The sequence below is a fragment of the Candidatus Aquicultor sp. genome, assembly GCA_036504445.1.
Lineage (GTDB): Bacteria > Actinomycetota > Aquicultoria > Aquicultorales > Aquicultoraceae > DASXVE01.
Genome location: DASXVE010000020.1, coordinates 1 through 96,182, shown reverse-complemented (window position 1 = coordinate 96,182; position 96,182 = coordinate 1). Strand labels below are relative to the sequence as shown.

95 protein-coding genes, 2 tRNA genes and 2 pseudogenes are annotated in these 96,182 nt (G+C 48.4%); 26 read left to right on the top strand and 73 right to left on the bottom strand.

Annotated features, from left to right (window positions below; translation table 11 throughout):
* Window positions 1–219: 219 nt before the first annotated feature.
* The 20 genes from csrA to VGK02_05585 form a co-directional block, all read right to left on the bottom strand.
* Window positions 220–462, bottom strand: coding sequence for a carbon storage regulator CsrA (csrA, locus tag VGK02_05680; protein ID HEY3374536.1), 243 nt, complete (start codon window positions 460–462; stop codon window positions 220–222).
* An 8-nt stretch (window positions 463–470) separates the two neighbouring features.
* Window positions 471–938, bottom strand: coding sequence for a flagellar assembly protein FliW (fliW, locus tag VGK02_05675; GenBank protein ID HEY3374535.1), 468 nt, complete (start codon window positions 936–938; stop codon window positions 471–473).
* 129 nt (window positions 939–1,067) lie between these two features.
* Window positions 1,068–1,994: a flagellar hook-associated protein FlgL gene (gene flgL / locus VGK02_05670; protein ID HEY3374534.1), complete on the bottom strand. Its 927-nt coding sequence runs from the start codon at window positions 1,992–1,994 to the stop codon at window positions 1,068–1,070.
* 9 nt (window positions 1,995–2,003) lie between these two features.
* Complete coding sequence (gene flgK / locus VGK02_05665) at window positions 2,004–3,431, bottom strand: flagellar hook-associated protein FlgK (GenBank protein ID HEY3374533.1); 1,428 nt, start codon at window positions 3,429–3,431, stop codon at window positions 2,004–2,006.
* 15 nt (window positions 3,432–3,446) lie between these two features.
* Window positions 3,447–3,923, bottom strand: a complete 477-nt coding sequence (locus tag VGK02_05660; protein ID HEY3374532.1) for a flagellar protein FlgN — start codon at window positions 3,921–3,923, stop codon at window positions 3,447–3,449.
* A 16-nt stretch (window positions 3,924–3,939) separates the two neighbouring features.
* Complete coding sequence (locus VGK02_05655) at window positions 3,940–4,254, bottom strand: flagellar biosynthesis anti-sigma factor FlgM (GenBank protein ID HEY3374531.1); 315 nt, start codon at window positions 4,252–4,254, stop codon at window positions 3,940–3,942.
* Between the two features lie 267 nt (window positions 4,255–4,521).
* Window positions 4,522–5,307 carry a flagellar basal-body rod protein FlgG gene (flgG, locus tag VGK02_05650; protein ID HEY3374530.1) on the bottom strand — a complete coding sequence of 262 codons (786 nt, stop codon included), beginning with the start codon at window positions 5,305–5,307 and terminating at the stop codon, window positions 4,522–4,524.
* Window positions 5,308–5,465: 158 nt separating this feature from the next.
* On the bottom strand, window positions 5,466–6,218 hold the full coding sequence (locus VGK02_05645) for a flagellar hook-basal body protein (GenBank protein HEY3374529.1): 753 nt from the start codon (window positions 6,216–6,218) through the stop codon (window positions 5,466–5,468).
* A 50-nt stretch (window positions 6,219–6,268) separates the two neighbouring features.
* Window positions 6,269–6,781: a chemotaxis protein CheX gene (locus VGK02_05640; GenBank protein ID HEY3374528.1), complete on the bottom strand. Its 513-nt coding sequence runs from the start codon at window positions 6,779–6,781 to the stop codon at window positions 6,269–6,271.
* 54 nt (window positions 6,782–6,835) lie between these two features.
* Window positions 6,836–7,684 carry an HDOD domain-containing protein gene (locus tag VGK02_05635; GenBank protein ID HEY3374527.1) on the bottom strand — a complete coding sequence of 283 codons (849 nt, stop codon included), beginning with the start codon at window positions 7,682–7,684 and terminating at the stop codon, window positions 6,836–6,838.
* Window positions 7,685–7,701: 17 nt separating this feature from the next.
* Window positions 7,702–8,478: an HDOD domain-containing protein gene (locus VGK02_05630; protein ID HEY3374526.1), complete on the bottom strand. Its 777-nt coding sequence runs from the start codon at window positions 8,476–8,478 to the stop codon at window positions 7,702–7,704.
* Complete coding sequence (locus VGK02_05625) at window positions 8,459–9,289, bottom strand: protein-glutamate O-methyltransferase CheR (GenBank protein HEY3374525.1); 831 nt, start codon at window positions 9,287–9,289, stop codon at window positions 8,459–8,461. Before VGK02_05625 ends, VGK02_05630 begins: the two co-directional genes overlap by 20 nt.
* Window positions 9,290–9,293: 4 nt before the next feature.
* Complete coding sequence (locus VGK02_05620; GenBank protein HEY3374524.1) at window positions 9,294–10,334, bottom strand: chemotaxis response regulator protein-glutamate methylesterase; 1,041 nt, start codon at window positions 10,332–10,334, stop codon at window positions 9,294–9,296.
* Between the two features lie 18 nt (window positions 10,335–10,352).
* Window positions 10,353–10,715, bottom strand: coding sequence for a response regulator (locus VGK02_05615; protein HEY3374523.1), 363 nt, complete (start codon window positions 10,713–10,715; stop codon window positions 10,353–10,355).
* An 11-nt stretch (window positions 10,716–10,726) separates the two neighbouring features.
* The gene (locus tag VGK02_05610; GenBank protein ID HEY3374522.1) at window positions 10,727–11,212 is read right to left on the bottom strand and encodes a chemotaxis protein CheD; all 486 of its coding nucleotides are present in this window, start codon (window positions 11,210–11,212) and stop codon (window positions 10,727–10,729) included.
* Between the two features lie 4 nt (window positions 11,213–11,216).
* Window positions 11,217–11,834 carry a chemotaxis protein CheC gene (locus VGK02_05605; GenBank protein HEY3374521.1) on the bottom strand — a complete coding sequence of 206 codons (618 nt, stop codon included), beginning with the start codon at window positions 11,832–11,834 and terminating at the stop codon, window positions 11,217–11,219.
* Window positions 11,835–11,900: 66 nt separating this feature from the next.
* Window positions 11,901–14,075, bottom strand: a complete 2,175-nt coding sequence (locus VGK02_05600; protein ID HEY3374520.1) for a chemotaxis protein CheA — start codon at window positions 14,073–14,075, stop codon at window positions 11,901–11,903.
* 97 nt (window positions 14,076–14,172) lie between these two features.
* Window positions 14,173–14,661 carry a chemotaxis protein CheW gene (locus tag VGK02_05595; protein HEY3374519.1) on the bottom strand — a complete coding sequence of 163 codons (489 nt, stop codon included), beginning with the start codon at window positions 14,659–14,661 and terminating at the stop codon, window positions 14,173–14,175.
* 11 nt (window positions 14,662–14,672) lie between these two features.
* Window positions 14,673–16,079 carry a methyl-accepting chemotaxis protein gene (locus tag VGK02_05590; GenBank protein ID HEY3374518.1) on the bottom strand — a complete coding sequence of 469 codons (1,407 nt, stop codon included), beginning with the start codon at window positions 16,077–16,079 and terminating at the stop codon, window positions 14,673–14,675.
* 95 nt (window positions 16,080–16,174) lie between these two features.
* A complete protein-coding gene (locus tag VGK02_05585) occupies window positions 16,175–16,636 on the bottom strand; it encodes a chemotaxis protein CheW (protein HEY3374517.1) in 462 nt (153 codons plus the stop codon).
* Window positions 16,637–17,114: 478 nt separating this feature from the next.
* Here VGK02_05585 and VGK02_05580 point away from each other — a divergent pair, with 478 nt between their 5' ends.
* The 16 genes from VGK02_05580 (at window position 17,115) to VGK02_05505 (ending at window position 30,656) form a co-directional block, all read left to right on the top strand.
* On the top strand, window positions 17,115–17,891 hold the full coding sequence (locus tag VGK02_05580) for a flagellar biosynthetic protein FliO (GenBank protein ID HEY3374516.1): 777 nt from the start codon (window positions 17,115–17,117) through the stop codon (window positions 17,889–17,891).
* On the top strand, window positions 17,888–18,685 hold the full coding sequence (fliP, locus tag VGK02_05575) for a flagellar type III secretion system pore protein FliP (GenBank protein HEY3374515.1): 798 nt from the start codon (window positions 17,888–17,890) through the stop codon (window positions 18,683–18,685). Before VGK02_05580 ends, fliP begins: the two co-directional genes overlap by 4 nt.
* 18 nt (window positions 18,686–18,703) lie before the next feature.
* Window positions 18,704–18,973: a flagellar biosynthesis protein FliQ gene (gene fliQ / locus VGK02_05570; GenBank protein ID HEY3374514.1), complete on the top strand. Its 270-nt coding sequence runs from the start codon at window positions 18,704–18,706 to the stop codon at window positions 18,971–18,973.
* 15 nt (window positions 18,974–18,988) lie between these two features.
* Window positions 18,989–19,759 carry a flagellar biosynthetic protein FliR gene (gene fliR / locus VGK02_05565; protein ID HEY3374513.1) on the top strand — a complete coding sequence of 257 codons (771 nt, stop codon included), beginning with the start codon at window positions 18,989–18,991 and terminating at the stop codon, window positions 19,757–19,759.
* Window positions 19,760–19,769: 10 nt separating this feature from the next.
* The gene (flhB, locus tag VGK02_05560) at window positions 19,770–20,870 is read left to right on the top strand and encodes a flagellar biosynthesis protein FlhB (protein HEY3374512.1); all 1,101 of its coding nucleotides are present in this window, start codon (window positions 19,770–19,772) and stop codon (window positions 20,868–20,870) included.
* 79 nt (window positions 20,871–20,949) lie between these two features.
* Complete coding sequence (gene flhA / locus VGK02_05555; protein HEY3374511.1) at window positions 20,950–23,022, top strand: flagellar biosynthesis protein FlhA; 2,073 nt, start codon at window positions 20,950–20,952, stop codon at window positions 23,020–23,022.
* Entirely contained in the window at window positions 23,019–24,164 is a 1,146-nt protein-coding gene (gene flhF, locus VGK02_05550; protein HEY3374510.1) for a flagellar biosynthesis protein FlhF, read from the top strand. The genes flhA and flhF overlap by 4 nt, the downstream gene beginning before the upstream one ends.
* Entirely contained in the window at window positions 24,157–25,449 is a 1,293-nt protein-coding gene (locus tag VGK02_05545) for a MinD/ParA family protein (GenBank protein ID HEY3374509.1), read from the top strand. The genes flhF and VGK02_05545 overlap by 8 nt, the downstream gene beginning before the upstream one ends.
* Before the next feature lie 11 nt (window positions 25,450–25,460).
* Window positions 25,461–26,141, top strand: a complete 681-nt coding sequence (locus VGK02_05540; GenBank protein ID HEY3374508.1) for a PilZ domain-containing protein — start codon at window positions 25,461–25,463, stop codon at window positions 26,139–26,141.
* Window positions 26,141–26,563 (top strand): hypothetical protein, encoded by a 423-nt coding sequence (locus tag VGK02_05535; GenBank protein HEY3374507.1) that lies wholly within the window; start codon window positions 26,141–26,143, stop codon window positions 26,561–26,563. The genes VGK02_05540 and VGK02_05535 overlap by 1 nt, the downstream gene beginning before the upstream one ends.
* 22 nt (window positions 26,564–26,585) lie before the next feature.
* On the top strand, window positions 26,586–27,365 hold the full coding sequence (locus VGK02_05530) for a FliA/WhiG family RNA polymerase sigma factor (protein ID HEY3374506.1): 780 nt from the start codon (window positions 26,586–26,588) through the stop codon (window positions 27,363–27,365).
* Window positions 27,366–27,472: 107 nt separating this feature from the next.
* Window positions 27,473–28,159, top strand: coding sequence for a PilZ domain-containing protein (locus VGK02_05525; protein ID HEY3374505.1), 687 nt, complete (start codon window positions 27,473–27,475; stop codon window positions 28,157–28,159).
* Between the two features lie 99 nt (window positions 28,160–28,258).
* A complete protein-coding gene (locus VGK02_05520) occupies window positions 28,259–28,585 on the top strand; it encodes a hypothetical protein (protein ID HEY3374504.1) in 327 nt (108 codons plus the stop codon).
* A 17-nt stretch (window positions 28,586–28,602) separates the two neighbouring features.
* A complete protein-coding gene (locus tag VGK02_05515; protein ID HEY3374503.1) occupies window positions 28,603–29,163 on the top strand; it encodes a hypothetical protein in 561 nt (186 codons plus the stop codon).
* A 575-nt stretch (window positions 29,164–29,738) separates the two neighbouring features.
* Window positions 29,739–30,227, top strand: a complete 489-nt coding sequence (locus VGK02_05510) for a hypothetical protein (protein HEY3374502.1) — start codon at window positions 29,739–29,741, stop codon at window positions 30,225–30,227.
* Window positions 30,228–30,425: 198 nt separating this feature from the next.
* Window positions 30,426–30,656: a hypothetical protein gene (locus VGK02_05505; GenBank protein HEY3374501.1), complete on the top strand. Its 231-nt coding sequence runs from the start codon at window positions 30,426–30,428 to the stop codon at window positions 30,654–30,656.
* Window positions 30,657–30,922: 266 nt separating this feature from the next.
* Here the strand turns inward: VGK02_05505 and VGK02_05500 are convergent, their stop codons facing one another.
* Window positions 30,923–31,567 (bottom strand): hypothetical protein, encoded by a 645-nt coding sequence (locus tag VGK02_05500; protein HEY3374500.1) that lies wholly within the window; start codon window positions 31,565–31,567, stop codon window positions 30,923–30,925.
* A 353-nt stretch (window positions 31,568–31,920) separates the two neighbouring features.
* On the opposite strand from VGK02_05500, the gene VGK02_05495 reads away from it, so the two are divergent.
* Window positions 31,921–32,730: an EF-hand domain-containing protein gene (locus VGK02_05495; protein HEY3374499.1), complete on the top strand. Its 810-nt coding sequence runs from the start codon at window positions 31,921–31,923 to the stop codon at window positions 32,728–32,730.
* 81 nt (window positions 32,731–32,811) lie between these two features.
* Here VGK02_05495 and VGK02_05490 read toward each other — a convergent pair whose 3' ends face one another.
* From VGK02_05490 to VGK02_05445, 10 genes are all read right to left on the bottom strand, one after another.
* Window positions 32,812–33,534, bottom strand: a complete 723-nt coding sequence (locus tag VGK02_05490; protein ID HEY3374498.1) for a response regulator transcription factor — start codon at window positions 33,532–33,534, stop codon at window positions 32,812–32,814.
* A gap of 224 nt (window positions 33,535–33,758) precedes the next feature.
* The gene (locus VGK02_05485; GenBank protein HEY3374497.1) at window positions 33,759–34,289 is read right to left on the bottom strand and encodes a hypothetical protein; all 531 of its coding nucleotides are present in this window, start codon (window positions 34,287–34,289) and stop codon (window positions 33,759–33,761) included.
* Window positions 34,290–34,324: 35 nt separating this feature from the next.
* On the bottom strand, window positions 34,325–35,551 hold the full coding sequence (locus VGK02_05480; protein ID HEY3374496.1) for an ABC transporter permease: 1,227 nt from the start codon (window positions 35,549–35,551) through the stop codon (window positions 34,325–34,327).
* The gene (locus VGK02_05475; protein HEY3374495.1) at window positions 35,538–36,326 is read right to left on the bottom strand and encodes an ABC transporter ATP-binding protein; all 789 of its coding nucleotides are present in this window, start codon (window positions 36,324–36,326) and stop codon (window positions 35,538–35,540) included. The genes VGK02_05480 and VGK02_05475 overlap by 14 nt, the downstream gene beginning before the upstream one ends.
* On the bottom strand, window positions 36,316–38,295 hold the full coding sequence (locus tag VGK02_05470; GenBank protein ID HEY3374494.1) for an HlyD family efflux transporter periplasmic adaptor subunit: 1,980 nt from the start codon (window positions 38,293–38,295) through the stop codon (window positions 36,316–36,318). Before VGK02_05470 ends, VGK02_05475 begins: the two co-directional genes overlap by 11 nt.
* A gap of 291 nt (window positions 38,296–38,586) precedes the next feature.
* Window positions 38,587–39,177, bottom strand: coding sequence for a hypothetical protein (locus VGK02_05465; GenBank protein ID HEY3374493.1), 591 nt, complete (start codon window positions 39,175–39,177; stop codon window positions 38,587–38,589).
* 109 nt (window positions 39,178–39,286) lie between these two features.
* Window positions 39,287–40,072 carry a HAMP domain-containing sensor histidine kinase gene (locus tag VGK02_05460; GenBank protein ID HEY3374492.1) on the bottom strand — a complete coding sequence of 262 codons (786 nt, stop codon included), beginning with the start codon at window positions 40,070–40,072 and terminating at the stop codon, window positions 39,287–39,289.
* 291 nt (window positions 40,073–40,363) lie between these two features.
* Window positions 40,364–41,044 carry a response regulator transcription factor gene (locus tag VGK02_05455; protein HEY3374491.1) on the bottom strand — a complete coding sequence of 227 codons (681 nt, stop codon included), beginning with the start codon at window positions 41,042–41,044 and terminating at the stop codon, window positions 40,364–40,366.
* 161 nt (window positions 41,045–41,205) lie between these two features.
* Window positions 41,206–41,874 (bottom strand): cache domain-containing protein, encoded by a 669-nt coding sequence (locus VGK02_05450; GenBank protein ID HEY3374490.1) that lies wholly within the window; start codon window positions 41,872–41,874, stop codon window positions 41,206–41,208.
* Between the two features lie 103 nt (window positions 41,875–41,977).
* On the bottom strand, window positions 41,978–42,787 hold the full coding sequence (locus VGK02_05445) for a MerR family transcriptional regulator (protein ID HEY3374489.1): 810 nt from the start codon (window positions 42,785–42,787) through the stop codon (window positions 41,978–41,980).
* A 405-nt stretch (window positions 42,788–43,192) separates the two neighbouring features.
* Between VGK02_05445 and VGK02_05440 the strand changes: the two genes are divergently transcribed.
* Window positions 43,193–43,681: a hypothetical protein gene (locus tag VGK02_05440; GenBank protein ID HEY3374488.1), complete on the top strand. Its 489-nt coding sequence runs from the start codon at window positions 43,193–43,195 to the stop codon at window positions 43,679–43,681.
* Between the two features lie 126 nt (window positions 43,682–43,807).
* On the opposite strand, the gene VGK02_05435 is transcribed toward VGK02_05440, so the two are convergent.
* The 13 genes from VGK02_05435 to wbaP all read right to left on the bottom strand — a co-directional run bounded on the left by VGK02_05435 (window position 43,808) and on the right by wbaP (window position 60,009).
* Entirely contained in the window at window positions 43,808–44,944 is a 1,137-nt protein-coding gene (locus VGK02_05435) for a glycosyltransferase family 4 protein (protein HEY3374487.1), read from the bottom strand.
* Complete coding sequence (locus VGK02_05430) at window positions 44,941–45,933, bottom strand: radical SAM protein (GenBank protein HEY3374486.1); 993 nt, start codon at window positions 45,931–45,933, stop codon at window positions 44,941–44,943. The genes VGK02_05435 and VGK02_05430 overlap by 4 nt, the downstream gene beginning before the upstream one ends.
* Window positions 45,934–45,990: 57 nt before the next feature.
* Window positions 45,991–47,145 carry a glycosyltransferase family 4 protein gene (locus VGK02_05425; GenBank protein HEY3374485.1) on the bottom strand — a complete coding sequence of 385 codons (1,155 nt, stop codon included), beginning with the start codon at window positions 47,143–47,145 and terminating at the stop codon, window positions 45,991–45,993.
* Window positions 47,146–47,273: 128 nt separating this feature from the next.
* The gene (locus VGK02_05420; GenBank protein HEY3374484.1) at window positions 47,274–49,124 is read right to left on the bottom strand and encodes a methyltransferase domain-containing protein; all 1,851 of its coding nucleotides are present in this window, start codon (window positions 49,122–49,124) and stop codon (window positions 47,274–47,276) included.
* Window positions 49,125–50,330, bottom strand: coding sequence for a glycosyltransferase (locus VGK02_05415; GenBank protein HEY3374483.1), 1,206 nt, complete (start codon window positions 50,328–50,330; stop codon window positions 49,125–49,127).
* Window positions 50,327–51,892 carry a hypothetical protein gene (locus VGK02_05410; protein HEY3374482.1) on the bottom strand — a complete coding sequence of 522 codons (1,566 nt, stop codon included), beginning with the start codon at window positions 51,890–51,892 and terminating at the stop codon, window positions 50,327–50,329. The genes VGK02_05415 and VGK02_05410 overlap by 4 nt, the downstream gene beginning before the upstream one ends.
* A 43-nt stretch (window positions 51,893–51,935) precedes the next feature.
* Window positions 51,936–52,970 carry a radical SAM protein gene (locus tag VGK02_05405; protein ID HEY3374481.1) on the bottom strand — a complete coding sequence of 345 codons (1,035 nt, stop codon included), beginning with the start codon at window positions 52,968–52,970 and terminating at the stop codon, window positions 51,936–51,938.
* Window positions 52,967–54,142, bottom strand: a complete 1,176-nt coding sequence (locus tag VGK02_05400; GenBank protein ID HEY3374480.1) for a glycosyltransferase family 4 protein — start codon at window positions 54,140–54,142, stop codon at window positions 52,967–52,969. Before VGK02_05400 ends, VGK02_05405 begins: the two co-directional genes overlap by 4 nt.
* Entirely contained in the window at window positions 54,139–55,656 is a 1,518-nt protein-coding gene (locus tag VGK02_05395; protein HEY3374479.1) for a lipid II flippase MurJ, read from the bottom strand. The genes VGK02_05400 and VGK02_05395 overlap by 4 nt, the downstream gene beginning before the upstream one ends.
* A 29-nt stretch (window positions 55,657–55,685) precedes the next feature.
* A complete protein-coding gene (locus VGK02_05390) occupies window positions 55,686–56,480 on the bottom strand; it encodes a class I SAM-dependent methyltransferase (protein HEY3374478.1) in 795 nt (264 codons plus the stop codon).
* An 84-nt stretch (window positions 56,481–56,564) separates the two neighbouring features.
* A complete protein-coding gene (locus VGK02_05385) occupies window positions 56,565–57,338 on the bottom strand; it encodes a methyltransferase domain-containing protein (GenBank protein ID HEY3374477.1) in 774 nt (257 codons plus the stop codon).
* Window positions 57,339–57,407: 69 nt separating this feature from the next.
* On the bottom strand, window positions 57,408–58,262 hold the full coding sequence (locus VGK02_05380) for a sugar transferase (protein HEY3374476.1): 855 nt from the start codon (window positions 58,260–58,262) through the stop codon (window positions 57,408–57,410).
* Between the two features lie 181 nt (window positions 58,263–58,443).
* Window positions 58,444–60,009 (bottom strand): undecaprenyl-phosphate galactose phosphotransferase WbaP, encoded by a 1,566-nt coding sequence (gene wbaP, locus VGK02_05375; protein ID HEY3374475.1) that lies wholly within the window; start codon window positions 60,007–60,009, stop codon window positions 58,444–58,446.
* 372 nt (window positions 60,010–60,381) lie between these two features.
* On the opposite strand from wbaP, the pseudogene VGK02_05370 reads away from it, so the two are divergent.
* Window positions 60,382–60,567: pseudogene (locus tag VGK02_05370) on the top strand (ATP-binding protein).
* Between the two features lie 307 nt (window positions 60,568–60,874).
* Here the strand turns inward: VGK02_05370 and VGK02_05365 are convergent.
* The 7 genes from VGK02_05365 to VGK02_05335 all read right to left on the bottom strand — a co-directional run bounded on the left by VGK02_05365 (window position 60,875) and on the right by VGK02_05335 (window position 70,244).
* Window positions 60,875–61,867, bottom strand: a complete 993-nt coding sequence (locus VGK02_05365; protein ID HEY3374474.1) for a class I SAM-dependent methyltransferase — start codon at window positions 61,865–61,867, stop codon at window positions 60,875–60,877.
* Between the two features lie 114 nt (window positions 61,868–61,981).
* Entirely contained in the window at window positions 61,982–62,314 is a 333-nt protein-coding gene (locus tag VGK02_05360) for a hypothetical protein (GenBank protein HEY3374473.1), read from the bottom strand.
* 89 nt (window positions 62,315–62,403) lie between these two features.
* Window positions 62,404–64,347 (bottom strand): DUF4012 domain-containing protein, encoded by a 1,944-nt coding sequence (locus tag VGK02_05355; protein HEY3374472.1) that lies wholly within the window; start codon window positions 64,345–64,347, stop codon window positions 62,404–62,406.
* Window positions 64,316–65,812, bottom strand: coding sequence for a polysaccharide biosynthesis tyrosine autokinase (locus VGK02_05350; protein HEY3374471.1), 1,497 nt, complete (start codon window positions 65,810–65,812; stop codon window positions 64,316–64,318). Before VGK02_05350 ends, VGK02_05355 begins: the two co-directional genes overlap by 32 nt.
* Before the next feature lie 407 nt (window positions 65,813–66,219).
* Window positions 66,220–66,963 (bottom strand): 4Fe-4S dicluster domain-containing protein, encoded by a 744-nt coding sequence (locus tag VGK02_05345; protein HEY3374470.1) that lies wholly within the window; start codon window positions 66,961–66,963, stop codon window positions 66,220–66,222.
* On the bottom strand, window positions 66,960–67,577 hold the full coding sequence (locus VGK02_05340; GenBank protein HEY3374469.1) for a TetR/AcrR family transcriptional regulator: 618 nt from the start codon (window positions 67,575–67,577) through the stop codon (window positions 66,960–66,962). The genes VGK02_05345 and VGK02_05340 overlap by 4 nt, the downstream gene beginning before the upstream one ends.
* Window positions 67,578–68,003: 426 nt before the next feature.
* A complete protein-coding gene (locus VGK02_05335; protein ID HEY3374468.1) occupies window positions 68,004–70,244 on the bottom strand; it encodes a DEAD/DEAH box helicase family protein in 2,241 nt (746 codons plus the stop codon).
* Here VGK02_05335 and VGK02_05330 point away from each other — a divergent pair.
* Window positions 70,230–70,460 (top strand): hypothetical protein, encoded by a 231-nt coding sequence (locus tag VGK02_05330; protein ID HEY3374467.1) that lies wholly within the window; start codon window positions 70,230–70,232, stop codon window positions 70,458–70,460. The two genes, VGK02_05335 and VGK02_05330, sit on opposite strands and share 15 nt — an antisense overlap.
* A 101-nt stretch (window positions 70,461–70,561) precedes the next feature.
* Here VGK02_05330 and VGK02_05325 read toward each other — a convergent pair whose 3' ends face one another.
* The 5 genes from VGK02_05325 to VGK02_05305 all read right to left on the bottom strand — a co-directional run bounded on the left by VGK02_05325 (window position 70,562) and on the right by VGK02_05305 (window position 74,578).
* On the bottom strand, window positions 70,562–70,894 hold the full coding sequence (locus tag VGK02_05325) for a hypothetical protein (GenBank protein ID HEY3374466.1): 333 nt from the start codon (window positions 70,892–70,894) through the stop codon (window positions 70,562–70,564).
* 63 nt (window positions 70,895–70,957) lie between these two features.
* A complete protein-coding gene (locus VGK02_05320; GenBank protein HEY3374465.1) occupies window positions 70,958–71,803 on the bottom strand; it encodes a nucleotidyl transferase AbiEii/AbiGii toxin family protein in 846 nt (281 codons plus the stop codon).
* Complete coding sequence (locus VGK02_05315) at window positions 71,800–72,714, bottom strand: type IV toxin-antitoxin system AbiEi family antitoxin domain-containing protein (protein ID HEY3374464.1); 915 nt, start codon at window positions 72,712–72,714, stop codon at window positions 71,800–71,802. Before VGK02_05315 ends, VGK02_05320 begins: the two co-directional genes overlap by 4 nt.
* Window positions 72,715–73,044: 330 nt before the next feature.
* Window positions 73,045–74,139: a Fic family protein gene (locus tag VGK02_05310; protein ID HEY3374463.1), complete on the bottom strand. Its 1,095-nt coding sequence runs from the start codon at window positions 74,137–74,139 to the stop codon at window positions 73,045–73,047.
* A gap of 365 nt (window positions 74,140–74,504) precedes the next feature.
* Window positions 74,505–74,578: transfer RNA gene (locus VGK02_05305), tRNA-Met, on the bottom strand.
* A gap of 166 nt (window positions 74,579–74,744) precedes the next feature.
* On the opposite strand from VGK02_05305, the gene VGK02_05300 reads away from it, so the two are divergent.
* The 3 genes from VGK02_05300 (at window position 74,745) to VGK02_05290 (ending at window position 79,014) form a co-directional block, all read left to right on the top strand.
* Window positions 74,745–76,031: an NlpC/P60 family protein gene (locus VGK02_05300; GenBank protein HEY3374462.1), complete on the top strand. Its 1,287-nt coding sequence runs from the start codon at window positions 74,745–74,747 to the stop codon at window positions 76,029–76,031.
* A gap of 206 nt (window positions 76,032–76,237) precedes the next feature.
* Entirely contained in the window at window positions 76,238–77,680 is a 1,443-nt protein-coding gene (locus VGK02_05295; protein HEY3374461.1) for a TldD/PmbA family protein, read from the top strand.
* Window positions 77,677–79,014 (top strand): TldD/PmbA family protein, encoded by a 1,338-nt coding sequence (locus VGK02_05290; GenBank protein ID HEY3374460.1) that lies wholly within the window; start codon window positions 77,677–77,679, stop codon window positions 79,012–79,014. Before VGK02_05295 ends, VGK02_05290 begins: the two co-directional genes overlap by 4 nt.
* Window positions 79,015–79,240: 226 nt before the next feature.
* On the opposite strand, the gene VGK02_05285 is transcribed toward VGK02_05290, so the two are convergent.
* On the bottom strand, window positions 79,241–79,708 hold the full coding sequence (locus VGK02_05285; protein ID HEY3374459.1) for an ATP-binding protein: 468 nt from the start codon (window positions 79,706–79,708) through the stop codon (window positions 79,241–79,243).
* A 735-nt stretch (window positions 79,709–80,443) separates the two neighbouring features.
* On the opposite strand from VGK02_05285, the gene VGK02_05280 reads away from it, so the two are divergent.
* Together VGK02_05280 and VGK02_05275 are read left to right on the top strand one after the other, a co-directional pair.
* Complete coding sequence (locus VGK02_05280) at window positions 80,444–81,532, top strand: M23 family metallopeptidase (GenBank protein HEY3374458.1); 1,089 nt, start codon at window positions 80,444–80,446, stop codon at window positions 81,530–81,532.
* A 159-nt stretch (window positions 81,533–81,691) separates the two neighbouring features.
* On the top strand, window positions 81,692–82,408 hold the full coding sequence (locus tag VGK02_05275; protein ID HEY3374457.1) for a DUF5714 domain-containing protein: 717 nt from the start codon (window positions 81,692–81,694) through the stop codon (window positions 82,406–82,408).
* Here the strand turns inward: VGK02_05275 and mnmA are convergent.
* The 8 genes and pseudogenes from mnmA to larB form a co-directional block, all read right to left on the bottom strand.
* Window positions 82,389–83,489 (bottom strand): tRNA 2-thiouridine(34) synthase MnmA, encoded by a 1,101-nt coding sequence (gene mnmA, locus VGK02_05270; protein ID HEY3374456.1) that lies wholly within the window; start codon window positions 83,487–83,489, stop codon window positions 82,389–82,391. The two genes, VGK02_05275 and mnmA, sit on opposite strands and share 20 nt — an antisense overlap.
* 5 nt (window positions 83,490–83,494) lie before the next feature.
* A complete protein-coding gene (gene nifU, locus VGK02_05265) occupies window positions 83,495–83,881 on the bottom strand; it encodes a Fe-S cluster assembly scaffold protein NifU (GenBank protein ID HEY3374455.1) in 387 nt (128 codons plus the stop codon).
* Between the two features lie 13 nt (window positions 83,882–83,894).
* Window positions 83,895–85,073: a cysteine desulfurase NifS gene (gene nifS, locus VGK02_05260; protein HEY3374454.1), complete on the bottom strand. Its 1,179-nt coding sequence runs from the start codon at window positions 85,071–85,073 to the stop codon at window positions 83,895–83,897.
* A gap of 136 nt (window positions 85,074–85,209) precedes the next feature.
* Window positions 85,210–85,839, bottom strand: a pseudogene (gene cysE, locus VGK02_05255) (serine O-acetyltransferase).
* A 44-nt stretch (window positions 85,840–85,883) separates the two neighbouring features.
* Window positions 85,884–86,852 (bottom strand): cysteine synthase A, encoded by a 969-nt coding sequence (gene cysK, locus VGK02_05250; protein HEY3374453.1) that lies wholly within the window; start codon window positions 86,850–86,852, stop codon window positions 85,884–85,886.
* Between the two features lie 15 nt (window positions 86,853–86,867).
* On the bottom strand, window positions 86,868–87,314 hold the full coding sequence (locus VGK02_05245; protein ID HEY3374452.1) for an Rrf2 family transcriptional regulator: 447 nt from the start codon (window positions 87,312–87,314) through the stop codon (window positions 86,868–86,870).
* Between the two features lie 129 nt (window positions 87,315–87,443).
* On the bottom strand, window positions 87,444–88,289 hold the full coding sequence (gene larE, locus VGK02_05240) for an ATP-dependent sacrificial sulfur transferase LarE (GenBank protein HEY3374451.1): 846 nt from the start codon (window positions 88,287–88,289) through the stop codon (window positions 87,444–87,446).
* Window positions 88,237–89,064, bottom strand: a complete 828-nt coding sequence (larB, locus tag VGK02_05235) for a nickel pincer cofactor biosynthesis protein LarB (protein ID HEY3374450.1) — start codon at window positions 89,062–89,064, stop codon at window positions 88,237–88,239. Before larB ends, larE begins: the two co-directional genes overlap by 53 nt.
* A gap of 270 nt (window positions 89,065–89,334) precedes the next feature.
* On the opposite strand from larB, the gene VGK02_05230 reads away from it, so the two are divergent.
* Window positions 89,335–89,754, top strand: a complete 420-nt coding sequence (locus tag VGK02_05230; protein HEY3374449.1) for a hypothetical protein — start codon at window positions 89,335–89,337, stop codon at window positions 89,752–89,754.
* 38 nt (window positions 89,755–89,792) lie between these two features.
* On the opposite strand, the gene VGK02_05225 is transcribed toward VGK02_05230, so the two are convergent.
* The 8 genes from VGK02_05225 to eno form a co-directional block, all read right to left on the bottom strand.
* On the bottom strand, window positions 89,793–90,149 hold the full coding sequence (locus VGK02_05225) for an STAS domain-containing protein (protein HEY3374448.1): 357 nt from the start codon (window positions 90,147–90,149) through the stop codon (window positions 89,793–89,795).
* A gap of 196 nt (window positions 90,150–90,345) precedes the next feature.
* A tRNA-Leu gene (locus VGK02_05220) sits at window positions 90,346–90,432 on the bottom strand.
* 85 nt (window positions 90,433–90,517) lie between these two features.
* Window positions 90,518–91,438, bottom strand: a complete 921-nt coding sequence (locus VGK02_05215; protein ID HEY3374447.1) for a Ppx/GppA phosphatase family protein — start codon at window positions 91,436–91,438, stop codon at window positions 90,518–90,520.
* The gene (locus VGK02_05210) at window positions 91,435–91,935 is read right to left on the bottom strand and encodes a DUF501 domain-containing protein (protein ID HEY3374446.1); all 501 of its coding nucleotides are present in this window, start codon (window positions 91,933–91,935) and stop codon (window positions 91,435–91,437) included. The genes VGK02_05215 and VGK02_05210 overlap by 4 nt, the downstream gene beginning before the upstream one ends.
* Before the next feature lie 156 nt (window positions 91,936–92,091).
* Window positions 92,092–92,469 (bottom strand): S1 RNA-binding domain-containing protein, encoded by a 378-nt coding sequence (locus VGK02_05205; protein HEY3374445.1) that lies wholly within the window; start codon window positions 92,467–92,469, stop codon window positions 92,092–92,094.
* A gap of 86 nt (window positions 92,470–92,555) precedes the next feature.
* Complete coding sequence (locus tag VGK02_05200; protein HEY3374444.1) at window positions 92,556–93,140, bottom strand: septum formation initiator family protein; 585 nt, start codon at window positions 93,138–93,140, stop codon at window positions 92,556–92,558.
* A 142-nt stretch (window positions 93,141–93,282) separates the two neighbouring features.
* Window positions 93,283–94,695: a pyruvate kinase gene (gene pyk / locus VGK02_05195; protein HEY3374443.1), complete on the bottom strand. Its 1,413-nt coding sequence runs from the start codon at window positions 94,693–94,695 to the stop codon at window positions 93,283–93,285.
* A gap of 56 nt (window positions 94,696–94,751) precedes the next feature.
* A complete protein-coding gene (eno, locus tag VGK02_05190) occupies window positions 94,752–96,038 on the bottom strand; it encodes a phosphopyruvate hydratase (protein HEY3374442.1) in 1,287 nt (428 codons plus the stop codon).
* Window positions 96,039–96,182 lie beyond the last annotated feature (144 nt).

The window sequence follows — 96,182 nt, the reverse complement described above, 5'->3', positions numbered from 1 at the left end:
TCTTCCTCCTTGAAATTGCTAGCTTCGAGGCATCCTTGCCTTGAAGGCCCTCTTGCACTGAGCCCTTAACTGCCGGCCGGTGCGAGAAAAGTATGCTCGCTACAAGAGGTAAGCGTATCTACAGTTAGTTATCGTCAGATAGGATGGTTTTCTGCATAGAAATGATTTAAAAATATTAGTAACGTAACCGAGTAGATAAATTGTTATGTATTAAATAACTTAAGCCTGCTCGGCGGTTATCTTGGGAAGGATGTCACCGAGGTTATCGAGGGACGCCTGCGAGGTAGCAGCAAGCTGGTTCTCCTCGAGAATTGCATTATATATCTCCTGACGGTATATAGGGACGTTTTTAGGGGCTTTTATACCTATCTTCACGTGATCGTCTTTAATTTCAACGATGAATACTTCAATATCATTACCGATATTTATTCGCTCGTTTATTTTCCTTGTAAGAACAAGCATGATATCTCCTACGAATCTGGCAGCAATTTGTGCTTTGTTGTGTATTCCTCAGTAGGTAGAATAACCTGTTTTGCCGTATTATTTCCAGTATTAATAATTACCGGCGCCTGAAGATTCGCCGTTATTTTTTCCGGTTCGCTTGGGATTGTCAATATACTAACGACTACAATGTTTTCGAAACTATCCTCATCCGCAATCTGCACAGCCAATCCCTCTAACTCGGCTTCGGTTATTACGGGATTATAGTTTTTGAAAAAGAGCCAGGGGTCGGTTACAAGAAATGCGAGGTCCGGGATATCCACTGATTGCAACCATGCAAACGAGCTACTCTCTTTATGCGGTATTAAAACGAACCGCTCAGCCTCGGGAAAACCGAGTATCGCATCAACAAACGTCAAAACCTGATCTTCATCGATCTCAACCACACCAAAGCGAGTGGCATTAAACTCTATCCTGGTTTTCGCTTCTACACTCATCATGACATGCTAGAGGCTTTTTACAAGCTTTGAACGCTTGTATAGCAACCTCCCACTCCTTCCTTTTCTAAAACTAACCGATTGCTCTATTGTGCTCAAGGGCCACATTCTTTTATTGAGGCGTTTAATCTATTTCAGGAAATCCATCAGCGATGTCTGGATCGACATGCTGCCGGCCGTAAGTGCCGCTTGGTATGCGGTTTCTTCATTCTTTATTCTGGTAACAATATCCGCGAAATCTACATCCTCTAAGTCGCTCAGCATACTCTTTAAATTAAGCTGTTCTTGATCCTGCCTGTCTCGAACAAGCTCAAGTCTATTTACGCTTGCTCCGATCGACGTCACCGCGTCAGACATGTTGTTCATCGCGAGATCTATTTGGCTTGTGTCGTTTGAAACGGCAGCATGATCGCCCAGATTTAAGTGATCTCTAAGGTCTATAAGTACCTTATATGCGCTGTCGTTGGCAGGATCTGCCGAACCTTTGAATGCTATGTTACCAGGAATATTAACCGGTATGGTAACGCCTTTCTCTATCTCGTAGCTCATGGTTCCCGAATTACCGTTATAGGTAACGCTAGCCGGAACAATAGGAGGGCCTGCTACCTCAGGAACATAGGTAAACGGCTTTGTTGTGGTTTGTGTGCCGGCAAAGATATACCGCCCATCATATTGGGCATTACCGAGGCTTACCATATCAGCTAGTATCTGGTCGACCTCTTTCCCTATGATTATCATGTCGCTTGCAGGGTAGTTACCGTTTGCGCCCTTGACCGCGAGTTCCTTTGCGCGCTGCAAAAGATCGGTGGCACTGGTATATGCCGTTTCGGCGGTTTTGTTCCATGAGAGCGCACTATCGATATTGCTTACATACTGGTCGATGCTAGCCATCGTAGAGCGTACATTAAGACCCTGTTTTACGGAAATCGGGTTATCGGAAGGACGCTCGTAACGCTTGCCGGACGATAACTGGGTCTGATATTTACTAAGGCGATTATATGTCGAGGATACATCCCCTAACATCCTGTTCATGAGCATATTTGGTGTTATTCGCATCTATGTCACCTACCTTCCCATCTGATTAATAAGCGTGTCGAGCATTTGATCAAAAACACTGATTATACGTGCTGCTGCTTCATAGGCGCGTTGAAACTTAACCATATTAGTCGCTTCCTCGTCGAGTGAAACGCCGGAAACCGACTGGCGGTGCTGTTCGATAAGGTCGACGTACGATTGACCGTTTTCCACCATTCTTCCGGATTCCTGGGAATTGATGCCCAGATTTGCGACAAACGAGCGATAGTAATCATCGAGCGTCCCGGTTGTTGGGGGAACCCCGATCGCAAACTTTGTGTCTTTCATCTGTGCCAACTTAAGGGCAACCGCATTGTCTCCCGGTGCCGGGGTGGTTGCCGGCGCCACGGGTGCTGTACCTGCGGCAGCAATATGACCCGGGTTGTTGTCGACGTCGGTACTAAGTGCGATTGTTATGGCACTTGTTCCGGTAAAGAAATCGTACCCGGTCACACCATCTAGACCGTAGCCAGTGTTATGAACTGCATTAACCTGTGTTACAAGTTCATTCGCTAAGGTATCGAGTTCCGCTCGGTAGCCCGGCACAAGCGTGTCACGGGAATCGAGAAGTGATTTAAGGTCGCCGCCATTGACGTTCAAAGCCGCGTTGTTGACTTTCCACTTGATATCGTAGTAGCCGTTGTTGGCCCCGTTAGGAACAACCTCAAGCTCATTGTAACCGTAGCCGGTAACGAGTTGACTGCCGCCTACGGTGACAACGGTTACACTGTTACTTAGATCGGTAACCTGTATGTCCATGATCTTCGAGAGTTGATCGATCAACATATCGCGCTCATCCATTGCGTCGTTCGGCTGAACGCCGAATGATTTGGTCTCGAGAATGTTATGGTTAAGTTCGGCCAAACGCTTGGCTATATCGTTAACCTCACTTACAGTTGTGCTTACTTGGTCGTTAAGGTTGTCGCGCAGACTGCTGAGTTTACTATTTAGTTGGTTGAACGCCGTTGCAAGCATCCTGCCGTTCTCAAGCATACTTGAGCGCGCGGATCTGCTCTCGGTGTTCTTGCTTAACGTCTGCCAAGAGTTCCAGAACTCGCTCATTAGGTTCTGCAGACTCGAGTCCGAAGGCTCATTGACAATAGTCTCGATTTGTTTGAGCGTGTTATCTTTTGTCTCCCAGTATCCCTGGGATTGATTTTCTTTTCGAATCTGGCCGTCGAAATAGCTATCGCGGACACGTTCGATCGATTTCACCTGAACGCCGGTACCCAGCATGCCCTGCAGCATGGGCCGGTTATAGGCCGGTGCGGGAAATGGCTCGGTCGTACCGAGAATTACCCGCTGCTTGCTGTAGCCCGGGGTATTGGCATTGGCGATATTATGAGCCGTGGTATCAAGACCGTACTGGCTCGTCTCTAACGCTTTTCTAGCGATGTTTATTCCTAAGAATCCATCCACGTCGTTAGCACCTCTCTAAGCCCTTCCGTCAAATAATCGAAGGGCCGCTTTTTGTGGATTGGTTTTGTTGCTGTATGTCGGATTATCATCATGAACGAGCGAGCTCAGCATAAACTGTATGTGGCCGATGCCCTTCTTGATAAGCTCTGCATTCGTTTTATTCGACATGTCAAGCTCATTCATGATCGAAAGGATCTCTTCTCGAAGCGCTTGCGCTTGCGCCGCGCTTGCCTCGTCGAGACTACGGATAATGGTTGAGAGCCGTTGGGGTGCTTTTAGTGAGCTGCGGCTTAAACCAACGATCTTTTGGCGCTCTTTTTCAAGATTGCACATCGTGATAACCGTGCGCTCCGTGTCTCTGACCGCATCTTGGAGCCCTTCAATATCGCCTTCTACAATAAGATTATGTTTCCTTTTCGACAGATCCAGCAATGCTTGATATGTCTCTTTTTCGCTCTCCAAAACGCTAATAAGAGCGGCCGCGTTTATCATGTTATATCACCTTGTTTTAGCCCATCTTGTCGATAATCGTCCTATAGATGATCTTGTCGGCAATATCTTTGGTTGCGGGCTTGTAAGTACCGGATTCTACCTTTACTTTTAGTTCCTGAACGACTCCTTCACGTGTATCAGGAAGCACATTGTAGAGCTCCTTCGCCTTTGCAACCTCGGCACCGTGTGCTGTAAGGATAACGGAATCACCCTTTGGTGCTACGGCTTCCGGTTTATCACCCTGGGACGTTACCCGCCCTGTTTTTTTACCTTCAACCTTCTGAACGTATGAAAGTAATGCTTTTTTTACTTGATCATTTGATATTTTCACAGTTCTCACCCCACTTGATAAAGGTATCGGCAGGTTCCAAAATTTTCTCTACTATTATGGGAACCTGACACCGCCCCAAATAAGCTGGTGACATGGTAATACAAAAACCCGACTTAATTTTTGCAAATCCAATCCTTGTGTCTAATTCAATACGGCAAACCGGCGATTGCTCGCTCAATCTCAGGCGCTAAGAGCTTTAACCATACTATGGCAGCTTCTTATGTGCCGAGCTCTATGCACCCAATCGCCGTATCGTTTTCCGCAGATTTAGCCTCGTATCTGTATCGCGACTTGCATCATCTGATCGGCATTGCTGAGAGCGCGCGCGTTAATCTGAAAGGCGCGTTGAGCGATAACGAGCTGGGTCATTTCATCGGAGAGATCAACGTTTGATCCCTCTAAAAATCCCTGCTTAATCGTACCGACACCATCACCTGACGGCGTTACTTTGTACATAGTGCCGCTCGCCGACGTCGTCTCGTACATATTCTCGCCCAGGCCGAGCAGCCCGTTTATGTTCGCGGCTTTATAAAGCGAAATACTGCCAATCTGTTGGATAGTATCGCTCCCCGGTACGATGCCTCGCACCATACCGTCAGCGCCTATGGTGATATCACGAGCTCCCGGCGGTATAGTAACCGCAGGGTCGAGTTTGTAGCCTTGTGCGGTTACGAGCTCGCCCTGTGCGTTAACCTTGAAACTGCCGTCTCGGGTATACGCGGGCGTGCCGTCGGCTAGAAGCACCTTAAAAAACCCCTCGCCGTCTATGGCGAGGTCGAGGGAACTGTCGGTCTGCTCTAGCCTGCCCTGGTCGTACATCCGCTGAGCTCCCGCGGCACGAACGCCGGTGCCGATCGATATACCGGTCTGCGGATGACTGTCGGGCACGAAAACCCCGAGCTCGTTTGCCCGCTGGTAGAACAGATCTTTAAATTGCACGACGCCTTTTTTATAGCCGGTCGTACTCACGTTGGCTATATTGTTGCCGATGGCATCAACGGCAGCCTGACCCGATGTGAGCGCCGATGCAGACGTCCAAAGTGCACGAATCATTGCTCCTCCTTTTCCGCGCTATGTTAAATAAGCGATGAAAAGTGGGTATATGCGTGATCTCGCGTAAGTTGATGATGGGTGGTGGGGTGTTCCCGCTTCAATCATTCGGCGGGAGCTTAAGACCTCCGTTTCCGGTCCAGTCTTATTTATCCATCAACTTACGAAATCCTTCCTACTTCATTTACCGCTTTACCCAATATCTCATCTTGCGTTTTTAAGACGCGCTGGTTTGCCTCATAGGCGCCGAGCGTCGTCGTCATGTCGACCAGCTCGCTGGTTGTATCGACGTTTGATCCTTCAAGAAACCCTTGCCTAACCGTGAAGCTTGTTGCGGTTTGGCCGGTCGCATGCGCTACAAATGTATTGCTACCCTGTTTCGCTAAATCGCCTGTAGCAAAACGACGGACCTTTAAGGTATCGACATAAGTGCCGTTGATCTCTACTCTGCCAGCTACATCAATTGCAACCTTCCCGTTGCCCACGTTGATCGGGCCTTTTTCGCCGAGAACTAAATAGCCGTCCTGGCTTACCAGCCTACCGAGACTATCCTTTGAGAAACTACCGTTTCTTGTGTATACCTCGCCCTGCGGCGACCGTACAGCAAAGAATCCCTCTCCGGAAAGAGCCAGATCGAATGTGCCGCCCGTCTCCCTAATTACGCCGTTGCTGTTGATAAAGCCGGTCTCGCCTATCCCGACACCCGGGCTTATGTATCCGACCGGACGTTCAGTGCGGCGCGATGCACTGTAGCTTTCCGATGCCGACACAAGCTGCTCGGGGAACGACGTGATAGAGATATAATCCTTTTTGAAACCCGGGGTGTTGGCGTTTGCCAGGTTGTTTGCTATAACATCCTGCTTATTTGTTAACGATAGCATCCCGAGCGCCGAAGTATATAGGCCTCGTATCATAAATCGCTTGCACCTCCTTCCGCCAAGCGTTTAGCGTACACACGACTATACTATATCGCGGATCTTCTAGCTGAAGCAACCCCAATATCGCTTTGCACCATATGCTCTTTGAGGGCAATACTCATCTCGATATCGCCGAGTTCGCTCATCAAAACGATATAAAGGCGGTGGATATCCATAGTCGATATCATGACGTTATTGCCGACAATAAGCGTTGGCGGTGTGATCGCAAGATTCTTATATGATTCGCTGAACTTCACCGTTGCCAGACCTGTGATCATATTGCCGAGTTCGCTGATCGCGCTTTGCGCCAGCTCATCCATCAGTGCTACCGGTTGACCGATCATTTTAGAAGCGACTTTTTTAGCTGTCTTTGACGACATCCCGTAGATTACCTGGCCGTGAATCTGGCCTGTAATACCAATCAGCACACTTACTTCCTGTGATGTAATCGAAGACTTCTGGACCGAAAGCGGCCCTTTTTCTAAATCTAGATCGGTCTCCGTCACGAAGACCTCCATCGCGGCCTCGAGAAACGGATTTACAAATTCGACTTTTAGCATTTGTTAACGTCCCTTCTCTTTTGTTTCTACTTCTCGGCTCTACCCTGCTCGCTTTTAAGCTAAAATCTTCTCAATCTCTTCGGATATGTTATACGCCGAGAAGATAAGGTTATCTATCTCAGGTTCTTCAAGGTTGAGTACATCAAGGGCTTCTTTCTTGAGCGGGTAAAGCATTCCATCGCTACCTACGCCAAGCCCTAGACTTAAACATATAAAATCGGCAACGTGAACGATTGCCGTAAGCTCCGGGTCCTTCTTCGCGCGATCCGGTCGATGGTGCTGGTAAATCGCCTCGACGATCTTTTCGTCGAAGTTCCACTTTTCGGCTACTTTGGAGCCGATGTCCTGGTGATCGAACCCTAGAATCCTGCGCTCGGCCTCCGCAAACGAGAGACCTTGTTGCGCCGCAAGCTCAACTATATTATCGATTTCCTTGCGAACATATTGATTGAGGATAATCTTGCCGACATCATGTAAAAGACCGGCGACAAACGCCTGCTCAACTTGTGGATAACGTACCTGGTTGGCGATCAGGCGCGCCGCAAGCGCGCATCCAACCGAATGCTTCCAAAGATCGCCCTTCTCAAGGCCGTATCCTTTAACCTCTTGGTCGTAAAACTTTTGCAGGGTAAGTGCAAGAACCACGCTTTTGAGCGTTTCGTAGCCAAGAATTACGATAGCTTCACTAACCGTTGTGATCTTACGGGTAAAACCGTAATATGCCGAGTTTGCCATGCGCAAGACTCGGGCGGTAAAAGCGGCATCATAAGAGATGACCCGGCTGATATCAACAGCTGATGATTTTGGGTCGTTAGTGAGCTTCAGCGCCCGATTCGCAATGGCCGAAAAAGGCGGAAGGTCGCGTACCTCTCGTAATATTTTGCTTTGGACATCCTGTCCCATGGTTACCCCTGCCTAACCTACGTGCTTTGAGGAAGACCTGAAAAATCCCCCATTAATAAATTAGCTAAGTCGTTGCTGCTTACAGCTTGGCGGATACTCAGCGAGACGCAGTCCGCCAGGTGCACGAGAGCCGTTAGATCTGGATCGATTTCAGCCTTCTCAGGCTGGTGATGATATCTGATGGCTTCAATTATTTTCTCATCGAAAGCCCAATGCTTGGCTAAAAGCGCACCGGCTTCAGCATGATCGATCCCAAGAATTTTCCGTTCTGCGTGTACGATAGTTTCATCCTCTTGACTTATTGTATCGACAACATTCCCGCTTTCTTCAGCTAAAAACTCGTTCAAAATTACTTTACCGATGTCGTGCATCATGCCTGCGACAAATGCGGTTTCGAGGTCTGCATAACCGACTTTTGAAGCGATCATCCAGGTAGATATGCCACAGTTCATCACGTGCTCCCACAACTCGTTCTCGGCAAACCCGTATGCGGGAAGTTCTTTGCCGATAAAGTCCTGAAGCGAGAAACCGAGCATCATACTGCGAATAACGTTGCCCGACTCTATCGCATCAGACTCAAAGGAGCCCGCCCGGTTCCCGGAAAACCCGTATGATGTCAGATTGGTCATCTGCAAAATCTGACGGGCCAGCCCCGGATGATGAAAGCCCCGTTCGTCGAGACTTCCGTCGAGACTGCGGTCACGCTCCGCCGAGAGCGCTCGGTCGGCTACCTGCGAGAAAAGAGGCATGGCATTAATCTTGTCGTGAATTTCCTTAACTCGCTTGCTTGACATTGAGCCCTCCAAACGATGGATTCTTCGCATAGAAGAATGGTATGGTTGCACGGAACCCGAGGTCACGCGCATTAAGAATGCTTTCAGCCCCACCTACGAACAGAACACCGTGTTCATTAAGCGATGACCAGAACCCGTGATAAATTCTATCTTTGGCATCGTTGGTAAAGTAGATGACAACGTTTCTACACAAGATGAGATCGAAGTTCGAATCGTATTGGTCTTTGAGCAGATCGAGCTTCTTAAAGGTTACACGGCGCTTGATCTCGTCGCTGATAATGACTTCATCTCCGTGCATCGTAAAGAACTTCTCGCGCAGATGTTTCGGCACATTTCGCACATCCCGCTCGAGATAGTGCCCCCGTGCCGCCGCCTCCAAAATCCGGTCATCGATATCACTGGCGATAATCGTGTGTTTTGCGCCCGGCGCAAGCTCCTCGAGAATAAGCGCGAGCGTGTACGGCTCTGAGCCATTCGAGCACCCGGCACTCCAGACCTTAAGCTGGCGATTATGCTTGAGAAACTCCGGAAATATCCTATCCTGCAACTCTTTGAACTTTGCCGGGTCGCGATAAAACTCTGATACGTTTATCGTGACCCAATCGACGAACTTTGCCAGCAGTTCTTTATCTGCCGCTAGCATGTCAGCGTAAGCTCTATAGTCACTGACGTTGGATTGATTCATGATAAACGCAAGCCGGCGCTGGATTTGCCACGGCTTGTAATTAGCAAGATTAATGTTGCTGAGACGCAGCACTGTTTCGACAAAATATCTATATTCTGGTGTATCAATATATGCTGGACTTGCCATTTCTCTACTCCTCAAGAAACTTAACTATTTCGGCGGCAACGCGCTCGACGGGAACCACGCGATCTGCATCCCCATTTTCAACGACTGCTTTTGGCATACCGTACACGACACATGTTGATGAATCTTCGGCGATCGTGCATCCGCCTTTTTTCTTAATCGTCGACATACCACTCGCGCCGTCATGGCCCATGCCCGTTAAGATGACACCGATTGAATTTGCACCATATACTTCGGCACCGGAGTTCATCATGACATCAACCGATGGCTTTACCGCATTGACCGCCGGGCCGTGGTTGAACTTGGTGATGCCTCCTTTTTCAATAAGCAAGTGCATGCCGCCTGGGGCGATCAATGCTACACCGGGTTCAAGCCGGTCATCATTTTCGGCCTGCCGAACACGAATGTTCGATTCTGCGTCAAGACGCTTGGCGATAGACCCAATAAACGGACCCGGGGGCATGTGTTGAACGACAACTATGGGCACCGGAAAGTTCTTTGGTAGTCGTGGCAGAACCTCGACAAGCGCCCGTGGCCCACCGGTGGAAGAGCCGATCATCACCAGCTTGTTATGCCCTTTATGCGAGGTAAACGATGGTTCGGTAGCTACCGCTCGTTCGGCAGGTGTGCTAAATCGACCTTTTGGACGCGCCCTCGCTGTGTTTTTAACTTTGGTGATAAGTTCTTGCTGGATTTCGGCCAGCCGCATGTGTGTGAGCTCAGTCGGCTTATGCACGAAGTCAATCGCTCCCTTTAAGAGTGCGATTGCAGCTGCTTCCGACCCTTCTTCGGTCAAAGTGCTTACCATCAATACAGGAGTCGGATGGTCTTTCATTATATGGTCGAGTGCCGTTAAACCATCCATTTTCGGCATTTCGACGTCGAGCGTGATGACGTCCGGCTTGTGCATTGCTGCCTTTTCGATAGCCTCGATACCGTTCTGCGCACCATCGACCACCTCTATCTCGGGATCGCTGGATAGTATGTCGATAAGGCGCTTCCTGATAAAAAACGAATCATCTACGACGAGGACCCTGATACGTGCCACAGTGATACCCCCGTACTGTTAACCGATTTGTTTATTGACTGCTTCAAGAACGCGATCTGGCTGGAACGGCTTTAATACGTAATCTTTAGCCCCTGATTTGATTGCCTGGATAACCATGTTCTGCTGGCCCATGGCACTGCAAACGATAATCTTTGCAGCATCGTCGAATTTTTTAATCTCCGTGATAGCAGCAATACCATCCATAACCGGCATTGTGATGTCCATGATGACTAGATCCGGCTTATGCTGTTGATACTTAATAACAGCTTCTTCACCATTTCCTGCTTCGTCGACAACGGTAAACCCATTATCAGATAACAGTTTGATGATCTTCATCCTCATGAAAGCAGCATCGTCGACGACTAAGACGCTCTTTCCCATCCTACTTCCTCCTATATTACAGTCGTGTTGCGGCCTATTGCTTTTACGAGAAGTTCGCCATCAGCCACTGATAGTTCAACAGTTCTACCGTAATCTTTACCTGTATCGGCAGCGACCAGTTTTAACTTAAGCGTCGTGAGCACCGTTGTCACTGCCTTAACATTGCGCTCGCCGATTTCTAGCAGACTATTGCCGCCCGGCATTTGAAACATCCTGGCGCCGCCCGCAATTTTCACAGTCATATGTCGAGGGCTCGCACCCTGTTTAATCATCTCATCGTATAGTCTCGGCACACCGGTATCGGCGAATCGCGCCAGGAGCGTGGTCTCTTTGCCATTGTCCTCAGGCAACATGATATGCGCCATTCCAGCTATCTTCGCAGTAGCATCGTAGAGGCAGACGGCGACGCATGAACCCAAACCACGCGTAATGATAACTGCGCGCTGTTCCTTGGATACCTTTAGCTCACCGATTCCCACCGTAAATGTTTCTGGCACCGCTTTACCTCTTTTCGATCGCATGAAGAAGCTTTTTGAGTGAATCTTCGTCGGTGAACAACATTAAGTATCCGTCGATCTTACGTGCTGCGCCGGATATCTCGGTCTCGATGAAAAGAACTTCTTCTGGAGCTCGTGCCAGCATTAACATGGCTGTGCTAATAATCGCACCGATCATGTCCTGGGTCAGCATCGGGGACGATGGACGCAGGTCCATCCCGGTATAGTCGGACAGTGTGCTTAAGAAATAAGCACTTACGAGATTGCCGACCTCGCCGAGTACGGAGATCGCCATTTCATCAAGCTCTTTCTGGCTGTTCGCCTCCGCCTGCATAACAAGGTCTACAAGCTTGAACGCGCTCTTGCCCGGGAACACTAAGAGCATGTTGCCCTTGATGTCGCCGTCAAAAATCAGGCATACGCTAATGGCTATGGTTTCATACCCTCCCGCCATATCAATAATCGAATCAAGCGACCCCACGCCAAGCTTCGGCGCTTTTAAGAATATAGACTTTTCAGTCATCTCAGATAGTGCGACTGCCGAACTATCAGTGCTAAGCTTAAGGATACGCTCCAACATATTATGCTGTTTTTCGGTCAGTCCTGCAGCTAGCTTTGTCACTGTAATCTCCCCTCTTTTGATGTCGCCGCACCTGCAAAGCTTGCGCATGCGGTGCATCCTTATTGATTACGCAATCTTTTTGCGTTTTGATTTCTTGCCAAAATCAACCGTCTGGGTGGATATAGTACGCTGGGTATCAACCTTAGATATAAGGCTAACCGGATCGATAACCAGTGCGACTCTTCCATCGCCGAGGATCGTTGCGCCGGAGATTCCATCGATGCCGCCGAGGTAGTCACCGAGCGCTTTAATCATGATTTCCATTTTGCTAACCAAGCTGTCGACGACGATGCCGACTTTGTTGTCGCCGTAACCGACTACGACTACGTGTAAATCGTCGCAGTTGCGACCGCAACCGCTATTGCCGAAGAGTTCATTCAACCGTAATAGCGGTAGAACGCTTCCGCGAAGCAGAATTGTTTCAAGCCGCTCGACCATCTTGATATCGTCTTTTTCCAGGTGGAGCACTTCTTTTACCATGCTCAGCGGAATCGCATAGAGCTTATCCTCGACAACAACCGTCAGCGCATCGACGATTACTAGGGTCAGCGGCAGCTTGATCATAAATTTCGTTCCTTTGCCAAGCTCCGAATCAATCTCTATGCTCGCGTTTATCTTCTTGATGTTGTTGCGAACGACGTCCATGCCGACGCCTCGCCCGGAAATCTCGGAAACCTTGTCAGCAGTACTGAAACCCGACAAGAAGATAAGCTCATAGGCATCGCGGTCGCTCATTCGTTCCGCGGCCTCAGGTGTAATAAAGCCTTTCTTTATGGCTTTTTCTTTAAGCTTTTGCGCATCCATGCCCTTGCCGTCATCGGATATCTCTACCACGATGTGGTTTTCCTCATGGCGTGCGCCGAGGTATACATTGCCCTCAGAGGGTTTTTTCGCTTTCTTGCGCTCTTCAGGCGTCTCGACACCGTGATCGATCGCATTTCTAATTAGGTGAATGAGCGGATCGCCGATCTCCTCAAGAACCGACCGGTCGATTTCCGTCTCTTGGCCTTCGAGGACAAAATTAACTTCTTTGCCGACGTTGCGAGCGAGGTCGCGAACCAATCGCGGGAACTTATTGAACACTTGCTCGATCGGGAGCATGCGCGCCCGCATAACTTCTTCTTGAAGCTCGTTAGTTATCTGGCCGATTTGGGCGGTCACTTCATTGAGGATGCCGCTGATATCGCCAAGGTGATAATTATCGGCAAGTTCAGAGCCGATAGAGAGCAGCCGTGTCTTGCCGATGACCAGCTCGCCTACCAGGTTCATCAAGTGGTCGAGCCGCTCGACATCAACACGTACCGTTTTAATGGGAGCCGCTTTGATCTGGGTGGTCTCCTGTTGGCTTTTACCTCTGGCCTCCGGGCCTCGGTCTAAAATGCGTTCGTCGGCAACAGTGGCGGTGCTTTGCGTTTCGGCCGCCGCATCGGTTTCGGAAGTCTTCTTGCCTTTTGTTTTTGATTTGGCCGGTTTCGCTTGTTCCTTCGGGGCTTCGGCTTCGTCCTGAAATGCATCGATCGTAAAGCTGGAAAGCTCGGAAATCGATTTAACTATGCTTTCGATCCGGCTTTGGTCCTCATCGGTTATAAGGATGAGCTCAAGGTCGGTGCCGCACTCGGCGTTTTCGATCGCTTCCATAGATGGGTTGCTCTTCATTATCTGACCGAGCGGCTGCAGCTCTTCCACGACTTGGTAAAGCCGCACAGATGGCATGGGTGAGTTTTCGCTAATCTTAATAACCATACGGTAGGCACTTGACCCACCGATTTCAGCCAAACTTATCGCCTGGATATCTTCATCATCAAGCGTCATTTCAGTGGGGGCGTCATCCTTTGCTTGGATCACCGTGCCTTCTGCGAAGGACAGTAATTTGCTGCTGAGCGGCGCTATATCTATGCCGCTCGATTTTAGCGTGTAGCATTCGTCTTTGAGTACTTTTAGGGCATCAAGGCAATCAAGAAGAATATCTATAAGTTCAGCAGTAACAGAAAGTTCGCCTTTACGAACCTTATCAAACAAGGTTTCCCAGGCATGCATAAGCTGTGCCATGCGCTCATGGCCCAGCATACCTGCTGAGCCCTTGATTGTGTGTGCAGCCCGGAATATCTCTTGGATAAGCTCCGGATCCTCTCCCTCTTTTTCGAGGCGAAGGATGTTTTCGTCTGTTTGTTGTATAAGTTCTTCTGCTTCTTGCACGAATACTTTTAAATCTTCTGGCGAAGCGTCAAATACTAGATCCATCCCTATCTCCTACAATTCTTGATTGCTGCCACTTCTGCTTCTCAAAGGTGCCTTAAAAACACCGCTCTATCTTGCTACATGTGCTTGCAGCGATCACCTAGGCCACTGCTGATAACCCGGCGAAATCGCCGATCGCCTTTGCGCCCATCTCGGCAAGAAGCTTATCCAGGTCAAGCAGGATAATGAGGCGCTCTTCAAGCTTGCCGATTCCCTTAAGATATTGTGAGCCGACGCTCTCCACAATTGAGGAAGGCGGCTCGATTGAATCGATTGAGAGCCTTAAGACTTCCGACACCGCGTCGACGATCATGCCGACGGTATTGCCGAGGACGTTGACAACAACGATACGCGTTGCTTTTGTTTCCTCGCTCGATGAGAAGCCGAAGCGCTCGATTAGATCGACAACCGGGATAACTTTACCGCGAAGGTTAATAACGCCCTTCACGTGCATCGGCGCTTTAGGAACCTCGGTTATCGGTTGCAATCTGATAATCTCTTGAACGAGAGATATGTCGATGCCAAACGACTCATCCCCTACTTCAAAGACCACTAGCTGGTCTTGCTCAAATGCCTGTTCCTGACTCATATTCAGTCCTCCTACTTGGCTAACTGGTATTCTTCTACAAGTTTGTATAACATCTCAGCCATGTGCGAGAGCTCGCTAACCGAAGCTGCGATCTCCTCAACTGACGCTGATTGTTGTTCTGACGAAGCCGATATCTGCATTGCCTCGTCAGCTGAGTGACTTGAGGACTCGGATATCGCCTGGACGACACGCACGATTTGCTCTGATGATGCGGCAACCTCTTCGGTAATCGCCGTATTCTCTTGGGTGATTGAAGCGATCTGATCCATCGCAGCCGCAACTGTTTCAGATGAAGTCGATATTTGCTCGGCTGCTTCCGATACCTCGGCAATCTCGTTTACAACCCGGTTTACCGATACTATAAGTTCCTTGATGGCGGAGCCGGCATGCTGTGCAAGTTCACTACCTGACTCAACTTCCTGGGTGCCTTTTTCCATAGCAGCGACCGCTTCTATTGTCTCGTTGCGTATGCCGTTAATGAGCTCTGCAATTTCACCGGTCGCCCGGGCGCTTCGCTCAGCGAGTTTTCCAACCTCATCGGCTACAACGGCAAATCCCTTGCCGTGCTCGCCTGCACGCGCCGCTTCTATCGCCGCGTTTAGTGCTAGCAAGTTGGTCTGCTCTGCTATATCATCGATAACTTCGACAATCTCGCCGATTTGCTTTGATTTCTCACCGAGCGCCTGGATCTTTTTCGCGGATTCCATAACGGTTTCGCGGATCCTGTCCATGCCGGAGATAGACTCATCAACTGCCTCTTGCCCGCGAACCCCCGTCTTAGAACTCTCGGTGACAACGCTCATAACCGTGCGAGCGTTTTCTGCAACCTTATTGATAGCCTGGGCAAGGCCGCTCATGCCGCCTGTTGTTTCGGCGACCTGGCGGGTTTGCTCGCTTGCGCCTTTTGATACTTGTTCAATCGCTGTGGCGACTTGGTCGATTAGGCTATGCGCTTCTGCGGTCGAATCGCTCTGCCGGCTTGCCTCATGAGCGATCTCTGAGATTGAACCGGCGATGAGCATTGTGGTCTCGTTGACAGCATCCGAATTATCAGCCAGCTGCTTGGTCGCAGATGCGAGCTCTTTTGCCGCATCTGAAATCTGCTCGAACATCGTGCGCTGTTTGCTCACCAGAAGACCGTTAAACGTCGAGTAGTTGAGCCCGACAACAAGAAAGACGAAGATTCCGCCAAACAGAAACACGAAACTAACGAGGAGGTTAGGATCGATGAGTTGGACGTTTTTATACAGAATCATCCCGTACACGACATACGCGCCGAGAAACATAAGCATAAAGGCAAAAAGTCCAAGCCATTTAAGACCGTATTCTGTTTTCCTGACGATTGCCAGGAGCCTTCGACAATTGATTACAGCTGCAAGCATTATCAGGGCGCCTAGCATAATTACGACTATTGCCACGAGTACTTCTCCTTGTTCAATCAGCTACGTTTCCGGTTAGAGGTCTCTTCTCTGTATCGTCTTAAACCAGTGTTCCTTTAGCCTTCGGCGAGCGATTATGCGACCGCCGCCAGCTGGATTGCCTCCGGTACTACCTTCTCTAGGTCGAGTAGAAGAACGAGCTTCTCTTCGAGTTTTCCGATGCCGCGCAGGTAGCGCTCATAGGATTCAATGATCGATGAAGGCGTCTCGATTTTATCGGATTCAATTCGAAGGACCTCATTGACCGCATCCACAATCATGCCGACTGTGGTGCCGTCGATATCCACTACAACAATGCGGCTGGCTTTGGTGTCTTCGTGCTGAATGAAACCGAACTTATCGCGCAGGTCGATAATCGGGATAACGCGGCCTCTTAGGTTAATAACGCCTTTGACATGCATCGGGGCTTGCGGAATATCGGTAATCTGTTGAAGCCGTATAATTTCCTGTACGGCGATAATATCTATGCCAAATGATTCCTGTGCTACCTCAAAAACTACGAGTTGTTCTTGGTTGCTTGCTGTTTCCACTGACATTTCGCTCCTCCTCATCTACGTCCGGCATATATCCGGTGCAATTCCTCATGAGTTCTACATCGGCGAAATTAGACAACGGTTTAGGGTTAAAACCACAAAGACACGAGGAGTGTTTTGCGGATATTTTTAAGTGCCGGGCGCTTGGCTGCGAAGCCCATGGCGCTTGCATCAGCAAGCCAACTCTGGGATAGTAATAGAAGCAGGGATGCCTGCCAACCAGCAGGTAGCTCAGTACCGGTTCATCGCAGCAACACAATTACTCGACAGGATGAAAATGAATGTAAAAACGCACCGGAACCGTATCCTTAGCAATACCACATACACAATACATCATGCAACGGCTTATAATAGGGTCCGCAAACCCGCCCAACCGATACTTACTATTATATGCATGCTATTGGTCGCCCTATCAACGGTATTCAGCTGTATTGGATTTGCCACCGCCCAACCGAAAGACAATTCAGATTCAGAAAACTCAGTGTATACTGCCGTTGGCGCCGCTAATGAATCGGCGAGTGCTTCATCGGCGGCATCCAGTAAAGCGAAAAAGAATAGTGCGACCCAATCATCGAACAGCGAATCGCAAACTGAACTTAACTTGCAGGATTATCAAGATCCCGGGCAACCACAGAAGCAGCAAAGCGTACTCTCCGGTATCATTGGGACCATCTGGAACGTTATTAAGTATGCTTTCTACCTGGGGCTTGTGCTAGCAGTCGGCTTCCTGGCAATTTACGGTGTGAAGTTCTTTACGACAAAATACAACACGCTAACCGGCGGCGGCCAGGAACTAGTGAATGTTGTTGAGGTGCGCTATATCGCTCCCGGCAAGGCCATCTGCTTGGTTGAAATTGCCGGCAAGGTGGTCGTTCTTGGTGTGGCCGGTAACAATATTAATCATTTAAGCGATATCGATGAGCCGGAACAAGTAGAGTTCATCAAACATAAAGCGGCGCAAAAGCCGGAACCCCTCCAACCGTTCCAGAGCGCGCTCGAAAAAGTTACCAATCGTTTCGTGTATGCACCCGCAAAACAATCAAAAAAATCGAAATCGGCTCGACCGGCGCGCACCAACCGGGAACCTTCTCAACGAACTCCTCAGCGCGGCCAAAATAATACTAATAATTGGGCCGATGATCTGCATTCAACCGGTGACAATATACGGAAACTCCTCGATGATATCAAAGAGCAAGAGAAGCGTGCACGGGGCACAGACCAGCCTCCGAAGCCCGGTAGAGGTGACGAGCGTAGATGATGAAGGTACTCCGTGGGCGCAAGAGAGCATTGTTGCTAAGTGCGCTCGCTATCACCATTTTATGTATCTTTATGACGAGTAGCGTCGCCGCTGAGACGGCCTCCAGCTCGAGCGCTATTCCGCTGCCCAAGCTATCACTTGGTATCGATCAGGCGCAAGGGTCTGGCGATGTTTCGACCAGCGTACAGTTGCTCATGCTTCTTACGGTACTGTCGTTGGCTCCGTCGCTTTTGATCATGGTAACATCGTTTACTCGAATCGTTATCGTACTGGCGTTTATTCGAAATGCGCTCGGTACACAGCAGATTCCCCCGACACAAGTGCTCGTCGGCCTTGCGCTCTTCTTAACATTTTTCGTCATGGCCCCGGTATTCGGGCAAGTCAACGATAATGCTATCAAGCCGTACACGGCAAAGAAAATCACCTACAACCAAGCATATACACGAGCGATCGAGCCGGTACGTCATTTTATGTTTAAGCAGACGCGGGAAAAAGACCTGGCGCTTTTTGTGTACCTCGCCAAGATCAAACGGCCGAAAACACAAGCTGATGTACCGACCTTCGTTCTTATCCCTTCGTTTATTATCAGCGAACTGAGAGCCGCCTTTATTATCGGCTTTTTGATATTTATACCGTTTCTCATTATCGATATGGTGGTCGCCAGCGTGCTGATGTCGATGGGCATGATGATGGTGCCGCCGGTTATGATATCGCTGCCGCTTAAAATATTGTTGTTCGTATTAGTCGATGGCTGGCATCTCGTAACACGAGCCCTGGTTATGGGCTTCAACTAGGCCAAGGAGTGAGAGCTAATGACCGATTCTCTAGCGATGGAGCTTGCTAAGAACGCGCTGGTTATTACACTTGAGATTTCACTGCCAATTCTATTATTCAGCCTGGTTGCCGGTCTGGTTATTAGTATTCTGCAAGCGGTAACGCAGATACAGGAATTTACGCTGACGTTTATTCCTAAGATTCTTGCAACCATGCTTGCCCTCGCGTTGTTCGGGCCGTGGATGCTGCATCTCATTATCGATTTTACGAGCAAACTGCTGATCAACTTACCGAACTATTTAAAATAGCAAAGGAGCGTGGGTGTGGACTTATTGCAGGCAGATCCCAAGCAACTCCTTACCTTTCTACTGGTCTTGACCCGCGTATCCGGCGTCTTTTTCCTAGCTCCGGTTTTAGGCAGCCGCAGCGTGCCCGCACAAATTAAAGTCGCCCTTTCGCTAATGACGGCGATCGTACTCTTCTCCTTTGTCCCTGCCGCACAGATCAGCCCGACGATAAATATGCTCGATTACGCGCTCCTGGTAGCTAAAGAGTTTTCAGTCGGCGCGCTTATTGGGTTTACGGCAACAATCATTTTTCAGGGATTTCTTGTTGCCGGACAGATTATCGATTTTCAGATGGGCTTTGGTATGGTCAACGTCATCGACCCGTTAAGCAACATCTCGATTTCACTGATGGGCCAGTTTAAAAACCTGCTTGCCGTACTCGTGTTTCTTGCAATTAACGGTCATCACTACTTGTTAACGGCGCTGTCAAAGAGTTTTGATATCGTGCCGCTTACTACATTTACCATGACATCGGCGGTCTCCGGTCACTTCCTGAATACAATCGTCGATATGTTCGTAATCGGCTTAAAAATCGGCGGCCCGGCTATCGGTGTGTTGTTTATCACTGATCTTGCCCTCGGTATTGTCGCGCGAACCGTACCGCAGATGAATGTTTTTGTCGTCGGCATGCCGCTTAAGATCCTCATCGGATTCGTCACTCTTATCGCCATGCTCTCGTTCTTCTTTGCATACGTGCTGAGAGTATTCGACCAAATGCCGGCCCAACTTCTCGGCGCCATAAAGTAGGGGTGAAAAGATGCCGCCATCCGATGGACGCACCGAAAAAGCCACACCGAAACGACGACAAGAGGCCCGGAGACGGGGCCAGGTAGCTAAGAGCATGGAGCTTAACTCCGCGCTCATAATTTTGGCAATTTTTGTCGCGATGCGAACATTCGGTGGGGGCATCTTTACCGATCTCACCAATGTTATGACCTATTACCTGCAAAGCCCTGCTAAGACTGAGCTTAACGAGACGGTCGTAACGACCATGTTTCTCAATCTCGCGCTTCTGTTTCTAAAGATGATTCTGCCGATCGCCCTTGTCGCCCTTGCAGTGGGTGTTACCGCAAGCCTCGCACAGGTCGGGTTCCTCTTCTCGGCAAAACCGCTTGTGCCTGATGCAAAAAAAATCAACCCGCTCTCCGGCGCCGCCCGGCTCTTTTCAAGCCGCGCTGCAGTCGAGCTCTTGAAGGCCTTGATTAAGATAGGCATGGTTAGCTACCTCACGTATACAATCATCAGTAACCGCTACGACGAAATCATTCACACTATCGATATGGATATCAACCAATCGATGAGCACGCTCGGGTCGATCGCCTATGAGATCGGCATAAAAACGAGCATCGTCTTACTGATTATTGCGGTACTCGATTATGCATGGCAGCGTTACACACACGAGAAAAGCCTGCGCATGACCAAGCAAGAGATTAAAGAAGAATACAAGCAATCCGAGGGCGATCCGCACGTCAAAGCGCGAATCCGGCAAAAACAGCGCGAGCTTGCGCAGGGCAGGATGATGCAGATGGTTCCGAACGCCGATGTCGTCATCACCAACCCGACGCACCTAGCTATCGCCCTACAATACGATCCCGAGACTATGGGGGCGCCAAAAGTTGTCGCCAAGGGGCAACGCCTCATCGCAGAGAAGATAAGGGAGCTCGCCAAGGAACATAATATCCCGATCATCGAGGACAAACCGCTTGCCCGTGCGCTGTATAAAGCGGTCGACATTGATGAAGAGGTGCCATATGATCTCTACAAGGCCGTCGCTGAAATCCTCGCCTATGTCTATCAGATCAGCAAGAGAGGGCCCTTGGCTCGGGCTGGTCGCCCGAACAATCCGTCCATGGGCTGAGATGGATATTTAACCGCAAATGATATAGAATAAACGGATAGTCGGAGTAGTATCCAAACGCTTATATCCTGGAATATATATGGCAACTAACGAAGCAGCAAACGCATCATTTATGTCACAACTGAGCCGGTACAACGACGCGATGCTCGCCCTGATTATTGGGCTGGTTGTGGTGCTTCTTATCGTTCAGATTCCCGGTCCTATCCTCGACTCGCTGCTTGTTTTTAACTTTATCCTAGCGATAATAGTGCTCTTGGTAACCATGTATAACCACGAGCCGATCCAGTTCTCGATGTTCCCTACCCTGCTGCTCATTATGACGCTCTTACGGGCAGGTCTTTATATATCTACAACTAGAGCGATTCTCTCCATCGGAAACGCCGGTAGCGTGGTTAGCGCCTTCGGCTCGATTATGATCGGGGATAATTTCGTCGTCGGTATTATTATCTTTATTATACTTTCAGTCATACAGTTCATCGTTATCACTTCCGGTACAACGCGTATCTCGGAAGTCACCGCTCGTTTTACTTTGGATGCGATGCCGGGTAAGCAGATGGCGATTGATTCCGACCTAAACGCCGGTCTCATAACCGAAGAGCAGGCGCGCGAGCGCCGCAAGAAAGTCCAAAAAGAAGCCGATTTCTACGGCGCTATGGACGGTGCGTCGAAGTACGTCAAGGGCGATGCGATTGCGAGTATTATCATTGCGATCGTCAACTTGGTCGGCGGTTTTATCGTCGGTGCGACGCAGCAGGGGCTCGACCTTATGACATCACTGCAAACGTTCGGCCAAATCGCCATCGGTGCCGGCCTTGTTATACAGGTTCCGACAATTCTTATGTCGACGGCATCAGGCGTTATCGTCACGCGAGTCGCCTCAGATACGAACATGGGCGAGGATATCTCCAAGCAGCTTCTGAACCAGCCCCGTGCGCTCGCAATCGCGGGGATTCTCGTTACGCTGTTCGGTTTTGTCCCCGGGATGCCAAAATTTCCGTTTTTAGCTATGGGAGCCCTTGCGGGAGTTGCCGCGTACTACATCGGGCAAGCGGCGAAAAAGACGGCTGCGTTGGAAGCGCTGGCTCCGGTTGAAGAAAAGGCGGCCGCCCCCGAGAACCTTGTCGACATGCTGCAGGTCGATCCGATGGAACTTGAAATTGGTTACGGCCTCATCCCGCTTGTCGATCCCGACCAGGGCGGCGAGATACTCGACCGCATAACGCTCATGCGCCGCCAGATCGCGATGGAGTTGGGCTACGTTGTGCCGCCGATTCGTATCCGTGATAACATTCAGCTGCCATCTAGCGAATACCGGGTCAAGATTAAAGGTGTCGATATCGCCAAGTCAGAGATCCACCTGGCGCAAATCCTTGCCATCGATGCCGGGCTAACCACCGACACGATACCCGGCTCCGCAACGCGAGAGCCGGCGTTCGGGCTTCCGGCGGTCTGGGTTTTCCCGGACCAGCGAGAGCAAGCTGAGATTATGGGATATACGGTCGTCGATCCAACATCGGCCTTGATTACACACCTTTCAGAGATAACCAAGAAATATGCGCACGAACTTATCAGCAGGCAAGACGTGCAGCAAGTTCTTGAGAGCGTCAAGCAAAATTACCCGGTCGTTGTGGAGGAACTCGTACCGAGCACGCTCACCGTCGGCGAGCTGCAGCAGGTTCTGCAAAATCTCTTATCCGAGCGTGTCTCGATCAGAGACATGGTTACCATTCTTGAAGCGCTCGGCGACGCAGCACGCTCGACGCGCAATATCGATATCTTAACCGAGCACGCCCGTCAGGCAGTCGGCAGAAATATTTGCAGGCAGCATCAATTTGGTGAAGGTTCACTTTCCGTTATTACCGTCGATCCACTGATCGAGAAAGAGATTGCGGACGCCGTCGAATATACCGAGCAAGGTATTCTTATTTCGCTTGATCCTACAACTACACAGCGTGTTGTTGACGGTGTTTCAAAGGCGCTTGAAGGCGCTCTGTCATTAGGGATAAATCCGATTTTGTTGTGTTCGGCAAATATTCGACGCCCCTTACGAAAAATAGCAGAGAGGAAGCTGCCCGATTTGGCGGTTTTATCTTACAATGAAGTGGCACCCGAATTTGAACTCCAATCTGTTGGGATGGTGAACCTGGCGTGAGAATCAAACGTTATGAAGCCTCAAGCATGGAAGAAGCAATATCAAAGGTAAAATCAGATCTGGGTCCAGAGGCTATTATTTTACACACCCGGAAACTCGATCGCACCTGGCCCGTAAATATGTTTAAACGCGGATCGGTTGAGATAACCGCCGCTCTCGATGTAAATCTAATGGATGCGGCCCGGGAACAGCTTCCTGTTTCCGTCGAGCCGGGCGACGAAGTGCCCGAGATGGTGGGTGAAGCAATCGATGAGCGCTTTGATCAAATACAGAGCGAGATCGAAGAAATAAAATCTATCGTAAAGACAATCGCCAGCCAACTGACCGATCCGCTTTTCCAGGAAGTGCCCGCTTGCTTCCTGGATGTCTACGAAAAGCTGCTGCACGCAAAAGTTGAGGATGAGCTTGCAAAGAAGCTTATGAAAGCCATTCAGAGCCAGCTCACCACATCCGAGCTCGCAACGCCGGAGAAGCTGCGGGAGAAGCTGGTCAGCGAAATCGCACGGCACATCCCCGTTTGCCCTCCCCTTCATCTTGAGAGCGGCAAACGCAAGGTAATAGCGCTTATCGGACCGACCGGTGCCGGCAAAACCACGACGCTTGCAAAACTTGCGGCGCGCTATTGCTTGTACGAAGGTAAAAGCGCCGTGTTTCTAACCGCCGATACATACCGCATTGCCGCGGTAGACCAGCTGAAAACTTACGCGGAAATTATCGGGGCGCCTATTGAAATTGTCTTTAACAACCAGGACGCACGCGAAGCGCTCGCACGCCATGAGGATAAAGACCTTGTGCTGATTGATACCGCCGGGCGAAGCCCGCTTAACGAATCGCAAATGGGCGAGCTTGCCGCCCTTATGAACGTTTGCAATCCAGACGAGATCCACTTGGTTTTGAGTATCACAACTAAGCTTTCCGACCAGGTAAATGCCATTAAGCGGTTCTCGGTCGTACCGATTAGCAAACTTATCTTTACCAAACTTGACGAATCGAATTCACCCGGGACAATGCTTAACATTGTTAGTAAAACGAAGCTCCCGATCTCATATGTCGCAATAGGACAGAACGTACCGGAAGATATAAAAGTTGCCGAACCATATAAGGTTGCAAATCTAATGCTAGGGGTGCCGTTAGATGAATGATCAAGCTAAAAAGCTTCGTGAATTAGCACAACGAATACGAGAAGAACGCGACCGGATTAACTTAATCATTGATCCGATGGCGCGACGGCCTGAGGTCGAGCCAATCGAACTTAACATCCCTGATATAAAAGAGCTGGGCGGCTACCCATCAACCGAGCCGGAACCGCCTGCTGAGAAAATAGTTGGACCCAATCAGCCAATCGAAAACATTGCTGAGACGCAGCCTGCGGTATCGACCGGCGCGACCGAGCCGACCGCTCGCACGCGACCGGAGCTGCAGGTTAACATACAGCGAATCAATACCCCAATTCAACCGGCGAGCCCGGCAGCTGCCATCGCCCCGGCATTTGAGCCGGAAACAGTGCCTGTACCGAAACTGCAACCCGAGCCGGAGCCTGAAAACAGCTTATCCCATACTATGCCAAAGAGCACGTCGAGTACCCTGTCACCCACCGCATACGGGGGCAAAGCGCTGTCACCCACCCGGGTCATTGCGGTTAGCAGCGGCAAAGGCGGCGTGGGAAAATCAAATCTGGTCGCCAACCTCGGCATTGCACTTGCAATGCGCGGCAGGAAAACGCTTATCCTTGACGCTGATTTAGGTCTTGCTAATATAGACGTCATCTTCGGCATAAACCCGAAGTTTAATTTGAAACACCTGGTCGACGGCGAAAAATCGCTGAGTGAGATTGTGATTAACGGACCGCATTCCTTGAAAATCGTGCCCGGCGGCTCAGGTATGCCGGAGCTTGCCGACATGGGTAAAGAGCGGCAACAGAATCTCATCGATAGCTTTGTCGAGCTCGAACGAGACTCCGATATAACGCTGATTGATACCGGCGCCGGCATATCCAACGATGTAATTTCGTTTATCCTTGCGGCACGTGAAGCCATTATTATCACGACACCCGAACCGACCGCAATTACCGATGCATATGGGTTAATAAAAGTCCTAACGCAGCGAGATATGGATGTCGATATAAAACTCGTAGTCAACATGACTTCAACAGAAAAAGAGGGCCGGGATATCGCCGATCGCATCGTTATGGCAGCAAAGCAATTCCTGAACAAGCGGGTCGAGACATTGGGTTACATCGTCTCCGATATCGCTGTAAACTCGGCGGTGCGAAAACAACAACCGTTTATCCTTGAATTCCCCGGCGCACGCGCATCGAAGTGCATTAGACAAATCGCGGCGACGCTGGATCAAACATTACTCAAGGATGCGCAAGCTGGAGGGCATAACGGATTTCGTGGATTCCTCTCAAGATTGTTTGAAAGATAGGTGGCACATCCATGCGAGAATCAAAGGTTTTAAAGCCGGGGCTTTTTGCCATGGTCGAAGTAAAGCCGAATGAGAACTGGCCGTTTGTGATCGGATCGGTCTCCGACAAGGCAGATAGCATAACGTGCGAATTGTTAGTAGACGAACCTCGGCCGATCAATGTTAAAGTCGGAGATGAGCTTACGCTCGTCTGCTCAACCGAAGTAGGCGTCTACCGGTTCCCAACAAAAATAACGGCAATCGAGACAGACCCGATACGACTTACCCTCGCCCCCCAGCGCGATGGTGCAACCCATATACAGCGCCGTGAGTTCTTTAGGCTCTCACGCCCGCTGGTCCGTGCGTCTTACCGACCGCTTCTCGGGCCTGAGGATATTTTCCACAGCGAGCTTAAGGAAGCCCCCGTAAAAGACCTGAGCGGTAACGGCATCTCATTTATTATATCTATCAACGAAGAGCTGGCTGCGGGTATGCCGCTTCGTACCGAGATCGAGCTTGCCGGCGGCCGGATAGTAAACTTGGTTGGCGAGGTTGTCAGGTGTTTAACCAACGAGCCGGTTATGGGCAAAAGCCTGCTGTGCGTACATTTTTCATTAATTGAAGAGTGCGACCGCGACCGCATTATCGGACAACTATTCAGGGAGCAGCTCGACCGGGCAGGAAGAAGGCGCCGGCTCTCCAGGAGAAACTAATGAGACGCGAAACGGTCAATCAAACAACAGTCGCATTTAGCTTTGTTATTAGTGCAATATCTTCTGCGATAGCTATTGGGACCGGCGGGGATATCTTTACTGTCATGATTAATCGTTTCTTGGTAGTCTTTGCGATGAGCGCCGGGCTGATATGGCTTACGCTTACGGCAGTAAATTCGGTCGTTATCGGCGCAGCGCGAGCGCATGTGAACGAGCTCAGAGAAGAACTAGCGCAGGAAGAAGCGCAGAAATTTCTCGCTCGGGCCAAAGAAGAAGCATCTAAGGGATCAAATCTTGATATAACATCGGTAGATGATATATCTCTTGATTTCGGCCAGCAGGATGACACCGATATGCCGGCCGTAAAAGAATTCGAGCCGTTTAGACCTATGCGGCTCGGGTCAGACGAAATGATGCAGTAACAATCATAATAAGAGATGAACCATGGTGACAATGAGAACTGCAGTAACAACACCGAATAAATGGGTACTCTACAAAGTATACAATGATGCGCAAGCACGTGAGAACCTTATACTCGAGAACGTCTCGCTCGTCAAATACGTTGCCGAGCGCGTAAAAGATACTCTTCCCTCGGAAATCGACAAAGAAGACCTCGTAAGTTACGGCATATTCGGCCTTATTGACGCAATCGAAAAATTCGACCATAACCGCGGGCTCAAGTTTGAAACATATGCGATCCCACGGATCAGAGGGGCGATCGTCGACGGGTTGCGTGCGGTAGATACAGCCTCCCGTTCCATGCGCCAGAAAGCCAAGCAACTCGGCAAAGCGTATGTAGCCGTTGAAAAACGTGTCGGTAGAGCGGCAACTGATAATGAAGTGGCCCAAGAGCTCGGCATGAATACTGCGTCGTATAATGCAATGATCTCACAAGTAAGCAGGCTCTCGGTCCTCTACCTCGATGAAATCGTTTCACATGACGGCGAGCCGGGTGCTACGTTGGGAGAACGCGTAGAAGACAAAAATTCATTTAACCCGTCCGATCTCATGGAGATTAACGAAGTCCGAGATTCACTTATCCAGGGCATCGAATCGTTAAGCGAACAAGAACGTCTTGTAATCTCGCTTTACTATTATGAAGACCTCACGCTGAAGGAAACCAGCCAAGTCATGGGCCTTTCTGAATCTCGTATCGCCCAGATACGAGTCAAGGCTGTCCTAAAGCTTCGCGGTAAACTCTCACATCTTTCTATTGATTTCTAAATACAATTTAATAAAATATATAATTCATCCGTAGGTATAAGCCGATACTCTCCATATAGCTATGATTAACTGACACATAGGGGTAACCAAGCGTGCATGGAGAGACAATGCTATCTCAGGCTTTTGATTTCATCAAATCCGGCCAGCTCATCTACATTGAGGATGCGAGAGGCAGTTCGTGGCCATATGGTATAAGCAACGTGTTGAGCCGTGAACTTGTCTTATGCCAGGCCCTGGGCAGAAAATCCACACCCCTATACGCCGATGACGAGAATATCATCACTATCATTATCCCTACTGACAATGGAGCGCACCTCGTTCGCTCTAAGATCGAGGAAAGCGATGATACAAATTCCCGCCTGCTGCTACGTCCACTCAGCCTAGCAAAACACGTCCAACGGCGGCGCTATTTTAGACTTGAGAAACCCGTTATCAGCGCTTACTATCAATTGATAGCACGCGACCAGGACGAACTCGACGCCCTCCCCGTTGAAGCGATGGTGTGGGATCTAAGCGGAAGCGGCATGGGTATGATAGTGCGAAGCCCAAAAACCCCCTATCTTGGTGGAGACCTCAAGCTCATCATACAATTGCCTGAGGAACAAGAGGCAACTGAGATCGTCGGTGAGATCGTACGCGTGATGCCTCGCAGCATTATTAAGAGCGAATATTTGTTGGGCGTGAACTTTACTAAAATAAAAGAACGCGACCGCGACAAAATAGTCAAGTACATAACGCAAGAGCAGCTCACTTTGCTAAAGCCTAAACCGAGTACCCGTACCGCTCAACGATAGTTTTTTTGCTGGATGAGCGGCTACAACCATGGTATAATTTTTTATTGGATCGGATAGTAAACGGGCGCTGGCACTCTGCTCATTAAAGAGATGGTGTAAATGTCAATCCGACCAACAGATCTTCAGATTATTGTTCAAAAAACACAGGAAGTTGAGCGAATAAGCCAAGCTCAGCAGCAGCAACCACGAATCCAGCAAGAACAGGTTGCCGAAAAGCTGCATCAGAAGCACGAGATGGATAAGAAGCAAATTAATACTGCACCACACACCGATGAGGTGCAGATTCATGATAAGGAACGAGACGGCAGACAGTCCCAGGAGCACCACACAAAACATGAGGGGTCTGGTGCTGGTACTGAACACGATAAAGAACATAGCACGCACAGCACTTTAGAACCTGAACACTTCATCGATATTAAGATCTAGTTGAGGAGCCAGCACGTATGGGATTTGAATTCGTCGCAGTATTTTTAACAATCGCAGTATTCGGAATCCCCTTCCTAGCCTGGACGTTTCTCCGGCGTCTCTCCAATGAAGATAAGCAACTGCAGAACGCCGAAGAATTAAAAGCCCTCGAAAACTCCCTCAGCCTCATGATAAAAGAACTACAAGACTCGGTCGATAAGGCGCTTGGCGATATGGGGGAAGCCGCCGACGGCCTCAACCAAATAATTGAGAAAGCAGACGATCGCTTGCGGCAACTTGAGTACTATTACGAATACGGCGATGAATTGCGGCCGCTCGTCCAACCGGTACAACCCCAAGTATCACAAACAGCACAGACATCGCAGCCAACCGAGCACCAGGCACCTGCGGTTGAACCGGGTTTGCGCCACAGAGAAGTACACGAGCTGAGCCGCAAAGGGTGGAGCGCGACACAAATCGCAAAGCATACCGGTATGAGCGCCGATGAAGTGCAGCTTATCATCAACCTTATGGAGATAAGTACGATGGGCTCAAACCGCGAACTCCAACCTCAGCAACCCCGCCATACTATAATGTAATTGCCCGCAGCGTGCGCCAGATGTTTTGATCGGCGCTTCCCGTCACTTTAAGCCGTTGGCATTTTTGCCAACCGGTAACCGCCGCCCTCGTTTTAGGGCCGAAAATGCCGTCGACTACAAGGTGGTGGCCTTGTGCATTTAGAAGCTGCTGCAGATCAGCGACTGTGAACCCGGTTGTCCAAATGCTACATCGTCATAGCTGTTTAGCCTGCGTACAGCTTCTCCAGTAATGCTATTTGCCAAGCGGATACCTATGTAGACAATGTTGTCTTGTACCCATGCAGGTTCGATGATAACTGCACCTCTTTTATGAGGATCGTCTTTATATGAGAAGGTGCCAAATATCCGTTTGAGCTCTTTCCGAGTGAGCACCATGCTTAACTACCCCATTAACATGAATACCTTAACTGCGCTATCCTGCATTACAACCTATTATATAGCAAAAGATTATAGATACAGCGAGCGCAAGTGTATTAGAAATACGCTATGCTGTAAGGCAGTATTAGAAAGCTATGTTTTATTCTACAAGGTAGGGGTACAATAAAACAAAAGGTCTGAGTGGAGGTGTCATTATCGTGAAAAACTTTGTGAACTGGCTAACAAGTAATGACAACACGGGGCTCGCCAAGCTCCCCTGGATCATAGTTATATGCCTGTTTTTGGCTTGTACCTACCTATTCTGGCACCAGGTGCGTGCAGAACATGCACAACAACAAAGTATTGAAGCGCTGCAAACCCAGCTTGCAGCTCAGGCCCAGCTCATTCATAAGCTCAACATAGAGGTTTCAGATCAGGCTAACCGGATGCCAACAACTATCAATATGAAAGATCTGGACTACCGGTTCAGGACATTGCAAGCTCGAATCGATGACGCCAAATCAACAGCCCAAACTACGCGCATAGAGTCCTCCGGTGCGCAGTCAGACCTTGCAACACGACTGTCAGCACTAGAAGATGCCCGCATTAATAAGCAGCCCTCCCCTAACGATATTTCGGCTTTAGATGGCCGGTTGAGCTCATTAGAAGATCAAATCGCGATATTGAAGCAGCTCGTTAGCCAGTAACGGTATGAATGTTACGCAGAGTGCTCGACGAGGTTAGCATCTCGCCTTCTGTCCTTCGTGCTCATAATCGCTCTTATCGATTTTTGCGGTCTTGATTTAATAGGTCTCAACAGTCTTCCCTGTTTACCGATACAATTCCTAACGAGCAATATTTGTTGATCTACTACTAACGGCTATTACCCTAAGGGAGGCAACAAAATGAGCGAGAGAATTGCGGCACTGACAGCAAAGGATCTAAAAGAATCAGAAGCGCTTTTAGAGAAAGTACACGAACTCAGTAGCGCTTGGAACGAGAAGAGCTCCGATACGGCGATCGACAATACGGGGCTCAATCAGCATATGGCCGACTACGCTGAGGCCGTGGACAAAGTTTACGAAAAACTCAGCAACAACGTAAAGAAGATCGCTTCATCACAGCCCAAGGTGTAGGACCAGCCGCTTCTTGCGTATTACAACCAAGAATTTAGGCAATAAGAAAGGCCAGGGAAACCGATTGTTAGTTTGTTTGGTTTGAATATCCCCGGCCTTACTTATCTCAACACAGTTGCTAGTATAATATGGGAACAACTGTCAGAACATACCCACGCCCGTATATTTGCAGAAAAATATTTAAGATATTTAGAGACCGCACGTCAGGGCAGTAAATAAGTGTGCAAAGAAAGTGTAGTCAAAAGCTAAATCTTTAAAGAAGCTCTCTAGAACCTTATCTTACCGTTGTTTTGGTATTCCGCCAGCGTTCTTACTCGCCGGTACAGTGAGAGAAGTATCTTTAATGTAATTAACGGATTCCCCGTTTTCTCGTGGATATGCTGGATATCTTCAAAACCCATCAGCTTGCTCATTTGGGCGACGGATTGATTAATATACTCCAGGTGCTGCGCTTCCAACTCGAGTTCCTTTTTCTCAACTTCGATTCTCAGCAGTTTGCGCTGCTGCAGCCCGGTATATACTTCGTTATATATAGAATTAGCCTCACGGATAGTGGCGGCGATTGTCTTTACCAGCCGCTGTACTAGTAGCGCGATGCCGATAATCAAGCTCAGCTCAATCCATCCGGGGGATGCATATTTCAACGACAGCACTTGCGGCCGTTGCTGCTTCGGTAATATGTATTTGAGTTTGCCGTAGAAATGAGCCGCGCTGTAGCCGCCGCGCCATGGAAAGTTCGAGAAAGTGGCTTCTATTCTTCCCTGCGTCGATTCATCCTTATGTGCTAGAAACGAGTAGAACAGAACATACACTTGTTCATAGTTTCTTGGGAAGACGTATAAGTCTTCAAGATTCCATTCGCCACCAATTGGGATTTTATAGCTTTCTTCCTTGAAGATGATGGTTTCCATTAGTTTACATATCCTTTAACAATGCAACAGACTTAGCACAAGCTAATGCGAGCACTCGCAAGAATGCATGAGCGATTAACTGTGCCGATGTATCCTACCTAAGCATTATATCACGAACATGTGTTCGAATTACAGGTTCTCACGGGTTTTATGAGTGCTTCCCCTCTATGCTCTTAAGCAGCACTAACCCGCCGCGTGTTACTTCAAAACCGATTTTTCAGAGTAGGTTAACAATGCCACCGAACCTTTACAAATCTTTACCTGCGGTTAACACGGTTTCATCAAGTAAGAGTCGATACTATAACTCGAGCAGCCAATATACTGAAGCAGTCAGGCATAAGAAAAGGAGGTTGATGATGGTAAGTTCAATAAGCGGTATGGGGCATTTCAATGCATCATCCCTTGCCCAGGTAAAAGAAAAGATGTTCAACATGATCGATACAAACGGCGATGGTAAGGTTGACAAGAGCGAGATGCAAAAGCTATTGGCCAACGCCCCCAAGGGCAGTTCTAGCGTTGAAGATATCTTTAGCGCAGTGGATTCGGACCAAGACGGAACCATTAGTAAAGATGAATTCGGTAAGGCGCTATCCGAACTCGGCAAACAGATGAGCGGATCAGGACCAAGCACGATGATGCAGCAGATGGGTGCGATGGGCGGCTTTAATCTTGGAATCGATCAAAGTTCCGCGACCGATATGAAAGAGCAAATATTCAACATGATCGATACTAACGGCGACGGCAAAATCAGCAAGGACGAAATGAGCCAAATGCAAGCCAACGCTCCTGCAGGCAGGCCAAGCGCTGATGAGATGTTCAGCAAAATCGATACGAATCAGGACGGTAGCATTAGCAAAGCTGAATCAGACACGTTTATAGACAAGATGGCCAAGCACGGAGGGCCCGGTGGACCGGGTGGTCCAGGTGGCGCTGGTTCAGTTAAGAACAGCCAAGAAGATACGCTAAAAGCCCTTCTTGACGCACTTAGCAAAGATGATGAAGATGGTTCATCTGCTTCGTCCAGCACGAGTACCAGCAGTTCTAAAACGGATATTAAGGCCATATTTGATATGGCGATCAGCAGTTACATGAAGGCAAGCACGGCAAGCTACAGCCAGGAGGCTAGCAACGAGTCCTCTCTGGCCTGGTCATGGTCTGCGTAGTAGAAATTGGTTTCTGTCTGGCGATAGCTCGGAGATTGGTTATTGCAGCAAGAGAATTACAGAGGAGATAGGTGTCTAAAATCACCTATCTCCTCTTGTTCGGGGGGTAAGAGCATACAAATAGCCTACGCCTCTAATCGTCTTAATTCGTTCGAGCCCCGCCATATCGTTGCCGAGCTTCTTGCGGAGCTTGCACACGTGAACGTCGATACTGCGGTCGTACGGGGTCAGACAACGGCCGAGCACAACCTGAATGAGGTTTTCGCGCGTGACGAGCTCACCGGCATTCCTAAGCATGTTTTCCAGCAAGTTGAATTCTGCTGCCGTGAGTTCCACCTGCTGGCCAGAACAACAAACTACGCGGGTACCAAGGTCCATTTCCACATCGCCGACCTGCAGCCTCTTCTTGGAGCTAAAGAACGGCTCGCCGTCTTCCCTATCCGGTTTAACTCTGCGTAACACCGCACGGATGCGTGCCAGCAGCTCCCGGGGATTAAAGGGTTTTGATAAACAATCATCCGCCCCGAGCTCGAGACCGATAATCCGGTCCACATCGTCACCGCGAGCCGTAAGTATCACTATCGGCGTTGCAACCCTGCCGCGTAGTTGGCGCAGTGCGTCAAAACCGTTGCTCTCTGGAACCTTTACATCGAGCACGATCAGGTCGCAATCTTCTCCGACGGCATGTTCGATCCCCGACAGCCCATTATTGGCAATATTGACTTCGAAGCCTTCCGGCGACAGGTATTCTTTGAGCAGTTCACATGATTCGTTATCGTCATTAATAACGAGAATTTTCTGCATGATATCACCTATTCCCGCGCAATTTCCCTCATCTATGTGTCGCCAATCTCGACGAATTTTGTACAAACCGGCATTTACGGCTCGCTTCCGTTGGGCATTTTATACACATACCTCCCTATCTTACTGCATTACGTAAAGTTGGATAGCTTGCAACAGCATGGGGTAAGTTGCTGCAAGCCATCCTATTAGGGGGCACGTCAACTAGTCATTATCTTTGCTAGCGATTACTGCTGTACATTGCCGCTTGAATTGCTATTATTACCGCCGGCATTACCACTGCCACCGCCACTATTATTGCCGTTGGCACCGGGACTTCTGTTCCCGAACATGCCTGCAGGCCTGCCCAGCTGAATCATAGACGCGGTTACGCTACCGTCCGAGTTGGTCGTGCCGAATGCCGTGACCTGCTCGCCTTCCCTGATCTCGCTCGCTTTGACCGTCGTGAATTTGCCGATCGATGCTTTCGATGAAAGCATCACTATCTTGGTGCTTCCGTCGGTAAGTTTGACGGTAATACTGCTGCTGTCTTTGGATACGACCTGGCCTGATACCGGGGCACCTTGACGCTGGCCATTACCGTTCTGCCCTTGTCCCTGGCTTGTGCCGCCTCCCGGTATGCCGCCCGGGCCGCCGAATCCACCTTGCGCAAACGATGGCGTCTGCGCTTTCTGGTATTGCATGCCGCCGTAAAAGCCGCCGCCGCCTGCCAGGATGACGAGCACGACCGCTACTACAATTCCCTTTGCGTTACTCATTACCGTACCTCCTACAAATAATTGCTTTTAGATATTTATTCGAACCGCAGCGCTTCTATCGGTGATAGCTTCGCGGCTTTTTGTGCGGGGTATATGCCGAATGCGATGCCGATCGCGGCCGAGACACCGATCGCCAACAAGATCGAAGAGAGTGACACAACAAACGGGAGACTCGGTACGATCTTGGTTACGGCGTACGCAATTCCGACGCCGAGCAGCATTCCTAAGACGCCGCCTGAGAGCGTCAGTAGAACCGATTCACTGAGGAATTGCGTGACTATATCGCTATCGGTCGCCCCGAGGGATTTGCGCAAGCCTATCTCGCGAGTGCGCTCAATAACGGTGATAAGCATGATATTCATAATACCGATACCACCGACCAAAAGTGAAATCATTGCCACGCCCTGGAGCAGCGTTGTGAACGTACCGGTAACCGATGTCGCGGCACCCATAATATCTTGTTGCGACATGATGCTAAAATCAGCGTTCGACGGGTCGGAGATTTTGTGACGTGCAAGCAAGAAATAGCCGACTTCGTTTTGCGCTTGCGTCATCTGCTCTTGGCTTTTCGCTTCTACGGCAATCGATCCGAGGTAATCCATGCCGAAAACGATCTTCTGAGCGGTAGTAAGCGGTATAAAAATCATATCGTCCGGGCTGGAAAAACCGCTACCGCCTTTTGCCACGCTAACACCGATGACAGTGAACGTCGCTCCGTTGATTCGAATTGTCTGCCCAACCGCGTTTGCAGCGTCGGCAAAGAGGTCTTGTGCGGCTGTAGGGCCCAGCACGGCGACCTTAGCCATGCTTGTTACTTCGTTGTCGGTAAAAAATCGCCCTGAACCGACCGTGAGCTTATGCACCTCTGTGTATGCCGGTGTCGAGCCCATGATCGTGGTGTTTGTGTTGTTTCTGCCGGCAACGACCTGGCTTCTCTGATTAAGTTCCGGCGAGACATTTGCCACCGTCGTCACCTGCGATGAAGTCATAATCGCTTCGGCGTCTTTTAGGGTTAGAGTGGTTCCGCCTCCCGTAGCGCCTCGCACGCCGCCACTATTTTGCGCACCCGGCCTGACGGTTAGCAGATTTGATCCGAGCGTCTGTATCTGGGACTGGATTGAGAGTTGGCTCGATTGTCCTAAAGACACCAGGGCGATAACCGCGCCGATGCCGATGACGATGCCCAGAGTGGCCAGCGCAGTTCGCATCTTATTGAGCCGTAAGGCCTCGATAGCGGTTGCTATCGTTTCAAATAGTTCCATGAGCATCTTCCCTTATAGTGTTTTTATTGAGACCAACGTAGCGTTGGAGATGATGATTATCGTCTGAGAAAACTTTGCCATCCTGGATAAAAATGACGCGCTCCGCGTGCTCGGCAATACTCGGCTCGTGCGTGATCATAATAATCGTATGCCCCTTAGCGTGCAGATTATGGAATATTTCCATAATCTCTTCTCCCTGGGCTGACGCAAGATTTCCGGTCGGCTCGTCGGCAAGAATAATTGCCGGGTCCATGGCGAGTGAGCGGGCTATCGCCACGCGCTGCTGCTGGCCGCCGGAGAGCTGGTTTGAAGTGTGCTCCATCCTGTCGCCGAGCCCCACCATCTCAAGAAGCTCTGTTGTCCGGCGCGTGCGTTCCTCTTTCGGCATACGCGCGTACGCCATCGGGACCATCACGTTTTTCATCGCAGTTGTGCGGGCGAGCAGGTTATATGATTGAAAAACGAAGCCTATGCTCTGGTTTCGGATGTGCGCAAGCTCGATACCCGAGAGTTTGCCCACATCTTTGCCGTCAAGAATGTAGGTGCCCGAGGTGGGTTTGTCGAGCGCGCCCAGGATGTGCATGAGCGTCGATTTTCCGCTTCCCGAAGGGCCCATGATGGCTACAAATTCACCGGGTCGTACGTCGAACGTGATATCGGCGAGCGCAACGGTTTCCACCAACTCGGTTTTATACACTTTGGTGATGTGTTCTAGGCTGATGATCGAATCGCCCTGATCGGGAACTCGTTGTGCTGCTTGGGCGCTAAAAGCCACCGGGACCACCACCGGGAGGGCCGCCCATGCCGCCGCCTAACGCACCCGAGCTGCTACCACTGCGATTTGTACTACTGCCACTGCTGTTACTGCCGCCGCCGCTACTTCTGTTTCCAAAGCTGCCGCTAAACGGTGACGAGCCGCTGGAGCTGCTTGCCGCCTGGGTGGCGGTGCTTATGGTCGCGGTGACGATGGTTTGTCCTTCGGTTAAGCCCGATGCAACTTCAATTTGGCTGTCGGAAGAGATGCCGGTTTCAACCGTTACATCCTGCGTTTTATTGTTCTTGAGTACCTGAACGGTCGATGCTCCGTTCGATGTTTTAACCGCCCCGACCGGAACAAGCAACACGTTGTCTTTGGTCTCGGTAATAATGTTGGCGCTTGCTGCCATATTGGGCAGGATGTTTTCATCCAAGGTGTCGAACACGATTGAGACCGGGTAGTTGGTAACGCCGGAACTGACCGAGCCGCTGCGGTTGATGCCGAGCACCTTGCCGGTAAATGTTTTATCCGTAAAGGCATCGAGCGTGAGCGTGACCTTCTGGCCGACTTTTACCTTACTAATGTCGATCTCGGTCAAATTAACCGATGCTATCGGATTGCTGTCGATGGAAAGATGTGCGACCGTCTGGCCTCCCGAACTCGATGAACCCGAGCTGCTACTCGAACTGCTTCCGCTCGACGATCCTTGACCTGAGCTGCTACTCGACGAGCCGCTGCTACTGCTTGATGAGCTTGAGGAAATCACCATGCCTTCCGTAACCATGAGATCGCTGATCTTGCCATCTGCCGGAGCTACGACCATGCCGAGCGTAGCCTGGTATGTTTCGAGTGCCGAGCTGAGATCGGCTTGCGCCTTAAGCAAAGCGGTGTTGCTGCTCTTTGCCTTTTGTTTGGCGATAGGGCCGCTATAAGATGCCGATGCTATATCGGCACCCGCACTATTGAATTTCTGCTGGGCGAGCGTGAGCGCGGTTTGCGCGACCTCCAAAGCATAAAGCTTCTGCTTTTTGTCCGATTCGCTATTCGATGGGTCTTGCACATCTTTATATGCGGCCTGCGCCTGGATTAACGCCGCTTCAGCTTGCTGTATATCGCGTTGCAGCTGGAGCTTGCTTTGCTCGGTGCTCGATGTGTCGCCTGCGGCTGCGTCGTCATATTTCTGCTGTGCAAGTGATAGCGCTGTTTGGGCTGCCTGAAGCGCGTAAAACTTTGACTGTAGCTCTTCTGTGGTTGTCTGGGTAGCATCAGACGCTTGGTCGTATGCATTTTGCGCTTGCATGAGAGCCGACTGCGTTTGCTGTAAACCCTGTTGCAGCTGCAGCAGGTTCTGGCTGTTTGTCTTGGCAGCGTTGGAATCTGAATCATTATATTTCAGCTGCGCGAGCGCCAGTGCGGTTTGTGCCGATTCAAGGCTGAGAAGTTTTTGCTGCTTATCGGATTCGCTGGTTGAGGAATCTTGCGCCTTATTCCAAGAGGTTTGCGCCGATTCGAGCTGCGCTTGCGCTTGTTGAATGCTTTGAAGCGACTGGAGTTTGTTCTGATTGGCGGCGGTGACATCATTGCCCGAGGTGCTCGCATCTTTCTTAGCTTGCAGTTGGTTCCCGACTGCGCTTTCTACCGCGCTTTTTGCGGCCAGGTATGAAGACCACGCCTGGGCTTTTGTCTTGCGCCCATTCGAATCGAGCTTTATCTCGAGGATTTTATCTCCGGCTTTGACCATATCGCCGTCTTTTACATACACCGCTTTGACGACGCCCGTCGCCTGCGTTGTCAGAGGGATATCATTAGCCGAAGAGACCTGCCCCGATGCGCTAATCGAGGAGATAATCATCCCTTTCTCGACCGTAGAAGTTTGATACTGAGTCTGATCCTTTTTCCCGAGCGAAGTAATTGCCCAAATAGCGAGAATCAGAACAGGAATCGCGGTAAAGGCCAGAACCCGTTTCCTAGATCGTAGTACACGCAAAAAAGCACCCATATGTTATTCTCTACCTTCTTTTCTAGAATAGTTTTGCATCCTAAATCTATTATTGGTGCCAGACCTGAGAAACATCTTAGAAAAAAGGGGTTGCTTTGAAGGTTTTAGGAAATATTGCTGAAAGGGCGGTAAATTGATGTCAAGAATAGGTTCTTGCAACGAGTACTTTCAAAGTATTATTGTGCTTCGATAATGTTGGTGCTGTTAAAAATGCAATACGGGTGGCGTAAAGCCACCCGTATTGCTTCTTTTACCGTATTCGCCTGTTTCCTAACCTGTCTAGTTGCTTGCGCTGCCAGAACTACCGGCGGTAGTTGAATCTGGAGCGCTCGGTGGTATGCCGCCCCAACCGGGGGATCCGCCGGGGCCGCCTTTACCGCCCGGGCCACCCGGGCCATGGCCGAATCCTCCACGACCGCCGCCCGGTCCTCCGAACTGTAATAGGTACATCTTCTGATCGAGGCCGTTCTTTTTTGCCCACGCTTGTAACTCTGTACGCAGGCTGTCCATCTTGGTCTTTCGCTCTTCTTGCGAAAGGTCTTTAAGTGCGTCGAATGCTGTTTTCATTTCGTCCATCTTCTTCAAGATGGTTTCTTTCTGTGCTTCGGTTATTGTTCCGTCTTTAACAGCTTGGGCCAAGCGTTCCTTATACTGCGTTCCCCGCTGCGCCTCCATTGCAGTTCTTTCATCGTCGAATACTCTATTTACTTTTACCGGATCAAGGTTAAATGCTTTAGCCAATTTTGTGACTATTGATGGATACTTGGATGTGCTTGTCGTAGTAGCCGCAAAAACGCTATAACTGCCTACCAGAAGTAAACAAACCGCGGCCGCGGCCACCACCAATGTTCTAAACCGTATCTTGGGCACTAGTTGCCACCTCCTTTCCAAAAGTAATTGTTATCTAAGTCTTATTATCTGCAGCAAAGCTGAGAGAAGGCTTAAGAAAGGGGGTGATCTAGAAACTATTTATAGTTTCTTATGAGAAGACGTGCGGAAGGGTTACGGTGAACGTCGTGCCTTCGTCTGGGGTGCTCGTTACGGCAACGTTTCCGTGATGAAGATCGATTATGTCTTTGGCAATAGAGAGGCCGAGACCATAGCCGGTAGCACCGGTCTTGGTTCGAGCGGTATCTACTCGGTAGAATCTGTTGAAGATATGCGGTAAATCATCGGCAAATATACCGATGCCAAAATCCTGGATGCTGATAACCGCTTTATTCTTAAGCGTGTGAGCGCTCATAATCACTTTACTATTCTCCAGGCCATACTTGATAGCGTTATCCAGGAAGATGACGAACATGCGCGTTAACGGCTCTTTGTCGGCATGAAGAACGATACTGCTATTAATGCTGCTTTCCAATTCAATATTTCTTGCTTGCGCCATCGGCCGGACTCTCTCTAACGCATCTTCAAATACTTCAGCTAAATCAACGTTCGCTACATTAAGTTTATATGTTGCGGCTTCATACTTACCTAAGGTAAGCAAATTATCCGCCAGTAGCTGCAATTTGCCGATTTCCTCCAGATTGCTCTCCAACACTTCTTTTGCATCGGCGGGATCAAGCTTGTTGCAGAGGAGCGCGACTTCCGTCTCGGTCCGCATAGCCGTCAATGGCGTGCGCAGTTCGTGAGAGGCGTCGCTGACGAATCGTTTCTGCTCATCCAACATCTCTTCAATCGGCTTGAGGGTTCGCCCGGACAGTAAATAGCCCGCCAAACCGGCAAGGCCTAGGATGCCCAGGTTTAGCACGCCAAGCTGCATCGCTACTCTTTGCTTTTGCTCAGCAAATAGTTGCTCGTTAAAACCGGGCGGGGGCGGCGGGAAAGGTCCGGCAAATAATGAATTGGGAACCGGTCGTGGCGGAGGTGTGGATCCGTGGGGCAGCTGCAAGTGCAACCGGCCGGCGTTGTCTTGCATCGCTGCACGGTATAAACCTCTTCTGATTTCAAATGTTGACGAATGGTATACCGCTAAGCTTAATACAATGCTTATCAGCATGATGGTTAAGAGGTACCAAGCGGTCAACTTAATGCGAGCTGAGCGAAACATCTATTAAGCGTCACTTCCAATTCTATAGCCGAATCCACGCACAGTGTGTATGAGTGAGGGCTTATCGCTAAACGGCTTGTCGATCTTACTGCGCAAATAGCCGATATAGACCTCGACATTGTTGGGAAGTATATCGGCATCATAATCCCATACATGACTGATGATCTGGTCTTTAGTGAGTATGCGATTTTTATTATGAAGCAAATACTCAAGAAGGGCGAATTCTTTCCTTGAAAGTTCGATGCGCTCCCCTGCCCGCGTAACGTCATAGGTCAGCGTATCCAGCGCCAGGTCATCTATTGAGAGTACGGAGCCGAGGCTTTCTTTGGGCCGTCTCGTTAACGCTTTAATCCGGGCGAGCAGCTCTATAAAAGCGAAGGGTTTAACCAGATAATCATCCGCCCCGGCGTTTAACCCGTCGACTTTGTCGTGAAGTTTGCCTTTCGCGGTAAGCATCAGGATCGGGGTATGAATGCGGCACTCGCGTAGCTGCTTGCATACCTCAATCCCGTCCATTTTCGGCAACATCAAATCAAGGACGATGACATCGTAGTCTTCGCTCGAGGCCATGTAAAAACCGGACTCACCGTCATAGGCGACGTCAACCGCGTAGACTTCGTGCTCGAGACCTTTTTTGATCGAATTTGCAATTTTGTGCTCATCTTCTACTACTAAGATTCTCATTTGCTTGCATTATATCAACATAAAGCTGAGAAGTAACTGAGAAAACAGCGAGACAGATAAAAAAAGCAGCCGTCAATTCGTAGATTGACGGCTGCCAGACCAACGCTTCCACATCTAAGCGCTTTTAGATTTCTGTTGATCTTCTGTTTCTTGTATCATACTTACAAAAAGTGCTCTGACGTAAACGGACCCGCCTTTTTGGATTTTGCCAAGTACTTTGCCGGCACTTGGAATATTGTTAATGCTCCCGTCAAAACGGACGATGCCCGCAGCTTTTCCCACTCGTTTTTATCGAGGAACTTCTTATCGATGAGCATTCCGTACTCGTTGCCGGTCTGTGTGCGCATAGACCCTAAAAAGTGATCGACCGCTTCACCCAGCTCCATATACCCGATGAGCTTGTTGTTGTAGTAATAAGGATGAACCGCGCGCAAGGCAAACGACGCCTTACCGAGGTCTTTGCCTGCGGCAAAGTCTTCTTTCTTGACCGCCTCTACAAAGGTGGTCCGCGTTAAAACATCGCCTACTTGCTCCGGCTTATGTATCCGCAAGAAAACCGTGCTTTGGGGCTCCGGATTTATAAAATTCCAGTTGGTAATTCGGTTTTTCGCCTTAAGCTCTTCAAATACCGGACGCGTAGCTGCAAGCGGCTTGTCCTTGTCTTTTGCCATAAAGAGCTTTTTATAGTTTTCGTTTTCCATGAGGCCCGGCAGCGTGGCCGACATCATATTGACATTGCTCGCCTCAAGGTTGTTAAAGGATTGCTGGAATAACCTGGCGGATTCTCCAGCAATAAGTTGAACGTTTTTCTGATAAGAAGCATTGACCACATTGAACTCCCCCGCATAGCGGGGGGTATTCGCTGACGCATAAAAAAACCGCAGGCTTTCTACCTGCGGTTTAATAGAAATCGTTTTGTCCGGGGTTTGTGTCTTAGCGCTCGATCAGCATCTGTATCTCGGTTAAATAGTTCTCGGGTTTGCCTTTAAAGATCATCCCCGGTCCTTTTATATACACTTCTCTTGACGGCAACGTTACTTCATAGCCTTTTTCTTTGATATAGGCCATGATTCTTTCGTAGCTGCGATTAAGGGTTTCGTAGGGCCCCTTGTGCATGAGAGTGACGCTCGGGCCTCCCGGCAACTCGTGCACGGTAATACCGTCGCTATTCGCCCCTTTTCTAACCGGGAAGCACGTTTCAATATCGGCACCGTCTTCCTTAAACTCAGAATCGTAATAGAGATTAATCGGTTTGCCATTTATATAACGGCCTACCGCTTTCCCCAGTTTGCCAAACATCTCACCGCAGTCGCTGTACTTGCCCTTAAACCGTATACCTGCAACCAGCAGCGTATCGAGCATCCGTTCTTCAATCTCAAAGCCCGCGTCGTTTAAAGCCATAATAGCCTCCTCTTCTTTGCTGATAATCATGTCGAGATCGGCTACAATTTTCTTCTGGTTGCTAATCTTCGACACGATTTCAGCCCGCTTGTCCTTCAAGAACTTAATGGCATCAGCATCATCGGATGCGCCCTCAAGGATCTCGACAATATCCGTGAGGCTAAATTCCATACCCTTCAGGTGTTGGATAATCCTCGCTCTCTCAATATTTGCGCCGTCATAATAGCGATATCCTGAGGCCTCATCCACCTTATGCGGGACGAGAAGCTCCCGTTCATGATAGAGGCGTAGCGCTTTTATGGAGAGACCTGAGATTCTTGAGAACTCACCGATGCTGTACATAACCCACCGTTCTTTTCCGTATATGTCATTGAATACCGACCCTCAATTGTTATGATACGACCAACCCCAAGGGAAGAGTCAACAAAAAGTATTTATGTTTTTTGCCTACTGGTGTTCCTGTAATTTTCGCCAGAGGGGCTGTCCATCTCTAAAAACAGTTTTCGGGGGTCAGGTCAACAAGCCCAAAGTGAGACTTGATTAAAATCATTTTTGCATATGTTATCCGTAATATGTTTAGCATGTGCACGTTTAAGATATAAATACACTTATTAACACTGTAAATCAGCTGTTTATACTAAGAAGCAACTAGTAGCCATAGCTAGTAGAATTCTAGCGAATAAATTTGGAGATGACGGCAGAAATACCAAGCGTGCTGTAAAACTACTAAATTAAGGGAGGGAAGATATGCTAAAAAAAGGTTTTCTTGTATTGATGGTGGTTGTCATTGCTATGATGCCTGCACTGGCAAGTGCTCATGCTGAGAGTTATGGGCCAACATTTTTTGGTTCATTAACAGTAAAAGGGGCTTCGTGCCATCCGGAGTCGACATGTTGCTGCTATGGAAAGGGCTTTAAACCGGGCACTACATGCACTGTATGTTGGGATGGACGCAAAGTCTGCCAAGCAAAAGCCAGTAGTTCGGGCAAAGTAAGCTTTAGCCTCACTATCCCATCAAAAACAAAAGAAGGCTATCATACGATAAGTTGTACGGGTGAACGTAAGAAATGCGGGACACTCGTGCTACTAAAAACGATCTACGTACGCTCTAAATGTTCGTCGAAACACTCTGGTGCTTCTTCAATTGTTGATCCAACCTCTACGCATGGATCGGTAACTCATCAAATCTCGACCATTTGGGGTCAGGTTGTAGAGACAGTATCAGAGTGGCTATAGCAAAAATAATCGCATAATCGCTGATTCGTAACGCACTCGGCTAGACGCCGATGGATAAATTCTTTGAAGTAAATAACTTAGGTGTGCAGATCGCACACCTAAGTTATTTAATCTTTACGGGGATGCTTATGCCGCTAATTTGAATGACGTACCATTCAATAGACCATAATAGATATCTTCAACTTGGTCGACCACATCGTCCCAATTATAACTACCGGCCACTAATAATCTAGCCTCTTCACCTATTGCGAATAGCTTTTGGTCATCTAACGTCAGCAAGCTTTGAATGTTTTGTGTCAGATCGTTTTGATTATCCTTGTTAAACAAAAAACCGTTTACCGAATCGGTAATTACTTCGAGATGCGGCGGTATATCACTTGCCAAGCAAGGGAGAGAGTAGCTCATCGCTTCGAGAAGGGCAATTGGAAGACCCTCGAGTTCCGATGGGATCACAAAGAGCCGGGCATTGCTAAAAAGCTCTGCTTTGAGCCGTCCGGCAACATACCCTGCAAAAATCACATCCGCGTCCCCTTTTGCGCGCCGATGGAGAGCGGCCACGTAGTCGTCAGTCGCACTCGATCCACCTGCTATCACCAGTTTTATGCTGTCGGGCTTTATTTTTAAGAACGAGTCCAACAGCCAATCAATCCGTTTCTCAGGAACAAGCCGTCCCATAGAAAGAATATAGTCCCTGCCTTTGAGCCCAAATTTGCTGGTAATCTCATGCGGTTCGCTTGACTCTGGCAACGGCACACCATTTGGAATGTAGATGACATCGTTGCCCAGCGAGCGGTAAAAATCACGCTGGTGTTTGGCCACAACAATCGTGTGGTGAGGTATCTTTAAAGCCATTGTTTCGCATTTCTTCAAAAAGTAGCGAGCGCAGCCACCCCATTTGCCGGCTTTGTAATCGTAACTATGGATTGTGACCACTATCCCGTTCCCTTTTAGTTTGGGCATCCATGAGAAAAACGACGGGCCTATTGCCTGATAATGGATGATGTCATACTGGTTCAAAAGCGCATCTATTGAGCAAGCAAAGCTATGAACAAATGCGTCTAGATGCTTTGTCTTAATAGTTGGGGCATGCTTAAGCTTAACGCCGCAAAACTCCAACTGCTCGCGGGGCGTGTACCAGTCTCTTACATAAGCTGTTACATCATGCCCTCTTGCTGTTAGTCTTAATGCAAGCTCTTCGACGTGATACTCGACTCCGCCAAAGGTTGCAGGTATTCCTTTTTGGCCGATAAATGCAATCTTCAATTCTGGCCGATACCTCGCATGTGAACGCCTACTTTGCCTCTAAGCAACTCTTGACCTATTTTGATCCGCTGCTTAAAAAACTCGGATTTGCACGTGCAAATCATCCAACAATCCTGGCATCCCTTCAGCTGATTTTGTACTTCAATTGCGCGTGCGGAATCCCATATGCTGGCAAAGCTTTGCTCTTGGAGATTTCCGATACGGGCAGATTTCAAATGGCAGGCATATATATCACCGGTAGGATCAAGATAAAAGAAACCGGAACCCGCATCGCAAGCCAAGTTTCGTTCGCCGGTGTTCGCGTAGTGCAGCAGTGTTTCTGCAAACCAGCCTCGAAACCAATGCTTGGGCTTCCAAGCTAAATATTCTTGCTTAGATAGAGTTGCTAGTTGTGATAAAACCCTGGGTCGCAAATCTGCTTTATCTGTTCCAAAGTATATTTCAGAGCCAGATACTAAAGTGACGCTAAACTCAATATCTAATTTCTTTGCAAAACGGTATACGTCGAGCAGCTGATCGTCGTTTTCAGAAGTGAGCGTCATTGCGATGCCAAAATCTCGAACACCTTCGTGCTTCATTAAAGAAGCGCTCTCGATTGCCTTTTTAAACGCATCAGAAATACCCCTGATGCTATCGTGGTGCGGCCCCATGCCATCTATGGATACCCTTACGGCAATGTTCGAATCGTGCTCTAAAATCTTGGGGATTCTAGAGCGGATTTTATTGACAAGTATCCCGTTGGTTGATATGACGATTCTTGCTTTAGGGCATGTTGCCTTGATAGTCCGTATTATCTCAGGTAGATCATCCCTGAGAAATGGCTCCCCGCCTGTAATATTAATATCACGCAGTGTATCTGGAAGCGCCCGATAGCTTGATATAGGCATCTCATCAGCTTTTGATGTTTTCTTTTTCCAGATATCGCACATCTTGCATCGCGCGTTGCATCTATATGTCACAGCAACAATTGCCGTCATCGGCCTTCGCATTTAATAACTCCCCTCCTTGTACATTGCCAGACTCTTACCTGGTGCGGTAACCTTCCATCAAGCAGTCGTCTTAGATTTTTCTTGAGTTCTCTGCTGAGCTCTTCTATATATCTCCATGAGTACTTGATAGTGCACCTGTGGATTTAGTCTTTGTTCGACATGCAAGCGAGCATTTTGCCCCATATCGAAGACAAGTTTCTGGTTTTGGATCAACTGCGATATCTTATCTGCCAAATCCGAACACGAGCCGGGCTCAAACGTTAAGCCTGTTTCCTGATCTTTCACCAGTTCGGGGATTCCCCCAATGCGGGCGCCAATGACCGGTTTTCCTAGGGCAAAGGATTCAATTATTGACATGGGGTTGTTTTCATACCATTCCGACGGCACTACAGTAAAGACTGCCTTGGAGACCTCTTTTTTTATGGCATCTGCGTGCAAATAGCCTAGGAACTCTACATTTGAGAGCTTGTTATCTCTAGCATATGCAACCAGGTCTTCTCTCAGAGGACCATCGCCGATAATTTTGAGGTTGAACCTGCCTTTTAACTCGCCGGCCGCCTTTAACAATGTTAAAAGGCCCTTCTCGACCGACAACCGTCCTAAATAAATAAACGTACGCCCATCGTTATTAAAGGCTGGGGTAAACCTCGTGCTATCGATAAAGTTTGGCAGGTGTACGACCTCTCCCCTAAATCCCATCTCCCAGATTTTGCTTTTAAGGAAAGCGCTTGGCGAAATAAAGACTTTGACCTTGTTGTAGACATGCAGAAGGTAATGATGTATGTACATTTCAATTGCGCTAAGTGAGCTTTTGAGAAATGATTGCTTGGTGCACTTATGCTGGGCTACCTTATAATATTTTCCATCCCGGCATTCTTCACAAACGCTACCCATCGATAAAAGCGTATAGGCAGGACATGTTAGCTTATAATCGTGCAGCGTCATTACGCTTGGGATCGAATGCTCATCTAATACATCTAATATGGAAGGCGAGATCTGATGATAGATATTATGAAGATGCGCAATATCGGGCCTTTCCTGTTCTACCAACCTTTTTATTTTGCGTTTGGCCTCAACAGAATAGATAATTCTGCTAAACGCTTTAAGCTGGCCTATTTTATTGGCGCCACCAAAATCTATATTGCTAATAAAATAGGGCGAAAACTCGGAAGAAAAATTTTCAGGATGTTGCATCGAAAAGAAAACCGGCATATGACCGTTCTGCTTAAGCAGAGCAGCCGTATCGAAGAAAACCTTCGCGTCGCCGCCTTTAAGATAGAAAAACTTATTAACCAGCAAGACTTTATTGATGGACGATTCTCTCCTTCGAGAGTTCACCACTAAACCTCACCCTTTTCAGCTAGAACTATCAGCGTTTCAGAAATACCTAAAGCCATTGGCAGAAGCCTTACACGTTTAAGACCGGCCGCCACAAGCTCCTTGTCTATAGCGTTGAGCGATATGGGATACCACGGGATATTTCTCTCGCGTCTCTTGCTTCGACGTAATAACCCTTGCAGGCACTCTTTACAATAATAAGCAAGCACGACATAGCGCTTACTTACCCTTGCGAATTCCCTTAGCATAGTAAGCCTAACCGAAGGAGGCACATGACCTAGAAGACGCAACGATATAACGGCGTCATATGCTGCATTGGGGAAGGCCAATTTTTCTGCTTCGACCTGATGAAAGTCGACATGACGAGCGGTCTGCAAACGCCGGACTTTCTCTTCTGCGACATCCAGCATAGCCCGCGATATATCGCCCCCGGTGACAAAATAACCCTGTTCAGCCAGATGAAGCGATAGCCTCCCCGTGCCGCAAGGTATATCTAAAATCTTCGCCCCCCCACCAACGTTGGTGGCCTTGAGCGCTTTCTGTATCGTATTTATCTCAAGCCAGTCGGTTACACGTCCTTTAATGGACACGAATCTCTTACTATCGTAATGCGTCGCAATGTTCTTATCTTGATAATGCTCTCGAGCCCTGTATTTTGCACAAGAGTCCCTTGTAAAATCATTGAAAAGAGCAAGATATTCCTTTGAAATATCTACAAGGCTATATCTACGCTCCACCAGATCGATACACTTATCCCTCATGTAGCGAGAGTTTTCTATGGCAAGAAAGAGTTTCTGCATGATATCCTCTTCAGAAGTAGCTAAGTAACCAGTTTCCCTCGAAACAACCGCCTCTGAAGCACCTGGGATATCCAATGTTACGATAGGCGCCCCGACGCTAAGCATCTCAAGCCATGTCAGAGGCGGAGCAAGGATGCATTTAGAGTTTGTAATCGGTGAAAGAAACACATTGGCCGTGTGTTGTAGCTCTTGGAATTCTTTACTTGTCGTGGGTCTCACTACGATATTATTCGAAGGATCATTATAGGACTCAAGGCCATCCTCGAATGATTCCGGCTTGAAAGCAAAGATAAATGTGGCATCAAGGCCTTGAGCCAATGATCTTTTTGCGACTCGATAAGCAAATTCAAAATCGTTCCTGTTAGTTTGCTGGATATATCCCGCCCACAGGATAAGCGGTTTCCTTGATCCCGTATTATCCCTGTTACTATTTAGGCTAACCGGCTTTATGCCCCACGGAATTCTTCTAATCCTTCGCTGCTCAAACCCTTGCTCAATCAGCCTCTTCTCGAAAGATTTGCTGTATGGAATCACGGTGAGATTATCTTGCCCATAGCTGATGCGCAGGTACAGCTTGTACAACCATTCGGGCTTTCTACCTTGATAAGCCATTGCCGATACGGATACTGGAGCCTTGGCATTATTAGCGATAAGTCGATTGGTTATGCCGAAATTATCCATTAAATGGACATAACTATAAGGACAAGAATTATACAGCAGTTCTAGTTCTTTTTTTAATCGTTTTGTATTTAAAAGCTTTTCGACCACGCCCAGAAGAGACGGGAACTTCCCCCGCCTCCAAAAGATGTTCGGTCTCTTGTTCAACGAGCCTGGCACTTCTAAAAACCTTGGCGTTAGATACTTAACTCTCAGGGCACAATTATTGATAGTAAGTTCCTCTTCCGGTACCGCATGGGGCTTTACCGAAAATATAGTGATGCGTTCGAGACCAGCGGCAAGAAATGGGATTAGCTCGACCCAAAAGTTTTTGTCGCCGGTATTTCTCTCAAGACCAAAATTTAGTCCGATTAAAACAACGTGTTTTTTACTCACTCATGCCGCCTCTACGTCTTTATTCCCATTCTTGCTGTAATAAATAACTATCGTATCGTATAAAATAGCTGTCATATCTTCAAAACGCTTACTCCAGGTGTTCTCGCCCGCAATCTCAATCCGGGCTCTTCTCGACGGGTCATCATCCTCTAAAGCGCTCTCGCATTCTTTAATAAAGCCTTCGGCATCAAATGCAAACCTTACGAACTGTTTATATTCAGTAAGACTAGGTAAAAAAGTGGATACAACTGGTTTACCAAAGCATAAATACTCAAATAGCTTGGTTGGGAAAACACCCTCGGTCAGATCATTCATAACATAAGGAATCAGGGCGACATCAAAGTGCGAGATATAATCCGGCAATTCGTCGTGTAATTTTGTTCCTAAGAGAACTACATTTTTAAGATTAGCCAGCTCTTGCGCCTTCTTGTTGGGCTTACCGACAATAACAAACGTCCACTCGGGCTTACTGCGGGCAATATCGCTGAACAGTTCATAATCGAATGCCCTATGGAAGGCGCCCACATACCCCAGAATCGGCCTCTTGAGGCTTTGCATATCATCCGGCATATCAGTTGTCTTTACAGATATCCAATCAGTGCTTACGCCCTGAGGAACATAGTGCACGCTACGGTTAGTCTTTAGCTTCTCGCTATAGTTAGTTAACGCATCGGAAAAAACGAGATCGGCTCGCTCTGCTAAAAGATTATCCAGCTTTCTGATCTCGGGTGGGTACGCCAAGCTCTGATAATTCTGAATACAATCATATATGGTAAAAGCGCTGCTGCCTTGCGCATAATCATACGCATAAGGGCTAAGCCAATTTATCCAGATTACCTGGCTGCTATTATCAGGAGAACGCCTAAGTAAACGCTGGATTTGTCGATCTATGAGGTATCTATTTAGCCGTCTAATAATTCCGAACTCTGGTAGCGGCACAATCATTGGAAAAAAGAACTCTAAATTCTTAATGTGGCACTCAGATCGTTTCGGGCCCACCACTCGCCGCATAAGGTTATAAATGTAAACGAGCCAGCCCTCATTGTTAAACGGCAGATGCTCGATATAAATGAGCCTATTGTTGGTTGCCAGCCAACAAGCAACTTCTTGAGTCCTCTGCCAGAAACTTAAAAAATTATACCGGTTGAAGCCCCCGAAATATATGATGGTATTATCTTGAAGCCCTCTACGTTCGCAACCTGTCATGATACATGATTCTTTCGCGCAGTAGTTTTTTGTTTTTCTACAGGATCAAGGACTAAGAATTCTTGCTTATTATTGTTAAGCTGGACAAGCCCAGCAAACGCCCAAATCCAGCTAGCAATAGGCTGAACCTCCCAGGCATTGGTTAGAACCGATGCAAACAGAAATATCAATGCACTGGCAAGACCACCAACTGCAACTACATTTGACCATGCATCCCTATCCACCAACAGTAGTTGCCTGGCATTCCGGAACATCGCAAAGATAAGCCACGAAGCCACAATCAAGCCAATAATGCCGAATTCGGCGAATAGCGCCAGGATCTGGGAATCACCGCTTATCGTAGACCAGACCGGATCGCCCTGCGAGAACATTCCCCGAAGAAGGCGATCGTAGTAAGTACCGAAAACACCTGCGGTGTAGCTGCCAAACATGCCCGGCCCAAGACCGATTAAGAGCCGCAGCACGCTTTTACTCACAATGGCGTAAACCACACCGTAATATAAGAAACGGGGAGAATACGGCTGGCTCTGCATCGTAACAACTAGATCCCATGCTCGGGAAATCAATGGAACCAGCTCAATATATGCCACCAATAAAGCTATTGCTGAAACACATATGAATGCTGGATTTCGCGTAGTTACATACCTTATGCGTGCTAGCAACACGTTGATCGCCACTATAAGTAAAAACATCCAGTAACTGCCTCTGGCTGAGGCAAGAGACCATGGTAAAAATAAAGACAGGGCTAATGCGATAGACAGCCAACGAAACTTATTATTATAAATAGCGCTGCCGAGGAGAAAGATAATCACAATCACCAGGAAGTACCCCATGTTATTTGCGCCCCCCAACCCAAAAGTACCCGGAGTTAGGTCACCCATAGGCTCACCGCTAATACTGATACCATTCATGATTCTAGCTGGAAGCATCCCCAACCCACCGCCCCTGAGCATAAGCTGGCTAAGCGTCACAAATATCTGAAGAATTGCCCCGGCGATCATTACGCCTATAAAGCGTTTTTGCTCCCTTTGAGATAGTTCGAGATTTATGATTGCGTAGAATACAAGCGCATATTGCAGTATACCTCTGATGCCGACAAGGCCGATTAGTAAGGAGTTCTGATTCCAAATTGTTGCGATTAGACCGATAGCAATAAATAGCAAGATCGGCCGGGATAGATTAGCTCTAGCCAGTGGTTCTCTTCGGAGCGCCTTCCTGATAACCACGGATAGTATCACTATCATTATGAGGGCCTCATCCAGCCAGACTGCAGTCTGAGGCAGTATGTGGAAGTCATCCGTAAACCAATACTGTATGATCGTCCACCCCAGGGTAAACATCAGGCCGATCTTAGGATATTCGAAAGCAAGAGCCCCTAGAGCGATCAACAAAATAAAGACGAGCCCAAGTTGAATATCACCGGTGATAGCGTAGCTTAGGGCTTGAATACCTAGCAGAAACAGGAAGGCTAGGCAAAATAATAACACCCTGCTCAAATACGGCACATGTCGTGTGCCTGTTGATGCCAATCTCAGATTAGACAAGTTTTCGTTTTGAATCATACCGTTATCCTCAAATTGCGCCCTGCTTACTCTGTCTTCAAGACTATGAAAGGTCCACGCAGTACCGGCAGGTATCCGGCACCTTCCCCCGCTTAAACCTGCGTCTTTGTGTTTTGAAATAATCATTATTCCAAACCGCTCGTTCAAATACTGAACCGTTTGCCGCATCCGGAGGAAAAACCCTGTAGCAGCCTGATATGCTTCCCCTGCCATCGACATAGAGCACTCTATTAAAGCTTCTGCATTTTTGCACATCAATCTCTCGCTTTAACAATTTAGGAAATCTAACTGCTAAGCCAGGCGGTATCGGGATCTGGGAGAATGTTTCTGTGGCGCTCTGGTCTTCGGCAAATAAACACTCCCCTATATCACAGCCGGGCAGTGTTGAAGGTATAAGGTTATGAAAATCTATAGAATCCACCCCTAAAGAGGCGGCCAATTCAATCATGGGCTCCACAATGGCAAGTCGAGATTTTTTGAGCACGCATGACAAACCAATGTTCATAGGCAATGCCATGCGATTGCGCACTTCAATCAATCCTCTTATTCCTTCAATAATGCGGTTAAAGGTGGATTTTGAGACATTGCAAGTTGCCTCAAAATCGTCTTCTTGTGCAGTGATTAGGCTAATGGAGATGAAATCTGGTGAATACTTGACCATCTCATCCAAGGCCGAGGAGAGAAGCGTTCCGTTCGAGACGATGGATACGCGCTTCTTTTTCTGCTTCGCGAAGCTTACCATCTTAAATATCTCAGAGTTGACCAAAGGCTCTCCGATGCCCGCCAGGCAGACATTCATTGCCTTGGGATACTTCTCCATCACGTGCTTATAAAGATCAAATGAGAGATCCTCGCACGGGATGTGATACCCGGCTGTACTTTCAACCAGCGACGTCGGTGCATGATTCATGCACATCTGGCACTGCAGAGTGCATCGATCGGTAACGTTGAAGATCAACTCTACGGGCTGATAAATAGCGATCACGCCGAGGTTGACCCGTGCGAGCGCGGCGTTGAAAATCTGTGCCGGTGTATGGCCATCAACCAACTTGACTCTTAGTGCTCGAACTAGACTCATCTACCTGCCAACCTCTTCCCGGTTTCTTTTTCCCAGCGCTCAATTACTTCCTTAAACAGAGCCTCGTAACAGGACGCCAAGACTTTATGCGATCTGTTGCGCACGGCAAACTCCCGCGCGCCTCGCGCAAGCTTTGATCCTAGATGCTTGTCGTTCATATATTGCAGAATGCTTGTTGCCGCTGATTCAGGGTCCCCCGGCCGAACCAAAATGCCGGTCTCATTGGGAATAACAGAATCTTTAAGACCCCCTACCGCTGTGGCTATAACCGGGATACCGCAGGCCAGGGATTCCTGTACGGAGATCGCTGGTCCTTCTGCGCTAGAAAAAAGTAGCGAGACATCTGCAGCTTGCAGGTATTCTCTAACGTTATCCTTATGACCCAGAAATAAAACATTATCACTGAGAGAGAGATCTCGCACAAGTTTACGCAGGTCACTTTCCTCGGGTCCGTCTCCTATAACAAGGAGCCTTGCATCCGGTGTTTGGTTGACTACCAAACGCCATGCATTAAGGGCTGTCCTATGACCTTTTTCTGGCCGAAGCCTTGCCACACAGGCAGCATAAAATGCATTGTCATGAAGCTGTAGGCTTCGGCGAACATCTCTTTTACCCTGTGATGCAGGCACCCAATAATCGGTATCTATGGCGTTTGGCAGGTAGGTTATTCTCTGCGGATGAATGCCCCAATTAGACAGCTCATCGACGGAGCACTTTGAGACGACCACAAAATGATCCGCCTGCTTCATTGTTCTCTCACACCATGCGGGTAACGCCATAATCTTAGTATCGCTAAGGGCACAAATATGTGGCTCAAGTTCTCCTTCTACCCGAAGAACCACAGGCAGTTTTCCCTTGCATGCTGAAACCACAAACCCAGAGAGGTGCGTTATACCAAAGCCCTGCACAATCGAAAACAACGGCGATTCGGCCCGCAGAGTTCCCCAAAGCGAGGCAAAGTAGCTATAATAACGATGCTGCCTCAGCACGGGGAGCTTTCTCAAGGTAATCCCATGATGACCCATAGTTTGATAACGCAGTTTTGTTGCCGCACCGAAAACCTCGACCTCGTTACCTCGCTCGTTAAGCCAACTGCCTAAAGATATCGCATAACGTTCGGCTCCACCTAACGCATCAGGTGGTAAGTGATAGGTAACGAATGCCAATTTCACTCTCTAATCTCCTTTCCTTCAAATCCAGAGATGTTTAACCATGCTCTCCGCCAAAAAGGTACTTGTGTGGCGAAAATCGCCACACTTACCAAAAGGATTTGTATTGCAGCGGTTACATGAGATGAGGCATTCTGGAAAAAATATTTACTAGCATGAAGCAACGACACGCCCCCGGCCGCCCCAATAAAAAGTGTGAAGACGAATCCCCCAAATTGAGTGAACAAACTCTGCTCCTCAGCAATAAACCCAGACCTAAAAAGGAAAATCATCAAAACAACCGCTGATGTTATATAGAACGCTGAGTATGCTAGAGCGAGACCGGTAATCCCCAATGAAGATACCAATTCTGTTGCAACAAGCCAAAATAGAACAAGGCCGGTTAATATCGAAACGGCGACTTCTCTAATCTTTCTCTCAGCATAAAGAGCACTAATAACTGCAGCGGTCGGAGCTGCGATAAGAATACCGGAACTCCACAAGATTATTTTTCCAAGTAGAACAATATCCTTTGCGTTAACCTTACCCCAACCAAAAACTAGCGTGATAATTGGCTCGCGTGCGATTAAGTATATAGCGATAATTGGCGGCATTACCAGTAAGGACGACCATACCATTTTCCAAAATAAAACCTGAGACCGTCGTTTTTCATTGCTGCTGAGCGATTGCGTTCCTGCTATGGCTAGACCGCCCGACATTAAGCTTACTACGGTCGTGTTTAGCAAGATTCCATAGTTTAGCAAAGTTATGCTTCCGGATGGCAGATAAGACGCAAATCTTTTGTCCATTAATGAGCTAGCGAAGAATAGCATTCCAATTAATGACAAAGGAAACGACATGCGAAGCACCTCTTTTGCTTTTGCCCACTCCACCCTCTCTCGAGGTACTTTGATTGATTTCACCCTGTAGAGCAAAGCAAAACTAGCCACAAGGCGCACAAGGCTACCTGCTGCAGTCCCCCAGGCAATAGAGCTTACGCCATACGAACCGCCAAACAAAAGAGCACCGATCATGCCGCCCAAGCTTACGAAAGCCGGCGAAAACGATGCGAGACCCATTTTGCCTTGCGCGTAAAGAATTCCTGTAAGCCCAAATGCCACACCGTTAAGTACAAATGCAAGTGCGTTAACTTTAAGCAAGTTTATGGCCAACTCGCTACACCTGACCATAAGCCCCGGCATTATGCTATGTAATACAGGTAAAGCAAATAAACCCAACATTGTCCCAATAACGATAAAAATCATTCCTATGATTATGCTCGTGGCACTTGCAACACCTGTAAAACCAGACCCATTATCCCTATCACGGAGAAGCCCGGATACCAGAGAATTTAAAAAACCGCCGCCAACCCCGGCCAAAAAGAAATTAGCGATAGAATTGGTTGCAAGGTAGACATCAAGTGACCTGCCAACCCCAAATCGGGAAATAAAGGTTAACTGCGCCGCATATGCTGCAACCAGCGCAAAATTGCCCCAGAATGTTGCGCTAATAGCTTTTTTGCGAAATGAGGCCCCCAAAACCCTTTCCTGCCTTTCGTGTTCGATATTCAATCTGTTGCTTGACCTGGTTTCCTTGCTACGGCCATTAGGAGTTCTGATGTAATCTTTGGTACACTATATCCCGCCCAAACCAAGGTTCTTTCGATTGCGGCACTTAGAAATGCTCTGCGGAAGTTACCCAGCGCTCTTCGCAAAGAGCGTGTAAGACAGTTGGGCGGCGGAGGGATTGGAGCCCAGAGCGTGATATCAACGTAACCAATATCTTTTAGCACCTGATGCAGACTTTCCTGCGTATATCCTACTTCGTGAGTAAAATCTATATACCTAGATTGACCGACAAAAAGAGCGCCCATATTCGGCACTTTTATCAAAAGAGTTGCACCCGGCCTAAGGGCTTCTTTAACTGAGAGCAGAAACGGGATTGTCTGATGTTTGGGTATGTGTTCAAGCACGTCATCAATCACTATGGCATCGTATGGCCCTGTTTCTTTTAGGTATCTCTCGGTATCTTCAGTTAAATCTACTTGAGAGTTTCTAGCGACAGTAGAGGCAAGCCGAACCATATTCAAAGATATATCAACACCGATAGGCGAGCGATAGCCCTTCTGTTCAAGGCACCTTAAGAATTGACCGCCGCCACAGCCCACATCTAGAATTCGTGCTTCTGGATCTTTTGGTAGAAAGGAACCATAGTTGGCCCAATAATAATCTGCTAGATCATCTAAAGTCTGTTGATCAAATTGGTTCTCTTGGACGTAGAATTCGGCATAACCTAGACGAAGATAATCTATTTGCATATGATCTATAGGTTGATGATCCTCATTTAAATCTATTCCTGACATATAATAAGCCCCCTTTCCATTAACACCGCACCCATAGTGCGAACCAGCAACGTAAGCTACGGAAATAAATATTGCCGTCCAGGTCTAATCTTTACGCGCAAGAAAACCAATCATATAGCCAAATCCCGGCAATACCGTTGACAGTATGGGCTCAACCAAACCGACAAAATAAATAACTGTACGCTGAATCACTTTTGGTAACCTGCTAAACATGATAAAGCCGGGCAAGTAGCATGCGCCTACTTGCTTGATAATCTTAAAACCATGCTTCCTTAACGCACTCCTAACTTCCGCTGATGTTTTCCAACAATCATACTCATGATCCCATGGCTCTTTGCCGCGCCTCACGCGCATCCATTCCAGCAGTTTTCTATCTACCCCGTATAGGCTCTGCCAGTTCGGTGTTGTCACAATTAACGAGCCGCCGGGGCATAGTACACGCCAGATTTCATGTATCGCTAATCTGTAATCCGGAATATGCTCAATAACTTCACTGCAGATAACTAGATCGAATGTGTTATCATCAAATGGCAGAGCACATGCATCTGCAACTTTTAATTCAATGCCTTTAAGACCTTCGGTTGCGAGCCGACGCGAAGCCTCTCTCAACATTCCCGGAGAAAAATCTACGCCGGCTAACGAGATGTGCGGATATCCATGACCGAGCGCGGATAAATCGCGCCCGTTACCGCATCCTATATCAAGCACACGGTCACCTTGTTTAAAATCAGCCAAAGTCAATACTTTCTGCTGCCTGACTATTTGTTCATAGTTAACAGTCAGAGATTCCTCAATAGCCTGATCTCGCCCGACCGCCGCGGTATCGAAGAATCTAGCAATGCTTTCTTTTTTTAACATCTCTAATTCCTAACTCTCAGTCAGTTATCCTGAATGCCTGCAGGTTCAAGGTAGGGCAACTTAATATGTTTAGTACGCGGCATGGTTAATGAGACGGAGCCTCTCTCTCGGAGGATAAGGACACGGGTCAACCAAACTCATACCATCTTTAAGCACATTAAGGATTTGGGGAAGCTCGCCCAGACTGAACTTCCTGAGCAGGCTACCAACCCGTGTTAGCCGAGGGTCATAGCCTCTGGGCCAGGCATACTTATTCCGATCATGCCTGGCTACAGGGTTTGCATCAAGGTATCTTTTAAGAATCTGATCATTAAAAAACCCGGCAATACGATAGCCCATATATTTTTCTCGCAATAAGCTGTTCGCCACGAGCTTACCTGTCTTACCCGCCCCCAGCATTATCACAGGTTGATCCCTTAGACCAGCTCCGGCTAAAACCTTTTTTGCCATTAGCCTCCCTGCGGGCAATAAGACAATCAACATAAGATAACCCAATACGAGAACTGTTCGTGAGACATAATCACCCAGCTGACCCAAAGAGATGATCGCCAGCATAAAAGCCAACGTAATTGCTTTAACTTGTTGCTTTGTCTCTTCCCTGTAACTAAGCCGCTCGGTGTGGAGACCTTCATAGGTTAGACACAGAATATAGACCGAAAGGGTCATCCATAATCGATTTAGCATGATTTTAGGTACTTCTACATTGTTTATTGAAGCAACAACAGGCAGAATCTTCATCCGTATTATAAGGGCTGTGAAAAAAGCACCTAATACGCAGACCAAATCTGTCATGGTTAGAATTAGCGTTGCTAAAAACTGAGAAGCAGTCTGCTTACGGTTTACCCCAGGCAAAAAAACATTTTCTAACTCATCTGTTAATAAAACGCTAGCTTCTACTGCTAAATCCTGAGATGTTTCTGACATTAATTGAACTCCCCTGCCGCTTATTGCCTTACCAAGCGTATTACCTGTATCTAATTGCGCTAAGATCTAGCAGTACAGGCATAGGTTAAATGGACATGCTCTTTACCGTCTCTTCATATATTTCTTAAAGCCTAATATTTTAAACTACTATCGCTTGATATTAATTATCTTTACTAGATAATTAATACGCCCCTTTTCCTGCTAATACCACGCCCAAAGTTCGAGCGAGCAGCGTAATGTCTAGCCACAGGGACCAGTTACGAACATACCAGGATTCGAGGCCTAGCCGGCCTTCAAAATCTATCTTGTTGCGGCCGCTGACCTGCCATAAGCCTGTTACACCGGGTCGGGCCGACAAAATGGATGTGGCATGGGTTCCCAATCGGGTGAACTCTCCTGGCAGATAAGGACGCGGGCCGACCAAACTCATCTCTCCCTTGATCACGTTAAATATCTGCGGAAGTTCGTCGAGGCTTGTTTTCCTAAGGAGTTTCCCTGCCCGCGTGACACGTGGATCGTACTCTTTGAGTTTGGCGTACGTCCTCCACTCCATTTGCGCCCTATGATTACCCTCAAGATGCTTTTGTAGAATCTCTTCGTTATTTACATACATGGTCCGGAACTTGTAGAATTTAAACGCCGTCCCGCCCTTTCCAATACGGGAGTGCGAGAAAACTGACGCCCCCGGCGAATCGAGTTTGACTGCGACCATGATGAGGAGCATAATCGGCAATACGGCAATCAAGATAATGGTGCCTACGACTAAATCGAAAAGGCGTTTTGTAAACGTCTTTAATGGGTTTGCAAGATTGTTGCGGATATGAAGCGAGAGCATTTGCTCATCAATTGAGTAGTTAGCTTCGATGCCTATAATCGGTACGCCGACGAGATCGGGAATTACCGCTACCGAATCGGCTTGCCGTTGGAGATGGTTTACAAGCGCTACGAGTTTGCCGGCTGACATTCCCGGGGTTGCTATAATAATATGGCGAGCACCGGTTTGCTCCATGATCCGATCACAGTCACTGAAAGTCCCCATAACGGGAAAACATGCGCCGTTTACTTGGATGTATTTAGCGCGCTTGATTGGATTATCATCCAAGAAACCGGCGACACGGTAACCCAAGAAATGGTCCCGCAATAACATGCGAGCGACCAATTCGCCGGTTTTACCTGCACCCAAAATGAGGACAGACCGGGTTCCAAAACCAATCCGTGTTAGAATAGTTTTTGTTGTTAACCGTGCGAGGGGCAATAGAATAATTGAAATAAGATAGCCTAAAACCAACACTGTGCGAGAAACTTCATTGCTCATCTTGCCTAACGAAACAACGGCGAGCATGAGAATAAAAGCCAGCGTCATAGACTTTACTAATCTCTTAGACTCCCTCCAAAACGGCAATCGCTTTGAATATAAATTTTCATAAGTGAGACATGCGAGGCCGATGATTAAAACCCACCATAGCTGGTCGATAAGCCTTGAAGGAATCCCGGGGGTAAACGCCTTGGCTAATGGAGGCAGTGCGTGTAAGCGAATAAGAATCGCGAGATAGAGGGCCATAGCCAGGGTGATAATATCTGCCATAGCTAGAACCAGCACTACACCCAACTGAGAGAAAACTCGCCGGCTTCTAATTTGGGGCGAAATCTGCTCCACAACATCTACTTGCTCAATTACGTCGGGATGTAATAGAACGTCCTTGGCTTGATCGTTATCTATACCGTACCTTGTCCTAGTATTTCTCATATGTCTCTTAGTAGCTGACCCTTCCAATGGTAATGGCTATTTAGTAATACCAAATATTGATATTACAATATTCGGCGATCTGTATTTAACCGATTTACTACTTTTTTAAACATGTGCTTCCAAGTATTAGCGCATGTCTTTTAATAAGCACTAAGCCATGTTAATGGCTTCGTAATCCCGTAAAAGGGCTTAAACTAAAAACAACCTCGAAAAAAGATACCGAAGCAAAAAAGATAAAAGGCAAGTGTACAAATTATGTGAAATATTCGTGCGAAGCTTTGCTATGCTAGGTCAAGTCCCAATCCGTCTGTAAATAGCGGCCTTGATCACGCAGCGGTGATAGGGACTTTTGCCTCCTTTTGACGCACGATGATCTTAACATCGAATAAAGGCTACGGTGCCTGGGGTGAGGTGGTAGCACAAGATAACGTACTTGACGGTGCCATACTTGACCGGCTGCTTCATCATTCAGTCACCATCAACATCAAGGGTGAATCCTACCGGCTTAAAGACAAACGAAAAGCCGGCGTTCTCTCAGCAAAGGAGGTGGGTCAATGATTCTCAGGGGGTCAATTTTCAACCGGCGTTGACAATCTGCCAAATGACCGTATTGCCAGTATCATCTGCTAATTTACTGTTCATATTGCTGTTATATATTATCATGGCTAGATTACTCATTTCTTAATATTCTCCAATTTCGATAAATTAAAACGTTTAATAGGGATTGGTTTTTTAGTGGTTTTTAGGGATAAATAAGTGTGATAACGCCTGCATCGGTACGGTCTTTGATAAAGAGCAATGATTAGTACCCAATTAGGTGATTGATAACATAATGATGATGGGTACCTTAACAGCATTTCCTGTATTATTGCCTTGCCCAGACTGAGCAGAAATTTGCTCCATCCATAGGAAACTTATATGCTAAATTCCTGCATAAATATAGCCATCTATTGCTTAGGTTGCCCTCGTAGTAAGGACCCATAAAGGAATAGGACTTTACATAGATAAGACACCAAAACCCATCGAAGTTCTGCTGCAAAACTTCAAAATCGAATCCTCGACCCGCTTCCGCTTCTTCGATTGTATGTGCGACATGAAAATCAACTAGCAGGTCGATGGCAGAGGCTGATGGCTTTCTTTTAAACAAACCTCTATGAAGCGCCTCATTTGCAATCTGATTAACGAAATCGTTTTCTAGCCCAACCATCCTCTTGAATCTTCTTAAATATTTTTCTGGTGAAAAATATCGCCTCCATTCATTCTTTCTCTTCTCCCCTAGAAAACGTTCATAATTTTCCATGCATTCACGATTGCTATAGAACCTATTTGATGGTTCGTGCCCGGCCAACCAAATAGCGTTACGCGCAAGCAAAGGCAGTACGTGGTTAATGGTTTCTTTGGGATTAGGCAGATGATGGAGCAATGAGTTAGTTGCGAGCAAATTATAAGGACCTTGATTAGCCGGGACCACTCCAAGGTCAGAGCAAAAGAACGCCTTTGGAAAGATTGGCGAAATTGCCGAATGGCAGGAATCAAGCATCTCTAAAGATGGATCGTAGCATACAATGCTTTCTATGCTGCCTTGCGGTAGGTTTTGGATAAGCTGTTTAGCTTCAAACCCCGTACCACAACCAATATCAAGAATACGCCATGCGCGATTTGGGTATTGCTGCAAACTATGTTCGATCATTTCTTGCCAAAGCAAAGGAAGCTGGTCGTGTATTTCTGGGTGCTGGGTATCGTAAATGCTTGCCTCACATGCATGGTAAAGCTTATTCATTTCAATTACCAGCTCGTTTATGGGCAGCTGAGGCCCGTAAGATTGAAGAAAATCGGCTGCATACTGCGTATTTGCCATAAGTTACCGCCTTTCAGTACGTAAAATCAGCTATACCTTAGGGTTACATTCAACCATATACCCTTATTTCAACATAATCATTGCTGATATCCATAATGAGGATTGAGGATACAATTACCCGACCAACCTGATAACCAGGTCTTCCATGATTCCTTCAGGGGGGTGCGAGCTTGATTCAAGTGCGATATCAGCCTCGATCAAGTGATTAAAAATCTTAACTAACTCGCCCACTGAGAAATTATGGCTTTGCGCTCTAAGCTTAGCTACGGCAAAATATGGTAGTTTTTTACCCTCAGCTCCCGTTAGATGCTCGATGAGGTACTTGTTATCGTGCTCTTCCTCCTGCCGTAGAATCGTTGTGAGAATATCGAGAGCGCTCTTTACTTTGCGCTCACCGATGCGGTCGATGAGATCGAATCCCGAGGTTTCGATCGATTTTGCCAGCACGGCTTCGGCTTGGGACTTTTATTGAAGATGTGTACGGCTACCTTTTTACAGACACTTTATGACGGGGCCGCTATGCAATAGGCGATTGCTTAACGATTGTCAACGAGAGAAAAATCAAACCGTTGATCTTTCATAAGCACTCCATTATAAGAGATTACTTTTCCTTCTCTTTTTAGGTCTGCCGGTAATTGGCTGAACTCAAACCCTTGAGGTGCTATAACCTTGAAGGTGCTGTCGGGCTTGTTAATGGCTGGCTGCACCTGCCAATCAAGGCTATAGTTTATGCGATCATTATTAGGGATTAAGACATGGGGCAGTTCGTACGTGAGATCAACCGTTTTACTTGCTCTAGGCGCTATTTCTACGTATTGTGAGAAGGCGGTTTTGTCCTTTTCAAAGCCTACTTCAACCTCGCTATCTACTCCGTCTTCCTTTGCCACCAATAATTGGGCGCCTTTCGGCACAAAGATATTGAGCCAGGTATTACTATAGCCACCCTTAGCGCCTAATGGATGCTCTCCAGCCACATATTCCGGCAAGCCGATAAGCGGTGTTTCGTTTGAAATTTTAATTGTTAGCTTTGCGAGCCCTGAGCCATCTGGTCTCAAGTTTATCGAGTAATCGATTTTCTCATGCATGTAAATATCAACCTTATTTCCACCGTGGTTTTGCATTAAAACCTGAAGATAATCATCCGATGTCGGCAGTATCGCACCCGCATAACCAAGGCTTTCTGCCAGCTTTTGTTCTTGCTCATACGTGCTAAAAAACGCCATATGCTTTTCAGAAAGTGCTAAGCTAAGTTGATCTACAAATTTTGTTTTATCCTCAATCTGACCTGAAACCATGTGCTCCCAAACAGCTTTTGCAACATCTGCGAGAAAGTCTTTTCGTTCCTTGTTTTCGGGATAGTGCGCATACGCCTGCACAAGTGTCCAATCAACAACATTATTGGCATCTACATCGATAGACGCCCCCGGAATCTTAACAGGCCCTATTGCCACCAGTAAATACTTGAGCGCTACTGGATCAACGCTAATTACGCCGTCTACGCTATCACCTGTCACGCTCTTATAAAGCTTAACCAATAGCCTGCTTACAGTAGGAAAATCAGGGCTCATATTGACATTGAGCCACATGCTTGTTCCCTTAAAACGGCTATACCGGGAAACAAAATCCTCCGGTGCGTCTACTGGTGGCTGATTTTTCTTCTCAAGCTTATGTATTTCATCAAAAGCATCGAGCGTGAACTTGCCATTTTCAACTGTTATCACGCCATAGCTTCCAATAAGACCACCTGTTGCCCTTAGCTCGGCATTATTTTGAACAGCTAGAAAATACCGCCGTTTGCCGTTTGCGCCCAGAATACCCGGCAATGAATCAACTGCTTGCTTTGCATTCTTGGTTATGCTTCTCAGCTTAGGCAACTGCTGCCCAAGCTCGTCTCGTGCTCTCTCAATTGAAGAGAGCAATGTAGGGTTCGGCATCTTTCCATACTCGGCAACCGCTAGGAGAGAATGAAAATTAGCCTGGTCGAAATAAGGTTTTGCGGCGATAAAGGGTCGTAAATCAATTTGTCCATTATTAATACCAAGGTCAATCTTTCCATTTTTCTGCGGGAAACTCATTGATGCCCGCATAAGCGCGTCGCCAGCGAGCGTGGCTTCTATGCCGGTAGACGTTAGTTGCCTAAGAGCCAGAACATTCTTATTGACAACAGGTACTGGGGTTAAGATGCTAACGCTCGGGCGATTTAATATTTTGCTTGCACTTAAAAAATTATCTTTCGATTGCTTAAAATGCTCCCCTGCTCGTCCAAGCTCTGCTTTTTCTGATTCGAGGTAAGCCAACTGCAGGTTATCGCTGCCTTGAAGTAAAAAATGTTTAGCGCCCATGAGGTCGGTCGCAAGCACAACACCATAGGCTACAACGAGCACAACCACGATAAGGCTTGAAAGCAAAACTAATATTTTGTTCCTTATTGCTAATGGCTTAGTAGGCCTATGCTGTGACGTTTGATTTTTCTTTTTCATAATCACCTACTGATACTTTCGCAATTAAATAGTCATGTTCGACTTGTTTATTGCCCCTAATCTTAGCGATTAAACGGTTTTTCTTACGTGCCGTTGCTCGCTGAGAATAAGAGCCATCGTAGTGGTAATAGCCGCTTTTATTAGCTATTTTTGTGTTGCTTATTACAAAACCGATTACGCGAGCCCCTACCTTATCAAGCGCATCTTTAGCCGGAACTAATTCGCTCTTCTTTGTCTTTCCAAGGCTTGTTATCAAGAGAACAGCGTTTGCTTTAGCTCCAAGAATCGCGGTATCAGCCATTGTTAAAATTGGAGGGCTGTCTAGAATTATCAGGTCAAACTCGTCTCTTAAATCGGCAAGAAGTGCATCCATTCGATCAGAATTTAACAGATCTGCAGGGTTCGGAGGAATCGGTCCGCTTGTTATAACACGTAACCCTTCTATGTTTGTCGCCAACATAACGGAATGAGGACGTAAAGCGCCGGCTAAAACATTGGAGAGCCCGGCACTGGCCGGTTTACAAAAAATGCCACCCAAGCTGGGTTTTCTTAAGTCGCAATCAATTATAAGTACCTTAAGCCCGGCTTGTGCAAGCACAATTGAGAGGTTTGATGAAATGGTTGTCTTGCCTTCTCCAGCACCGGCACTTGCTACTACGAGCGTCCTTATTGATTGATCAAAGTTAAGATACTGGAGATTTGTTCTGAGGCTTCTGTACGCTTCTGAAATCATAGAGCTGTTGTCATCTAGAAGAGATGGATCGCTGACATAAGGGATCCTACCGAGGGATGGTAGCGTAACAAGCTGTTCTATTTCATCTAATTCTTTCACCGTATCATCAAGCATTTCTAAAAGAAAAGCGAGGCCGGTGCTTGCTATTAGCCCAACTAAGAGAGCTAGAATCGCGTTCGAAAGGGGTTTTGGCTTCACTGGTTTAAGTGGGACTACGGCTTGTTCAACTATGCTTACGTCTATCGACTCAGATAAAGATGCGACTTTTTCAGTCATTTTGATTAATTCAACGGCATACGTATTAGCTAGATTCTTCGTTCTAACTGGGTTAGAATCGCTAATTGTAAGCAATATAAGCTGGGTATCTTTCACTGGCTCCGCAGTTATCTTCTGCTGTAAATCTTCTGGCAGTAAAGGAAGTTCTAATTTTTCTATAACTTTTTCGGCAAGTGTTCTACTTATTATCATCTGGCTAAAGGTTTTAGCGAGCCGCTCACTCAAAAGTACAGCTTGGTATGACTCACCTGACGATCGATCATTTCCTGTGGCTTGCCTCTGAGAAACTAAAACTTGAACAGAAGCCTCATATACGGGAGACATGCGAACGGTCACTATTATCGCAGATAATAAACAAACTAGCGCGCCGAGAATAATTATCGTTTTCCTCTTGTTTATAACCCCTAAGAATTTAAGAATATCAGCCTGTTCTTCCAAGATATGCCCACGCTTCATATTATTCTCCTACCTCTTCCTCACTGCTTAATCCTTATATCCCTTTTCAAAATTTCTAAACGTACAAGAGATAGCTTAATATGAGACTATCTGTGTAATTACTATGTTTAGCCCTTTTTTAATTCACCAACAGATTCCTGTGACCTGAGCCCAGAAACTTATACAATGCGCATTTGGAAGAATCGATTATAGTTAGCAGCGAAGCGCGCTTAAAACTTAAAAGTTCAAATCTCTTCCTGGGTCATCATTTTCAGAAATGAAAAAACGCCTATAGAAAGGCGTTTTTTCAAGCTTAAAACTATGTAGCCTAATCCAACGCTATTCGAACCAGAAAGAGCTGGTTGACGGGTTGGAGGGATATTTTATGGGGCTTTAATATATTTCTAATTCATAAAAAGCTCTTCATTCTAGCGCGCGATCTGCTTTCCTGCGCTGAATGAATAAGCAATCGCCCCTTTTGAGCAACCATCAACACATGTTCCGCAGAGAATACACTCGCTGTTTGTCATGGAGCCCCTCTGGACCATCTGGTTGACATCCAAACTCATGGGGCACTTCTTTGTGCACGTCCTGCAGCTAACACACTTGTTCCTGTCGGAAGTCAGACGAAGACCTGGTAATTTCAAGAGCCTTCCGATCTCATCGCCGATCACCATAAACGGCGCCATCCAACAGAAGCGGTGACAAAATGCTCGTCTCCCCGTCACAAAGGCAGGTACGGCAATGAGCAGTATGACGATATAAAATATTACATAGTTAAAAGGATCGGTCACTGATATGCCGGACTCCATTTGATAGAAAGGTTTTATGGAATGCAGCCCACCCGCTCTGATTGCAAAAAAGGCGATGGTCGTGATCCAGGGCACCCAGATAAAGTACTTGATCCAATTTCTCTTGCCGCCTTTCACCGTCTTATCCTGCACCACGAAGCATGCTTCTTGGAGACCAGCGCCTGGGCAAAGCCAACCGCAGAATGCCCTCCCCAAGAAAAGAGCGAAGAAAAACAGTGCTGTAAAGATAATAAAACTGCCAACCACGATTCCCTTCGCTGCGCCCTCGATAATCAACGCTGGCGAAAAGTAATTAAGAGTAACTGGAAACAACAGAAACGAGATTAAAATTAATGCTTTTCTTATGCGCTGCCTTTTCATCTAGGACTCCTTTTCATATCCAGTATCGTAGTCGCCTCGCAGCCAAGCGCCGTTAGCGAGAACTCCAACAAAGCTTCTTTCCATTGGTTTATTTCATCTTTTGTAAGAACATGAACGTCTGGAATAGCATTCGCCGCCGCTATGACAAATGCTGCGCTCTCTTTCGGATATTGCGTTGTAAAAACGCCTTCACTTACACCTTGGCTGATGATCTCCTCGAAAGCCGGGTTCAGACGCTGAGCCACTTCTTCGACCAGCAAGAAATGAACTAGCTTGCTGTGCTCTTTATGGAAGTGATCCATCACATCTCTCTGATCCAGGGAAATAAAAGATATTTCAAGTATTTTAAATAGTTTTTCGACAGCCCCAAGGCCAGGTGTTTTTGCAATTACAGAGACGGCTTCGCAATACTTTTGAGCCATATTCTTTGCAAGCTCTCTGATGAGATCTTCCTTAGAATCAAAGTACAGATAGAAAGTACCCGCCGCCGCTCCGGCAGCCTTCGCAATAGCTCCAACTGATGTACGAGCAACGCCATTTTCGGCAAATAATCGTTGGGCTGCAGCTAAGAGATCGGACCGCCAATGCTCCGGTGATTTCTTGGTTCTAGCCATTAGTATCCTCCTAAATGAATGAACGTCATTCATTATAGTTTTACGTTCGGCTTCTGTCAATACAAACTAAACCCTGTGTTTCCAAAGACTAACCCTAAAATCTTTGGCCTGGGCCATTAGAAGCGGGCCCAATCAAGGCGTCGATAAAAACTGAAGCGCTGGACGGTTTTGGCGCGTAAGGTTATGTGAAAGAAGATGTCCGACACAACGGAGATGAACTGATAGCGAATCTAGTGCTAACTGGCTTAAAGAGTATGCGGTTATAAACCTATGTCTGGTAAAGATATTACAGTTCAAATCCCTTGTCGGGTCATCGTTCCCCGAAATGAAAAAACGCCTATGGAAAGGCGTTTTTCGGTCTTAAAACTGTGTAGCCGCGATGAGCCACTATTTGAACTACGAGTACCAGTTAGACAAGTTAAGGGATTATTTTGAGAAGCTTTGATTTGAGGCGCTGGAGATAGAGTGAACTTCGATGCTTTTCATTAGTGCATGTGATATATTGGGGCTTTCAAGTCGCATTATGCTTTCTTCTGCGTTCCCGAAGCTCAAAAGATTTACACTCCCATACCATACTATCCTTTGGTCGATAACTGCAAATTTCTGATGTATATTTGATTTGAACATTATATTGATACCTGCATTCCTCAACACATCGAAAATGCGCTCTAAGACCGTTCTATCCTTCTCTTTAAAATCTTCGACCGGCCTAGTTATGACGGTTATTTCTACCTGCCTGCCAACCATAGCGCCAAAATATTGCAGCATTTGCGCAACTCGTCTTTTGGTGACGAAGGGACTGACTATCAAAACCTCTCTTGCAGCATTCACAATGTCGTTGCTATAAACTGGTAAAAAGCTGTTCTTGTCAAAGATAATATCTATTGACTCTACGGCAATACTGTCGCCTTTTACTTTATACCCGATTGAGGCATAACCATTAAGTCTTTTGTTGTACATTTTTTCAAGCATCCTTACGTGGATATCTATATAATCGTATATCTGCACCTCATTTTTATTTTCGTATAATCTGTGCAGCCTGCCTGCGTATTGCTGCAATGTGCCTTTCCATGAAATAGGCATTGCTAAAAACAGAGTATCAAGACGGGGCTCGTCAAAGCCCTCGCCAATGTATTTGCCTGTAGCAACTAAAGTTACCTGTTTATCGAGCGGCGTTTCAGATATCTTTGCCAACATCTTCTTGGTTTCCTTGGCACCCATGCCGCCGGTTAAAGCTATTACATCGGGGATTCTCTCACTCAGCTTTTTTGCAAGCAGTTCGACATGTGCAGTTCGTTCAGTTAAAACAAGACAGCTCCTACCGCTTTCGTAACTTTTTATGACATCGTCTATGATTTGCCGATTTCGTAGCTCGTTGCCAGCTATTTCGGTATAGATTTCTTGAATCGTTAATTCTCTTTCGTCTTTGTCTGTCGGTGCTCTAAAACCTGTAAACCTTGGTATCACATAGTGTGCAAAAGGCCTCATTTCTGCTTGTTCTTTGGCCTTCACCTGAAAACGAATGGGCCCACACTGCATAAATATGATCGGTTGATGGCCATCTTTGCGAACAGGTGTTGCGGTTAGCCCTACTACATATTTTGCCTTCGCCTGCTTTAGCACTTGTTCAAAGCTGAAGGCAGATATGTGGTGGCACTCGTCTACGATAACCTGGCCGTAATCAGCAATGAGATCTTTAATCTGACCCTTGAAGTTCAAGGACTGGATGATCCCGATGTCAATTACGCCAGTCGGTTTGACTTTACCGCCACCGATAAGGCCGATCTCTTTCGGTGATCGGTTAAGAAAAGTCGCCAATCTCTCCCGCCACTGGTTCATTAATTGCCGCCGATGAACTAAAACGAGCGTATTGACCTCTCTCTCAGCGATAAGCCACGCCCCGATAACTGTCTTGCCGAACGCAGTTTCAGCGCTAATAACCCCTATGTCGTGCGCCAATACTGCGTTGGATGCTTCTTGCTGCAAAGGGGTTAGCTCACCGTGAAATCCTGCATCAATGTGGTTTCCGGCAAAACGCTCGTCAAGTAACTCCGCCATAACGCCATGCTCGGCTAACGTTTCCAGCACGTCGCCTAAACAACCACGAGGAAGCCCGATGTAGTTGTCGAAATCGTCAGCACAACTTATTATCCTCGGTTTGCCAAACGTTGATAGACGCATCGCTTGGGCTTTATAAAATTCAGGATTTTGAAATGCCGTCAGGCTCACCAGGCGGTTAACCATGGCGGGAGGAAGTCCACATTTTTCAATATAAATCAAGTTACTTAAAACTATGCAAACACTGTCTGGAAGCTGGCCGTCAGTTAACTTAAGCTGTCTTACGCCTGAAGGTGGAAGAGCCCATGGTTTATCATCGGCCTCCTCTGGAAAACTCGCCCGTACACCAATAGCATCACCATCCGAGACCAATTCTTTTATAATCCGACCAACGTCATCGGCTGCTATCCGATCAATGCTCGACAGAAACGACCACTGGTCGGCATATGGCTCAAAATTCGCATCAAGGAATAAGCTGTTCCCATTCTTCTTGGCCTCAAGCTGTAGTGGAAGTGCTATCAGATTCCCAAAACCGCCTTTAGGCATGGTATCCTGATTGGGAAACAAACGGTCATATGAATCAAGGCCGAGCTGATGTCGCTTTTCCATTGTTCGTGTCAACAGCGCGCACCCGAGTTTGCGCGCGAGCGATGCGGAAATCGGCCGATTAAAGAAAACCCATACATGAGCACCCTCTCCGGACCGGGAACGCTCGATTGCTGCAGGGATTTTTACCTCTTTGCAAGCCAGCGCAAAAGCCTCAACATCGTCCCTCCAAGCGACTTTATCGAAATCGATCGCAAGAAACCAACAGGTCTCGTCTAACAAAAGCGGGTAAATCCCTACCGTATGTTTTCCCGACAGATGATTGCTAATGACTTCATCCGTAACCGCTCGAAGTTCACGGTTCTTGCATTCCGCACACTTTATTCTCGGCTTTGCGCATAGTTGTCTGTCCCACTCATGAAGGCAAGCAGGTGAATAGCCAATTTACCACTTCTTCCTTCCCAGCGCATGGCAAAAACATCTTCACGTCCCCTAAAAAGACTTTTAAATAAAGCTACTTTGGCATCGGGAGTCGAAGGGTTCTTTATGACGCTAGGAGCCTGAGCGGTTGCAAAAGCTGTAGTTTGTGCTGATTTGACCACCACTGTCGGCAATCCAAGCTGTTCCCTCAGGCGGCAATTCTCGTCACGAAGCCTGGTATTTTCCGCCAGCGCTATCTCAAGTTGTGATCGAAGGTCATCATGCAAATCCATATTTCCCTTTCGGAGAAATCCCATATCTTTTGCAATGCCCCTATATGCGTTTGCTACTCTAAATCATTTGAGATCAAATAGCTCAACTATTTTAGTTTTCAGATCATTAATGACGTCCTTAAAATTTGGGAGTTCAGCTAGCTGGTGGCAAAGGGTTTTCTCCCAAGCATTAGCATGAGAATCGAGCCTTTCAGGGGTAAAGAAATCATTTATCCCCGTAAAAGCGACTTTTTTATGCTCGCATTTCTTATAAAAGCCACGAACAAGCTCGCACAAGTTTATCTCGTGGGTGTTTTTGCATAACAGGCTCCAGAGGTCGTAGATGTCACGTGGCCTATTCCTTTGTAGTATGGAGCGAAGCTTCTCGGCAACAATTTCCTCAAGAGCATAGACCCTGATTTCTCGAGCACACATATACTCATCTGAATAGCCATGAATAAGCGATAACTTGTTTGTTGGGAAGATAACGTCCTCGTAAAAGGTTATATCCAACTTAATTCTGGGTGGTGAGCTAGACCTATTTTGCATTGGCCCCACATACGCAACCTTACTGGCAAACGCCTCCTCTCCAAGCACATCGCGAGTTCTTTCGAAGCTAACAAGGCTAAAACTAATACCGCTTAGAGCACTAACCGATCTAGCGACATTTTGTAGTCTCTCATAAAGAATCTCTTTGGTAAGCTGTTCCGAGCTTATAGCAACCGTAAAATCAAGGTCTTCAGAAAAGCGGTAATTAGGAAAATACACTTTCCTAAGAGCAGTGCCACCTTTAAAAACTAATGCTTCTGCAAGAACCGCATCAGCATAGATACCGCTTAGAAACCAGGAGATGACATAATCTCGTTCTATTGTGTTCGGATCAACGTCTAACGTCCTGGCAAACTTGGTGACCTCGGCTTTTAGTATCATCCAACTACCCTCTCATCAGCTGTTGTGATGTCTTCGACATTTACGATTACATGCCACTTTGCATTGTACCGACCCCGTTTTGGTTGGGTAGGATCAAGTAGACTATAGCCCTTAGATATGTGCTTTTGCCACTCGATCAACCATGGATCAACGGGTAACCTTAAGGATTCTGCTAAAAATCCTAAGCGCTTAAATACGGCGCTATTGCCTATTTGATGGGCATGTGATGTCAGTCTTTTTAAATCAACACCATCTTTAATACCTTCAGAGAGGCCCTTTGCTGCCTCAATAATTCCACCACAGAACTTCGGTCGGTCAAAACAATCAACGATCGTCTTCTCCTTATCGGTTATCTGCACTGGCTTATTATTAATCCATACGGCCGTAACCCCAAAGAACTTCTTAGGGGATAGAAAAATTAGGCGATATGGAATATTAAGAAGCTCTAGGGAAGTTGAGGTCTCTCTCTTGGGTGTACTGATAAAAACGGTTCTTGGTATTTGCTCAGTATACCCATAATAATTTAGGGCCGACCAATAAGAAACTGCATATTCTTTTGGTTGTATTTCCAGCTTAAGATTATGGTTAGATTCTTCAAGACTCGCAATATGAGCCCTAGCTGATATAGCCATAGACCCCGCCACACTAGCAGAAGCCAACACGAAAGAATCCTCACTCCATAAATCCGGTGATTCTGCCTCAAGAGGAACTATTAAGTAATGACCTCTTTTTAAGCGGATGAGCCAACCAGACCTGACAAGACGACTTAAAAGCTGCTTGACAGAAGTACCGCTCTTATCGGGTAATAATTCTTGGGCATCTCTTAAAGAAAACACGGTTTTATTTTCTGTACTTAGGCCTCTAAGTAATTTCGAACCAAGTTTTCCTAGTGTTTGGCTTTCGACAGCCATGATAACTCCTTCATCAATAGTAGTTTATTGTGTCACCAATTATGAACTATTTATTATTTTCGTCAAGTGTTTTGTTCGTCTAAAGCTAATTATTATGTTTCGTTGCAAACGCCTGTTCGCACCGTTCTCGCTTGTTGCTATTGATATTAACCCGCTTTCATTAACACCTTTTATTGAACAAAAAGCGCTTAAAATAAAGAAGATTATGGCTTTGCAAAGCCATAATCTACCAGTTTTGTAGCCCTAATCCAACACTATTCGAGCCAGAAAGAGCTGATAGATAAACTAACCGATTATTTTGAGAAGCTCTGAAGTGAAAATCGGTCTTGCTTACTTAAGAATTTCAATGAGACTATTGAATACGTAAACCCTATCTCTTTGTTTTCCGGATATCTCTTGCAGGATACCAGCTTTCTCAAACTTAGCTAAGAGGTTATAGATTGTCTGATTACTTGCAGCCTTCAAATGCCCTTTAATGCTGGCAAAAGATACTATCGGTGTGATAAAGATAATATCTAGCAAGCTCTGTGCATAAATCGAATTAATCGAGGTAATCTCGGTTTTAAGGCTGTTATAAAGATCAAGAATGCTCATTACTGTAACTTTTGTCTTTAGTGATTCGGTAGTTATGGCGTTTAGAAAGAACTTCAACCAACTATTCCAGTCCTCATTACTACTTACATTGTTTAAGAGTTCGTAGTAAGTCTTACGATTCTCTTCAAAATATTCACTGATATAAAGAAGCGGATATGATAAGAGCCCTCTTTGATACAAGAATAGAGGAATTAAAAGTCGGCCGATCCTACCGTTTCCATCTAAAAACGGATGAATAGCTTCAAACTGGTAATGTGCTAAGCCGATTTGCACAATTGGATCTTGTTCTTTATCTGAATTAATGTAAGTTTCCCAACCGCTCAATAGGGACGATATTTCAGTGGCTGGCGGCGCTATATACGTTGCTTCCTCTATAGAAGCCCCAGGAGAACTGATAAATACTTGTGTTGTTCTGATATTGCCTCTATCTTTTCTAGCTCCTCTGACGGAATCAAGTAAAACATAATGCAGTTTCTTAATCAGATTTTCGCTTATCGGTCGCTTTTCTAATTCTTCAATAGCCAAGCGCATTGCTTGACGGTAATTGATAATCTCTCGAATATCTTTTTCCTTCTCATCAACTTCTGAAGATTTATCTTCTGCCTCGTATTTGAGAACATCTTCAAGAGAAGCCTGCGTGCCCTCTATCCGTGAGCTTAAGACCGCCTCTTTCGTAAGCAGAGGTGAAGTTAATAGATCGGGATTTGGAATGTTGACTAGCAGACCATTGAGTTCGCCAAGCGCACGGTTGGCTGAACTTATCTCCTTGATAAACGCATTATAATCTAATTTTGGGGGTAGTTTTGGTGGTATGAATGGTGCTCTGGCCATGAAATCTCCTTTTAACACTGTTCTAGGACATTAGAATAGTGTTTTTTCTTTAATCTAATTATCGACACTATTTTAGAATAGTGAACTAAGTTATTCTCATTTATATCACTTATTTAGAATAACTCAAGAGGATTTATTCCCGGCATAAGCCTTGACTGTTTTAGTAATTCAGAAACATCAACCGTTCGAACTGAACAGAGGGGTAAATTCATTAGAATGAACATATGTATCATTTAAGTGAATCCTGGGATTTGAACACAGACAGCAGCTCGAAAAGACCAAAGTTCAAATCCTCTCCCGGGTTATCATTTTCCAAAATGAAAAAACGCCTTCCCAGAGGCGTTTTTTCAAGCTATAAAACTGTGTAGCGGGGACAGGATTTGAACCTGTGACCTTCGGGTTATGAGCCCGACGAGCTACCGGACTGCTCCACCCCGCGCCGTTGTGCCGTCTGTGCGGCTAAATCATAATAACACACATCTGTTTTCATTGCAAAAACAACACGGCAGTTATATACTGTAGTACTGTAGTGGTTTCTAATAATGCTGGCAATCGCTGGTATTATATGGTAATATCTTGTTATACAAGCACTCAGGAGGAGTCTATTGTTTCACTACAAGACTGTTAATGTTGTTCTCGCGGTCTTGATGCTGTATGTCCTGGTAGCACCAGTAATAGCTATAGCAGCACCTAATGCAGTTACAGATACACAAGCAACAACTAACGCAGCTTCATCAACTCAATCGAACTCGGATTCTACAGCGACCGCAACTACGGCGGCCCCAGATGCCGTCGGCGCTATACCAGCTGTACCTACGCTAGAACAAGCGCTTGCCGACGCCGATACGGCTGTCAGGCAGGCTCAAGCTCAGAGAATCAGACAAGAACTTGACTTACTCGGCAATGAGCTCGAGCAACTCAATACCGAATATTTTGCAGAAAATACAAAGCTGGCAACGATTCAAACAAACCTTACCGAGACGCGCGATAAATTGCGCTGGTTCGAGGCTGAGCTTGAAGCACAGCGCCAGGTTCTCAACGAGCGCCTCTCCAACATCTACAAACACGGTGATATGGAGCCGGTTGAGGCGATTCTTGATAACGCCAGTTTTTCAGAGCTGTTCACGCGCTTGAGCTTGCTGATGAAGATCGGTGAGCAAGATGCTGAGCTTCTCGGGAAATTGCACGATCAGAAAATGAAGGTCGAGGAAACCAAGAACTCTCTCGATCAACTTTACAACCAGCAAAAAGATATCACAGTACAACTCGAAAGCCGCAAGAAAGCTATCGAGGATAAAATGCGGCAAGAGACCGCTCTCTTGGCTAGCATCGACGCCCCGACAAAACAGATACTCGCCCAAGAAGAAGCAAAGCGCCAGCAGGAGCAGGCTACGGTCGTTCAGAAGTTGACCCAGCCGGTAAACGAGCCGACCCCGGCACCTACGAATACAAATGATCCCGCGCAGCCACAGCAAACCCAGCCGGCCCAGAATCAAAGCGGTCGCATTGCCGTACAGCCCGGCACAGTCGCTTTCGAAGCGATCAAATACCTCGGTATTCCATACGTGTGGGGCGGCGAAAACCCGGATGTCGGTCTCGATTGCTCGGGTCTGGTAAAAGTCGTCTTTGCCAAGTTCGGTATCCAGCTCTATCACTATACAGGCGAGCAAGTTAAGGTCGGTATCGCGGTGGAATACAGCGGCTTGCAATCAGGCGACCTGGTCTTCTTCGGTAGCCCGATCCATCATGTCGGTATCTACCTCGGCGAGGGCTATTACATCCACGCGCCGAAGCGCAACGACGTCGTAAAGATCAGCAAACTAGCCGATCGCCATGACTATAACTGCTCACGCCGGATCATCAGTATCCTGCCGGCGCCTTCGCTCCCATAAGCTTATAGCCGAGGGCGCGCAATTTCATACAGGTTATTCACCACTTTAAGTCTTGTGGTATTATGCAAATAAAGGGCGCTTAAAGCGCCCTTTTAAGTATCTATAGCAATACCCTTTTCCCTTTCCCTGCGGGCAGTTGGTAAACGTGCTTAAGCGGGGACATTTTTGGGAATCCTAGTAACGTTAATGTTGAAGGAGGAAGGTGGATGAAGGATTTAACCTCTCTCGCGCTCGACGTCGCTAAGACCTACGGCGCAACCTATGCGGATATCCGGATTATCGAGGAGCAAAGCGAATCGATCTCGATAAAAAACGGGCGTGTCGAAGACGCGAGCACCTCGACCAATTACGGGTTCGGCGTGCGGGTCATCGCCGACGGCGCCTGGGGATTTGCCGGCAGTTTCCGCGTTGAGAAGCAAGAGATCGAACGTGTCGCCCGCCTCGCGGTTGATATCGCCAAGGCAAGCGCGCTAATTAAGAAGGAAAACGTGGTGCTCGCCCCCGCTCCGGTAATTCAGGATACCTACCGTACACCGATCGAAATCGACCCGTTTAGCATATCCCTTGAAGACAAGCTCACGCTGCTCAGCGCCGCTGAAGAGGCGGTTCGAAAAACACCCGGCGTGGCCATCGCAACCGCTTCTATGGATATATCAAAGCAGCATAAGATTTTCGCCAGCCTCGATGGAAGCTACATCGAACAGTATATTACCGAGTCGGGAGCCGCCCTTGACGCCATAGCGATAGCGGGCGGCGAGATTCAAGAGCGCTCCTACCCAAACTCGCACGGGGGTGATACGGCGACTTCCGGTTATGAGTTCATTATGAATTTGCACCTGGCAGATCACGCACAGCGAATCGGCGAAGAGGCGGCCGCGCTGCTTAAGGCAAAAGAGTGCCCGAGCGGCGAATTTACCGTTATCTTGGACGGAAGCCAGCTCGCGCTTCAAGTACATGAATCGTGCGGGCATCCGGCTGAATTCGACCGCGTACTCGGCATGGAAGCAAGCTACGCCGGCACGAGTTTTGTTACGATTGATAAGCTGCGGGAACTTCAATACGGCTCCCCCATTGTTAATATTAACTCCGACGCGACAATTCCGAGCGCACTCGGCACCTTTGGTTATGATGACGAGGGCATACCGGCACAACGATTTGATATTGTGCGAAACGGGATTTTTGTAAATTATCTCACCTCGCGCGAGACCGGACCAATCCTTGCTGAAACGAGTAACGGCTGCATGCGGGCCGACGGCTGGAATAGGATTCCGCTGATTCGCATGACAAGCGTAAACTTACTGCCGGGCAATTCATCGCTTGAAGAGATGATCGCCGACGTTAAGGACGGGCTGTATCTTGCTACCAATCGCAGCTGGAGTATCGATGATAAGCGGCTCAACTTCCAGTTCGCCACACAGATAGGCTGGGAGATTAAAAACGGCAAGCTCGGCGCTATGGTGAAAAACCCGAATTATACCGGTATTACACCGGAGTTTTGGAATTCATGCGATGCAATCGCCGGCCCTGACGAGTGGAAAGTTTGGGGCTTGGCCAACTGCGGCAAAGGCGAGCCTACGCAAATCGCTCATGTCGCACACGGTGCGGCGCCGGCCCGGTTTAGAAATGTGAAGGTAGGTGTTGGTAGATGATGGATAAGGACCTCATCCAACAAGCGCTTAAAACAGCGGTTGATTACTCAAAAGCGGACCAGCTCGAGGTGCTGGCAACGGCGGGAGACACGGCACTCACCCGCTATTCAAACAACTATATCCATCAAAACGTCGCCACCACTAACGTGAGCCTTTCAATCAGGGCGGTTGTTGATAAAAGAATCGGATACGCCTCGACGAACCGGCTCGACGCTGAGTCCATCCACGAAATGGTCGATAAAGCTACGCTCATAGCCAAACATAGGCCTCCTGATAAGGATTTTGTGTCGTTGCCAAAACCTCTACCGATCGAGCAGCGGGACATGGTGGCCCGCTCGACGTTGGAAATCACGCCTGAAGAGCGGGCGCGGGCGGTGGCGCAATTTATCAATGTCGTCGAGCCGCAGAACCTCACGGCGGCCGGCGCGTATTCCACCGGCTATACCATCGTCGGCGTCGCAAATACGCTCGGCGTTAATGCGATCGGCACACTGAGCGAAGCCGAACTAAAATCGGTCGCGATGTCGAGAACCAGCTCGGCGTTTGCGAGCGAGATCTCGATAAGTGCGGCAAAAATCGATATGAATACCCTCGCGAACACTGCAAAAGCCAAAGCACTGGCAAGCGAGAACCCCGTCGATATGAAGCCGGGCAAATACACCGTGATATTGGAACCGGAAGCAGTCGCGGATATAGTGTCGTTCCTGGCGTTTGCAGGTTTTAGCGCACTCGCGTTCCAAGAAGGTCGAAGCTTTATGAACGGTAAAATCGGGCAGCAAATCGTAAGCCCGAACGTTTCGATCTGGGATAATGCATTCGACCCCGGTACCATCGGGCTCCCCTTCGATTTCGAGGGCGTGCCGAAGCAAAAGGTTATCTTTATTGAGGACGGCGTTGCTAAAGGCGTCTGTTATGACAGCTACACCGCGCATAAGGAAGGAAAAGAATCGACCGGGCACGCACTCCCCGCGCCGAACACTTATGGGCCGTTGCCGCTAAACCTCATCATGGGGGCAGGCGACGCCACTTTTGACGAGATGGTAAAGAGCTCGGAGCGTGCCGTTTTGGTCAGTCGCTTCCATTACACGAACCTTGAAGACCCGATACGAACAACGCTGACCGGCATGACCCGCGACGGTACGTTTTTAATTGAGAACGGCAAGATCAAAGCGGCGATTAAAAATCTGCGCTTTACTCAAAGCATCCTTGAAGCGCTCTCCAACGTAGTTATGGTGTCGGAAGATCGCCAGCTTAAAAGCGCAATACTCGGGGGAAGCTACGTCCCGTATCTGAAAATAAACGAGTTTAGCTTTACCGGCGCGACCCAGTTCTAACAGCGCGCAATTACTAGCATTGCAAAAAGATCGAGCTGCAGACGAGTAAAATAACGGCTCTTTGCAAGCAGGCTCTTGTCAAAGCTATCGAACTGAACAAAGCGACGCAATAAAAACGCCTTGTATGCCAAGGCGTTTTCTTATTTCTATAAATATTTATAATTTCTGGATTAGTTTTACGAGAGCCCTTGCACGTTAGGACGCTTACAATGTCACTTCCTGCGGGCTAACTTATCTTGCTATCGGCTTGCAGAACCGGGTCGCGCCGTCGGGATGTCTTTCTGATATGCTTGACCATAGTAATCTGTGTGCCGTAGCTCTCTTTACTTCTAACGATGAGAGAATCCACCAGACAGTACATCAGCGGCAACCCGCGACCCCCTGAGTTACCGACCCCCGGGAATTTGCAGCTCTTCTTACTGAATATGAAGCCGCAGCCCTGGTCGATAATGTGGACCGTTATTCCCTTGGTATTTACCTCGAAGCGAACGGTTAGATTGTCACTATTGGAATGCCGCATCGAGTTGGTTACAGCTTCCATAATCGCGAGCATGAAATCATTGATATCTGCATCGCTAAACCGTGCGCTGTGCATTACATCGAGGATAAGTTGCCGGATGATTTTTAAGTATTTGAGCGTGGCCGGTACGGTAAGTTCGATAATGTCCTGTGTCGATCTCCTGATTCGTCTCATAGCGCATACTCCTAGTAGAAAAAGGGCTACTTACCCGAAAGCATCGGCAAAATATGCCGATTACTTCACCCTCAATCAAATACTTTCAGAGCTTTTGCGACCTAATACAAGCTTGCAAAAAAAATAGACCACGATAAGTAGTTGGAGGGGCCGAGCTACTTATCGGTGGTCTATACTTAATTCATGCTTAATACTAGAGTACCAGAACTGCAAAGCGCACTGCAAGCCTTGAGCATTATACCCCCCACAGTATTGACCGATGTTGCCTGGTATTTAAGCATATCGCATAGGCTACGGGGTATATTAATTGAGCACTAAACTAAATATCGGAAACAAAATATCCTGTGTTTGTGCAACAGCTGGAAATATATGGTTTGGACATTCCAGCGTTTTCTGTTACAATGCTTAACTTAGGACATCGAAACAAAGGAGTGATTTTACACTTAGCACGAGACAACCTGTCGCAATGCGACAGGCCCCATACCGCGATCAACAAGAATGTGTTTATTAATTACTCGAAATCTTACTTCGCAGCAACAATCGCCGTAATCAATTAAACCAAAGGAACCGCGTCAATCCTCTACTGAAATCAGACATCGTACTCTTCTATTGATTATCAATGCACTAAAAACCGAAGGATAAGAAATTAAGGAATTATGCGCTACAGGCATAATCTTTAGGGTAAATACCTCTGTGGCCTTTGCGGCCTAAACTTAAGCGAAAGGAAGTGATGTTTTGGGTTTACGAAGACTAGTGATACTTATGCCGATTATAGTGTGCTTTTTCTTGATCGGCATGGCACCAGCGATGTCCTCGAACTCAACCGATACAACCTCGAGTGTACAGGCAACTACCCCGCAGGATACAGCGGGTATCGAGACCCTCAGGGATACGGCAACAAAATGTGATGTGGCAACTGCGGCGCTGCAGCTGACCAACAAGCAAATCACCGAAAACGAGCGTGAGCTTTTTCTTACGCAAAGCCGGCTAACTGCCGCAACAATTGAATTTAACAAACGGGTGCTGGAGGCCTACAAAAACGGCCCGGTAGAGCTTCTTTCTATTCTTGCATCTTCATGTAGTTACAGCGATTTTATGTCAAGAGTGATGTTGATCACCAGTATTATGGAAGAAGACACACACGTCATCGCGAATATTCGATCGGAGCGATCCGCCCTCGCCCGGCATAAAATTGAACTCGCCCGGGCAAAAGAGACACAAGCCAAACAACTCGTCCTGGTACAACAACAAAAAACTGTGCTTGAAAACCAAATAAGAGCGCGGCAGCGCAACCTGCCTGCGGCGACGGTAAAACTGCCCGTTGCCAAACTACGCGCAACATACAAGATTGCTATGGTTCCAACGGCTGCTCCGTCGCGAAGCACGAACACGTCACGGGGCGGCGAGCGCGATTGTGGGTTTATTTTTCCGGTGGCCGGCCCGCATAACTATATCGATAGCTGGGGGTTTGCACGTTCCGGCGGCCGTCATCACAAAGGATGCGATATTATGGCGGCAAAGGGTACGCCCGTAGTCGCGTGCATTTCCGGGATCATTGAGAGGTCGCAGGCGCACGATCGCGGCCTGGGTGGTATCAGTATTTATTTAGCGGGGGCAAATGGCTCGACCTACTATTACTGCCATTTAAATTGCATCGCACCCAATATTACCACCGGCTCACAAGTCACTGCCGGGCAAATTATTGGCTATGTTGGAAGCACCGGCAACGCGAGTGCCTCTGCGCCGCATTTACATTTTGAAATACATCCGAGCGGTGGCTGTGCTGCCGACCCCTTTCACATACTGAAAGCGGCCGATAACTAGATTGACAGGTAGGATACGAACATATAGCTTGGAAGTAGGGCCATTGTTGTAGGTTAAGAGCACGAGTGGCCGTTCCCTTACATAAGGAGTTATCACATGTCGGAAATTCTGCACTCTGGCAACGGATGTTGAGCTACCACCAGGTATACTGAAAACTGCATGGTATGCGGTGAAAAACTTATATACCGGGCTAGGCCGGAGCTACTTACTTGCTATTTCTGTGGTCAAGCATCCGCGGGAACGATTTCATGCGTAAATAATCATTTCGTCTGCGATGCCTGCCACGGTCAGGATGCGCTTCATGCGATCACCACAATCGCCATAACGACTAAGCTTAACGACCCGATACAGATTGCCGAGCAGATGATGAGCCATCCCTCGGTGCCGATGATCGGCGGCGAGCATCACGCTATAGTGGCAATGTCGCTAACCGCAGCGCTAAAAAGCGCGGGTCCCGTGTCGTATAACGATCAAGAACTTATCATTAACGATGATCTCATAGAGCGCGCTCTTGATCGTACCTGGACGGATAGAGTTCCGTCGTGCATGTGCGCTAATTACGGCGCGTGCGGCGCCGCCCTGGCGGCCGGTGTGGTTATGAGCCTGCTTACCGATGCTACGTGTGATAAACCTAAGGGAAGAGAACGCCAGATCGCAATGCAAACCACAAACGCGGCTACGGCAAAAATAGCTTCATATATGGGGACGTGCTGCAAATTAAGCACGCGTCTTGCAATCGAGAGTGCCTGTGACGCCATCAAGGAACATATGGGGCTTTCCCTGCCGCGAACCATCACAAAATGCCAGCACCAGAAGCGAAATCCATATAAATGCTTAGGAGCTGCGTGCCCGTTCTCTAAACCGAGCGGTCGATAGTGCCGCCACCGACCACGACATCACCGTCGTAAAATACGACAGCCTGACCGGGTGATATTGCGGATTCCGGGTAATCGAATTCAACATGAAGCTCGTCGTTCGGTAGCGGAGTGATTGTAGCCGGCGCTTCCGGCGATTTGTAGCGAATTTTTGCTTTCACACGCATCGGCCCGGCAAGCCGGCCGATCGAGATCAAATTAATGTCACGGGCAACAAGGCTGCTTTTCAAAAGGTGATCTTTAGTGCCGACGATAATTGCATCCTCTTCCTCTTGTATCGCAATTACATAAAGCGGCTGCGGTGCCGATATCCCAAGCCCTTTGCGCTGCCCTATTGTATAGTGAATAATGCCGTTGTGCGTGCCGAGTACGTTGCCCTGCATGTCGTAAATCGGCCCCGGGCGATCAGCGCCCGGTGTATACTCGGTGACAAATCTTGGGTAGTTTTTATCGGGAACGAAACATATCTCCTGGCTTTCTTTCTTCTGAGCTACCGTGAGCCCAAGCTCAGTAGCCCGGCGCCTGGTCTCCTCTTTTGTAATATGACCGACCGGAAACATTGTGTGCGATAGCTGCTCCTGCGTGAGCACGTAGAGCACGTAGGACTGGTCTTTACTCTCATCGATGCCTTTTTTCAGCAGGTAACGGCCGCGCTCTTCACTGTGCTCAACCCACGCGTAGTGCCCGGTCGCAATATACTCTGCGCCGATTGCCCTTGCCTTATGAAGTAGCGCTTGAAATTTTACATACTGGTTGCAGCGAATACAGGGGTTCGGTGTGCGCCCGCGCTGGTACTCGGTTACGAAGTCTTCGATGACTTCTTGCTTGAAAATTTCGCGGAAATCAAAGGTGTAGTGCGGAATACCCAGTGTATACGCTACGCGCTTTGCATCGTCGGTCGCGGAGAGCGAACAACAACCGCCGAAGCGCTCGGCCTCTTCCTCGGTCTTTGCCGAGGGCCAGATATTCATCGTAATGCCGATTACGTCGTAGCCGGCCTCTACAAGAAGCGCGGCGGCGACAGAGCTGTCGACACCACCGCTCATAGCACATACCACTTTTGTTTTAGCCGTTTTAACCATAAATATTACCCGTTATCAGGTGCTCCCCCATTTTTCGTGCGGTAATCTTCTATTGCCTTCTGCAGGCCGTCAACGGCCAGCACCGAGCAATGCATCTTCTGCGGCGGCAGCCCATCGAGCGCATCGGCAATGTCCTGCCTGGTAAGCTTCTCGGCTTCCTCAAGGCTCTTGCCCAATGCCATCTCGGTAACCATACTGCTTGTGGCAATTGCCGCGCCACAGCCGAGCGTTTTAAATTTTACATCGTCGATCTTATTATCTTTAACCTTAATCGTAATGCGCATCATATCGCCGCACGTCGGGTTGCCGACCTCGCCAATGCCGTCCGGCTGCTCGACTTCACCGACATTTCGCGGATTACGGAAGTGCTCCATTACCTTTTCGCTGTACATGCTATCTATCTCCTTAACAGGTTTTTCCCCAGCTCGCATCAAGAGGCGACATTGCTCGTAAGCGCTCGATAATCGGTGGCAGAACTTCGAGAACGTAATCGATATCCTCTTTGGTTGTCTCGCGACCGAGGGAGAGCCGCAGGCTGCTGTGTGCGATCTCAGCCGGAACCCCCATCGCGATCAGTACGTGCGACGGGTCGAGCGTACCCGATGTACATGCCGAACCGCTTGAGCAGCTAATTCCCTCCATGTCGAGGCTTAATAGGATTGCTTCGCCTTCGGCACCGACCAGGCAAAAGCTCGCGTTGCTGGGAAGCCGCTTTGTCGGATGACCGTTCAGGCGCGCATAGCTTACCTGCCCGAGCATGCCGCGGATAAGGTAATCGCGAAGCTCAGTTAAACGCACCGTTTCAGCCGCCATTTCTTTTTCCGCAAGTTCGATTGCCTTTGCGAACCCGACAATGCCCGGCACATTGTGTGTGCCGGCCCTGCGGTTATGCTCCTGACTGCCGCCATGCATAAACGGCACCATACGTGTGCCGCGCCGCACGTATAGCGCACCGACGCCTTTCGGGCCGTAGAGCTTATGCGCCGACATCGAGAGCAAATCGACGTTGAGCTCGTTGACGTCAACCGGAATATGACCCACGCTTTGCACCGCGTCGGTGTGAAGCTGAATACCGCGTTCTCTGGCAATCTTGCCGATTTCGGCGAGCGGCTCGATCGTCCCGACCTCGTTGTTTGCGTGCATGACCGAAACCAATACCGTTGTGTCTTTCATCGCTTTTGCGATATCCGCCGGATCGACCATACCGTGCTCATCAACCGGCACGTATGTTACCTCAAACCCGCGTTTCTCAAGGAAATGACAGGGTTCGAGCAATGCGTGATGCTCGACCGTCGTCGTTATAATATGATTGCCCTTTTTCTCATTGCCGTATGCAATACCTTTAATCGCAAAGTTATCGGCCTCGGTACCGCCGCCCGTAAAGACAATCTCACGCGGATCGGCGCCGATAAACGCGGCGACCCGGTCGCGAGCATCCTCGATGACGCCGCGCGCACTACGCCCCAATGTATACAGCGAAGAAGGGTTCCCGAATTCCTGCGTGAAATATGGCATCATCGCTTCGACGACCTCACGCCGTGCCGGTGTCGTTGCCGCATAATCCATATAGATGAACTTCTCCAAATTGTCGCCTCCCCTAGATGCCATCGCCTGATGTATATGTATCGTCAACACCGGCGCCGTCAAGCTCACATACAGCGGTTTCGTCTTTTACCAGACGCAGCGCCGACGCGGCTTGCTTTTGCTGGCGTTTGTTCATCTCATCCATTTTTTGTTCAAGCTCTCTGATGCGATCGCCCAAACACTTTATAGCCTGTGCCTCCGGATCGGGCAAGTGACCGTGCTCGAGTTCTTCTTCGGCGGTGCGCCCTTTCACACTCGAGAAGATAACGTGCCCGGGTACACCGACTACCGTGGTGTTTGCCGGAACGTTTCGAATAACGACCGAACCGGCGCCGATCTTAACGTTCGCGCCGACCATGATCGCGCCGAGCACTTTCGCGCCCGCACCGACAACGACGTGGTTGCCAAGTGTGGGGTGACGTTTGCCCTTTTCCTTCCCTGTACCGCCAAGTGTGGCGTTTTGGTACACAAGCACGTCATCGCCGATCTCGGTGGTCTCGCCGATAACAACACCCATACCGTGATCGATAAAAAATCTGCGCCCAATCTTGGCGCCGGGATGGATCTCGATGCCCGTCATGAAACGGCTCACTTGCGAAATAAATCGCGGGATAAGCGGCACGCGCCGCTTATACAGGTAATGCGCTGTGCGATGCATAAGAATCGCGTGAAAACCAGGGTAGCACAAAACCACTTCGACGATGCTTTTCGCCGCCGGATCTTTATCAAATATTGTTTTGACCTCTTCTTTTAGAGTTCGAAACATTAACCTTATAACCGTAAGCCTTTCTTATTATTTCTTTTGGCCGTTTAATCTAGGTCCGCGAATACCGGATTACTCAAGTATCGCTCGCCCGTGTCGGGCAATATCACGACGATGAGTTTTCCGGCGCTTTCAGGCCGCCTAGCAACCTGGACCGCAGCATAGGTGGCTGCGCCGCTTGAGATACCGGCCAGTATCCCCTCTTCGCGAGCGAGCCGCCGCGTGAACTGTATAGCCTCTTCATTCGTGACCTGTATGATCTCATCAATTATATCAATATTTAATACTTTCGGAACAAAGCCGGCGCCGATGCCTTGTATCTTGTGGGGGCCTGCCTGCCCGCCCGAAAGAACCGGTGAATCTGCGGGCTCAACCGCCACCGCTCTAAATTCCGGTTTACGCTGCTTGAGCGCTTCGGAAACTCCCGTTATCGTGCCACCCGTGCCGACACCGGCCACCAGTATATCAACGGCACCGTCGGTATCATGCCAAATCTCGTTGGCGGTCGTCCTGCGATGCATATCCGGGTTGGCGGGGTTCTCAAATTGGTGCGGCAGATAATAATCGGGATTTTCGTTTTTAATTTCTGCAGCCTTGTCGACTGCCCCCTGCATACCTTCTGATCCGGGAGTTAGGATGAGCTCGGCACCGTAAGCCTTTAGCAGAGACCGGCGCTCAATCGACATAGTATCCGGCATAGTAAGGATTACCTTGTAGCCGCGTGCCGCGGCAACAAATGCCAGCGCAACACCGGTATTTCCGCTGGTCGGTTCGATAATGGTCGCCCCCGAAGCTTTGCCGGCCGGTGTTACGATGGTCTGGCCGGGTTTGAGCAAGCCCTGGCTCTCGGCCCAGTCGATCATGTTGACGCCGATCCTGTCTTTGATGCTTCCTGCAGGATTGAATGATTCCACCTTGGCGATTACTGTACCCGCAGCGCCATCGGTGATCCTGTTTAGTCGAACAAGCGGCGTGCGACCAATAGTCTCGGTGATGTTGTTATAAATCTGTCCCATTGCATCCTCCCGTTACTAGATATAATACATCGGCTGCATTGCTTGATCGTACCGTACCTGGTTCATGGTAAGCTGATCGAGCGTCGTATCTTTAAGAATGCCCTCAACAGCAGTATCGACCTGATACCATAAATCCTGCAGTGCGCATTGTGTTTTGCGAGCGCATTCCGATGCGCCGTTGCCGGCACAAGAAACCGCCGCCACGGGACCGTCAAGCGCCTGGATAACGTCGTAAACCGTTATATCCTGCGGTGCTCTCGCCAATGTTACGCCGCCTTGTGACCCGCGCTGGCTGTTGACCAGACCCGCTTTCTTGAGCCTCGGGATTTGTTGCTCTAAGAAACGCTCCGGGATACCTTGCCGCATGGCAATTTCACGGACTCCGACCGGCTTATGTCCGTCATTGCTTGCCATATCGATTAACGCCCTGAGCGCGTACTCACTCTTAGCTGAATACCTCATAACACTTCCTTACACCTGGCAATATAGCTAATACCATAATTCCGATACAATTAGTGCGATTTTGTGTGTTTATAAGAACGTAGCATCGTAACAGGTAGGTGTCAAATATTTCTAGCGCGGTGGGCGATATTACTTGCCGATGCCGACGTTCAAACTGCCGCTTTTGAAGCCCGCAAGATCAAGCGCGATGAAGTGAAATCCCAGGGCTTTTATACGCGCGGCGATAGTGCCGGCTTGCGCAGCCACCTTGATAAGGTCCTTGCTCGGTACTTCGATTCGTGCGATGTCGCCGTGGTGCCGCACCCGCAGCTCGGTAAGGCCAAGCTCACGTAGATAGCTTTCGGCCTCGGCGATTTGTTTGAGTTTTTCCTCGGTGATAACTTCACCATACGGCACACGCGACGCAAGACACGGCGTGCATGGCTTATCCCAGGTAGGAAGACCGCAAGCGTTGGATAGCTCGCGGATATCGTCTTTGGTCATCCCAACCTCTTTAAGCGGGCTGCGAACGCCTAGCTCCTCGGCAGCTTTGATGCCGGGGCGCCAATCATCCTCGTCATCGGCGTTTGTTCCGTCGAGCGCAACAGCGAAAGTACGCTGGCGGCGAATCTTATCAATCATGGAAAAACGCAGTCTCTTGCAGTGATAGCAGCGCTCCGGCGGGTTTGTAATAAACTGAGGGTGCGCGAGCTCATCGGCATTGATGACCATATGCTCGGCGCTGAGCTGGTGGGCGAGCGCTTCTGTCGCCTCAAGCTCGTTTAGAGCGAGTGTCGCTGAGTACGCCGTAACCGCGAGCACGTTCTTCGGCCCGAGCACATCAAGGGCTACTTTGAGTAAAAAAGTGCTGTCAACACCACCCGAAAACCCGATAACGACGCTCTTCATACCGGAAAGAACGGCCTCAAGACCGGTTAGTTTTTCAGCTGCTCTTTGCATGTTCGCCGTCCTTACTGCGACCGGTTGATTGCTCATCCAAACAACCGGAGAGGTTGTCGGGCTCGCCGATGCGGTTAATCATAGCCGCCAAATACCCGGCCCCGAAGCCGTTATCAATATTGACCACGGCAACACCGCTCGCACATGAATTAAGCATAGTAAGAAGCGGTGCAAGACCGCCAAAGTGCGCACCGTAGCCTATGCTGGTCGGCACCGCAACGACCGGGCAGGACACCAACCCACCGACAACGCTGGGAAGCACACCGTCCATGCCGGCCGCAACAACGATAACCTTGGCGTCGGCCAGGCGCTCGTAAAACGCCAAGAGACGGTGTAGCCCGGCGACGCCGACATCGTAAATACGCTCGACATTAGCGCCTAGCATCTGCGCGGTAACCGCTGCTTCTTCGGCAACCGGCACATCGGCCGTACCGGCGCTCACGATTGCGATACTGCCGACGCCATCGTGCTGCGGTCGCTTATCCACCGTGATCACGCGCGCTTGCGCGTGATACTGTGCGGTCGCCTCTAGCGCCCGCACCACCTCAAAAGCCGCTTCATCCGCTCGTGTTGCAAGAAGCGTATCGCTGTTCTTTAAAAGCGTTTGCGCGATGCTTTGGACCTGTTCGGGTGTTTTCCCCTGGCAGAAGATGACCTCGGGAAACCCCTGGCGGAGTGCGCGGTGGTTATCGACCTTGGCAAATTCAAGATCGGTAAAGGGCAGGTGATGCAGCCGCTCGTATGCCGCATCGATATTTATACTGCCGCTCTTTAGCTCTTCAAGGACCCGCCTGATGGCAGCGTCACTCATATTCATACCTCTTCTCAGATTTTTTAATGCCGACGCATCATAAAAGGATACTCATACTGTAGTGCAAACTTCGTGAACAGGCAATATCCACCATTTGCCGGTTATGTAGCATCCAGAGGCGCAACCATGCGCGATGGCGATGCCCTTGCATGTTTATTCCACAATAGGGTTTTGTATGCAAATTGCCGCTATTGTGAACCAATCGGTGTGCTTTTGCTGATTCTTGCGACACCAAGGTGGGTAGATTTGAAAGAGACCTAGGGGGGCACCATGGACATCAATCATATCGGCATAGCGCTCGCTTCATACCTGACCGGAGCGGTCGCCCTTTATGCCTATTTAAACCGTAACCGTTATATAGACATCGCAATAGCATCCGTCGCCGTGTTTGTGTTTGGAACCGGGATGCTTATGACCGGAGTTAATATTCTCGCCCGTTATTCATCCGTTCTAGTGGCGGCATCCACCGGTATTATGGGAATCGCGGCGGTTATTCTTCTTGTTCGCCTGGCCAGGGATGCCGTTGATGCGCTGTTCGAACGTCCCGGTCCGCGCAGCACACAAAGGCCGCGACTATCACGCCGGCTGCCTCCCCGACGGCAGCAAAACGAGCAATCGCGCTCCAGCGAGCCAGGTTCATCGGATGCACCGGATGCACCGGATAACAACCGACACGCAAGCGGTACGTAGTTTAGTAAAGCATGCTAAGAATTACGGGAAAATGAGAATTACGGCTGCTGTCCGATAGCCTGGCATGCGTCGTCTTTGCAGGCAAATCGCTCAATACCCGATGCGTCAAACAGGCCGAGGTTACTGAACTTTTTTATAAGATGGCCGTTGTTCCCAAGAACAAGTGCGTAGCGAGCTCCAATATCATTAAGCCTCGCTTTGTTTGAGATCAACAGCCCGATGCCGGAGCTATCGATAAGGGATACGTTTGAAAGATCAACGATTAGTCCCTTTGGTGCTTCTGCGAGCACGGTCTGAAAATAATCGCTAACCCGATCTTTCTCGGTGAGATCGAATTCACCGGCAAGCACCATAACATGGATACCAGTTTTGCGAGCTATTTCAACGTTAAGCATATAATCCATCCCTGGAAGTAAAATTTATCATCATTGCAATGCGGTAGTATTGCCGGAATCACCCTGAACGAGTGCCTCTACCCACATCTTGCTCCAAATCACGCCCTATGTAAAGCACCCAATTAGGTAATTACGCATGTAATATCGGCCAAAATAATAGCAGAAAGGCATCGATCGAATCGATGCCTTTCTGCACTGGTGCCCGAGGCCGGACTCGAACCGGCACACCCGCAAGGGCGGCGGATTTTAAGTCCGCTGCGTCTACCTATTCCACCACTCGGGCATGTATATCACGTGCTAAACACATGAATTCCTAATTTAATGTAGCGATTACTTTAGCTAAAGTCAAGGTAGCTTTTCTGCCCACCCTATATACCCATTGAGTAAATTATCCCGTCTAAAATATCGCGTTCGCTTACGACCATTTCCGAAAAGCGTAAACCCCTGAGCGTTTCTTCAAGGATAATAGCCCCGGCAATGATAACGTCCGCCCGTTTCGGATGCATTCCCACGATGCGCTTGCGCTCTTCCAGCGGAACGGATGCCAGCTGTTTGATTAATTCGACGAGATCGGTAAGCGTAATGCGCGAGCCGTGAATTTTTGCCGGGTCGTACGGTGCAATCTTATGCACCAGCGCCGAGGCCTGCGTTGCCGTACCGGCCACGGCGATCAATATCGCCGGTTTTGCCGCAGCGATTACCGCAAAAACGGTCTCCGTTAGATCATGCACGGCTTCATGAACATTGGCGAGCTCGCCCGGTGTGGGCGGATCGTGTTGCATGAACATCTCCGATAAGCGTACTGAGCCGATATCAAGGCTTTTTGCACCGAAAACGATGCCTTCGGCACCGTAGATGTACTCGGTGCTACCGCCTCCCACATCAACAACTAGCGCCAATAGATCATCCGGCGCCGGCGTGTCTTCACCGGTAGCCCCCGCAAAGGTAAGCCTGCCTTCCTCTTCGCCCGTTATGACCTCGATGGTGATTTCAAGGCGTTCCTGAACGAGCCTGATAAAATCATCGGCGTTGCCGGCATCGCGCATGGCGCTGGTCGCAATGGCGCGCGAGCGCTCTACGCCATGCTCATCCATGAGTTCTTTATACCGTGCAAACGCGCTGAGCGTTCGCTCCATCGCTTCAGGTTTAATGATGTGTTCCCTGTCGACACCTTCACCGAGACGGGTGATTTCCATCTCGCGAACAAGATCGTGCCACCCTTCATCATCACGGCGCTTAATGAGTAGGCGCACTGTATTTGTACCGATATCGATCGCCCCGAAAATCATCTGGTATCACACCGCCTTTGGCATGAAATTGAGCCGAGTTGCTCATCTACCATGCGGCCGATCGGGTTTTTGCCGGTCGCTAAGTAATGAGCGTAGTGGGCGTGCAGGCACTTTACACCGCGAAGATCGTGGACACCACCGACGCCCGTTGTCAGCACCGGATGGTCGACTCCTGTTGCTGCCTTGCGGCGGCGCGCCATGTAGTCGATATGCGCAGTAAGTATTTCCTCGCAGAGCCGCCCATCTTGCGTAATCTCGCGCTGCAAGCGCTCGGACCAGCCCGCATCCTCCAGCTTCGATACCTCTTTTACCTTGAGCGGGCACGAAAGCCAGAAGAGCGTAGGAAACGGGGTGCCGGCATCGACAAATACATCGGACTCCAGCACCTCGGGGCAACCAAGCACACAGCGTGATGCCACACGCCGGATGCCGCGTGCGTGCCGTTTCAGCTGCTTCTCTATTGTTTCAACGTCGCCTTGCGCAAGCGTTGTCGTCATACCCACCACCATTACTTCATAGTCATATGTGTATCATTAATATCATGGGAAAAGAAGAAAAAAGCACCTCTCTGTTATCCCTCGAGATACTTTTTCAAACTTGGTCATCTATTATGATTATCGCGTGTTTAACCACCGTCGAATGTGTTTGCGCTTCTAACCGCGTTTGCCTTCTATGTTTCTCTTAATATCCCCTAGTCTCTCCTCGCTCGAGCGAAGGAAATTTTTCATCATGCGCTCAAACGATTCGCCCGACTCACGCCTTTCGAACGTGCGGACTTTAACCTCTTCTTTCGGAGGTTCTTCAAGTTGCTTCAAGGAGAGATCGATCTTGCCGTCTGGCTTGATGGCAACCACCTTTGCTTTGACCTCGTCATTTTCGTGCAAGAACTCCTTGACGTCCTTTACATAAGAGTGCGCAATTTCGGAGATATGAATTAGCCCGATGAGACCTCCGGCAAGCTCGACAAATGCGCCGAAGTTTGTAGTTTTGACTACCTTACCTTCGACAATACTTCCAATTTCCACAGACATACGTTTGTTTCAGAAACTCCCTTCATATTCATGATGCGATTTTCCCATTTTACGAGGGTACATGTCAAGAATTGATAGGGTCCTCGTTATAATACATTTGAAAAGAATCCGGTTAGTCTCTGCCACAACGAAGGCTGAGCTATAGCACCACTCTTTTGGCTACTCTGATTGTTTCCCTTCTGCGTTGCTTTTAAATCCTCTGGGACTACCACAACAACTTCCTCATCGGGTTTCGAGAGCCCCAAATCGCGCGCCTTTTGCTCCACAAACTCATCTGAGCGCAAATATTTGACCTGCTGAGAAAGCTGGGTGTTTTCACTTTGAATGGTATTGAGCTGCTTCTGCAGCTTCTGGAGTTCTCTACCTTGTTCGATCCGATGAGATAATGGATAAATCGTCCAGATAACGAAGTAAACAAAGACAGCAAGCATGGCGATACGTCCGTAGTTAAACCTGATCTTTTTCTTGGCTTTCGGACGAAGTTCCCGGACATTACTGTTGCCGGTACGGCGTGGTGATGGTGCCTGGGTAAGACGTTTTGTACCCGTGCGAGTTTGGGCAGGATGCTTCGTGCCAGACTGTGGCGTGGTCGCCCACACCGGTCGCTGGCCGGGATGATTGCTTCTGTGCTTTGTACTGTGGCCCTTCTTGTGGCCTTGTCGTGCATCCAATACTGTCTCTTTTGCTGTGTTGTAGTATATATCTTAGTGCATCTGTTGCCATGATTGGGGTTGCAGTGCGACCACTTCTCAACGTATATGATAGTACAACCGGACGCCATAAGAAAGAGCGGAATCAGCTATTTCGCACAAACTACACTCTCTGCACTTTGATAAGATTTGTCGTTCCCGGTTGATTGACCAAAACACCTGCAGTGATGACCACCCGATCGCCTTTAGCGATAAGGTTGGCGTGAAGCGACGTATCGACCGCAATATCGAACATATTGTCCAGATTAGTGCTCGGACCTGCTTTAAGCGGTATCACGCCCCAGGTCAGCTGCAACTGCCTGATAACTTCATTCCTCGGGCAGATCGCGATGATCGGCTGTGACGGGTGATGCTTGGCCACCTGACGCGCCGTCTCACCGGATTGCGTCGACGTGATGATTGCGGTCGCCTCAAGCGCGGTCGCGATTTCGCACGTAGCGCTGCTGATCGCCTCGGTCGTGCTCAGATGCGGTTGGCGGATACCGTTGGTGCGATCGATACAGTATTTCTGCATGTGTTCGGCTGCCAGAATCGTCCGTGCCATCATAAGCACGCTCTCAACGGGGAAGCGCCCCATAGCCGTCTCTCCGGAGAGCATAAGGGCGTCCGTGCCATCCAGGACCGCGTTAGCGACGTCACTTACCTCGGCCCGTGTGGGGCGCGGATTGCGTATCATCGAGTCGAGCATCTGTGTAGCAGTGATTACCGGTTTGCCGACCACGAGACATTTATTGATAATCGTCTTTTGGGCGAACGGTACGCGTTCGGTCGGCATCTCAATGCCAAGGTCGCCGCGGGCGATCATGATTCCATCGGTTACGGCGATGATCTCGTCAATGTCGTTTACCGCTTCTTGTTTCTCGATCTTGGCGATTACTTTCGCCTTGCTGCCCGCCCAATCTATTAAGTTCTTAAGCATTTTAACGTCATCGGCGGAGCGCACGAATGAAAGACCTACCCAATCAACACCCTGATCAAGGCCAAACGTCAGATCGGCTCGATCCTTTTCGGAGAGCGGAGAGAGGCTCACGTTGACGCCAGGAAGGTGCACGCCCCGGCGAGCGTTGAGCGGCCCGCCTTCGATTATCTTGGTGTGCACGTCTTCGCCCTCAATATCGGTCACCTCAAGTATGATGAGGCCTTCATCGATTAAAATGGTATTGCCCGGTTTAACTTCGCGCGGCAGCTCAGGATAATTGATCGAGACGATTTGGTCGTTGCCGGCAACCCGTCGGGTGGTGACCGTAAAGGTATCGCCCTCGTTGAGAACCGTTGGGCCGCCTTCAATGTCACCGATACGAAGTTTCGGGCCGGAGAGATCCATGAGAATCGCCAGCGGCCGACCGGTCTCTTCCTCAAGTTGGCGCACGCTGGCAATCGTGGCGGCATGATCATCGTAACTGCCATGCGCCATATTGACGCGTACCACATCCATGCCGGCATCAAGAAGTTTTCTCATCGTCTCGATGTTGCGGCTAGCCGGACCGACCGTACATACAATTTTCGCATGCCTCACTATATATCCTCCGTGTTACTGGTTCACTCTGTCGTAATACTTATCGACCGCTACTATTAACGCTTGATATTATAGAACGCCGGCAAGCCGGGGTATGCTGATGTGACCCCCAGGCCTTCCTCTATCTGAAGAAGCCGGTTGTACTTGGCTACGCGATCGCTTCGTGCGGGCGCGCCGGTCTTGATCTGGCCGGCGTTGAGCGCTACGGCAAGGTCCGCAATAGTCGAGTCGCACGTCTCGCCGGAGCGATGCGATATTACCGCGGTATAATTTGCCTTTTGCGCCATTTCTATAGCATCAAGCGTCTCGGTCAAGCTACCGATTTGGTTGAGCTTGATAAGGATCGAGTTTGCGGTGCCTGTTTCAATGCCGATTGCCAAGCGCTTAACATTGGTGACAAACAGGTCGTCACCGACGATTTGGACGCGATTGCCGATTCGATCGGTAAGCTCTTTCCAGCCGTCCCAATCGTCTTGGCTCATGCCGTCCTCGATTGAGATGATCGGATACTTATCGCACAGCGTTTCATAATAATCAACCATTTGGGTCGATGTGAGCGAGCGTCCTTCACCTTCGAGCACGTACATGCCGTCTTTATAAAACTCGCTTGAAGCCGGGTCGAGCGCGATATAGATATCCTGGCCCGGTATATATCCCGATTCTTCAATCGCCGACATAATAACCTTAATTGCCTCTTCGTTCGAGGCAAGGTCAGGGGCAAAGCCGCCCTCGTCGCCGACCGCGGTATTGAGCTTTTTGGCTTTGAGCACTTTCTTTAAGTTATGGTAGACCTCTGCGCTCATACGAAGTGCTTCTTTAAATGAAGGGGCGCCTACCGGCATAATCATGAACTCTTGCAGGTCAACATTGTTATCCGCGTGAACGCCGCCATTAAGGATGTTCATCATCGGCACGGGCAGCGCATGCGCGTTTGCTCCGCCGACGTAGCGGAATAGCGGCAGCTCAAGGTAATTTGCTGCTGCTTTTGCAACGGCTAAGGATACACCGAGAATCGCATTTGCGCCTAGGCGGCTTTTGTTCTCGGTACCATCGAGCTCAAGCATCGTCATATCAATAAACCGCTGGTTGAGCACGTCAAGATCGGCTAACGCGGGGGCGATAATATCATTGATATTACTAACCGCTTTTTGTACCCCTTTGCCGAGGTAGCGACCCGGGTCACCGTCACGCAGCTCGAGTGCTTCGTATACGCCCGTGGACGCACCGGATGGCACAGCCGCGCTTCCCACAATTCCGCTATCAAGGACGACCTCTACTTCAACCGTTGGATTGCCTCGCGAATCCAGAATTTCCCGCCCAATAATCCTCTCGATAATACTCATGTATCCTCCTATGAAAGAAATCTACTCCAACTTACATTTTTATGTCGATCTCAGCACAAAGTTGCTGAAATCCTCAAAGACCCACTTGTTCTTCAGGGTCTGGTAGATAATACCAAGCAGCTTTTTTGCCGTGGCAATGATGGC

Excerpts from the sequence above, each read along its gene's own strand:
- csrA (HEY3374536.1), bottom strand. The coding sequence starts at position 462 with ATGCTTGTTCTTACAAGGAAAATAAACGAGCGAATAAATATCGGTAAT.
- fliW (HEY3374535.1), bottom strand. The coding sequence starts at position 938 with ATGAGTGTAGAAGCGAAAACCAGGATAGAGTTTAATGCCACTCGCTTT.
- flgL (HEY3374534.1), bottom strand. The coding sequence starts at position 1,994 with ATGCGAATAACACCAAATATGCTCATGAACAGGATGTTAGGGGATGTA.
- VGK02_05660 (HEY3374532.1), bottom strand. The coding sequence starts at position 3,923 with ATGATAAACGCGGCCGCTCTTATTAGCGTTTTGGAGAGCGAAAAAGAG.
- flgG (HEY3374530.1), bottom strand. The coding sequence starts at position 5,307 with ATGATTCGTGCACTTTGGACGTCTGCATCGGCGCTCACATCGGGTCAG.
- VGK02_05645 (HEY3374529.1), bottom strand. The coding sequence starts at position 6,218 with ATGATACGAGGCCTATATACTTCGGCGCTCGGGATGCTATCGTTAACA.
- VGK02_05640 (HEY3374528.1), bottom strand. The coding sequence starts at position 6,781 with ATGCTAAAAGTCGAATTTGTAAATCCGTTTCTCGAGGCCGCGATGGAG.
- VGK02_05635 (HEY3374527.1), bottom strand. The coding sequence starts at position 7,684 with ATGGGACAGGATGTCCAAAGCAAAATATTACGAGAGGTACGCGACCTT.
- VGK02_05630 (HEY3374526.1), bottom strand. The coding sequence starts at position 8,478 with ATGTCAAGCAAGCGAGTTAAGGAAATTCACGACAAGATTAATGCCATG.
- VGK02_05625 (HEY3374525.1), bottom strand. The coding sequence starts at position 9,289 with ATGGCAAGTCCAGCATATATTGATACACCAGAATATAGATATTTTGTC.
- VGK02_05615 (HEY3374523.1), bottom strand. The coding sequence starts at position 10,715 with ATGGGAAAGAGCGTCTTAGTCGTCGACGATGCTGCTTTCATGAGGATG.
- VGK02_05600 (HEY3374520.1), bottom strand. The coding sequence starts at position 14,075 with ATGGATCTAGTATTTGACGCTTCGCCAGAAGATTTAAAAGTATTCGTG.
- VGK02_05595 (HEY3374519.1), bottom strand. The coding sequence starts at position 14,661 with ATGAGTCAGGAACAGGCATTTGAGCAAGACCAGCTAGTGGTCTTTGAA.
- VGK02_05585 (HEY3374517.1), bottom strand. The coding sequence starts at position 16,636 with ATGTCAGTGGAAACAGCAAGCAACCAAGAACAACTCGTAGTTTTTGAG.
- fliP (HEY3374515.1), top strand. The coding sequence starts at position 17,888 with ATGATGAAGGTACTCCGTGGGCGCAAGAGAGCATTGTTGCTAAGTGCG.
- fliQ (HEY3374514.1), top strand. The coding sequence starts at position 18,704 with ATGACCGATTCTCTAGCGATGGAGCTTGCTAAGAACGCGCTGGTTATT.
- flhB (HEY3374512.1), top strand. The coding sequence starts at position 19,770 with ATGCCGCCATCCGATGGACGCACCGAAAAAGCCACACCGAAACGACGA.
- flhA (HEY3374511.1), top strand. The coding sequence starts at position 20,950 with ATGGCAACTAACGAAGCAGCAAACGCATCATTTATGTCACAACTGAGC.
- VGK02_05545 (HEY3374509.1), top strand. The coding sequence starts at position 24,157 with ATGAATGATCAAGCTAAAAAGCTTCGTGAATTAGCACAACGAATACGA.
- VGK02_05540 (HEY3374508.1), top strand. The coding sequence starts at position 25,461 with ATGCGAGAATCAAAGGTTTTAAAGCCGGGGCTTTTTGCCATGGTCGAA.
- VGK02_05535 (HEY3374507.1), top strand. The coding sequence starts at position 26,141 with ATGAGACGCGAAACGGTCAATCAAACAACAGTCGCATTTAGCTTTGTT.
- VGK02_05530 (HEY3374506.1), top strand. The coding sequence starts at position 26,586 with ATGGTGACAATGAGAACTGCAGTAACAACACCGAATAAATGGGTACTC.
- VGK02_05525 (HEY3374505.1), top strand. The coding sequence starts at position 27,473 with ATGCTATCTCAGGCTTTTGATTTCATCAAATCCGGCCAGCTCATCTAC.
- VGK02_05520 (HEY3374504.1), top strand. The coding sequence starts at position 28,259 with ATGTCAATCCGACCAACAGATCTTCAGATTATTGTTCAAAAAACACAG.
- VGK02_05515 (HEY3374503.1), top strand. The coding sequence starts at position 28,603 with ATGGGATTTGAATTCGTCGCAGTATTTTTAACAATCGCAGTATTCGGA.
- VGK02_05505 (HEY3374501.1), top strand. The coding sequence starts at position 30,426 with ATGAGCGAGAGAATTGCGGCACTGACAGCAAAGGATCTAAAAGAATCA.
- VGK02_05500 (HEY3374500.1), bottom strand. The coding sequence starts at position 31,567 with ATGGAAACCATCATCTTCAAGGAAGAAAGCTATAAAATCCCAATTGGT.
- VGK02_05495 (HEY3374499.1), top strand. The coding sequence starts at position 31,921 with ATGATGGTAAGTTCAATAAGCGGTATGGGGCATTTCAATGCATCATCC.
- VGK02_05490 (HEY3374498.1), bottom strand. The coding sequence starts at position 33,534 with ATGCAGAAAATTCTCGTTATTAATGACGATAACGAATCATGTGAACTG.
- VGK02_05485 (HEY3374497.1), bottom strand. The coding sequence starts at position 34,289 with ATGAGTAACGCAAAGGGAATTGTAGTAGCGGTCGTGCTCGTCATCCTG.
- VGK02_05480 (HEY3374496.1), bottom strand. The coding sequence starts at position 35,551 with ATGGAACTATTTGAAACGATAGCAACCGCTATCGAGGCCTTACGGCTC.
- VGK02_05460 (HEY3374492.1), bottom strand. The coding sequence starts at position 40,072 with ATGCAGCTTGGCGTGCTAAACCTGGGCATCCTAGGCCTTGCCGGTTTG.
- VGK02_05455 (HEY3374491.1), bottom strand. The coding sequence starts at position 41,044 with ATGAGAATCTTAGTAGTAGAAGATGAGCACAAAATTGCAAATTCGATC.
- VGK02_05445 (HEY3374489.1), bottom strand. The coding sequence starts at position 42,787 with ATGTACAGCATCGGTGAGTTCTCAAGAATCTCAGGTCTCTCCATAAAA.
- VGK02_05440 (HEY3374488.1), top strand. The coding sequence starts at position 43,193 with ATGCTAAAAAAAGGTTTTCTTGTATTGATGGTGGTTGTCATTGCTATG.
- VGK02_05430 (HEY3374486.1), bottom strand. The coding sequence starts at position 45,933 with ATGCGAAGGCCGATGACGGCAATTGTTGCTGTGACATATAGATGCAAC.
- VGK02_05425 (HEY3374485.1), bottom strand. The coding sequence starts at position 47,145 with ATGCCGGTTTTCTTTTCGATGCAACATCCTGAAAATTTTTCTTCCGAG.
- VGK02_05415 (HEY3374483.1), bottom strand. The coding sequence starts at position 50,330 with ATGACAGGTTGCGAACGTAGAGGGCTTCAAGATAATACCATCATATAT.
- VGK02_05410 (HEY3374482.1), bottom strand. The coding sequence starts at position 51,892 with ATGATTCAAAACGAAAACTTGTCTAATCTGAGATTGGCATCAACAGGC.
- VGK02_05405 (HEY3374481.1), bottom strand. The coding sequence starts at position 52,970 with ATGAGTCTAGTTCGAGCACTAAGAGTCAAGTTGGTTGATGGCCATACA.
- VGK02_05390 (HEY3374478.1), bottom strand. The coding sequence starts at position 56,480 with ATGTCAGGAATAGATTTAAATGAGGATCATCAACCTATAGATCATATG.
- VGK02_05385 (HEY3374477.1), bottom strand. The coding sequence starts at position 57,338 with ATGTTAAAAAAAGAAAGCATTGCTAGATTCTTCGATACCGCGGCGGTC.
- VGK02_05380 (HEY3374476.1), bottom strand. The coding sequence starts at position 58,262 with ATGTCAGAAACATCTCAGGATTTAGCAGTAGAAGCTAGCGTTTTATTA.
- wbaP (HEY3374475.1), bottom strand. The coding sequence starts at position 60,009 with ATGAGAAATACTAGGACAAGGTACGGTATAGATAACGATCAAGCCAAG.
- VGK02_05365 (HEY3374474.1), bottom strand. The coding sequence starts at position 61,867 with ATGGCAAATACGCAGTATGCAGCCGATTTTCTTCAATCTTACGGGCCT.
- VGK02_05355 (HEY3374472.1), bottom strand. The coding sequence starts at position 64,347 with ATGAAAAAGAAAAATCAAACGTCACAGCATAGGCCTACTAAGCCATTA.
- VGK02_05350 (HEY3374471.1), bottom strand. The coding sequence starts at position 65,812 with ATGAAGCGTGGGCATATCTTGGAAGAACAGGCTGATATTCTTAAATTC.
- VGK02_05345 (HEY3374470.1), bottom strand. The coding sequence starts at position 66,963 with ATGAAAAGGCAGCGCATAAGAAAAGCATTAATTTTAATCTCGTTTCTG.
- VGK02_05340 (HEY3374469.1), bottom strand. The coding sequence starts at position 67,577 with ATGGCTAGAACCAAGAAATCACCGGAGCATTGGCGGTCCGATCTCTTA.
- VGK02_05330 (HEY3374467.1), top strand. The coding sequence starts at position 70,230 with ATGTCGCTTTTCCATTGTTCGTGTCAACAGCGCGCACCCGAGTTTGCG.
- VGK02_05335 (HEY3374468.1), bottom strand. The coding sequence starts at position 70,244 with ATGGAAAAGCGACATCAGCTCGGCCTTGATTCATATGACCGTTTGTTT.
- VGK02_05325 (HEY3374466.1), bottom strand. The coding sequence starts at position 70,894 with ATGGATTTGCATGATGACCTTCGATCACAACTTGAGATAGCGCTGGCG.
- VGK02_05320 (HEY3374465.1), bottom strand. The coding sequence starts at position 71,803 with ATGATACTAAAAGCCGAGGTCACCAAGTTTGCCAGGACGTTAGACGTT.
- VGK02_05315 (HEY3374464.1), bottom strand. The coding sequence starts at position 72,714 with ATGGCTGTCGAAAGCCAAACACTAGGAAAACTTGGTTCGAAATTACTT.
- VGK02_05310 (HEY3374463.1), bottom strand. The coding sequence starts at position 74,139 with ATGGCCAGAGCACCATTCATACCACCAAAACTACCCCCAAAATTAGAT.
- VGK02_05295 (HEY3374461.1), top strand. The coding sequence starts at position 76,238 with ATGAAGGATTTAACCTCTCTCGCGCTCGACGTCGCTAAGACCTACGGC.
- VGK02_05290 (HEY3374460.1), top strand. The coding sequence starts at position 77,677 with ATGATGGATAAGGACCTCATCCAACAAGCGCTTAAAACAGCGGTTGAT.
- VGK02_05285 (HEY3374459.1), bottom strand. The coding sequence starts at position 79,708 with ATGAGACGAATCAGGAGATCGACACAGGACATTATCGAACTTACCGTA.
- VGK02_05275 (HEY3374457.1), top strand. The coding sequence starts at position 81,692 with ATGGTATGCGGTGAAAAACTTATATACCGGGCTAGGCCGGAGCTACTT.
- mnmA (HEY3374456.1), bottom strand. The coding sequence starts at position 83,489 with ATGGTTAAAACGGCTAAAACAAAAGTGGTATGTGCTATGAGCGGTGGT.
- nifU (HEY3374455.1), bottom strand. The coding sequence starts at position 83,881 with ATGTACAGCGAAAAGGTAATGGAGCACTTCCGTAATCCGCGAAATGTC.
- cysK (HEY3374453.1), bottom strand. The coding sequence starts at position 86,852 with ATGGGACAGATTTATAACAACATCACCGAGACTATTGGTCGCACGCCG.
- VGK02_05245 (HEY3374452.1), bottom strand. The coding sequence starts at position 87,314 with ATGAGGTATTCAGCTAAGAGTGAGTACGCGCTCAGGGCGTTAATCGAT.
- larE (HEY3374451.1), bottom strand. The coding sequence starts at position 88,289 with ATGAGCAATCAACCGGTCGCAGTAAGGACGGCGAACATGCAAAGAGCA.
- larB (HEY3374450.1), bottom strand. The coding sequence starts at position 89,064 with ATGAGTGACGCTGCCATCAGGCGGGTCCTTGAAGAGCTAAAGAGCGGC.
- VGK02_05230 (HEY3374449.1), top strand. The coding sequence starts at position 89,335 with ATGGACATCAATCATATCGGCATAGCGCTCGCTTCATACCTGACCGGA.
- VGK02_05225 (HEY3374448.1), bottom strand. The coding sequence starts at position 90,149 with ATGCTTAACGTTGAAATAGCTCGCAAAACTGGTATCCATGTTATGGTG.
- VGK02_05215 (HEY3374447.1), bottom strand. The coding sequence starts at position 91,438 with ATGATTTTCGGGGCGATCGATATCGGTACAAATACAGTGCGCCTACTC.
- VGK02_05210 (HEY3374446.1), bottom strand. The coding sequence starts at position 91,935 with ATGACGACAACGCTTGCGCAAGGCGACGTTGAAACAATAGAGAAGCAG.
- VGK02_05205 (HEY3374445.1), bottom strand. The coding sequence starts at position 92,469 with ATGTCTGTGGAAATTGGAAGTATTGTCGAAGGTAAGGTAGTCAAAACT.
- eno (HEY3374442.1), bottom strand. The coding sequence starts at position 96,038 with ATGAGTATTATCGAGAGGATTATTGGGCGGGAAATTCTGGATTCGCGA.